At 72.7% G+C, this 87,160-nt stretch carries 77 protein-coding genes and 3 pseudogenes (1 of these 80 only partly in view); 37 read left to right on the forward strand and 43 right to left on the reverse strand.

Features of this window, described 5'->3' with window-relative positions:
• The 3 genes from ACFYML_RS25405 to ACFYML_RS25415 all read left to right on the forward strand — a co-directional run.
• Window positions 1-180, forward strand: partial view of a VOC family protein gene (locus ACFYML_RS25405; RefSeq protein ID WP_387423013.1) — the 3' portion only. It extends 525 nt beyond the left edge of the window; 180 of the gene's 705 nt are visible here — the last part of the coding sequence; its start codon lies off the left edge, out of view; it ends in the stop codon at window positions 178-180.
• Window positions 181-366: 186 nt separating this feature from the next.
• Complete coding sequence (locus ACFYML_RS25410; protein WP_073836708.1) at window positions 367-801, forward strand: hypothetical protein; 435 nt, start codon at window positions 367-369, stop codon at window positions 799-801.
• 46 nt (window positions 802-847) lie between these two features.
• Window positions 848-1,120, forward strand: a complete 273-nt coding sequence (locus ACFYML_RS25415) for a hypothetical protein (RefSeq protein WP_073836709.1) — start codon at window positions 848-850, stop codon at window positions 1,118-1,120.
• 60 nt (window positions 1,121-1,180) lie between these two features.
• On the opposite strand, the gene ACFYML_RS25420 is transcribed toward ACFYML_RS25415, so the two are convergent.
• The 6 genes from ACFYML_RS25420 to ACFYML_RS25445 form a co-directional block, all read right to left on the reverse strand.
• On the reverse strand, window positions 1,181-1,864 hold the full coding sequence (locus ACFYML_RS25420) for a hypothetical protein (protein ID WP_387423014.1): 684 nt from the start codon (window positions 1,862-1,864) through the stop codon (window positions 1,181-1,183).
• 70 nt (window positions 1,865-1,934) lie between these two features.
• Complete coding sequence (locus ACFYML_RS25425) at window positions 1,935-2,867, reverse strand: rhomboid family intramembrane serine protease (RefSeq protein ID WP_387423015.1); 933 nt, start codon at window positions 2,865-2,867, stop codon at window positions 1,935-1,937.
• Window positions 2,868-2,955: 88 nt separating this feature from the next.
• Complete coding sequence (locus tag ACFYML_RS25430; protein WP_387423016.1) at window positions 2,956-3,729, reverse strand: L,D-transpeptidase; 774 nt, start codon at window positions 3,727-3,729, stop codon at window positions 2,956-2,958.
• A gap of 473 nt (window positions 3,730-4,202) precedes the next feature.
• The gene (locus tag ACFYML_RS25435; protein ID WP_387423017.1) at window positions 4,203-4,994 is read right to left on the reverse strand and encodes a DUF4184 family protein; all 792 of its coding nucleotides are present in this window, start codon (window positions 4,992-4,994) and stop codon (window positions 4,203-4,205) included.
• A gap of 21 nt (window positions 4,995-5,015) precedes the next feature.
• Complete coding sequence (locus ACFYML_RS25440; protein ID WP_387423018.1) at window positions 5,016-5,714, reverse strand: HAD family hydrolase; 699 nt, start codon at window positions 5,712-5,714, stop codon at window positions 5,016-5,018.
• Window positions 5,715-5,799: 85 nt separating this feature from the next.
• Window positions 5,800-8,487, reverse strand: a complete 2,688-nt coding sequence (locus ACFYML_RS25445; protein WP_387423019.1) for a glucosidase — start codon at window positions 8,485-8,487, stop codon at window positions 5,800-5,802.
• Between the two features lie 87 nt (window positions 8,488-8,574).
• Between ACFYML_RS25445 and ACFYML_RS25450 the strand changes: the two genes are divergently transcribed.
• The 10 genes from ACFYML_RS25450 (at window position 8,575) to ACFYML_RS25495 (ending at window position 22,257) form a co-directional block, all read left to right on the forward strand.
• Window positions 8,575-10,512 carry an amylo-alpha-1,6-glucosidase gene (locus tag ACFYML_RS25450; RefSeq protein WP_387423020.1) on the forward strand — a complete coding sequence of 646 codons (1,938 nt, stop codon included), beginning with the start codon at window positions 8,575-8,577 and terminating at the stop codon, window positions 10,510-10,512.
• Between the two features lie 146 nt (window positions 10,513-10,658).
• Entirely contained in the window at window positions 10,659-11,984 is a 1,326-nt protein-coding gene (locus ACFYML_RS25455) for a glycosyltransferase family 4 protein (protein WP_387423021.1), read from the forward strand.
• Between the two features lie 187 nt (window positions 11,985-12,171).
• The gene (locus tag ACFYML_RS25460; RefSeq protein WP_073836718.1) at window positions 12,172-12,981 is read left to right on the forward strand and encodes a metal-dependent hydrolase; all 810 of its coding nucleotides are present in this window, start codon (window positions 12,172-12,174) and stop codon (window positions 12,979-12,981) included.
• Window positions 12,982-13,064: 83 nt separating this feature from the next.
• Window positions 13,065-13,934, forward strand: coding sequence for an amidohydrolase family protein (locus ACFYML_RS25465; protein WP_387423087.1), 870 nt, complete (start codon window positions 13,065-13,067; stop codon window positions 13,932-13,934).
• Between the two features lie 334 nt (window positions 13,935-14,268).
• A complete protein-coding gene (locus tag ACFYML_RS25470; protein WP_387423022.1) occupies window positions 14,269-15,417 on the forward strand; it encodes a LacI family DNA-binding transcriptional regulator in 1,149 nt (382 codons plus the stop codon).
• 2 nt (window positions 15,418-15,419) lie between these two features.
• A complete protein-coding gene (locus ACFYML_RS25475) occupies window positions 15,420-16,724 on the forward strand; it encodes an ABC transporter substrate-binding protein (RefSeq protein WP_387423023.1) in 1,305 nt (434 codons plus the stop codon).
• Between the two features lie 55 nt (window positions 16,725-16,779).
• Window positions 16,780-17,754 (forward strand): carbohydrate ABC transporter permease, encoded by a 975-nt coding sequence (locus tag ACFYML_RS25480; RefSeq protein WP_387423025.1) that lies wholly within the window; start codon window positions 16,780-16,782, stop codon window positions 17,752-17,754.
• On the forward strand, window positions 17,754-18,638 hold the full coding sequence (locus ACFYML_RS25485) for a carbohydrate ABC transporter permease (protein WP_387423026.1): 885 nt from the start codon (window positions 17,754-17,756) through the stop codon (window positions 18,636-18,638). Before ACFYML_RS25480 ends, ACFYML_RS25485 begins: the two co-directional genes overlap by 1 nt.
• Window positions 18,635-20,857, forward strand: coding sequence for an alpha-xylosidase (gene yicI / locus ACFYML_RS25490; protein WP_387423027.1), 2,223 nt, complete (start codon window positions 18,635-18,637; stop codon window positions 20,855-20,857). The genes ACFYML_RS25485 and yicI overlap by 4 nt, the downstream gene beginning before the upstream one ends.
• Window positions 20,854-22,257 (forward strand): GH1 family beta-glucosidase, encoded by a 1,404-nt coding sequence (locus ACFYML_RS25495; RefSeq protein WP_387423028.1) that lies wholly within the window; start codon window positions 20,854-20,856, stop codon window positions 22,255-22,257. The genes yicI and ACFYML_RS25495 overlap by 4 nt, the downstream gene beginning before the upstream one ends.
• 3 nt (window positions 22,258-22,260) lie before the next feature.
• On the opposite strand, the gene ACFYML_RS25500 is transcribed toward ACFYML_RS25495, so the two are convergent.
• The 9 genes from ACFYML_RS25500 to ACFYML_RS25540 form a co-directional block, all read right to left on the reverse strand.
• Complete coding sequence (locus ACFYML_RS25500; protein ID WP_387423029.1) at window positions 22,261-22,557, reverse strand: hypothetical protein; 297 nt, start codon at window positions 22,555-22,557, stop codon at window positions 22,261-22,263.
• A gap of 220 nt (window positions 22,558-22,777) precedes the next feature.
• A complete protein-coding gene (locus ACFYML_RS25505) occupies window positions 22,778-25,336 on the reverse strand; it encodes a CHAP domain-containing protein (protein ID WP_387423030.1) in 2,559 nt (852 codons plus the stop codon).
• Between the two features lie 236 nt (window positions 25,337-25,572).
• Window positions 25,573-26,166 (reverse strand): NTP transferase domain-containing protein, encoded by a 594-nt coding sequence (locus ACFYML_RS25510; protein ID WP_387278215.1) that lies wholly within the window; start codon window positions 26,164-26,166, stop codon window positions 25,573-25,575.
• A 143-nt stretch (window positions 26,167-26,309) separates the two neighbouring features.
• Window positions 26,310-28,013 carry a bifunctional 3'-5' exonuclease/DNA polymerase gene (locus ACFYML_RS25515; RefSeq protein ID WP_387423031.1) on the reverse strand — a complete coding sequence of 568 codons (1,704 nt, stop codon included), beginning with the start codon at window positions 28,011-28,013 and terminating at the stop codon, window positions 26,310-26,312.
• A 113-nt stretch (window positions 28,014-28,126) separates the two neighbouring features.
• Entirely contained in the window at window positions 28,127-29,080 is a 954-nt protein-coding gene (locus tag ACFYML_RS25520) for a carbohydrate ABC transporter permease (protein ID WP_387423032.1), read from the reverse strand.
• A 13-nt stretch (window positions 29,081-29,093) separates the two neighbouring features.
• Window positions 29,094-30,035: a carbohydrate ABC transporter permease gene (locus tag ACFYML_RS25525; protein WP_387423033.1), complete on the reverse strand. Its 942-nt coding sequence runs from the start codon at window positions 30,033-30,035 to the stop codon at window positions 29,094-29,096.
• A gap of 22 nt (window positions 30,036-30,057) precedes the next feature.
• Entirely contained in the window at window positions 30,058-31,470 is a 1,413-nt protein-coding gene (gene ngcE / locus ACFYML_RS25530) for an N-acetylglucosamine/diacetylchitobiose ABC transporter substrate-binding protein (protein ID WP_387423034.1), read from the reverse strand.
• A 25-nt stretch (window positions 31,471-31,495) separates the two neighbouring features.
• Entirely contained in the window at window positions 31,496-32,245 is a 750-nt protein-coding gene (locus ACFYML_RS25535) for an SIS domain-containing protein (protein ID WP_387423035.1), read from the reverse strand.
• Window positions 32,242-33,204, reverse strand: a complete 963-nt coding sequence (locus tag ACFYML_RS25540) for a MurR/RpiR family transcriptional regulator (protein WP_387423036.1) — start codon at window positions 33,202-33,204, stop codon at window positions 32,242-32,244. The genes ACFYML_RS25535 and ACFYML_RS25540 overlap by 4 nt, the downstream gene beginning before the upstream one ends.
• Before the next feature lie 198 nt (window positions 33,205-33,402).
• Here ACFYML_RS25540 and ACFYML_RS25545 point away from each other — a divergent pair, with 198 nt between their 5' ends.
• Complete coding sequence (locus ACFYML_RS25545; RefSeq protein WP_387423037.1) at window positions 33,403-34,392, forward strand: N-acetylglucosamine kinase; 990 nt, start codon at window positions 33,403-33,405, stop codon at window positions 34,390-34,392.
• Window positions 34,393-34,860: 468 nt separating this feature from the next.
• Here ACFYML_RS25545 and ACFYML_RS25550 read toward each other — a convergent pair whose 3' ends face one another.
• The 6 genes from ACFYML_RS25550 to ngcE (ACFYML_RS25575) form a co-directional block, all read right to left on the reverse strand.
• Window positions 34,861-35,292 (reverse strand): SRPBCC domain-containing protein, encoded by a 432-nt coding sequence (locus tag ACFYML_RS25550; RefSeq protein WP_387423038.1) that lies wholly within the window; start codon window positions 35,290-35,292, stop codon window positions 34,861-34,863.
• Window positions 35,285-35,605: a metalloregulator ArsR/SmtB family transcription factor gene (locus ACFYML_RS25555; RefSeq protein WP_357441941.1), complete on the reverse strand. Its 321-nt coding sequence runs from the start codon at window positions 35,603-35,605 to the stop codon at window positions 35,285-35,287. Before ACFYML_RS25555 ends, ACFYML_RS25550 begins: the two co-directional genes overlap by 8 nt.
• The gene (locus ACFYML_RS25560; RefSeq protein WP_387423039.1) at window positions 35,598-35,972 is read right to left on the reverse strand and encodes a VOC family protein; all 375 of its coding nucleotides are present in this window, start codon (window positions 35,970-35,972) and stop codon (window positions 35,598-35,600) included. The genes ACFYML_RS25555 and ACFYML_RS25560 overlap by 8 nt, the downstream gene beginning before the upstream one ends.
• Before the next feature lie 61 nt (window positions 35,973-36,033).
• Complete coding sequence (locus tag ACFYML_RS25565; RefSeq protein WP_387423040.1) at window positions 36,034-36,939, reverse strand: carbohydrate ABC transporter permease; 906 nt, start codon at window positions 36,937-36,939, stop codon at window positions 36,034-36,036.
• Complete coding sequence (locus tag ACFYML_RS25570) at window positions 36,936-37,841, reverse strand: carbohydrate ABC transporter permease (RefSeq protein WP_387423041.1); 906 nt, start codon at window positions 37,839-37,841, stop codon at window positions 36,936-36,938. Before ACFYML_RS25570 ends, ACFYML_RS25565 begins: the two co-directional genes overlap by 4 nt.
• A 63-nt stretch (window positions 37,842-37,904) precedes the next feature.
• Window positions 37,905-39,320, reverse strand: a complete 1,416-nt coding sequence (ngcE, locus tag ACFYML_RS25575) for an N-acetylglucosamine/diacetylchitobiose ABC transporter substrate-binding protein (RefSeq protein WP_387423042.1) — start codon at window positions 39,318-39,320, stop codon at window positions 37,905-37,907.
• 208 nt (window positions 39,321-39,528) lie between these two features.
• Between ngcE (ACFYML_RS25575) and ACFYML_RS25580 the strand changes: the two genes are divergently transcribed.
• Window positions 39,529-40,905, forward strand: coding sequence for an acyltransferase (locus ACFYML_RS25580; protein WP_387423043.1), 1,377 nt, complete (start codon window positions 39,529-39,531; stop codon window positions 40,903-40,905).
• On the opposite strand, the gene ACFYML_RS25585 is transcribed toward ACFYML_RS25580, so the two are convergent.
• Together ACFYML_RS25585 and ACFYML_RS25590 are read right to left on the reverse strand one after the other, a co-directional pair.
• Window positions 40,877-42,373 (reverse strand): CoA-acylating methylmalonate-semialdehyde dehydrogenase, encoded by a 1,497-nt coding sequence (locus ACFYML_RS25585; protein WP_387423044.1) that lies wholly within the window; start codon window positions 42,371-42,373, stop codon window positions 40,877-40,879. The genes ACFYML_RS25580 and ACFYML_RS25585 overlap by 29 nt on opposite strands.
• Window positions 42,370-43,677 carry an aspartate aminotransferase family protein gene (locus ACFYML_RS25590; RefSeq protein WP_387423045.1) on the reverse strand — a complete coding sequence of 436 codons (1,308 nt, stop codon included), beginning with the start codon at window positions 43,675-43,677 and terminating at the stop codon, window positions 42,370-42,372. The genes ACFYML_RS25585 and ACFYML_RS25590 overlap by 4 nt, the downstream gene beginning before the upstream one ends.
• 199 nt (window positions 43,678-43,876) lie before the next feature.
• On the opposite strand from ACFYML_RS25590, the gene ACFYML_RS25595 reads away from it, so the two are divergent.
• The 5 genes from ACFYML_RS25595 to ACFYML_RS25615 all read left to right on the forward strand — a co-directional run bounded on the left by ACFYML_RS25595 (window position 43,877) and on the right by ACFYML_RS25615 (window position 47,533).
• Window positions 43,877-44,857 carry a hypothetical protein gene (locus tag ACFYML_RS25595; RefSeq protein ID WP_387423046.1) on the forward strand — a complete coding sequence of 327 codons (981 nt, stop codon included), beginning with the start codon at window positions 43,877-43,879 and terminating at the stop codon, window positions 44,855-44,857.
• A gap of 127 nt (window positions 44,858-44,984) precedes the next feature.
• Window positions 44,985-45,407, forward strand: a complete 423-nt coding sequence (gene tnpA / locus ACFYML_RS25600; protein ID WP_387423088.1) for an IS200/IS605 family transposase — start codon at window positions 44,985-44,987, stop codon at window positions 45,405-45,407.
• A complete protein-coding gene (locus ACFYML_RS25605) occupies window positions 45,404-46,645 on the forward strand; it encodes an RNA-guided endonuclease InsQ/TnpB family protein (protein WP_387423047.1) in 1,242 nt (413 codons plus the stop codon). Before tnpA ends, ACFYML_RS25605 begins: the two co-directional genes overlap by 4 nt.
• A gap of 53 nt (window positions 46,646-46,698) precedes the next feature.
• On the forward strand, window positions 46,699-47,178 hold the full coding sequence (locus tag ACFYML_RS25610) for a hypothetical protein (RefSeq protein ID WP_387423048.1): 480 nt from the start codon (window positions 46,699-46,701) through the stop codon (window positions 47,176-47,178).
• Window positions 47,179-47,266: 88 nt separating this feature from the next.
• The gene (locus ACFYML_RS25615) at window positions 47,267-47,533 is read left to right on the forward strand and encodes a hypothetical protein (protein ID WP_387423049.1); all 267 of its coding nucleotides are present in this window, start codon (window positions 47,267-47,269) and stop codon (window positions 47,531-47,533) included.
• A 7-nt stretch (window positions 47,534-47,540) separates the two neighbouring features.
• Here the strand turns inward: ACFYML_RS25615 and murD are convergent, their stop codons facing one another.
• Window positions 47,541-48,887: a UDP-N-acetylmuramoyl-L-alanine--D-glutamate ligase gene (gene murD / locus ACFYML_RS25620; RefSeq protein ID WP_387423050.1), complete on the reverse strand. Its 1,347-nt coding sequence runs from the start codon at window positions 48,885-48,887 to the stop codon at window positions 47,541-47,543.
• A gap of 89 nt (window positions 48,888-48,976) precedes the next feature.
• On the opposite strand from murD, the gene ACFYML_RS25625 reads away from it, so the two are divergent.
• Window positions 48,977-50,326 (forward strand): hypothetical protein, encoded by a 1,350-nt coding sequence (locus ACFYML_RS25625; protein ID WP_387423051.1) that lies wholly within the window; start codon window positions 48,977-48,979, stop codon window positions 50,324-50,326.
• Between the two features lie 126 nt (window positions 50,327-50,452).
• On the opposite strand, the pseudogene ACFYML_RS25630 reads toward ACFYML_RS25625, so the two are convergent.
• The 4 genes and pseudogenes from ACFYML_RS25630 to ACFYML_RS25645 form a co-directional block, all read right to left on the reverse strand.
• A pseudogene (locus ACFYML_RS25630) lies at window positions 50,453-50,890 on the reverse strand (PucR family transcriptional regulator); the annotation flags it as partial.
• 149 nt (window positions 50,891-51,039) lie between these two features.
• Window positions 51,040-52,438: pseudogene (locus ACFYML_RS25635) on the reverse strand (PucR family transcriptional regulator ligand-binding domain-containing protein); the annotation flags it as partial.
• Between the two features lie 141 nt (window positions 52,439-52,579).
• Window positions 52,580-53,449, reverse strand: a complete 870-nt coding sequence (locus ACFYML_RS25640) for a TrmH family RNA methyltransferase (protein ID WP_387423052.1) — start codon at window positions 53,447-53,449, stop codon at window positions 52,580-52,582.
• A 37-nt stretch (window positions 53,450-53,486) separates the two neighbouring features.
• The gene (locus ACFYML_RS25645) at window positions 53,487-54,044 is read right to left on the reverse strand and encodes a dihydrofolate reductase family protein (protein ID WP_387423053.1); all 558 of its coding nucleotides are present in this window, start codon (window positions 54,042-54,044) and stop codon (window positions 53,487-53,489) included.
• A 127-nt stretch (window positions 54,045-54,171) separates the two neighbouring features.
• On the opposite strand from ACFYML_RS25645, the gene ACFYML_RS25650 reads away from it, so the two are divergent.
• Both ACFYML_RS25650 and ACFYML_RS25655 read left to right on the forward strand, forming a co-directional pair.
• A complete protein-coding gene (locus tag ACFYML_RS25650; protein WP_387423054.1) occupies window positions 54,172-54,774 on the forward strand; it encodes a dTMP kinase in 603 nt (200 codons plus the stop codon).
• 18 nt (window positions 54,775-54,792) lie between these two features.
• Window positions 54,793-55,218, forward strand: coding sequence for a GNAT family N-acetyltransferase (locus ACFYML_RS25655; protein ID WP_387423055.1), 426 nt, complete (start codon window positions 54,793-54,795; stop codon window positions 55,216-55,218).
• A gap of 55 nt (window positions 55,219-55,273) precedes the next feature.
• Here ACFYML_RS25655 and ACFYML_RS25660 read toward each other — a convergent pair whose 3' ends face one another.
• The 4 genes from ACFYML_RS25660 to ACFYML_RS25675 all read right to left on the reverse strand — a co-directional run bounded on the left by ACFYML_RS25660 (window position 55,274) and on the right by ACFYML_RS25675 (window position 60,231).
• Window positions 55,274-57,472 (reverse strand): transglycosylase domain-containing protein, encoded by a 2,199-nt coding sequence (locus tag ACFYML_RS25660; protein WP_387423056.1) that lies wholly within the window; start codon window positions 57,470-57,472, stop codon window positions 55,274-55,276.
• Between the two features lie 173 nt (window positions 57,473-57,645).
• Window positions 57,646-58,494, reverse strand: a complete 849-nt coding sequence (locus ACFYML_RS25665; protein WP_387423057.1) for a hypothetical protein — start codon at window positions 58,492-58,494, stop codon at window positions 57,646-57,648.
• 151 nt (window positions 58,495-58,645) lie between these two features.
• Window positions 58,646-59,752 carry an SPFH domain-containing protein gene (locus tag ACFYML_RS25670; RefSeq protein ID WP_387423058.1) on the reverse strand — a complete coding sequence of 369 codons (1,107 nt, stop codon included), beginning with the start codon at window positions 59,750-59,752 and terminating at the stop codon, window positions 58,646-58,648.
• A gap of 5 nt (window positions 59,753-59,757) precedes the next feature.
• A complete protein-coding gene (locus ACFYML_RS25675; protein ID WP_387423059.1) occupies window positions 59,758-60,231 on the reverse strand; it encodes an NfeD family protein in 474 nt (157 codons plus the stop codon).
• Window positions 60,232-60,320: 89 nt separating this feature from the next.
• Between ACFYML_RS25675 and ACFYML_RS25680 the strand changes: the two genes are divergently transcribed.
• Entirely contained in the window at window positions 60,321-61,634 is a 1,314-nt protein-coding gene (locus ACFYML_RS25680; protein ID WP_387423060.1) for a serine hydrolase domain-containing protein, read from the forward strand.
• Window positions 61,635-61,785: 151 nt separating this feature from the next.
• Here ACFYML_RS25680 and ACFYML_RS25685 read toward each other — a convergent pair whose 3' ends face one another.
• Window positions 61,786-62,598 carry a DUF3097 domain-containing protein gene (locus tag ACFYML_RS25685; RefSeq protein ID WP_387423061.1) on the reverse strand — a complete coding sequence of 271 codons (813 nt, stop codon included), beginning with the start codon at window positions 62,596-62,598 and terminating at the stop codon, window positions 61,786-61,788.
• Between the two features lie 171 nt (window positions 62,599-62,769).
• Between ACFYML_RS25685 and ACFYML_RS25690 the strand changes: the two genes are divergently transcribed.
• Complete coding sequence (locus ACFYML_RS25690) at window positions 62,770-63,564, forward strand: hypothetical protein (RefSeq protein WP_357441970.1); 795 nt, start codon at window positions 62,770-62,772, stop codon at window positions 63,562-63,564.
• 33 nt (window positions 63,565-63,597) lie between these two features.
• Here the strand turns inward: ACFYML_RS25690 and ACFYML_RS25695 are convergent, their stop codons facing one another.
• From ACFYML_RS25695 to fabG, 4 genes are all read right to left on the reverse strand, one after another.
• A complete protein-coding gene (locus ACFYML_RS25695) occupies window positions 63,598-64,377 on the reverse strand; it encodes an HAD-IIA family hydrolase (RefSeq protein ID WP_357441971.1) in 780 nt (259 codons plus the stop codon).
• Between the two features lie 34 nt (window positions 64,378-64,411).
• Entirely contained in the window at window positions 64,412-65,443 is a 1,032-nt protein-coding gene (locus tag ACFYML_RS25700) for a ferrochelatase (protein WP_387423062.1), read from the reverse strand.
• Window positions 65,444-65,556: 113 nt separating this feature from the next.
• The gene (gene fabI / locus ACFYML_RS25705) at window positions 65,557-66,324 is read right to left on the reverse strand and encodes an enoyl-ACP reductase FabI (protein WP_387423063.1); all 768 of its coding nucleotides are present in this window, start codon (window positions 66,322-66,324) and stop codon (window positions 65,557-65,559) included.
• A gap of 20 nt (window positions 66,325-66,344) precedes the next feature.
• Window positions 66,345-67,049 carry a 3-oxoacyl-ACP reductase FabG gene (fabG, locus tag ACFYML_RS25710; RefSeq protein ID WP_387423064.1) on the reverse strand — a complete coding sequence of 235 codons (705 nt, stop codon included), beginning with the start codon at window positions 67,047-67,049 and terminating at the stop codon, window positions 66,345-66,347.
• 156 nt (window positions 67,050-67,205) lie between these two features.
• Here fabG and ACFYML_RS25715 point away from each other — a divergent pair, with 156 nt between their 5' ends.
• The 4 genes from ACFYML_RS25715 to ACFYML_RS25730 all read left to right on the forward strand — a co-directional run bounded on the left by ACFYML_RS25715 (window position 67,206) and on the right by ACFYML_RS25730 (window position 71,370).
• On the forward strand, window positions 67,206-68,435 hold the full coding sequence (locus ACFYML_RS25715) for a sensor histidine kinase (RefSeq protein WP_387423065.1): 1,230 nt from the start codon (window positions 67,206-67,208) through the stop codon (window positions 68,433-68,435).
• A complete protein-coding gene (locus ACFYML_RS25720; RefSeq protein ID WP_387423066.1) occupies window positions 68,432-69,094 on the forward strand; it encodes a response regulator in 663 nt (220 codons plus the stop codon). Before ACFYML_RS25715 ends, ACFYML_RS25720 begins: the two co-directional genes overlap by 4 nt.
• Window positions 69,095-69,193: 99 nt before the next feature.
• Entirely contained in the window at window positions 69,194-70,090 is an 897-nt protein-coding gene (locus ACFYML_RS25725; RefSeq protein WP_387423067.1) for an alpha/beta hydrolase, read from the forward strand.
• Window positions 70,087-71,370 (forward strand): acyltransferase family protein, encoded by a 1,284-nt coding sequence (locus ACFYML_RS25730; RefSeq protein ID WP_387423068.1) that lies wholly within the window; start codon window positions 70,087-70,089, stop codon window positions 71,368-71,370. Before ACFYML_RS25725 ends, ACFYML_RS25730 begins: the two co-directional genes overlap by 4 nt.
• A gap of 396 nt (window positions 71,371-71,766) precedes the next feature.
• Here the strand turns inward: ACFYML_RS25730 and ACFYML_RS25735 are convergent, their stop codons facing one another.
• The 3 genes from ACFYML_RS25735 to ACFYML_RS25745 are packed head-to-tail and all read right to left on the reverse strand — an operon-like array spanning window position 71,767 to window position 74,797.
• Complete coding sequence (locus ACFYML_RS25735; RefSeq protein ID WP_387278284.1) at window positions 71,767-72,717, reverse strand: VWA domain-containing protein; 951 nt, start codon at window positions 72,715-72,717, stop codon at window positions 71,767-71,769.
• On the reverse strand, window positions 72,714-73,712 hold the full coding sequence (locus ACFYML_RS25740; protein WP_387423089.1) for a DUF58 domain-containing protein: 999 nt from the start codon (window positions 73,710-73,712) through the stop codon (window positions 72,714-72,716). Before ACFYML_RS25740 ends, ACFYML_RS25735 begins: the two co-directional genes overlap by 4 nt.
• Window positions 73,691-74,797 (reverse strand): AAA family ATPase, encoded by a 1,107-nt coding sequence (locus tag ACFYML_RS25745; protein ID WP_387423069.1) that lies wholly within the window; start codon window positions 74,795-74,797, stop codon window positions 73,691-73,693. Before ACFYML_RS25745 ends, ACFYML_RS25740 begins: the two co-directional genes overlap by 22 nt.
• A 241-nt stretch (window positions 74,798-75,038) precedes the next feature.
• Here ACFYML_RS25745 and ACFYML_RS25750 point away from each other — a divergent pair, with 241 nt between their 5' ends.
• From ACFYML_RS25750 to ACFYML_RS25760, 3 genes are all read left to right on the forward strand, one after another.
• On the forward strand, window positions 75,039-75,269 hold the full coding sequence (locus tag ACFYML_RS25750; protein ID WP_387423070.1) for a hypothetical protein: 231 nt from the start codon (window positions 75,039-75,041) through the stop codon (window positions 75,267-75,269).
• An 88-nt stretch (window positions 75,270-75,357) separates the two neighbouring features.
• On the forward strand, window positions 75,358-75,885 hold the full coding sequence (locus ACFYML_RS25755) for a PH domain-containing protein (RefSeq protein WP_073838248.1): 528 nt from the start codon (window positions 75,358-75,360) through the stop codon (window positions 75,883-75,885).
• A 236-nt stretch (window positions 75,886-76,121) separates the two neighbouring features.
• Window positions 76,122-77,531 carry a PH domain-containing protein gene (locus ACFYML_RS25760; RefSeq protein WP_387423090.1) on the forward strand — a complete coding sequence of 470 codons (1,410 nt, stop codon included), beginning with the start codon at window positions 76,122-76,124 and terminating at the stop codon, window positions 77,529-77,531.
• Window positions 77,532-77,621: 90 nt separating this feature from the next.
• Here ACFYML_RS25760 and ACFYML_RS25765 read toward each other — a convergent pair whose 3' ends face one another.
• Complete coding sequence (locus tag ACFYML_RS25765; RefSeq protein WP_387423071.1) at window positions 77,622-78,692, reverse strand: phosphatase PAP2 family protein; 1,071 nt, start codon at window positions 78,690-78,692, stop codon at window positions 77,622-77,624.
• Window positions 78,693-78,806: 114 nt separating this feature from the next.
• Between ACFYML_RS25765 and ACFYML_RS25770 the strand changes: the two genes are divergently transcribed.
• Together ACFYML_RS25770 and ACFYML_RS25775 are read left to right on the forward strand one after the other, a co-directional pair.
• Window positions 78,807-79,211, forward strand: a complete 405-nt coding sequence (locus ACFYML_RS25770; protein ID WP_357441983.1) for a hotdog domain-containing protein — start codon at window positions 78,807-78,809, stop codon at window positions 79,209-79,211.
• On the forward strand, window positions 79,208-80,038 hold the full coding sequence (locus tag ACFYML_RS25775; RefSeq protein WP_387423072.1) for an MBL fold metallo-hydrolase: 831 nt from the start codon (window positions 79,208-79,210) through the stop codon (window positions 80,036-80,038). Before ACFYML_RS25770 ends, ACFYML_RS25775 begins: the two co-directional genes overlap by 4 nt.
• A 12-nt stretch (window positions 80,039-80,050) precedes the next feature.
• Here the strand turns inward: ACFYML_RS25775 and ACFYML_RS25780 are convergent, their stop codons facing one another.
• On the reverse strand, window positions 80,051-80,983 hold the full coding sequence (locus ACFYML_RS25780) for a carbohydrate kinase (RefSeq protein WP_387423073.1): 933 nt from the start codon (window positions 80,981-80,983) through the stop codon (window positions 80,051-80,053).
• 360 nt (window positions 80,984-81,343) lie between these two features.
• Between ACFYML_RS25780 and ACFYML_RS25785 the strand changes: the two genes are divergently transcribed.
• Window positions 81,344-82,447, forward strand: coding sequence for a lytic polysaccharide monooxygenase (locus tag ACFYML_RS25785; RefSeq protein WP_387423074.1), 1,104 nt, complete (start codon window positions 81,344-81,346; stop codon window positions 82,445-82,447).
• A 65-nt stretch (window positions 82,448-82,512) separates the two neighbouring features.
• Here the strand turns inward: ACFYML_RS25785 and asnB are convergent, their stop codons facing one another.
• On the reverse strand, window positions 82,513-84,474 hold the full coding sequence (gene asnB, locus ACFYML_RS25790) for an asparagine synthase (glutamine-hydrolyzing) (protein WP_387423075.1): 1,962 nt from the start codon (window positions 84,472-84,474) through the stop codon (window positions 82,513-82,515).
• Window positions 84,475-84,584: 110 nt separating this feature from the next.
• Between asnB and ACFYML_RS25795 the strand changes: the two genes are divergently transcribed.
• Together ACFYML_RS25795 and ACFYML_RS25800 are read left to right on the forward strand one after the other, a co-directional pair.
• Window positions 84,585-86,060 (forward strand): aminopeptidase P family protein, encoded by a 1,476-nt coding sequence (locus ACFYML_RS25795; RefSeq protein ID WP_387423076.1) that lies wholly within the window; start codon window positions 84,585-84,587, stop codon window positions 86,058-86,060.
• Between the two features lie 299 nt (window positions 86,061-86,359).
• A pseudogene (locus ACFYML_RS25800) lies at window positions 86,360-87,160 on the forward strand (hypothetical protein); the annotation flags it as partial.

Consider the following 87,160-nt stretch of genomic DNA (forward strand, 5'->3'; position numbering starts at 1 on the left):
CGCAAGCGGGTGAAGAACCGGGTGCACTGGGACGTCGACCTGACCGGCCCGGACCCCACCGCGCTGATCGCGGCCGGCGCCACCCTGCTGCGCGAGCCCACCGACACCACCCGGTGGTGGGTCCTGGCGGACCCGGAGGGGAACGAGTTCTGTGCCTTCGCCCCGCGTCCCAAACAGTGAGCGGCGAGGCTACCCAGCGTCCGCCCGGTCGACTAGCGTTCTCATAGCTCCGCAGCCAGCGCGTTCGCCGTCGACGTCGATACGCCTCCGGCCGACCCCAGCCCGCCCTTTCGGTTGGTTCTCGCGCGAACTCGCCTCTGCGGCACCACCGGTTGGGCAGGATCGTCCCAACCGAGGAGGTCCGTCGTGCAGGACACCACCCGCGCTCTCGCCCTGACGTTCGAGGTGAGCGGCCTGCCCCCGGTCAAGACCGAGGCCCTGTCCATCTTCGCCGCCGGGCACCGGCAGGCGGCGAGAGTCCGCGCCCTGCTCCAGGCCGCCTGCGAGGCGGCCCAGCACACCGGTTGGACCCCGCTCGCCGGCCCGATCGAGGTGGACCTGACCCTGCGCTGCCCGCCCGGGCACCGCACCTCCGACGCCAGCACACTGTTGGGCGGGGTCTGCGCGGTGCTGCAGGACAAGAAGCGGGTGGCGAACATCGGCCTGGCCCACCTCGGGGTGCTGGTCGACGTCGCCCTCTACGCCGACGACCGGCAGATCCGCCGGCTGTCGTACGCGGAGGAGCCGGCCGAGGACTTCTCGTACCAGGTCCGGGTGGCCGCCGTACCGGCGGTGGTTTGACCGACGACCGCGGCGGGGTACCGCGGACGCCGACGAAGGGAGCAGCATGTCGGAGCCACACGTCACGCTCGACCCGAGCGGGCTCGACCCGGTGCAGCAGAAGCTGCGTGGCCCGCTGGAGGATCAGCTGACCTCGGCCCTGCAGGCGGCCACCGAGCGGGTCCGCGCCGGCTACGCGGGCGAACCCGTCGAGGAGGTGTGCCGCCGACTGCTCGACGAGACCCGCGCCGGCCTGCACCCCGACATCGCCGCCGGCTTCCAGCCCGACATGGACGAGTTCTGCCGGGTGGCCGTGGCCATCGTCCGCGGCGCGGCCTGAGGCACCCGGCATCCGACCGGGTCGCCCTCCGGCCCGCGCGGGCGGTGCCGCCCGCCGCGGTCAACCGCGCCGCACGTCCAGCGAGACGACGTGGGTGCCGTCGGGCCGGGTCGACTCGCCCAGTCGCACCGGCAGCGGCTCGCCCGAGGTCCGCACCCCGAGGCCGAAGCTCAGGTGCCCCTCGAAGTCTCCGGCGACCGCCCAGCCGCGCAGCGTCGGGTAGCCGATGGCCGGCGGCGGCGCGTGCACCGTGCTCCGGCCACTGCGGTCATGTGCCTGGGCCGGGTCGAAGCGCACGGAGAGGAAGGCGTCGCCGGGCAGACTCACCGGTGTGCCGGTGCCGTCGGACTCCACCTGTGCGACGTATCCGACCTGGTAGGACGGCGTGGGCCCGCGGAAGGCGAAGCTGATCCGGCTGAACCCCTCGGCCGGGTGGTCACCGACCTGGATCTGCACCAGCACGGGCAGTGGCTCCCCCGGCGCGGGGTTGACCGGCACCTTGACGGTGTGGGCCACGCGGGCCGGCGCGGAGGGCACCGCCCACCCGTACGTCACCCGCCAACCCCCGGCTGCGGATGGCGCGGCGGTGGCGGAGGCCGTCGTGGCCGGCGTGGTGACGGCGGTCGCGCTGGGCGCGGGGGCCGTCGAGGTCGGCGGGGCCGCGCCGTCGTGGTCGGTCGTCGAGCAGGCCGCCGCGAGCAGCACGACCACGCTGGCAAGCAGTGGTACGCGCTGAAGTCTCATGGCTCAGTGTCACTCCGGCCGGTGGTGTCCCACCAGAGCCGATCCGCCCTGACTTCAGCCCGAGCTGCCGTCAGGTGGTGAGGGCGAGCGACTTCATGACGACCAGCGCGACGAGCAGCACGGTGAGCCCGACGGTCACCGACACCTGCACGATGGTTCGCCGCTTCGCCGGCGCGTACGCCAGCCCGACGGCGGCGACCCCGCCGGCCAGGAGGCCACCAAGGTGCCCCTCCCAGGAGGTCCAGCCGGCGGAGACCACCATCCAGATCAGGAACGGGATGATCACCCGGTTGGGGTCGATCGGGTGGTGGTGCAGCCGCCGGGTCAGGACGAAGTAGCAGCCGGCCAGCCCGTACACCGCGCCGGAGGCGCCGACGGCGGCCTGGTGCGGGGAGACCAGGAAACCCAGGACCGATCCGCCGAGCGCGGCGAGCAGGTAGACGGCGAGGAAACGCACGACGCCCAGCCGCTCCTCGATGACCCGGCCGAGCACCCAGAGCCAGTACATGTTGAACACGATGTGCAGGATGCCGAGGATGCCCTGGGTGGGCAGCTGGTGCAGGAAGGCGGAGGTGATCAGGCGATACCACTCGCCGTGTGCGATGCCGATCAGCTGGTATCCGTCGTACGCGCCGCCGTCGTCGACGTACCGCTGGCCGGCGTCGTCGACCAGCCCGGTGCCCAGGCTGTCGAACTGGTCGAGGATCGCCGGGCGGACCAGCTCGGCCAGGTAGGCCAGCACGTTGAGCCCGATGAGCACGTACGTCACCACCGGCCGGGCGGCCACCCGGCCGCCGAAGACCGTGCGGGCCTGGCGGACAGTGCGGTTCTCGTCGCGTACGCACTCCGGGCAGCGGTGCCCCACCGGCGCCTCGCGCAGGCAGTCGGGGCAGATGGGGCGCTCGCAGCGGGTGCAGCTCAGCAGCGTCTCCCGCTTGGGGTGCCGGTAGCAGGTGGTGGTCGCCTCCCCGCCGGAGGGCTGGCCGGTGCTGATCGTGTCCATGTGGTGAGCGGTTCCCCGGGTCAGAGTGACAGGAAGCGGCCGGCAGGGGTCCGGCGGGGACCCCTGCCGGGACGGCGGGCGCGCCGGTTCAGTAGCGGTTCAGCACCGAGTACGGGCTGATCACGATGCGCGGCGCGGCGGCCGGGTTGAGCCAGGTGAGCACGCCGACCAGGTGGTTGTGCGACAGGCTCACGCAGCCGGCGGTGGCATTGCCCGACGCGGTGCTGAACTCGTGCAGGAAGATGCCGCTGCCAGCGCCGGGTACCGGCGTGGGCACGTTCGGCGCCATGTTGTAGGTGATCACCGCGAAGTGCGTGTACGCGGGCTTCTCCTGCCAGAGTGCCTCGCTGTAGCCGCCGGGGTTGGTGGTGGTGTGCTGGAAGCTGTTGTAGCGGGGCGAGTCCGGGTTCTCGTTCCACCAGTCGTTGGTGACCACTTGGTGGTAGGGGTAGCGGACGCCCGGATTCGCACCGATGCCGTAGATCGTGGGACCGATGGAGTAGACGCCGGTCGGGGTGGTCGGCACGCCTTCGACGTGGTTGTCGCTGAAGCCCTTCGAGCCGATGCGCGCGGGCAGGGGCGCCGAGACCGGGAACCATTGCCCGGCGACCTTGGTGAACGTCTCAAGGGTCGCGTACGTGGTGGTCCAAGTGTCCGCGCCGACGACGATGACCTGCTTGGTCTCCTTGGGCAGGGTCTTCAGCCCGGCGGCGCGGTTCTTCGAGCGCGGGCCGCTGGGCCGCACGGGGGTGCCACCGACGTCCGGGTCGGTGATCGCCGCCGCCGCGGGTGCCGCACCACCGGCGACGATCGGCGCCACGGCTCCGACAGCCGCGCCGAGGATGAGAGATCTCCGTTTCACCCGGACGATCCTGGCACTCGGCGGTTCCTCCCGATGCCCCGTGGAGGGTGACATTTATCCGACTCGTGATGCGGCGTGTCGATGTAACACTGGCGCCGCGCAGGCAGCCGCGACCGACAGGCGAGAAACGGGACGAAGAGCGGTCCGCTCGGAGACGCCGGGGTGGGTCAGGACCGGGTCCGCAACTCCCCGGTCCTGACCCCCAGCCGTCCGGCGTGGTAGCGGCATTCGCCGTTGCGAGCGCGGCGGGCGTGGCACGACGCCCACGCCGGGCTCAACACGGCGAGCCGGCCCGCCTGCACTCAGCTCCACGGTGCCCAACTACCGGACTTCGGTGCGTCCCTGACTCACCCCGAAGAGTCGTGAACGCGGGCTCAGGTTAGGCACCTTCTCGCAGAGCGAACAAGCTTCCCCAGCGCCGGGAGAATGTGATTGATGCCAATGTCGAAATACGGCATGTTCGTGTAACAGGGTCAGCTGGGCTGGCGCTGTTTGCCCGCGAGGTGTCCGTCGCGCGTCGCGGGCGGCGGGACCGGACGCAGGCCGCCGGCCGCGGCGGCTCCAGCGATCAACGCGAGCGCCCCCAGGTGCAGCAGCCGCACCCCGGCCGGCGCCGGTACGGCCGCTGCGGGCAGGCCGGGCAGCAGCAGCGCCCCGAGCGCGGCCACCGGCAGCGCGACCGCCCAGAACCGGCCGGGCCGGGCCGGCGGCGCGGGTGGTCGTACGCCGTCGAAGATCTCCTGCCGGCGGGCGGCCCGCACCGCCAGGGCGACCACGACGACGGCGCCCGCCACCGTGCCGAGCACATCGGAGAACTGCCACCAGTAGAGCCCGGTCAGCGCGTGGAAGTCCGCGATGCCCAGCAGCCGCGGCCAGCGGTCACTGTGGGTCACCCGGTCCCAGCCGACGTGGCTGAACGCGCCAATCAGCGCCGAGCAGACGGTGACCTGCCAGGGATGCCGGACCCCGCCCAGCGCGGCGTGGTCCCGCCAGGCGAAGAGGCGCTCGCCGGGCAGGTGCACCGCGATGCCGGCGATCACCCGGCGGACGCTCCAGGCGTACGCGAGCGCGACCGGCAGGCACCACCACAGCAGCCCGCCGAGGGTGTGCGTACGCTGACCGAGCTCGAACCGGGTGCCGGTGAACAGGTAGCCGACGTCCGGCGCGACGGCGCCGGTGGCCAGGGCGACCCCGTCGAACCAGCGCGGTCGCCACAGCTTCAGCGGCAGCACGGGCGCCAGATGCGAGGGAAAGGTCAACGGCACAGGCGGGACGTTACCCGCCGATCAGAAGTGCTGGCGCAGGTCGGGGAAAGCGGCCAACCGGATCACCCCATGGTCGCCCGGGTCGAGCTCGTCGTGCTCCAGCACCCAGGTGTTCTCGTTCGGGATGAAGACCGCGTTCATGCCGGCGGCCCGGGCGGGCAGGATGTCCGAGCGCGGGGAGTTGCCGATCATCCACGCGCCGGCCGGGTCGAAGCCGTGCTCGCAGGCCAACCAGCGATAGGTGTCCGCGTCCTTCTCCCGCACGATGTGCGCGGCCCGGAAGTGGTGCAGCAGCCCGGAGGCGTCGAGCTTGCGCTGCTGCTCCTCCCGCTCCCCCTTGGTGAGCAGCAGCAGCTCGTGCCGGGTGGCCAGGTCGTCGAGGGTCTCCGCCACGCCGGGCATCAGCTCCACCTGGTGACCCACCAGCGCCGCCGCCAGGCTCTCGATCTCGGCGCGCTCCCGCTCCGTCGCCGGGCGCTCCCGCAGCTTCTCCAGGCACTCGCCCAGGCTGTGCAGGAAGACCTTGCTGCCGTAGCCGTGCGCGACGGCGTTGGCCCGCTCGATGTCGTCGAGGACGGCCCGGATCTCCGCCCGGTCCAGCGTCGGGTGGTCCAGCCAGGCGAGGAAGTCGTCGATCACCCGCTCGAAGAGGACGTTGTTCTCCCAGAGTGTGTCGTCGGCGTCGAAGACGAGCACCTTGGCCTCCCGGCGCTGTCGCATCGCGTACCCCTTCCCGTGACCGGACCGGGACACGCTACTGCGCCGGGACAGCCGCGACATCCGGGTTTCCGACCGCGGCGGCGCGTCAGCGGCGCAGGGTGAGGATCAGGTCGGCGACCAGCGCGGTCCACCCGGTCTGGTGCCACGCCCCGAGCCCGGCGCCGTTGTCGCCGTGGAAGTACTCCGGGAAGGCGATCAGGTCCCGCCAGTCGGGGTGGGTCTGGAAGAGCTGGCAGGCGCCGTAGATCGGCCGCCGACCCCAGCCGTCCCGGGTGAACAGCGCGATCAGCCGGGCGGAGAGATCGTCGGCGATCTCGTCCAGGGTCCGCTTCTGCCCGGAGCGGGTCGGGTACTCCACCTGCAGGTCGTCGCCGAAGAAGGCGGCGTAGTCGCGCAGCGCGCTGATCAGCAGGAAGTTGGTCGGCATCCAGATCGGGCCGCGCCAGTTGGAGTTGCCGCCGAACAGGCCGCTGGTCGACTCGGCCGGCTCGTAACCGACGCTGAACTCCTGCCCGCCGAGGGTGACGGTGAACGGCTTGTCCAGGTGGGCGCGGGACAGCGTCCGCAGGCCGTACTCGGAGAGGAACTCGTCGGTGTCGAGCATCCGGGCGAGCAGCCGGACCATCTGGTCGGGACCGACCATGGACAGCAGCCGCTGCTGCCGCCCGTCGGGGCCGAGCCGGCGGGCGCCGACCACGTCGGCGAACTCGGGACGGTTGGTGAGGAACCAGCGCAGCCGGGCACCCAGCTCGGGCAGCCGGCGCAGGGTACGCGCGGTGAGCCGGGTGACCGCCGCGAGCGGCAGCAACCCCACCACCGAGCGGACCTTCAGCGGCACCTGACTGCCGTCGGCCAGCCGCAGCACGTCGTAGAAGAAGGCGTCCTCGTCGTCCCAGAGCCCCTGCTGGTACGCCGCCGCCGCGATGTACGCGAAGTGCTCGAAGAACTTGGTCGCGGTGTCCACGTACGCCCGGTCGTGCTCGGCCAGCACGACGGCCATGTCGAGCAGGTTGAGCGCGTACATGGCCATCCAGCCGGTGCCGTCGGACTGTTCGAGGACCCCGGCCACCGGCAGCGCGGCCGACCGGTCGAACGGGCCGACGTTGTCCAGCCCGAGAAAACCGCCCTCGAACACGTTGTTGCCGCCGGTGTCCTTGCGGTTGACCCACCACGTGAAGTTGAGCAGCAGCTTGTGCATCACCCGGGCGAGGAACTCGTGGTCCCGGGAGCCGTCGATCTCGAAGACCTTCAGCGCCGCCCAGGCGTGCACCGGCGGGTTCACGTCCCCGAACGCCCACTCATACGCCGGGATCTGCCCGTTGGGGTGCAGGTACCACTCGCGGAGCAGGAGCAGCACCTGCTCCTTGGCGAAGCCGGGGTCGACCCGGGCGATGGTGACGCAGTGGAAGGCCAGGTCCCAGGCCGCGTACCAGGGGTACTCCCACGGATCGGGCATGGAGATCACGTCGAAGCTGTTCATGTGCCACCAGGCGCTGTTGCGCCCGTGCCGACGCCCGGCCGGGGGCGGCGCGGAGCCCGGGTCGCCCTCCAGCCACCGCTTCACGTCGAAGTGGTAGAACTGCTTGCCCCACATCAGCCCGGCGATGGCCTGCCGCGCCACGAGCGCCTCGTCGGCGGTCGCCGCGACGGGGATGACCCCGGCGAAGAAGCGGTTGGCCTCGGCGCGCCGCGCCCACACCACGCTGTCGAAGTCGTCCCCGAGATCCGCCGGGGGCGGCGGCGGGCTCGCCGGCGGCGGGGCGGTCCGGGTCAGCCGCAACCGGATCTGCCGCTGCCCACCGGCCGGCACGTCGAGCACGTAGTGCAGGGCGCCCTTGGTGCCCTCCCGGTCCGGGTTGACGGTGGCCGCGCCGGCCACCACGTGGTCGTTGATCCCGTCCTTCGGATACGGCGACCGCCCGGGCAGCCCCCAGAGCCGCTCGGCGTTGGTGTCGTTGTCGCAGAGCAGCGGGACGGGCGCGCCGTCGCCCTCCAGCAGGATCTGCCCGAGCACCCAGTGCTCACCGACCAGCCGGGCGCCGGCCGCCGGGCCCGCCCCCGCGCCGGCTTCGAAGCCGACCATCCGCGGCACCCGTTCGCCACCGGGCAGGCCCCACCCCCAGGTGTTGCGGAACCACAGGGTGGGCAGCACGTGCAGGGTGTCGTCCCGGTCCCCCCGGTTGGCGATCGTCACCAGGATGCACATGTCGGTCGGGGACGCCTTGGCGTAGTCGACGGTCACCGCCCAGTACCGGTCGTCGTCGAAGATCCCCGTGTCGACCAGCTCGTACTCGGTGTCGTCCCGGCCGCGCAGCGCGTTCACCGCGACCAGCTCGTCGTACGGGAAGGCGGCCTGCGGGTAGTGGTAGCGCCAGCGCATCCAGGAGTGAGTGGGGGTGGAGTCCTCGTACCACCAGTACTCCTTGACATCCTCCCCGTGGTTGCCGCCGTCGCCGCCCAGGCCGAACATCCGCTCCTTGAGGATCGGGTCCCGGCCGTTCCACAGCGCCAGCGCGAAGCAGAAGGTCTGCCGGTCGTCGCAGACGCCCGCCATCCCGTCCTCGTTCCACCGGTAGGCTCGGGAGCGCGCATGATCGTGGGGGAAGTAGTCCCACGCCGTGCCGTGTTCGCTGTAGTCCTCCCGAACCGTCCCCCACGCCCGCTCGGACAGATAGGGACCCCATGCGCGCCAGTCCTGCGCCCCGGCGTCGGCCTGGGCGAGCCGGTGCCGCTCGGGGTCGGGGGTCGCGGAGGTCGGGCGGTCGGTGAGCATTTGCACATCTTCGACGCCGCCTGGGTACTTCACCACAGCGGCCATTGTCGTCGTGGCGTGTAGCACCTCGCCGCCGGTGGAGGAAAGTTGATCGAGATTCGCTTCGGCCCGCAGGTCTGCGGGGACCTCGCCGCCGGGTCGGCCCGGGAGTGGCTGGTCACCGACGGCCGCGGCGGCTACGCCATGGGCACGGTCAGCGGCCTGCGCACCCGCCGCTACCACGGGCTGCTGGTGGTGGCCGGGGAAACCCCCGCCTCCCGGAAGGTGGGCCTGGTCAGCCTGGACCCGGCGGTGACCCTGCCCTCCGGGCAGCGGGTCCGGCTCGGCGCCCACGAGTGGTCCTCCGGGGTGGTCGACCCGCGCGGCTACGAACTGCTCGAACGGTTCGACCTGGTCGACGGGGTGCCGCGCTGGCGGTGGCGGATCGGCGACGTGGTGATCGAGCGGGAGATCGCCATGGCCCACGGCCGGCCCTGCGTGGCGGTGGTGCACCGGCTGGTCTCCGGCGGCCCGGTGCGGCTGGACCTGGCGGCGGCCTGCACCTGGCGGGACGCGCACGGGGAGCGCCGGGCGGACGGGCCGGCCCCGAGCCTGGAGCCGGCAGCCGGCGGGGCGGTGGTCGAGGGCGCCTTCCGGCTGGCCGGGCCGGACTGGGCGCCCGAGGGGCGGTGGTGGCTCGGCGTACGCCACCGGGAGGAGGCGGCCCGCGGCCTCAACCCGGACGAGGACCTCTGGTACGCGGGCCGATTCTCCGGCACCCTGGGCTCCCCCGGCGACACGGTCCCAGTGCTGGCCTGGGCGGAGGACCTGGCCGAGGAGCCGCCGCCGGCGACCGCGCTGGTCGAGGCGGCGCGACAGCGCAACCGGACGGTGGTGGCCGCGGCGAAACCGGCCGACCCGGTGGCGGCGACCCTGGCCCTGGCGGCGGACGCGTTCGTGGTCAGCACCGGCACCGGGCCCGACGTGGTGGCCGGCTACCCGTGGTTCGGCGCCTGGTCACGGGACACCATGACCTCCTACGAGGGCCTGTTCCTGGCCACCAACCGGGCGGACGAGGGGCGGGCGCTGCTGCGCGCGTACGCGGCGACGCTGTCGGAGGGGATGCTGTCCAACACCGCCGACACGGGGCGGGTGGAGTACAACACGGTCGACGCCACGATGTGGTTCCTGCACGCGGTGACCCGGCACGTCACCGTCACCGGCGACACCGACCTCGGCGACGAGCTGCTGCCCGCGCTGCACGCGGTGGTGCAGGCGCACCTGGCCGGCACCCGCTACGGCATCCGGGCCGACCCGACGGACGGGCTGATCAACCAGGGCGGCACCCCCGGCACCGCACTGACCTGGATGGATGCCCGGGTGCACGGAGTGCCGGTGACACCGCGTACCGGCAAGCCGGTGGAGGTCAACGCGCTCTGGGTCAACGGACTGGCCGGGGTCGCCGAGCTGACCGAGCTGGTCGGGCGGGACGCCACCGCGCTGTGGGGGCTGCACACCCGGGCGTCGGCCGGGTTCCGGGCGCGGTTCCCCGCTCCGGTGGGCTGGCTGCACGACGCGGTGGACGCCCCCGCCCCGGCGCACCCCCTCGGTGGGGCGGCGCACCACGACGACGACCTGCTCCGCCCCAACCAGCTGCTCGCCTGGTCCCTCCCGTACGCCCCCCTCGACCCGGACCCGGCGGCGCTGCGCCGCATCGCCGAGGCGCTGCTCACCCCGCTCGGCCCGCGCAGCCTCGCCCCCGACTCCCCCGGCTACGTGGGCCGGCATCGGGGCGGGCCGGCGGAGCGGGACGCCGCCTACCACCAGGGGACCGTCTGGCCGTGGCTGATCGGGCCGTTCGCCGACGCGTACCGCCGGGCGGGGCTGCCCACCGACGACCTGTTCGTGGGTCTTGACGGGCATCTGACGGAGTTCGGCCTGGGCTCGGTGAGCGAGACCGCCGACGGCGACCCGCCGCACACCGCCACCGGCTGCCCGTTCCAGGCCTGGTCGGTCGCCGAGTTGCTCCGCGTCCGCCGGCGCTGACCACGCGTTACATCCCGGCAATCAGCGCGTCTCCGCCGGTTATCGACCGCTCGGCAGGATGGGCTGCGACCCCGGGCGCGGACGGCGGCCCCCGGTGCGGTGGGCGGCCGTGGCGTGGTGCGGGAGACACAACTCAAGGGGGCCGCATGTCCGCTGACGCCGAAGTGATCGACCTCCAGCCCGCCCGGCGCCTGCGGGTGCTGATGCTCTCCTGGGAATATCCGCCTGTACTGGTCGGTGGACTCGGCCGCCACGTGCACGCCCTCTCCGTCGCGCTGGCCGCCGCCGGCCACGAGGTCACCGTCGTCACCCGCCACGCCGAGGGCGCACCCCTGGAGGAGTACGCCGACGGGGTGCGGATCCTGCGGGCGGCCGAGGACCCGGTCCGGTTCCCGCTCGCCACCGACTCGCTGCTGGCCTGGACCATGGCGTTCAACCACACCCTCACCCGGGCCGCGCTGCGCGCCGCCACGACCGGCGGGTACGACGTCATCCACGCCCACGACTGGCTCGTCGCGCACACCGCGGTCACCCTGGCCGAGCACCTCGATCTGCCCCTGGTCACCACGATCCACGCCACCGAGGCCGGCCGGCACCAGGGCTGGCTGCCCGAGGAGATGAACCGCACCATCCACGGCGTCGAGCACTGGCTGAGCAACGCCTCGGCCCGGGTGATCGCCTGCTCCGGCTACATGCGCGAACAGGTGACGCGGCTGTTCGACGTGCCGACCGGGTCGATCGACGTGGTGCCCAACGGGGTCGACGACCGGGCCTGGCGGGCCCGCCCCCGGGCGGTCGCCTCCGCCCGCGCCCGCTTCGCCGGCACCGGTCCCCTGGTCGGGTACGCGGGCCGGCTGGTCTACGAGAAGGGCGTGCAGCACCTGGTGCACGCGGTGCCGTACCTGCGGGACCGACACCCGGGGCTGCGCGTGGTGATCGCCGGCGACGGGCCGTACCGGGAGGAGCTGGTCGACCAGGCGCGACAGCTGCACCTCGGGGAGACCGTCCGGTTCGCCGGCTTCATGGACACCACCCAACTGCCCGCGGTGCTCGCCGCCACCGACGCCACCGTCGTCCCGAGCCTCTACGAGCCGTTCGGCATGGTCGCCCTTGAGGCGGCCGCCGCCGGAGCGCCGCTCGCGGTGGCGCGCACCGGCGGGCTCGCCGAGATCGTCGAGCCCGGCATCACCGGGCTCACCTTCCCGCACAGCGACCCGGACGCCCTGGCCGGCGCGGTCGACCGGCTCCTCGGCGACGAGGTCTTCGCCCGCCGGGTGGCCCGCCGCGCCCGCACCATGGTCGCCGAGCGGTACGGCTGGGCCACCGTCGCCGCCCGGACCGCCGGCAGCTACGCCGCCGCCCGCCGGGAACACGACACGTTCCAGGCCGGCCGGGCGGCCGCGCTGCTGACCGGCGGCCGAGCCGCCATCACCATCCCGGACGGAAATCTGCTGGCCGAGGCCGCGAGCTGACGCGCGTCGCATCGCCGACAGTTCCGCCCGGCCCGCGGCGACATACTGCCTGGTGATCCGGCTGGTCCGCGGGACCGGTCCCGCCCCTCTCCTCAGTGGACCGTCCGGGTGATGCCCCTCCACCCGGCGCCTTAACTACAGTGACGTAGTTTTGTCGATCAAGACCTCCGGGGAAGGGCGAACCGAGATGATGGGACCGTCCCACGCGCTGTCCGGCGCGGCGGTGTGGCTGACCGGCTCCTGGGCGCTGGACCAGTTCGCCGACTACCACCAGACACCGCTGGCGCTGGCGGTGGGCACGGCGGTCTGCGCGGGCGGGGCACTCTTCCCCGACCTCGACCTCTCCGGCAAGGTGACCCGCAATCAGGGTGGCGCCACCGTGGCCCGCACCTTCGGCGTGGTCAGCCTGTTCATCGCCGAGGTGGTGGAGAAGCTCTCGCTGGGCGTCTACTACGCCACGAAGCTCAGCAAGGATCCGAAGCGCAACAACGGGCACCGGACGCTGACCCACACCATTCCGTTCACCGTGCTGGTCGGCTGGGGCACCACCGCGCTCTGCGCCCACTACGGCAAGTGGGCGGTGGTCAGCATCCTCTTCTTCATGATCGGGCTGGCGCTGCGCGGCCTCTTCGACGGGTGGGCCGAGCGGGCCGGCTGGGTGATCGTCACCCTCGTGTCGGCCGGGGCCGCCTGGTTCACCTTCGCCAACCTCCCCGGCGACCGGGGCTATCCGCTCATCGGCACGGCGGTCGGCGTGGGCTGCTTCGTGCACATCCTCGGCGACATGATCACCCGGGCCGGGGTGCCGATCCTCTGGCCGATCCCGATCAAGCGGCGGATGTGGACGATGATCGGCCTGCCCAACAGCATCGCGCTGCGGACCGGGAGCAAGGCCGAGACCATCGTGCTGCGGGCGGCGATGACCATCCTCGCGGTGCTCGCCGCGGTGGGGCTGGTCGCCCCGTCGGTGCTGCAACGGTTCAACATTCAGGTGTGACCTCATTCGACGGGCCGGCCGCCGCGTCGCCGGCGACGGCCGGGCCGGCGGACCACGCCGGCCCGCCGGCCGAGGACGCCGCAGTGCCGGCGTTCTGGCGGCGGCTGGGCCTGCCCGGGCTCGCCGACGTGCACACCCACTTCCTGCCGCCCCGGCTGCTGCGCAAGGTGTGGGCGTACTTCGACGCGGCCGGCCCGCTGGTCGGCACCGAGTGGCCGATCCGGTACCGGTGGAGCGACGCCGATCGGGTGGCCCACCTGCGCCGGCTCGGCGTCCGGGCGTTCACCGCGCTGGCGTACCCGCACCGGCCCGGGATGGCGGAGTCGCTGAACCGGTGGACGCTCGACTTCGCCGCCGGCACCCCCGGCTGCCTCCCCTCGGCCACCGTCTTCCCGGAACCCGACGCGGTCCGCTACGTCGCGGAGGCGCTGCACGCCGGAGCACGGGTGTTCAAGGTGCACATCCAGGTAGGCGCGTTCCGGCCGACCGATCCGGCACTCGATCCCGTATGGGTGCTGCTCGCCGAGGCCGGGGTGCCGGTGGTGGTGCACGCCGGGCACGCGCCGGTCGGCACCGCCCACACCGGACCGGAACCGTTCGCCGCGGTGCTCGCCCGGCATCCCCGGCTGGCCGCGATCGTGGCGCACCTGGGTGCGCCGGACTACGCCGCCTTCCTCGATCTCGCGGAGCAGTATGAGCGGGTGTGCCTGGACACCACCATGGCGTTCACCTCGTTCTTCGACCGGTTCATGCCCTTCCCGGATCGGGAGCTGCCCCGGCTGCGCGAGCTGGGGCTGGCCGGCAAGGTGCTGCTGGGCAGCGACTTCCCGAACATTCCGTACCCGTACGCGGAGCAGCTCGCCGGGCTGGCACGCCTCGACCTCGGGGACGACTGGCTGCGGGCGGTCTGCTGGAACAACGCGGCGGCTCTTTTCTCCCTGAACATCGACTGATACGTCGTCGCCTATGCCCGATGGGGCCGACCCGGCTCCCTCGGTCACCGTCGGGGATTTCTGCCCCACCAGCTTCCGGCCGCTGGACCGCAAACCGACGCCGACCAGCACCGAACCGATCGCCCCGGCCGGGATCAGCGCAGCGACGCTCTGTCCTTACGACTCCCAGTCGCAGGCACTTACCCGGTCGGCCCCGCTGCCCGGCCGGATCGCTCCTCGTAATCGGCTATTGACGTGCCCTTAACACGTGACCTACCGTCTGTCGAAACGCTTAGTCGAAGCGCTTCGACAACGCCTCGGGAGCGATCCCACAGCTGGTGGGAGGAGGTGCGGGATGGCCACGATGCAGGACGTCGCCCGCCTCGCCCGGGTCTCGGTCAGCACGGTGTCGTACGTGCTCACCGGCGCCCGCCCGATCTCTCAGGCCACCCGGGACAAGGTCCTCGCCGCGATGGCGGAGCTCGACTACCAGCCGAATGCGATGGCCCGGGGGCTGGCCAGCCGGCGCAGCCGAATCCTGGGGCTCCTCATGCCGATGGACGAGCGGGGCCTGGGTGCCACCGAGACTGCCTTCGTCACCGGCGCGGCGGCCGCGGCCAGCGCCGCCGGCTACCACCTGGTCCTCTCCCCGGTCGGCGTCGACGACCTGGACGAGCTGCGGCGGCTGGCCAGCCAGCGGATGCTCGACGGGGCGCTGCTGATGGAGGTGCAGCTCGCCGATCCCCGGGTGGCCGTCCTCCAGGAGGTCGGCGTGCCGCTGGTGCTCATCGGCCGCACCGAGGACCCGGCCGGCCTGTCGTACGTCGACATCGACTTCGATCGGACGGTGCGCGACGCCGTCGACCATCTGGTGGAGCTCGGGCACCGGCGGATCGTCTACGTCAATCACTCCCCGGCGGCCATCGCGCACGGCTACGGCCCAGCGCTGCGCACCCGGGACGCGTTCGCGGCGACGATGGCGGGGCACGGGCTGGAGCCGTTGATGATCCCCGCCGAGGACAGCGCGGCCGGTGGGCGGGCGGCGGTCAGCGCCGCCTTCGCGCAGGCCCCGGACCTGACCGCGGTCCTGGCCATGAACGAGAGCGCCGTCTTCGGCATCCTCGGTGAGCTGGCCGGTCGCGGGCTGAGCGTGCCCGGTGACGTCTCGGTGGTCTCCATGGTCACCTCACCCCAGGTCGCCGAGCTGGCGACACCGCCGCTCACCGCGATGACCTCGCCCGGCTCGGCGCTGGGCCAGATCGCGGTCGAGACGCTGCTGCGGCACCTCGACGCCGACAGCGGCGAGATCCACCAGCAACTGCTGCCCTGCCTACTGGAGGTCCGCGGGTCGAGCGGACCGCCCGGCACGGCGGGCGGGAACAGCACCACCGGCGCCGGCCCTGCCAGGCCGGCACCGGCGCATACCGAGGAAGCAGCCCGCCGCCGCGCTGCCACGCGACGACGGGCGAGGGAGCACCAGCTCGATACTCACCAAGGAGACTAGCAATGCAGCGACTCCGGAGAGTCGCCGCGGCGGCCGTGGTGGCCGCGCTCGCGGCGACCGGCGTGACCGCCTGCGGCGGCGACAACGGCGAAGACGGCAGTGGGGCGAAGGTCCTCAAGCTCTGGCACTACGAGGGCGCGAACAGCGCCATGGGGATCGCCTGGGACAAGGCGATCGAGACCTTCAAGGCGGAGCACCCGGGCGTCGAGGTGCGCTTCGAGCGCAAGGCGTTCGAGCAGATCCAGCAGAACGCCGGCATGATCATCAACTCGTCCGAGGGCCCGGACGTGATGGAGTACAACAAGGGCAATGCCACCGCCGGCCTGCTCTCCTCGCAGGGGCTGCTCACCGACCTGACCGACGAGGCCACCAAGCGTGGCTGGGACAAGGAGCTCAGCCCCAGCCTGCAGAGCACCGCCCGGTACGACGACAAGGGCGTGATGGGCTCGGGCAAGTGGTACGGCGTGCCGAACTACGGCGAGTACGTGATGGTGTACTACAACAAGGACCTGTTCACCAAGTACGGCGTCAAGGTGCCGACAACGCTGGCCGAGATGACCGCGGCGATGGACACCTTCGTCAGCAAGGGCGTCCCCCCGCTGGGCATGGCCGGCGCCGAGTACCCGGCCGGGCAGCTCTTCTACCAGCTCGCCCTGAGCAAGGCCGACCGGTCGTTCGTCGACAACTACCAGCTCTACAAGAACCCGGTCGACTTCCACGCCGACCCTCTGAAGTACGGCGCGGACACCTTCGCCGAGTGGGTGCGCAAGGGCTACGTGTCCAAGGACTCTGCCAGCCTGAAGGCCGAGGACATGGGTACCACCTTCATCTCCGGCAAGGCACCGATGATCGTCTCCGGCAGTTGGTGGTACGGCCGGTTCAAGAGCGAGATCAAGTTCAACTGGGACACCTTCCTGTTCCCGGGCAACACCCTGAACGCCGGCTCGTCGGGCAACATCTGGGTGGTCCCGGCCAGCAGCAAGGCCAAGAACCTGGCGTACGACTTCATCGACATCACCATGCGCCCGGAGATCCAGGCGCTGATCGGCAACAACGGCGGCGTACCGGTCGCCGGCGACCCGGCGAAGATCAGCGATTCCAAGGACCGGAAGCTGATTGAGAACTTCAACGCGATCAGCGCTCAGGACGGGCTGGCGTTCTACCCCGACTGGCCGGTGCCCGGCTACTACGACGTGCTCGTCTCCGGCTTCCAGAGCCTGATCAACCAGTCCAAGTCGCCGGACCAGGTGCTCGACGCGATCGCCAAGCCCTACCAGGACGGCGTCGCGGAGATCAAGCGCGGCTGACGACGGCGGGGCGGGTGTGCCGTGACGCGCCCGCCCCACCCCGGAAGGACCTCCCATGGCAGTGCCCGACACCGTCGTCGCCCGCCGACGGGCGACCCCGGCAGCCCCGAAGGCGGCCACCCCGCGCCGCCGCCCCGTGCGCCCCGACGCCGCGTACTGGCTCTACCTGATTCCCGGCGCGGTGCTCTTCCTGCTCGTGATCGGTGGCCCTCTGGTCTACACGGGCTACCTCTCCCTCACCCGCTGGTCAGGGGTCGGCGACCCGACCTGGATCGGCCTGGACAACTACCGGAACCTGCTGCACGACGACGTGTTCTGGACGTCGTTCGGGAACACCCTCGCGATGATCGTGGCGATGGTGGTGCTGCCCACTCTGCTCGGGCTGGTGCTCGCCGCGGCGCTCTTCGACACCATCGGCCGCCGGTTCCGGCCCCGCACCGCCGCCGCGCTGCGGGCCGCCTTCTACCTGCCGCAGGTGCTGCCGGTCGTGGTGGCCGGCATCGTGTGGGGCTGGATCCTGCGGCCCGACGGCGCGTTCAACGGGTTGCTCGACGCGGTGGGCCTCGGCTCGCTGCGGCACGACTGGCTCGGCGATCCGGACACCGCGCTGCCCGCGGTGATGGCGGTGATGATCTGGGTGCAGCTCGGCTATCCGGTGGTCGTCTTCATGGCGGCGCTGGAGCGGGTCGACCCGGAACTCTACGAGGCGGCCGAGATCGACGGCGCCGGCTGGCTACGCCGGTTCCGCGCGATCACCCTGCCGCAGATCCGGCCGGAGACCTTCGTGGTCGGGCTGACCTGCACCATCGCGGCCATGAAGGTGTTCGGGCCGATCTACGCGCTGACCCGGGGCGGCCCGGAGAATGCCACCAACGTCCCGTCCTACTTCGCCTACTACACGTTCTTCAAGAAGCTGCACGTCGGCTACGGCTCAGCGATCTCGATGGTGCTCACGCTGATCATCGTGCTGGTGAGCGTGCTGTTCATCCGGGCGCAGAGCCGGGCCGAGCGACGGGACGGGGGGCTCTGATGGCCGTCACGCTCAGCCCGGCGGCCGCCGCCCGCCGCGCCCGGCGGGCTCCCGACCGGCACCACCGCGGTGCCGCCCGGTGGGTCGTGCTGGTGCTGGTCACCGCCGCGGCGCTGGCCATGCTGGTGCCGTTCGCGTTCATGCTGCTCAACGCCTTCAAGTCGCCCGCCGACTACTCGACCAACGGCCCGCTGAGCTGGCCGTCCGAGTTCTACCCGAAGGGACTGCGGACCTACTGGGAGCAGGTCGACTTCCCGGAGAAGCTGTGGAACTCGCTTCTCATCTCCGGCGCCGTCGCGGTGCTCGGGGTGGTCGTCTCGCTGCTCAACGCGTACGCGCTGGGCGTCGGCCGGGTCCGCGGCCGGCTCTGGATCATCGGCCTCTTCCTGCTGGCCAACATGCTCCCGCAGGAGGCGTTGATCTACCCGCTCTACTACTTCGCCAAGGAGGCGGGCCTCTACAACACCCGGCTCGCCGTGATCATCATCTTCACCGTCATCCAGAGCGCGTTCGGCACGTACCTGCTCGCCTCGGTGCTCGGCACCTTCCCCCGCCCACTGCTGGAGGCGGCGGCACTGGACGGCGCCGGCAAGTGGCGGATCCTGTGGCGGGTGGTGCTGCCCAACCTGCGGCCCACCCTCGCCGTGCTGCTCGTCTTCTTCTTCATCTGGACCTGGAACGAGTTCCTCATCCCCCTGGTCATGCTGATCGACAACCAGACCCAGACCGTCCCGGTCGCACTCGCGTCGTTGCAGGGCGACCGGCTGATGGACGCCCCGACCACCAACGCCGGTGCGCTGATCAGCCTCGTCCCGGCGGTCCTCTTCTTCCTCATCTTCCAGCGCACCCTGGCGCGCGGCATCACGGCGGGAGCCGAGAAGTGAAGTTCACCGACGGATACTGGCAACTGCGTCCCGGGGTCAGCGTCCTGCGCCCCGGCACGGTGGAGTCGGTGGAGCCGGACGAGCGCGGGTTCACCGTCTTCGCGCCCACCGGCCGGATCACCGGACGCGGCGACACCCTCAACCGGCCGGTGGTCACCGTACGGTTCTTCTCTCCCGCGCCCGGCGTGGTCGGGGTGACCATCGGCCACCACAGCGGCGGGTTGCCCCGAGAGCCCCGCTTCGCGCTGGCCGAGCGTGGCGACCATCCCGTGCACGTCGACGTCACTGGCATCACCGCGACGCTGACCACCGGCGACCTGACCGCGCGGGTGGCGCTGGTCGGCCCCTGGCGGGTCGACTTCCTCCGCGGGGACCGGCTGGTGACCTCCTCCACCGAGCGCAGCATCGGCATCGTCACCGACGCGGAGGGCCGCAAGTACGTGCACGAGCGGCTGGCGCTGGCCGTCGGCGAGACGATCCACGGCCTCGGCGAGCGGTTCGGACCGTACGTCAAGAACGGCCAGACCGTGGACATCTGGAACGCCGACGGCGGCACGGCCAGCGAGCAGGCGTACAAGAACGTGCCGTTCTACCTCAGCAGCGCCGGGTACGGGGTGTTCGTGGACCACCCGGAACTGGTCTCCTTCGAGGTCGGCTCCGAGGTGGTGTCGCAGACCCAGTTCAGTGTGGCGGGGCAGTCGCTGACCTACCACGTGATCGACGGCCCCAGCCCGAAGGACGTGCTGCGCCGGTACACGGCGCTGACCGGCCGGCCGGCGCGGGTGCCGGCGTGGTCGTACGGGCTGTGGCTGTCCACCTCGTTCACCACCTCGTACGACGAGAAGACGGTGACCGAGTTCATCGACGGGATGGCCGAGCGGGATCTGCCGCTGTCGGTGTTCCACTTCGACTGCTTCTGGATGCGGCAGTTCCACTGGGTCGACTTCATCTGGGACCCGGAGACCTTCCCCGACCCGGAGGGCATGCTGCGCCGGCTGCACGAGCGTGGCCTGAAGGTGTGCGTCTGGATCAACCCGTACATCGCCCAGCGGTCGTACCTGTTCGAGGAGGGGCGGCGGGCCGGCTACCTGGTCCGCAACCCAGACGGCTCGGTCTGGCAGTGGGACAAGTGGCAGGCCGGCATGGCGCTGGTCGACTTCACCAACCCGGACGCGGCGCGCTGGTTCGCCGACAAGCTCAAGACGCTGCTGGACATGGGAGTCGACTGCTTCAAGACCGACTTCGGCGAGCGGATCCCCACCGACGTGGTCTGGCACGACGGGTCGGACCCGGAGCGGATGCACAACTACTACGCCCACCTCTACAACAAGACGGTCTTCGAGTTGCTGGAGGCCGAGCGCGGTGCGGGCGAGGCGGTCGTGTTCGCCCGATCGGCGACGGCCGGCGGGCAGCAGTTCCCGGTGCACTGGGGCGGCGACTGCGAGTCCACCTTCGTCGCCATGGCCGAGTCGCTGCGGGGCGGGCTGTCGCTGGCGGCGTCCGGGTTCGGGTACTGGAGTCACGACATCGGCGGCTTCGAGGGCACGCCCGACGCGGCGGTGTTCAAGCGGTGGATCGCCTTCGGCCTGCTCTCCTCGCACTCCCGGCTGCACGGGTCCGGCTCCTACCGGGTGCCGTGGGCGTACGACGACGAGGCGGTCGACGTGCTGCGCCACTTCACCCGGCTCAAGCTGCGCCTGATGCCGTACCTGGCGGCGGCGGCCGAGGAGGCGCACCGGGACGGGGTGCCGGTGATGCGGCCGATGATCCTGGAGTTCCCGGACGACCCGACCGCCCCGTACCTGGACCGGCAGTACATGCTCGGCCCGGACGTGCTGGTGGCGCCGGTGCTGAGCGCCGACGGGGAGGTGACCTACTACGTGCCGGCCGGCACCTGGACCCACCTGGTCAGCGGCGCGCAGGTCACCGGCCCGGGCTGGGTCACCGAGAAGCACGACTTCGACAGCGTGCCGGTGCTCGCCCGGCCCGGCGCGGTCATCCCCTTCGGCGCGGTCGACGATCGACCGGACTACGCCTGGGCGGACGACGTACGGCTGCGGCTCTTCGCACCGGTCGAGGGGCAGCGGACCCGGGTTCGGGTGCCGGCGCCGGACGGCGGCGCGGGGACCGAGTTCGACGTGCGGTACGAGAACGGGACGGCTGGCGCCGACCTGGTGGCGGGCACTTCGTCGGGATACGTGGTGGAGGTGGCGCAATGAGCGGGTTCCTCTTTCCGGAGCGCTTCGTCTGGGGCGCCGCCACCGCGGCGTACCAGATCGAGGGCGCGGCCAAGGAGGACGGCCGAGGGCCGTCCATCTGGGACACCTACAGCCACACGCCCGGCCGAGTCCGCAACGGGGACACCGGCGACGTGGCAGCCGACCATTACCACCGCTGGGCCGAGGACCTCGGGCACCTGGCCGAGCTGGGGGTCCGGGCGTACCGGTTCTCGATCTCGTGGCCACGGGTGCAGCCGGGCGGCGCGGGCGCGGTCAACCCCGCCGGGGTCGACTTCTACGCCCGGCTGGTGGACCGGCTGCTCGACCTCGGCATCCAGCCGGTGGCCACGCTGTACCACTGGGACCTGCCGCAGGAGTTGGAGGACGCGGGCGGCTGGCCGGCCCGGGACACCGCGCTCCGGTTCGCCGACTACGCCGCCGGCATCGTCGGGGCGCTCGGCGACCGGGTGCACACCTGGACCACGCTCAACGAGCCGTGGTGCTCGGCATACCTCGGCTACGCCTCCGGAGTGCACGCGCCGGGACGCACCGAACCCGCCGCGGCGCTGGCCGCCGTGCACCACCTGAACCTGGCGCACGGCCTCGCCGGCCGGGTGATCCGGGACCTCGCCCCGGCAGCCCTCCTCTCGGTCACGCTGAACCTGCACGTGCTCCGGCCGGCGTCGGACTCGACGGCCGACCGCGACGTGGTACGCCGGATCGACGCACTCGCCAACCGCGCGTTCCTCGGGCCGATGCTGGACGGGGCGTACCCGGCGGACCTGCTCGCCGACACCGCGGCGGTCACCGACTGGTCGTTCGTGCGCGACGGCGACGAGCGGATCGCCGCGGCGCCGCTGGACGTGCTGGGCGTCAACTACTACGCCACCACTCTGGTGCGGGCCTGGGACGGGAAATCGCCCCGATCGGAGGCGGACGGACACGGCGAGTCGGCCCACACGCCGTGGGTGGGCGCCGGCGATGTCGAATTCCTGCCCCAACCCGGTCCGCACACCGCGATGGGCTGGAACATCGACCCGGGCGGCCTGACCGAGTTGCTGCTGCGGCTGCACCGGGAGTACCCCGGCCAGCCGTTGATGATCACGGAGAACGGCGCCGCGTTCGACGACGTCGTCGCGCCGGACGGCGCGGTCCACGACGACCGGCGGGTGGACTACCTGCGTCGGCACGTCGCCGCGGTCGCCGACGCGATGGTGCGGGGAGCGGATGTCCGCGGGTATTTCGTCTGGTCGCTGCTGGACAACTTCGAGTGGGCGTACGGGTACGACCGGCGGTTCGGCATCATCCGGGTCGACTACGACACCCTCGCCCGCACCTGGAAGGACAGTGCCCACTGGTACCGCCGACTGGTCGCCGCGAACCGGCTGCCGGACGCCTGACGGTCACCGGAGCTGCTCGTCCGCCCAGCGTGCGAGCAGCTCCAGCACCGGCCGGCGGCCGGGTGCGAAGCGGGGCGGGATCCGGAACCGGGAGCAGCCAGGGCCGGCGAGGAGTCCGACGGCGACCTGAGCGGCATCCACGACCACGAGCGTGGGACCGGCACCGGCCACGCCGATGACCACCCCGCCGGCGAGCAGCCCGATCGAGACGGCGCCGTCGTGCACCAGACTCTCCGCGGCCCCGGACGAGCAGGTCTCGACAGCGCCGGTGCCGGGTCGCTTCACCCTCTTCCTGGTCACCCGGCGACCCGCGCCGTCCGTCCTGGCGCCAGTGGTGCACGGGCTGGCCGACCGGCTCGGCCTGGGCGACAGCCCAGTCCAACCAGGCGCTCGAAGCAGCCGTCGGGACTCCAGGATGTCAGTTGTCGGGTAAGTCATCCTTCCTGGACCTGACGTGACATCCGCCAGGTGCCGTCGTGCGCCGCGCCGCGGTTCACGCGGCGCACGACGGCGCGGTGCGTCAGATCTTCGGCGAAATGGTCGTGATGTCGCCGGGCACCTCGGCGGCGTTCGCCGCGGTGATCAGCTCGTCGAGGGTCATGTCGTGGGTGGTCGCGTCCCACGGGTCCCAGACCTTGAAGGTGCTGGTGTACTCGCCCGTCGCACCGGCGGTGCTGTCGACCGATCCGTACCCGTAGATCATCACGTAGTGGCGGAGCAGGCCGCTGCCGCCGGACGTGCCCCAGGGCAGCAGCTGCGGCTTGACCAGCAGGATCGACGGCTGGCCCTGCTTGATGCCGCGGCGGACCCGGTCGATGCCGTACTCCAGCGGCAGGTTGCTGTCGCCGAACGAGTACCACCCGTACAGGTCGTAGCCCATGCCGATCGGGGTGTGGCCCGACAGGGTGGACGCCATGTCCGACGGCAGCGTGCCGGTGGAGCTGGTGTGGGACTGGCTGGCCAGATCGTTCTGGCTGGGCACGGTCGAGATGCCCATGCTCGCCGCGGCGGCCTGCAGGGTCCCCGGGCCGCAGTAGTTGCCCTTCTCCTGCGCCCAGCCGCGCAGCTTCAGCACGCCCGTGTGCAGCTCGGGACGCTCACTGCCGCCGGAGGTGACGGTCGCGTCGGCGTCCGCGCCGCCATACTTGATGGTCTTCCAGGCGGTGGCGCATTTTCGCCAGGTGTTGGCTCTGAGCATGGTCGACTGGCAGACGACGGAGTCCCAGTCACCGGCGCCGCCGAGGTGGACGCTGGCCCGGACCACCTGGTCCTTGCTGGACCAGACCGCCACCACCGACCGCACCAGGGTGCCGCTGACCTCCTGGCACAGCTGATAGTCCACGCCGTTCGAGGACTTCTCCGCCGTGCAGGTGGCGTCGGACGTGACGGCGCCGTTCTGCCACACGTCGGAGGAGTCGTTCACCGGGGCCACCACCCCGTAGATGTTCTCGTGGGTCGGCCCGGGGTTGTACGGGTCGTACGGGCCCACGACCTTCACCTGGTTGCCCCAGTTGCCCTCGATGGTGGTGATCCGCCCGTCCGGTTCGACGCCGGCGACCACGCCGATGTGGTTGCTCGCGCCGGAGCTGCTGCCGAACAGCACCACGTCGCCGGGCCGGATGTTGCTCTTCGACCGCAGCAGGCCGCGCGCCTGGCCCCAGTTGTAGAAGCTGCCGCTGTAGGGCAAGAACACGTTGATGCCGGCCTGGCGCCAGGTCCAGCTGGCGAACATGCTGCACCACGCCCAGCCGCACTGCACGCCGCTCTGGCCGTATGGGTTGCAGTTGTCGCCCCACTCGTGCACGCCGACCTGGCTGAGCGCGGCGTTGACGATCTTGTCGCGGATCTGCCAGTCGGAGACTGAGCCGGGGGTCGGGTCACCGGGCACCGACGGGTTGCCGGGGCCGCCGGTGGGCTTCGGGTCGCTGTCGCAGCGGCTCAGGACGATGTCGTCATCGCCGGTATAGACGTAGTAGTCGGCCACCCACAGCCCGTCGCTGGTCTTGTCCCAGATCGCCGAACCGCCGTAGTTGAACTCGCCGTACGCCTGGCAGACGATCGTGACGTAGCTGCCACCGGGGTACTTGTCCACAACGCTGGTCGAGCTGAGGCTCTTGCTCTGGTAGCCGTTGAGCGTCGTCTTCACCAGGAAGCGGTTGCCGCCACCGGACGGGCCGTCGTTGTCGCACCGATTCATGACGATGTCGGTGGAGCCGGTCCGCACGTAGTAGTCGGCCACCCACAGCCCGTCGCTGGTCTTGTCCCAGATCGTCGAGCCGCCGTAGTTGGCCTCGCCGTACGCCTGACACATCACGGTGATGTAGGTGCCCTCGGCGTACTTGTCCACCACACTGGTCGCGCCGAGGCTCTTGCCGTGGTAGCCGTTGAGCGTGGTCCGGGTCAGGAACTGACGCCCGCCGTTCGGGTTGCCGGCCACGCCACCGTTGATCCCCAGGGACGAGCACGACGGCATGCCGGAGATCCAGCCGCTGGTGCCGGTGCTGACGTACACGTCGGGCACCCAGTAGCCGTCGTACGTGTAGTCCCACAGCGTGCTGCCGTTGACGGCGACGCCATAGTCCTGGCACTTGAGGTACAGCAGGCTGCCGGCCAGGTAGGCGTCGGTGCGGACCCGGTCGTTGGGGTCGGCGCTGCCCCGGCCGTCGATGTCGACCTTGGCCGAGTACGGGCCGTGGATGGTGCCCGTCGACGCGTGCCCGTCGATGCCCAGCGCCAGGCAGCGAGGCACACCGGAGACGAACCCGCTGACGCCGGTGCGGACGTAGGCGTCCGGGACCCAGTGGCCCTCACGGGTGTAGTCCCAGATCCCGCTGCCGCCCACCGACGGGCCGGAATCCTGGCAGCGCAGGTAGATCTGCTCGCCGGTGGTGTAGAGGTCGATGGCGTCCCGGTCGTCGGGGTTCATGCTGCCACGCCCGTCGATCGCCGTCGTGGCCGGATACGGCCCGTACAACGGGAACGTGGGATCGGCGTGGGCTGGCTGCGCCAGCACGACACTCGTGCCGACGGGCACGAGCACCAGCGCGAGGGTGGACAGCAGCATTCGTTTGAGGCGCAAGGGAAGCGCTCCTTCTCGGGTGGTACGCGATCTCCGGCCACATTGACGGATGATCATCGAGCGCACGGGAGGCTACCGTAGACGTGACAACGGGACGCGGTTGCCGAACGGAAATCCCATCGCGGCGCCCAGCCCCCGCCAGACATGGCGAGGACCGCGCCGGCGCGGGTAACGAGCCTCGGGCCGTAACGATCGTGCGTAACGAGCTGGGAGCGCCGGATTTTCGACCGAGGTACTCAGACGCCGACTCGCTGCTCCGGGATGCTGAGGCCGTAGAGGGCCATCAGTTCGGGGCTGTCGATCCGGCTGCCGTCGGCCACCGAGTCGCAGGCGATGTCGACGATCTGGTCCTTGTGCGCCAGCAGGTACGGCCGGGCCCCGACGTCGGCGCTGGCCAGGGTCGCGATCCCGGACCAGTGCCGGCGACCGAACACCATCGGGTAGCCGCGCAGTCCGTCGTAGGTGGCGCAGACCAGCACGTCCGGGTACGGCAGGGCGGCCACCCGGCGGACCGCGCCGGTGGTGAGCCCGGGCATGTCCACCGGCACCACCACGACCGCCTCGATCCCCTCGTCGGTCAGCGCGGCCAGCCCGGCCCGGATCGAGGAGCCCACCCCGGTCCCCCAGGCCCGGTTGACCACCACGGTGGCCGCGGTCAGGTCCGCCGTCTCGCGGACCTGGTCGGCCGCCGCGCCCAGCACGACCACGACCTGCTCGCAGCCCGCCTCGCGCATCGTGTCGACCAGCTGGCTCAGCAGGGGCTTCTCCCCCTGGTGCAGCAACGCCTCGGGTCCGCCGATTCGACGGCCCCCACCAGCTGCGATGATCATTCCTGCGATCCGGTTCAGCGGTGCCCCCTCGACCAGGGGGACGGACCGGGGGCAGCCGCGCCCGGTCCGTCCCGTCGTACGCACACCGGACCAACGAGCGCCACCGGGAGCGGGTAGCGGGGCAAAACGGAAATTTGTGGTGACTATGCCGCGTCGGCGTAGCAGTCGACGATGGACAGGTCGAGCGGAAACCGGACCGGGGTGTCCCCGAAGAGCAGCCCGGCGGCCCGGGCACCCGCGGCGGTGACCGCCGCCGCCACCGTCTCGGCCTGCTCGGCCGGGCAGTGCACCATCACCTCGTCGTGCTGGAAGAACACCAGCTCGGCCCCGGTGCCGGCCAGCGCGGTGCGCAGGGTGGCCAGCAACGTGGCCGCCCACTCGGCGGCGGTGGCCTGGATGACGAAGTTGCGGGTGAACCGGCCCCGGGACCGGGCCGCCCGGGCCCGGGGACCCTGCGGGTCCGCCCCGGCGTCGGGGTCCGCCTCCTCCCCGTCGCCGAAGCCCACCGACCCGGGCGGGCAGGTACGCCCCAACCACGACCGCACCAGCCCGCCCGCCTCACCGGTGCGGGCGGCCGCCTCGACGTATCCGAACGCCGTCGGGTAGTTGCGCTTGAGCACCGCGAGGGCGGGCACCGCCGCGCCACCGGTCTGCCCGTACATGGCGCCGAGCAGGGCCACCTTGGCGCGGGCCCGGTCACCGGCGAAGGCGTCCCGGGCCAGGGCGGCGTAGAGGTCCCCGGCGCCACCGGCGGCGGCCAGCCGGTCGTCCCCGGAGACCGCGGCGAGCACCCGGGGTTCGAGCTGCCCCGCGTCGGCCACCACGAACGTCCAGCCCGGGTCGGCCACCACCGCACGCCGGATCACCTTCGGGATCTGCAGCGCGCCGCCGCCCCGGGTGGCCCAGCGGCCGGAGACCACCCCGCCGGGCACGTACTCGGGATGGAACCGGCCGCCGGAGACCCAGGCGTCCCGCCACGCCCAGCCGTGCGCCGTCCAGATCCGGTAGAGCTCCTTGTATTCGAGCACCAGCGGCACCGCCGGGTGCTCCACCCCACGCAGCACCCAGGCCCGCGTGTTCGGCAGCTCCACGCCGGCCCGGGCGAACGCCTTCAGCAGCTCGGCCGGGGAGTCGGCGTGCAACTGGCGGACGCCGAACGCGTCGGCGATCCGGGCCGCCAGCTCGGCCAGCCGGCGGGGCGGCCCGCCGACCGGCGACGCCTCGCCGAGCAGGTCGGCGAGGATCGCGTCGTGCACGTCGGCGCGCCACGGCAGGCCGGCCGCCCCCATCTCGGCGGCGATCAGCGCACCGGCCGACTCGGCGGCGACCAGCAGCCGGAACCGGCCGGGCTGCGCGGTCGCCGCGATCCGGTCGAGCTGGTCCGCGTACACCCGGGTCAACGCCTCGATGCCCGGGCCGGGCGGGCCGGACGGCGGGTCGAAGAGCGCGCCCTGGCCGTGACCGGGGGGTTCCGCCGGGCGGGGCGCCGGGTCGGGCGGCACCGGCGCGCCGGTGAGCCGGGCCCAGGCGGCGGCGAGCGACCGGGGCTCGCCCCAGCGGCCCGCGTGCCCGAGCAGCAGCGCCTCGGTGAGCTCGACGTCGTGGCAGCGGTCCAGCCGTACGCCGGCGCGCAGCAGCGCCGGGTAGAGCGGGGCGCCGGTGGCCCAGACCCAGCGGGGACGGCCGGCGGCCTCCCGCGCGGCCACCGCGGCGGCGAGGTCGGCGACCGGCTCGGCCGGGCCGGCGGGTCGGCCGGCGGGGTCGAGGGGTTGCAGCACTCCCCCGCCCCGCTCGTCCGACACCACCGCCACCAGCACGGACGCGATTCTGCCTCGCCCCTCCGACACTCGCCGCGCCCCGCTCGGCCCCGGGCGCGGCGCGCCGCATGCCTGGCCGCCGGACGCGCCCCGCCGCCGCGGGTCGCCGCCGGAGGCCGTCGCAAGCCCGAGGCGCGGGAGGCTTACTTGCCGACGCCGGCGGTGAGGCCGGACTGGACCTGACGCTGGAAGACGATGTACACGATCAGGACCGGCAGCATGGCCATGGTGACGCCGGCGAAGAGGCCGGACCAGTCGGACTTGTAGCCCTGGTTGACGGAGAGTTCGATCAGTCCCTGGGAGAGCACCTGATGCTTCGGTTCGCCGGCCACCGACTGCATGAGCAGGGTCGGCAGGTACCACTGGTTCCACTGGCCGAGCACGTTGAAGATGCCGATGCTGATCAGGCCCGGCTTGGCCATCGGCAGCATCACGCTGAAGAAGGCCCGGGTGTGCGAGGCCCCGTCGACCATGGCCGCCTCGGCGATCGAGTCGGGCAGCGTCCGGAAGAACGAGTGCATGAAGAAGATCGTGAACGACAGCGACCAGGCGACGTAGACCACGATCAGCATGAGGTGCTTGTTCGGGCCGAGCAGCGGGAAGGTGATTCCCATGTTGTAGACGCCCTTGAACAGCGGCACCGCGGCCAGGTAGATCGGCAGGGTCAGGCCGGAGAGGAACATGTAGTAGATCAACCGGTTGCCGCGGAACTCGTAGCGCGCCAGGGCGTACGCGGCCATCGAGCCGAGCAGCATGGTCAGCGTGACGCTGCCGGCCAGCACCAGCACCGTGTTGAGGAAGAACGACCCGAGGTGCCCCTCGGTCCAGGCCCGGGCGAAGTTGTCCCAGTGCAGCTTGCTCGGGATCAGGGAGAGCGGCTCGCGGATGACCTCCGAGTCGTTCTTGAGTGCCGACATCACCACCCACACCAGCGGGTAGACCACCATCAGGGCCCAGACCACCAGGAACAGGTGCGAGAAGCCGTTGAAGATCCGGGCACCCACTCCGGCCCGGCGGGCGTCGGCCCGCCGTACGGGCGCCGGGCGGGACGGGCTGGCCTGGTCGGCCCGGCCGAGACCATGCGTCGCCGTGCTCATCGTCGCGCCTCCTTCAGTACTCGATGCGGTCACGACGGGTGATCCTCAGCTGCAGCGCGGCGAGCAGGATCGTGAAGATGGCCAGCGCGACACCCATCGCGCAGGCGTAGCCGTACTGGCCCTTCTGGAACGCGGTGAAGTTGAGCACCGACGCGAAGATCTCGCTGGCGTGGTTCGGGCCGCCCTGGCTCGGGGTCATGACGAAGACCAGGGCGTACATGTCCAGCGCGATGAAGCCCAGGTAGACCCAGGCGACCGAGATGGTGTCCCGCAGCAGCGGCAGGGTGACCCGGAAGAAGGTGTGGAACCGGTTCGCGCCGTCCAGGATCGCCGCCTCAAAGATGTCCTTCGGGATCGACTGCATCGCCGCGGAGAAGAGCACCATGTAGAAACCGGCCCCGCTCCACACCGCGATGAGCAGCAGCCACCACAGCACCGCCGGTACGCCGAGGAAGGGCTCCGGATCGGCGGTGAACGCGATCGGGTTGTCCGCGTCGACCAGCCCGATCTTGATGAGCATCCCGTTGATCAGGCCCTGACCGTCGGTCCGGTAGATCTGCTGCCACATGACGGCGATGACCACCAGCGACAGCACCTGCGGGAAGAAGAAGATGATTTTGTAGAGGCCGGAGCCGAACACCCCGCGGATGCCGGCCCTGTCCTCGCGTCCGCCCACATTGAGCAGGAACGCGAGGAACAGGGCCAGCGCGATGGTGAACAGCGGCACGGTGACCAGGAAGAAGACGTTGTGCCAGAAAGCCTTCCGGATCAGCTCGTCGGAGAGCAGCCGGACGTAGTTGTCCAGCCCGACGAAGTTCTGGGAGCCTGAGAACCCACCCCAGTCGGTCAGCGAGTATCCCGCCGCCTGCACGAACGGCCACACCACGTAGAACAGGTACAGCGCGACAGGCAGGGCCAGGAAGCCCGTGACGAAACGCGCGACTCCGTGCCGCATTGGACTGCCTCTCTCGAACGGATCAGGCGGTGCGGGTCTGCTTCTTGATCGACGAGTCCTTGGCGACCTTGTCGGCGGCCGTCTGCATCTTGTCGATGAACTGCTGCGCGGTGAGCCGGCCGGCCATCAGCTCTTCGGAGAGGTTCTGGCTCTCCTTGTCCAGGTCGGCGTAGAAGTCCTGGAACTTGACCGAGATGAGCTCGCTGCCGCCGTTCTTCATCAGGGCGTTCGCGCTGGACAGTGCCGAGTCCTGCACGTTGTCGCCGGAGCCCTTGGTGGAGGCCAGCGACTTGGTCAGCTCGGCGAACTTGGCCGAGCCCTCCTTCGACAGGATCGCCCGCAGGAACTCCTTGGCGGCGGCCTTGTTGGGGGCCTTGCTCGGCACGACGAAGCCCTCGCCGGAGGCGGCGAACACGTCCTTCGGCGCCTTGTCGCCCGGGTTGGACCAGTAGTCGGAGATCGTGAGCTCGAAGCCCGGCGGGATGGTCGCCGACATCTCGTTCTTCAGCCAGGTGCCGACCTGGATGAACGCCGCCTTGCCGTCGAGCCAGGCCTGCTGCGACTGGGTGTGGTCGAGCTTGCCCGGCAGCAGCAGCTTGTCCTTGACGAGCTTCTCCCACGGCTCCAGCGCCTTGAGGACGCCGTCGGCCTTCCACGCGTTGTCCTTGAGGTTGTCGATGTCGACGACCACCTGCTTGCCCGCGGACTTCCAGATGCTCGCCATCAGCGCCCACCGGGGGTAGTAACCGTGGACCGCGTCGTGGACGTACGGCGCCATGCCCTTGGCCTTGATCTTCGGAGCGAGCGCGAAGAACTCGTCCCAGGTCGTGGGCGGCTGCCAACCCTCCTTCTTGAACAGGGCGGCGTTGTACCAGTTGCCCCAGACCGTGAACGCGACGTTCACGACATAGAACTTGCCGTTCTGGGTGCCGTCACCGACCGTGCCGGGCAGCAGGGTGTCGGCGACGGTGCCCTCGCCGTCCCACGCGGGGGCGGCGAGCAGGTCGTCGAGCGGCTCGATGGCACCCTCGTTGATCAGCGTGCTGCGGTCCATCATGTCCGCACCCGAGTTCATCACCAGGTCACTCGGCTGCGTCGCCATCTTCGGCTGCTCTTCGGTCTTGATCTTCTGAGTCGAGCTCATGTTGACCGTGACGTTGGCGTGCTTGGCGTTGAAGATGACCTTGTCTTCCTTCGCCCACTGGTCACCGAGGCCACCGTTGAAGATGACCACCTTGACCGCGCTGCCGTCCTTGACGCCGAACGGGTTGTCCTTGCTCTTCGCGCCGCCGGTGTCGTCGGACTTTTTCGGCTCGCTTCCGGCGCAGGCGCTGAGCAGGCCCATCGCCGGGGTCGCGAGCAGGCCGGCCGCGGCGGCCCGCCGCAGCAGCGTCCGCCGGCTGAGGTCGCCGAGGTTCTCGGGAGTAACCGACATCTTCGTCTCTCCTTGTGGTGTCGGGTCAGGCGGTGCGCCGGAGGCGCCCGGCGTACCGCGACTCGAGGGCGAGGTTGTGCTCGTCCCCACCGGGGACGTTGGCGGAGAGGTAGATAGGGGGTACCTCCCCGGCCTGGTGGAACCGTCGTACGACCTCGGCGGTCAGCAGCTGCGCCAGCAGCGCCGCGGTGACCGACGAGACCGCACAGACCGCGCCGCCGCCCTCGAGCGGCAGCAGTGCGTCGCCGTACGGCGCGCCGTTGTCCAGCACGACGTCGGCGAGGTCGGCGAGCCGGTGCCCGGACGGGTGCCGCGGAGCGACCCGTGCCGTGTGCTCGACCGAGGTGACCGCGATCAACGGGTGGCCTTGCGCCCGGACCAGCGCCGCCAGCTCGACCACCGAGCCGTTGATGCCGGACTGGGAGGCGACCACGAACACGTCCTCGGTCTGCGGCGCGGCGAGGGCGTAGAGCTGGTGCGCCACGGCCGGATCGCGCTCCAGCTTGGGGTCGGCGAGCACGTCGCGGGGCGCGTCACCGTGCAACACGAGGTCGTGCAGGGAGAGCCGGTTGGTGGGCACCAGCCCACCGGCCCGGGCCACCAGCTCGGCGGCGAACGCCTCGGAGTGGCCGGCGCCGAAGGCCTGGAGCACCCCGCCGGCGCGCAGCCCGGCGGCGATCAGGTCGGCGGCCCGGTCCACCGCCGCCGCCTGCGTGTCGACCAGCCGGTCGAGCACCGGCCGGACGGCGTCCGCGTACCGCTGGGCGCTGATCATGAAGTGCCCCCCTTCGCGGCCTTGTGTCCGTCGACGGCCTGGGCGGTACGCCGGAAGGCCGCGTGGGCGCGGTCGTGGGTGCGCTGCGCCACGGCGATGTAGAGCAAATCGAGCACGACGAGCTGAGGGTGCCGGGCGGAGAGCGCGTCGGGCCGGAAGGTGGTGGCCTGGCTGGCGGTGACCAGCACGATGTCGGCAAGCTCGGCCAGCGGCGAGCGGGGGAAGCCGGTCAGCGCGACCGTGGTGGCCCCCCGGCTGCCCGCCTCCGCGAGCAACTCGATGGTCTCCCGGGTCTGCCCGGTGTGCGAGATGCCCAGCGCCACGTCGCCGACACCGAGCAGGGCGGCGCTGGCCAGCCCCTCGTGCACGTCGCTCCAGGCCCAGGCGGCCACCCCGATGCGGTGCAGGCTGAACTGCATCTCCTCGCCCACCAGCGCGCTGCCGCTGGCGCCGAAGATGTTCACCCGGCTCGCGCCGGCGATGGCCACCGCCGCCTTCTCCACCTCGGCGAGGTCGAGCAGCGCGGCGGTGTCGTGCATGGCGCGGGTGTCGGCGGCCATGATCTGGTCGAGGACCCGGGACAGCGGGTCACTGGGCTGGATCTCCCGGCCGATGTCGACGGTCCAGCCCGCCGAGCGCGCCCGGCCCGTCTCCGCGGCGATGCCGAGCCGCAGGTCGGCGTAGCCCTCGAAGCCCATCGCCCGGCAGAACCGGGTGATGGTCGCCGGTGAGGTGCCGCTGCGCTCGGCCAGTTCCACGATGGTGGCCCGGGCCGCCGCCTCCGGGTCGCTGAGCACGTGCTCGGCGACCCGGCGCAACGCACCCGTCAGCTCCCCGACCCCGGCCCGGACCCTGGCCAGCACTCCGTCGGAGGAGACCGCCACCGCACCCCGCCGGTCGACCGCGTCGGCGTCGACCACCGCGGTCCCCGCGGGAGTGTCCACCTCGTGATCAACCATGGGACGCCTTTCGGAAAAGAGTGTTTACTGTTAGTGGTAAAAGTTCTTACTGACACCCCCTCTGTGTCAAGGCCGTGGGCGAAGTTTTCAAACCGTTACCTGACGCACAGCCGCCGACCGGGCCGTGGATCTTGCCTCGGCGTTCCGGGCGGACCAGCATGAAGAGCCACTACGCCCGAACGCAGGGAGGCCCAGCGGATGTCCGACACCGTCGTGGTCGGCCTCGACGTCGGGGGTACGTCCACCCGCGTCGCCGCCGTCAGCATCGACGGCGTACGGCTCGGCACGGGCCGGGCCGGCGGCGGCAACCCGACCAGCCACGGCGCCGAGCGGGCCGCCGCCGAACTGCTCGCCGCGCTGCGCGCCGCGCTCGCCGACGTCGACCCGACCCGGGTACGCGCCGGCGTGATCGGGCTGGCCGGGGCCGGCCGGCTCCTCGCCGACCCGCAGGGGCGGGCCGCCTTCGACCAGGCCTGGTCCGACGCGGGTCTGCGCTGCCCGTACGCGGTGCACGGCGACGCCCTGGTGGCGTACGCCTCGGGCACCGCGGCCCCGGACGGCACCGTGCTCATCGCGGGCACCGGCGCGATCGCCGCCCAGGTGCGCGACCTGCGCCTGGACCGCACCGCGGACGGGCACGGCTGGCTGCTCGGCGACGCCGGCTCGGGGTTCTGGCTCGGCCGGGAGGCGGTCCGCCGGCTGCTGTCCGACCTGGACCGCGCCGACCCGCCCGGCGAGCTGGCCGGCCGGGTGCTCGCCGAGCTGACCGGCTCCGCCGAGGTGGCGGTCCGGCCGCGGGCGACCGCCGAGGCGGTCGTGCAGGCGGTGACCCGGCGACCGCCGGTCGAGCTGGCCCGGCTCGCGCCGCTGGTGGTGGCCGCGGCCCGGGCGGGCGAGCCGACCGCCCGGGCGCTGATCGGTGAGGCCGCCGTGCTGCTCGCGGAGAACGCCGCCCGGATCCGGCCGCCCGGCGCGGCCGACCCGGTGGTGCTCGGCGGCGGGCTGCTCACCGGGGACACCCCGCTCGGCGCCGCGGTCCGTGCCGAGCTCGCCCGCCGGTGGCCGGACGCGCCGCTGCACACGGCCGGCGACGGAGCCGCGGCGGCCGCCTGGCTCGCCGCCCGCGACCTGCCCGAGGTCACCGACCCGGCAGCCCTGCACGCCCTCCTGGTTTCGGCGACCACCTGACCCTCGCGCCCCCCGCGCTGCCCCCTGCGCCCGACGGGCGACGGGCGACGGGCGACGGGCGACGGGCGACGGGCGACGGGCGACGGGCGACGGGCGACGGGCGACGGGCGACGGGCGACCATAACCCCCAACTCCGCCTTTGGACCTGACATCACCACCGACTCACGAACGGATGCCATTCCCGCATCCCGCTGTCGGTCCCTTGAGTCGTTGGAGCCGTCAGCTCCAAAGCACCTCCAGGAACCATCACCGTCAGGAACGGCGAGATGATGTGGCCCCACCTGCGAACTTGATGACGCAGCCGACTCAGCGTGGAGTCCGCCCCGCGCGGCACCGCCGACCCGGGCCCTGAATCGTTCACGGCATCAAGTTCGTAGCGTGCGAAGCGATACCGCCTCGGCGCCGCGGAGGCCTGGAATGCGGGAAGTCCTGGAGGCGGGAAGGCGCGGAGGGCGGGAGGGCCAGGGGTCAGGGCAGGGCGGTGAGGGTCTGCTCGAGGCGGCGCCAGACGTGACTGCGCCAGCCGCCGTCAAGGAGCGTGAACGTGCGCCGCTGCACCGGGTCGTCCGGGTCGAAGCCGGAGTGCTCCAGGAACAGCCGGGTGCCACGTCCCTCGGGCACCAGCGTCCAGCTGACCACGGTGTCCAGGCGGCCGCCCCGCCAGGCCCAGCGCAACCGGCGCGGCTCGTCCAGCTCCAGCACCTCGCAGTGGACCACACCGTCGAAGCCCTGACCGGGTCGCGGGGTGGCGCGGAAGCTGAACCGGTGCCCCGGGACGGGCCGGAAGTCGTTCGGCATGAGCCAGCGCGCCAGCAGATCAGAATCGGTCAGCGCCCGCCAGACCTTGGCCGGCGGGTGGGGCAGGAACTGGTCGAGGGCGATCGCCGTCGACTCAGTCATCGGGCAGCCCGTCCAGCACCTCGCGCAGGTCGGCCAGGCGGGCCCGCCAGAACTGCTCGTACGGGCCGAGCCAGTCGGCCACCTGGCGCAACGGCTCGGGCCGCAGTGCGTAGAACCGCTGCCGGCCGACCGGCTGTTCGGTCACCAGCCCGGCGTCCTTGAGCACCCGCAGGTGCTCAGAGAGGCTGGGCCGGCGCATCTCGAAGTGGTCGGCGAGCCGTTGCACCGGCTGTTCACCCCGTTCGAGCAGCAGCCGGAGCACCTCCCGCCGGGTGGGGTTGGCCAGCGCCGCGAAGACGTCCCCCTCAGACACGGGTGGCCTGGAGCACGATGCCGTTGCCGTCCGGGTCGTCGAAGGTGACGTACCGGCCCCAGGGGGCAGTCTGGATGCCGTCGTCGGCGAAGACCACGCCCCGTTCGCGCAGCCGGGCCACGTCGGCGTCGAGGTCGTCGGTCTCCAGCACCAGGCCCTTGAGCGAGCCGGGTGGCATGGTGGGGAACCAGGTGACCAGGGTCAGCGCCGTCGCGGCGCCCTTCGGGGCGACCTGGACCCAGCGACCGCCGGGCCCCATCGGGTTGTCCCGGACGAGGTCGAAGCCGAGGACGTCGACGTAGAAGTCGCGGGCCCGGTCCTGGTCGCTGACGGGCACGGAGAGGAGCTGCACGTGGGTCACGGTCATGGCACCACAATAGGTAGGAGATTTCCTACCAGTCAAGCCGGGCCCCAAACCGCCCGGCACCTCACTTGAGCTGGCCGGCGGTGAGGCCGGACTGGATCTGCCGCTGGAACACCGCGTAGACCACCAGCACCGGCAGCGTGGCGATGGTCAGACCGGCGAACAGGCCGCTGAAGTCGCCCTGGTAGCCCTGACTCACCGCCAGCGCCGTGAGGCCCTGGGCCAGGACGTACTTCGAGTCGTCGCCCTGCATGAGCACCTGCGGCAGGATGAACTGGTTCCAGTGGCTCAGGAAGTTGAAGATCGCCACACTGATCAGTCCCGGACGCGCCATCGGCAGCATCACCCGGAAGAAAAGCCGGAAGTGGCCGCACCCGTCGATCAGGGCCGCCTCCGCTACCGCAGTCGGCAGGGTGCGGAAGAACGCCGTCAGGAAGAACACCGTGAACGGCAGCGAGTACGCCGCGTACACCAGGATGAGACCGGTCCAGGTGCCGAGCAGGCCGGAGTTGCGGACCACGAAGAACAGCGGCACGAGGGCGAGGAAGACCGGGAACATCATGCCGCCGACGAACAGGTAGTAGGCCAGCTGACGGCCGCGGAACTCGTAGCGCGCGAAGACGTACGCCGCGGTCGCGCCGAGCAGCATCGTCAGCGTGAGTGAACCGGCCACCACGATGGCGCTGTTGAGAAAATATCGACCGATGTGCGCCTCGGTCCAGGCCCGGGCCCAGTTCTCCAGTCGCAGCGCGCCGGGCAGCCCCCACGGGTCGGCGAGGATCTCGCCGTCGCTCTTGAACGAGCTGAGGAACATCCACAGCAGCGGCAGCACGGTCAGCGCGCCCCAGACCAGCAGGAAGCCGTGCGACGCGACATTCACCACGCCCAGCTCGCGGCGGGGCGGCCGCGGGTCACGGCGGGTCGGGCCCGGCTCCTCGCCGGTCGCGGCGGGCCTGTCCAGCGTGGTCATGAGTACTCGATCTTCTCGCGCCGGGCGGCCCGCAGCGCCAGTACTGCCACCGTGAGGGTCAGGAAGAGCATCACCACGCCGATCGCCGAGGCGTACCCGAACTTGGCGTCGCCGAACGCCGTCTGGTACATCCGCAGCCCGATGACATCGGAGGAGAAGTTGGGCCCCCCGTTAGTCAACAGCTGGACCAGGATGAAGCCGTCCAGCGCGGCGATGGCCAGGTAGATCCAGGCGACCTGGACGGTGTCCCAGAGCAGCGGCACGGTGATCCGGCGCAGCGTGACCCAGCGGGACGCGCCGTCGAGCAGGACCGCCTCGTAGATGTCCCGCGGGATAGCGGACATCGCGGCGCCGAAGAGCACCACGTAGAAGCCGACGTTGCTCCACACCATCACGGCGAGCACGCACCAGAAGGCGGTACGCGGGTCGCCGAGCCAGGCCGGGGTGGGCAGGCCGACGGCGCGCAGCGCGCCGTTGAGCAGGCCGTTGTTCGGGTGGTAGATCTCCCGCCAGAGCAGCGCGATGATCACCACCGAGAGCACCTGGGGGAAGAAGTACACCAGCCGATAGAAGGCGGTGCCGCGGACCCCGCTCACGCCGGCCCGGTCGCCACGGCCGCCCATTGACAGCATGGTGGCGAAGAACAGGCCGAGACCGATGGTCAGCACCGGCAACACGGCGAGCAGGATGGCGTTGTTGCCGATCGCGTTCCACACCCGGTCGTCGTGCAGCATGGCGCGGAAGTTGGCCAGGCCGACCGGGTCGGCCTGGGCCGAGTAGCCCAGCCAGCTCGTCGTCGAGATCTGGAACGCCTGCAGGTACGGCGAGATCACGAACATGACGTAGAGCGCCAGCGGCGGCACCAGGAACGCGATGATCAGCGGGTACTTGCCATGTCGCACGACGGGAATCCTTCTTCAACCGGCCGGGGTGGGGGCGGGCGGGGGCCCACCCCCACCAGAGGGCTAGGCGGCCCGCTTGTACTTCTTGATCGAGCTGTCCTGGGCGATCTGGTCGGCGCCCTTCTGGCACTGGTCGAGGAACTCGGCCGGGCTGATCCGCCCGCCGAAGAACTCGCCGCACGCCGCGTCGACGAGCTCGCGCTCCAGCTTCCGGTAGAAGTTGTTGTAGACCCAGTTGAAGCCGTTGGAGCCGGACGCGTCCAGCGCCTTCGACACGGTGGTCAGGCCGAACGGCAGCTCCACGCCCTCGGTGGCGCCGGCGACCACGGGCAGGCTGGAGACCTTCTTGGTGAAGTCCTGGGCGCCCTTCTTGGAGAGCATCACCCGCATGTACTCCAGGCCGCCGGCGACGTTCTTGGCCTTGGCCGGGACGATGAACGGCTCGCCCGCGGTGCCCCGGATCGCTTCGAACGGCAGCTTGTCGCCGGCGCCCAGGCTGGGCGTGGGCACCACGGTCATGTTGAAGCCGGCCGGGGTGACCTTCGCCTGCTCGTTCTCCAGCCAGGAGCCGCAGGAGACGAAGGCGGCCTTGCCCTGGCTCCAGGCCGTCTGCGACTGGATGTGGTCCAGGCCCGCCGAGCCGTCCAGGATGTACTTGTCCTTGACGATCTGGTACCAGGCGTCGGCGGCCGCCTTCATCGCGTCGGACTTCCAGGCGTTCGGCTCCAGGTTGTCGATCGCCACGGCGACCGACGGGCCGCCGAACTTGATCGCGGTGGAGATCACCGGCCAGCTCATGTAGCGGGGGTGCACGCCGGGGTAGGTCCAGGGGGCGATGCCGGCGGCCTTGATCTGCTTGCAGAGCGCGATGTGGTCGTCCCAGGTCTTGCCGTACTGCCAACCGCGATCGGCGAAGAGCTTGGTGGAGTACCAGATGCCGTACGCGGTGTACGTGTAGTTGAGGACGAGGAACTTGCCGTCGTACGAGCCGACCTCGACGGTGCCGGGCAGCAGCGTGTCCCGCACCTTCTTGCCGGGGATGTCGAGGCTTGGGGCGTCGAGCAGCTCGCTCAGGTCGGCGATGGCGTTCTGGCTGACCAGGCCGTTGAAGTCGATCTGGTCCTTGCCGGAGTTGTTCACCACGTCCGGCGGGCTGCCGTCGACGAAGCGCGGCTGGAGGGCCTTGCCGATCTCCTGCGTCGCGGCGTGCTTGATCTCCGCCTTCGGGTACTTCTCCTTGTACATGGCCTCGTGGGCCTTGGCGTACTCCTCGCCGAAGCCGCCGTTGAAGATCACCACATCGAGCGGGGCGTCCTCCTTGACGCCGAGCGGGTTCTGCTCGCTCTTGGTGCCCTTGTAGGTGTCGGTGTCCTTCTTGTCGCCGCCGCCGGAGGTGGCGCAGCCGGCGAGCAGGCCGGCGGCGGGGGTGGCCAGCAGGCTGGCGGCGACGGTGCGCCGCAGGATCTCACGCCTGTTCATCGCTTCTCCTCGGTTCGGGTACGGGGCGGCCCGCCGAGGGTGGGGTACGGCGGCCGCGACGTCGAGGCACGGTGGGGTTACGCGTTGCTTGTCTTCAGTTCTTTCCGTATTGCTGAAGAATTTCTACGACAGGAGGGCGCGGACCACAAGACCCGACGACCGAACCGTTATCACCACGGACAAACATCGGCTGGCATACCCTGGCGCCATGCGCCGCCTGCGGCAGCTCGCCGAGCGCACACCGCCCAGCCGGGAGCGCTACGCAGACCTGCTCCGGGCGCTCGCCATCACCCTGGTCGTCCTCGGCCACTGGATCATCAGCGTGATCGGGCGTGACCAGGCCGGCCACCCCACCGGACACTCCGCGCTGGGCGACCTCCCCTGGGCCTGGCCGCTGACCTGGGGAGTCCAGGTGATGCCAGTCTTCTTCCTGGTCGGGGGTTACGCCAACGCCGCCGCGCTGACATCCTGGCGATCCCGAGGTGGGGACGCCACCGGCTGGCTGATCGACCGCAGCAGCCGGTTGATCCGGCCCACCACCGCACTGCTGGTGGTGCTGGCGGCCGGCGCGGCGGTGGCCCGGCTGCGCGGCGCCGACGCCGCCGAGATCCGCACGGTGGTCTGGTTCGCCACCATCCCGCTCTGGTTCCTCGTCGCCTACCTGGTGGTGGCCCCGCTGACCCCCGTCATGTACGCACTGCACCGCCGCGCCGGCCTGGTCGTACCGCTGGTGCTGGTCGGGCTGGTCGCGCTCGGCGACCTGGGCCGGATCCTCGGCCCGGACAGGCTGGCCACCGGGAACTACCTCTTCGGCTGGCTGGCCGTCCACCAGCTCGGCTTCGCCTGGTACGACGCCCGGCGCGCGAGCCAGGCATCGGGCCAGGGTGACAGCGACCGGCCCGGACTGCGCCGGCGACGGCTGCCCACCTCGCGGCCCGCCGGGGCGGTGCTGCTGCTCGTGGGGCTGGTCGCGCTCGTGCTGTTGACCCGCGTCGGGCCGTACCCGGTGGCGATGCTGAACGTGCCGGGCGAGCGCCTGGACAACACCGCCCCGCCGAGCCTGGCGCTGCTCGCGGCAGCCACCGCGCAGCTCGGGCTCATCCTGCTGCTGCAGAATCCGGCGCGACGGTGGCTGCACCGCCGCGGCCCCTGGCAGGCGGTGATCGCGGTGAACGCGGTGGTGCTGACCGTCTTCCTCTGGCACCTGACCGCCGCCGTCCTGCTGGTCGGCCTGCTGGACGCCCTGGGGGTGCTGCCCACCCCGCAGGGCGCCACGGCGGCCTGGTGGGCCTGGCGGGTGCCCTGGCTGCTCGCCCTGGCCGTGGTGCTGGCCGCGCTGGTCGCCGTGTTCGGCCCGATCGAGGCCCGCACCCGGCGGCACGCTCCGGCGAGCACCGCCGGCCCGGTCCGGACCGCACTGGTCGCGATCGGCTACGCGGGCCCGGTCGCCGGGCTGCTGATGAACAGCCTCACCGGCAAGACCGCGCCGGAGCCGCTGGGGCTGCCCGCCCCGGCGCTGGTGGCGTACCTGGCCGGGGCGGGAGTGCTGCGACTGCTCAGGTCTGGGTGGGGAAACCGAGGTTGACCCCGCCATGCCGGGGGTCGAGCCAGCGACTGGTGACCACCTTGCCGCGGGTGAAGAAGGCCACCCCCTCGGCGCCGTGCGCGTGCAGGTCGCCGAAGAGCGACGCCTTCCAGCCACCGAACGAGTAGTACGCCATCGGCACCGGGATCGGCACGTTGATGCCGACCATGCCGACCTCCACCTCGTGCTGGTACCGCCGGGCGGCCCCGCCGTCGTTGGTGAAGATCGCCGTGCCGTTGCCGTACGGGTTGGCGTTCACCAGGTCGACCGCCTCGTCGTACGAGCCGACCCGCACGACGCTGAGCACCGGACCGAAGATCTCGTCGGTGTAGATCGACATCTCCGGGGTGACGTGGTCGAAGAGGGTCGGGCCGAGCCAGAACCCCCCGCCGTCCCCGTCCGGGGTGACGTCCCGCCCGTCCACCACCGGCACCGCGCCGGCCGCGATCCCGGAGTCCACGTAGCTGCGGACCCGCTCGGCGTGCGCGGCGGTGACCAACGGACCCATGTCGCAGCCCCGCCGGCCGTCCCCGGTGCGCAGCCGGGCCATCCGCTCGGCGATCTTCGCGACCAGGGCGTCGGCGACGGGCTCCACCGCGACCAGCGCGGAGATCGCCATGCACCGCTCCCCCGCCGAGCCGAAGCCGGCGTTGACCGCCGCGTCGGCGGCCAGGTCGAGGTCGGCGTCGGGGAGCACCACCATGTGGTTCTTCGCCCCGCCCAGCGCCTGCACCCGCTTGCCGGTCAACGCGGCGCGCTGGTGCACGTACCGGGCGACCGGGGTGGACCCGACGAACGACACCGCCTTCACCCCGGGGTGATCGAGCAGGGCGTCGACCGCCTCCTTGTCGCCGTTGACCACGTTGAGCACACCGTCCGGCAGGCCTGCCTCGCTGAACCACTCGGCCAGCAGCAGCGCCGCGCTCGGGTCCTTCTCGCTGGGCTTGAGCACCACCGCGTTGCCGCAGGCGACGGCGACCGGGACGAACCAGAGCGGCACCATCGCCGGGAAGTTGAACGGCGAGATCACCGCCACCACCCCCAGCGGCTGGCGCAGGCTGTACGAGTCGACCTCGGTCGAGACGTTCTCGCTGAAGCCGCCGCGCAGGGCGGCCGGGATGCCGCAGGCGTACTCGATGACCTCCAGGCCCCGCTGCACCTCGCCGGCGGCGTCCGCGAGCACCTTGCCGTGCTCGGCAGTGATCGCCTCGGCGAGCCGGGCACGCCGGGCGTGGACCAGCTCGCGGAAGGCGAACAGCACCGCCGTCCGCTTGGCCAGCGACGCGTCCCGCCACGCCCGCGCGGCCCGCTCGGCGGCCTCCACCGCACCCGCCACGTCGGCGGCGGAAGCCAGCGCCACCAGCCCGGTACGCCGGCCGGTGGCCGGGTCGAAGACGTCCCCGCGCCGCTCCGAGTCGCCGACCACCCGCTTGCCGTCGACGAAGTGCCCGATGACCGTCGTGCTCATGCCGCCACCTCCGCCGCCGCGCAGCTACGGATCGCGTCGACCAGGATGGCCAGGCCCTCCCGCGCCTCGTCCTCGGTCAGCGTCAGCGGCGGGCCTATCCGCACCACGTTGCCGTAGAGGCCGCCCTTGCCGACCAGCAGACCGCCGGCCCGGCACGCCTCGAAGACCCGGGCGGTGAGCGCCGGGTCCGGCTCGCTGGTGCCCGGCCGGACGAACTCGACGCCGAGCATCAGGCCCTTGCCGCGGACCTCGGCGACGCAGTCGAGGTCCGCCAGCGCGGCCCGCAGGCCGTCACCGAGGATCGCGCCCACCCGCTCGGCGTTCGCCTGCAGGTCGTGCTCGAGCAGGTAGTCGAGGACCGCGTTGCCGGCCGCCGTGGAGATCGGGTTGCCGCCGAAGGTGGAGAAGCTGATCGCCGGCACCGCCTCCAGCACGTCGGCCCGGCCGACCACGCCGGCCAGGGCGAAGCCGTTGCCGATGCCCTTGGCGAAGGTGAGCAGGTCCGGGGTGACGCCGTGCGCCTGGTAGCCCCAGAAGTGCTCGCCGGTCCGCCCCCAGCCGGTCTGCACCTCGTCGCTGATCAGCAGGATGCCGTGCTCGTCGAGCACCTTCTTCCAGCCCGCGAAGAGCCCGTCCGGGCCGTGCACGAACCCGCCCACGCCCTGGATCGGCTCGGCGATCAGGCAGGCCACGTCGCCGGCGGTCTGGGTGGCGAGCACCTCGCGCAGGTCCTCCACCGCCGCGTCGATCCGGTCCGCCTCGTCCAGCCGGGCCAGCAGGCCGCGCAGCCGCTCGCCGGAGTGCAGCCAGGCCACCTGCAGCGGGTTGAGCGCGCTCGCCGACCAGCTGCGGTTGCCGGTCACGCCCATCGCCGCGTACGACCGGCCGTGGTAGCTGTTGCGCACCGCGAGGATCTGGTGCGAGCGGCGGTAGTTGGTGGCCACCAGCAGCGCCGCCTCGTTCGCCTCCGTACCGGAGTTGGTGAAGAAGACCCGCGCGTCGGGGATGCCGGAGACCCGGGCGATCTTCTCGGCCAGCTCCACCTGCTGCCGGATCAGATAGAGGGTGGAGCTGTGCACGATGCCGGTGCGCAACTGCCGCTCCACCGCGTCCCGGATCTCCGGGATGTCATAACCGATCATGTTGGTCAGCACGCCGCCGAAGAAGTCCAGGTAGCTGCGGCCCTGGGCGTCGGTCACCCGGCGGCCCGAGCCGGCGACCAGCTCGATCGGTTCGGCGTAGTAGAGCGGCATCCAGGACGGGAGCACGGCCCGGTGCCGGGCCAGCAGATCGTCGGAGGTCATCGTCGCACCCTTCAGCGGCGGTTGGTCCTCGCACGCTCTCACCACCCGGTGAGGGGGACAACTGTCACTGTGTAGCGCAGCGAGCCCGCCCGCCTGACACCGCGTCAACCGTCCCGCTGCGGTTCCCGGGCAATTCTCCGGGTAGTCACGATCCACAACGGCCGGTGTCCGCGTACCGACGGGCGGTAGCATCCGCCGGGTGCGGACGACGGAGGTGGCGCTGCCGGCCGGCGCGGCGGGAACGACCGACGGGGAACTCGGGGCAGGGGTACAGGCCTGGGTGGACTCGCCGCCGCTGCGCGCCCTGGTGGGGCACTTCGGCGGTGACTGGCCGGCCGGGGACCTGCCGGCCGTGCTGGCCGGCCTGGACGACTTCTCCGGCCGGCACTGGGACTTCCGGCAGGGCCGGGAACGGCCCGAGGCCCGGGAGCCCGCCTTCGACCCGGCCACCGCCCGGCTGGTGCTCGACGCCGCGGCGGCGCTGGGCCTGGTCCGGCCCGTCCCGCCGGCCCTGCCCCGCTACGCCCACCTGCTGGTGCTCGGCGGGCTGGCGCACGCCTGCCTGCGGCGCACCGCGTACGCCGCGCACCTGGCACGGACGGTCGCCGGGATCTCCGGCGAGGTGGCGGCGCTGGGCAGTTGCCGGGCGCTCTCCCCGGCCGAGTCGCGGACGCTCTCCAATGCCGGGATCACCGGCTGCGTGACCGAGGTGGACGCCCTCGACGCGGGCGTACGCGCCGCGTTCGGGGTGACCACGCCGAGCGAGGAGGCCGGCGAGGAGGCGGACCAGCCGCACCGGGCCTGGTCCTCGCGCACCTACCGCCCGGCCGGGCTGCCCCCGGTGCGGGTGCTCGCCGCCCCGTCGAGCGAGCCGGACCGGCGCCGGGCGCACACCGCCGACACCCAGCGGTTCTGGGCGGAACACGTCCGGCTGCGGGCCGGTGACCCGGTGCTCATGGTGACCGCGCCGATCTACGTGCCGTTCCAGCACTGCGACGCGCTGCGCACCCTCGCCGTGCCGTACCGGTGCGGGATCGACACGGTCGGGGTGGACCCGGCGCTGGCCGCGGTGGCCGGGCTGCCGGAGCCCACGCTCACCCCGGGCCGGTACCTGCAGGAGATCCGGTCGGCGATCCGGTCGATGCGCGCCCTGCACGCCGCCCTGCCGGCCCGCCCCTGACCGCGAGGCGGCACCCGACCGATGTTTCCGGCTACCGATTTGGGGCGAGAGGGCTGCCGCCTTTAGGTGGCAGGTGAATCGCTGCCCTGACGTCGCTCTGTTAGTTGTGCGCCGCGTGTATACTCGGATTGTGGCCGAATTTCAGACGAACCGCGGGGCGGCATACAGCCTCGGATACCACGTGGTGTGGTGCCCGAAGTACCGCCGCCCCGTGCTCGTCGGCCCGGTCAGCGAACGACTGCGGGACTTGATCGGACAGAAGTGCGACGAGCACGGCTGGCTGATCGTGGCGCTGGAGGTCATGCCCGACCACGTCCACCTGTTTGTCCGCGCGGACCCGACAGCCTCCCCGTCGTATGTCGCGAACCAGATCAAGGGCTTCACCTCGCGGGTGTTGCGCGATGAGTTCCCGCACCTGCGCCGCCGACTACCGACCCTGTGGTCCCGGTCGTACTTCGTGTCGTCGGTCGGCAACGTGTCCGCCGCAACCATTCAGAAGTACATCGAAACCCAGTGGGAACGGCCGTGGAGGAAGGGGGGCACGTCGTGAAGGTCAGCCGCGGATACGTGCGTCGCCTCACCCTCACCCGGGAGCAGGCCGCCGCCCTGGACGTGCAAGGCCACGCCGCCCGCGCCATGTGGAACCTGCTCCACGAGTGGTGGACGTGGGGCGGCCGGCGTCGGCGCCCGACGCTGAAGCAGGCCGACGAGGCGATCCGGCAAGCCCGTAAGGACATCCCGTGGCTTGCCGACCTCCCCGCGCAGGCCGCGCAGCAGGTGTTGAAGACCTACATGGGCGCGTGGAAGAACTTCTTCGAGGGGCGCGCTCGGCCGCCGGAGTTCAAGAGTCGGGTCCGGTCACGGATGGCTGTTGATGTGCCGCAGGGCCGCGACCTTGACGTCAGGCGGCTGTCCCGCCATGTCGGGCGGGTTCGCATCCCCAAGGTCGGCGTGGTGCGGTTCCGTTGGTCCGGACCGATCCCTGGCGTCGGCCGTGAGTCGGGCCGGGTGTCCGGAGCCCGCCTGGTCACCGACGCGCTCGGCTGGCACGTCGTGTTCCGCACCGAACAGGAGCGCCCCGACCCGACGCCCCACCCCGGCCCTGCGGTCGGCATTGACCGGGGTGTCCACGTTCCGCTTGCCCTGTCCGACGGCAACGACCAGCGCCACGGCCCGTGGCTGCGGCCGAAGGAAGCCGAGCGGCTACTGCGGCTGGAGCGTAAGGCCGCCCGGCAGAATCGGGCACGCAAGCCGTTTGAGCGCACGTCGAACCGGCTGCACCGCACGTACGACCAGATCGCAGGGTTGCGCGCGAGAGCCAAGCGCCGCCGCTACGACTGGCAACACAAAACCACCACGAAGATCGCCGACGAGTACGGCCTGGTGGTGACGGAAAAGCTCCGCCTGGCCAACATGATCTACTCGGCGAAGGGGACCGTCGAAGCCCCCGGCAAGAACGTTCGGCAGAAGTCCGGCCTGAACCGGGTCATGCTCGACGAGGCGCACGGCCGGACTGTCGATCTGCTGGAGTACAAGCTCGCCGAGCGGGGTGGGCGCCTGCTGCCAGTTCCGGCAGCAGGCACGTCGCAGACCTGCTCGCGGTGCGGGCACCGCGACCCGGCGTCCCGCTCCGGCATCAAGTTCTCGTGCACGTCGTGCGGTTGGGTCGGTCACGCCGACACCAACGCGGCACTGAACATCCTCAACGCGGCCGGGCTTGGCCGTGTACGGACGTGGAGCCCCGCACCTGTGGGCTGCGAAGCGTCAACCACCCGGCGTGCCGCATGAACGCCGCCAGGAACCTGCCCTCTTCAGGGGGCAGAGGAAGTCAAAGTCCACCCGTGTCCGCCGCGGAGATCACCCGCTTCCTGACCGCGCTGCACCGCATCCACGACCGGCTCGGCGCGGCGATGGAAGACGTCCACCAGGTGCGAACCGCTGGGGAAGGCGGCGAAATGAGCCCCTGCTTCGACATCGAGGACACGGACGCCGGCGTGCGCGTCGGCAGCCGGTACGTCCTCCGCAGCGTCGCCTCGCTCGGCGACCAGTGGGACTTCGACGCGCGGGACGACGTGTCCGAGATGACGGTGTCGGCGGCGGTGCTGATTGGGTCGGCCCACTGCGAGGCGTCGGTAGCGGTCACCGCGACGATGCGGGACCCGGCGCTGTCCCCGTACCCCCTCGGGCACCATGTGCTGCACGAGGCCCGGCGGGTCTGCGCGGACGGCGGGGCGGCGATCGACGCCCTCACCGCCCTGGTGGACGACCTGGCCTCCCCCGTGACGTTCCTCCAGCGGCTGGGGCTGGTGGTGCAGCGGTGACCGGACCGACTACCGGACCACGGACGGGTACCACCGCCGTGCCGCCGTCGAACGCCACACGCTGCTCCGCAGCGACGTCGGGATCACCGTGTCCGATCCGGACGGGGACACCTCGGAGGTCCGCGTCGAGGCCGTCGTACGGCCGTACCCGACCGGCTTCGAGGTCTCGGTGGAGCTGCTGCTCGGGGCCGGCGAGCAGTCGACCACCGGCTGGTCGGCAGGCCTGCACCTGCTGCATGGGGAACGACGCCACTGCGCGGACGTGCCCGAGGCGCTGACCAGCCTGGCGGCCTTCGTCGACCGGCTCTGCGCCATCGAGGACCCGCTGGCGTCGGTGCGCTGGACCCGTCGCTGATCCGGCGTCAGCGGGCGGTGTCGGCGACCGCCTGCGCGAAGACCTCGGAGCGGTGCTCGAAGTTGCGGAACTGCCCGTAGCTCGGCGCGGCCGGGGAGAGCAGCACCACCCCGCCGGCCGGGGTGAGCTTGCGGGACAGTCCCACCGCGGCGACCAGGTCCTCGGCGAGCTCGGTCCGCACCGCCGGCAGCCCGGCGAGCGCCTCGACGATCCGGGGGCCACTGTCGGGGATGCCGATGACGGTGATCTCCCGCTCGGCCAGGTGGTCGCGCAGCGGGGTGTAGTCGAGGCCCCGGTCCGTCCCGCCGACGATCACGGTGAGCGGCCGCCCCTCGTACGCGTCGATCGCGTGCATGGCCGCGTACGGGCTGGTGGCCAGGGTGTCGTCGACGAAGGTGAGGCCGGACGGGTCGGGGATCTCGGTGAGCCGGTGGGCCAGTCCCTGGAACTCGGCGACCGCCACCGCGAGGGTGTCCTTGGCGGCCACCACGTCCACGCCGAGCGCGTCCAGCACGGCGAGGGCGACGCAGAGGTTGCCCTCGTTGTGCCGGCCGACCAGCGGCAGCACCGCGCGCGGGAAGAGCGGCTGGTCCCGCAGGTGGAACCAGGGGGCGCCGTCCGGACCGGCGGCGACGTGGGCGGCGTCGGGCAGCCCGGCCCGCACCGCGGCCCGGTCCCCCAGCTCCAGCGCGAGCCGCGGGTCCGCGCCGTTGACCACCACGGCGTGCGGGCCGTGCGCGAGCAGGTTCAGCTTGTCCCGGTAGTACTCCCGCTCGCCGCCGTGCGCGTCGAGGTGCTCGGGGAACAGCGCGGTGACCACGGCCACCCGGGGGGAGTCGGTCAGGTCGGCGCACTGGTAGCTGGACAGCTCCAGCACGTACAGCTCGGCCTCGGGCAGGTCGAGCAGCGGCACGCCGATGTTGCCGCCGAAGACGTTGGGCCGGCCCGCCGCGGTGAGCAGGTGGCTGATCAGGCTGGACGTGGTGCTCTTGCCCTTGCTGCCGGTGACCCCCACCGTCCGGTCGGCGTGGTCGGCCATCCAGAGCGCGCTGCCCTGGGTGATCGGGACGTCCCGGTGCCGTAGCTCGACCAGCCACGGGTGGGTGTTCGGCACGCCGGGCGAGCGGACCACCACGTCGGCCGCGACCAGCCGCTCGAAGCCCGCCTCCCCGGTGACCAGCGGCGCGGCCTCCGCCAGCGCCCCCTCCCAGGGCAGAGTGAGGAAGTTCGCACTGTCGTCGACCACGACCAGCTCGGCCGGGCCGTGCGCGGCGATAGCGGTCACCGCGGCCCGGCCCTCCCGGCCGGCTCCCCAGACGGCGACATGACGTCCGCGCAGATCAGACAGGCGCACAGGCTCTCCTCGTGGGTCGCGACGGCGGTCGGCGGGCGCGGTCCGCCGCAGCCGGACACGGCCGGACGAACCAGGGCCTAGTATGGCGTGTGCCCAACGAGCAGCTCCGGCGGATGGACGCCTTCACCTTCCCGTCCTACTCGATCGACTTCGCCACCGGCGAGGCGTTGTTCGACTACGCTCTCACCGGCCCGGAGGGCGAGCAGCGGTTCACCGAGGTGATCACCTTCCCGCTGCCGGCCGAGCCGGTGTCGGACGAGACCGCGGCCACCGTCAACCGGGTCCTGGACCTGCTGCACATCGTCGCCGGGGTCAGCTACTACAAGGCCGCCGCACCGCACCGGCTGGTGCTGCCGGCGCCGCTGGGTACGGCGGCCGTCGAGCTGGTCACCGCCGTCTACACCAGGGGCCTCGCCGAGTACGCGTACCGCAACCAGCTCCCGCACGTGCTGGAGCTGCGCCCGGAGGTGCCGGCCGGCGAGGTCACCCCACCTCGGGTGTACGACGACTCGGACCGGCGCCCGCTCTGCGCGGTCGGCGGCGGCAAGGACTCCATCGTCAGCGTGGAGGCGCTGCGCCGGGCCGGCTTCGACCCGGTGCCCTTCTCGGTCAACCCCAACCACGTCATCGTCTCGGTCAACGAGGCGTCCGATCTGGTGCCGCTGGCCGCCCGGCGGCGGATCGACCCGGTGCTGTTCGACCTCAACGCGGCCGGCGCGCGCAACGGGCACATCCCGGTCACCGCGATCAACTCGCTGATCGCGGTCGCCACCGCCGTGCTGCACGGCCTCGGCCCGGTGGTGATGTCCAACGAGCGCTCGGCGTCCGACCCGAACCTGGTCTGGCAGGGGCACGAGATCAACCACCAGTGGTCCAAGGGCGTCGAGGCGGAGGGGTTGCTGCGGGCGGCCCTCGCCGAGTACGCCGGGCTCACCGAGCCGTACTTCTCGCTGCTGCGGTCGTTGTCGGAGCTGCACATCGCCCGGCTCTTCGCCGAGATCGACCGGTACGACGCCGTGGTGACCAGCTGCAACGCGGCGTTCAAGCTGCGCGACGCGAGCGAACGCTGGTGCCGGAACTGCCCGAAGTGCCGGTTCGTCTTCCTGGCCATGGCGCCGTTCATGCCCCGGGAGCGGCTCACGAAGATCTTCGGCGGCGACCTGCTCGCCGACGAGGCGCAGATCCCCGGCTACCGCGAGCTGCTCGGCGTGGACGGGCACAAGCCGTTCGAGTGCGTCGGCGAGGTCGAGGAGTCGGTGGTGGCGCTCAGCCTGCTCGCCGAGCAGGACCAGTGGCGCGACGCCCCGGTGGTGCGGGCCCTGGTGGCGGCGGTGCCCGACACCGCCTGGTCGACCGCGGCCACCTCGGACGTCTTCACCCCGGCCGGCCCCACCTTCGTCCCCCCCGCCTACGCCAAGGCCCTGACCACCCTCACCTGACCACCCACCCACCTGACCCCAACCTCACCCGCGCGCCGCCCGTCGGCGTTGATCATGAGGTTGGCTGACGATTCGTCCGATCCGCCGCCGCCAACCTCATGATCAACGCCCTCCGGTGGGCAGGGGTTAGGGGGTGCGGACGGCGTCCAGGGCCAGCAGGGCGACGTGGAGGGAGAGGCACGCCTCGACCGAGTCGAGGTCGACGTCGAGGATCCGGCCGATCCGGGCCAGCCGCTCGTAGAACGCCGGCCGGGACAGGTGCGCCGCGGCGGCCGCCGCCGACTTGTTCCGGCCCTGTTCCAGGTACGCCCGCAGGGTGCCGAGCAACTGCTCCCGGGGATGCCGGGCGTCGTACGCCAGCAGCGCGCCGAGTTCCCGTTCCACGAAGGTCTGCAGGCGCGGCTCGTCCCGCAGCAGGTGCAGCAGGCCGGCCAGGCCGACGTGCGGCAGCCGGAAGATCGGCAGGTCCCGCCGGTCGCGCCGGGCCGCGTCGGCGATCTGCCGCCCCTCGACCAGCGAGCGTCCCGCCTCCCGCAGGCTGGCCACGCCCGACCCGGCGGCGATGATCACGGGTGCCGGACCGGCCATCCGCGGTGGGACCGGGGTCGAACGGGGCGAGCCGTCGCTACCGCGGGGCGCGCCGACGGCGACGGCACGGGCAGCCGCGTCCACCGGGCGCGGGGCGGGCCGGGGGCCCGGCGGGCGGGCCGGGGTGGCGTCGAGGCGTACCCGGCGGAGCGCGGCGGCGAACGCGGCGAGCGCCTTCTCCTCGGCGGCCGGGTCGGCGAGGGCGAGCAGCACGCCCACCGCCTGGTCGTCGACGGCGCTGGTCAGGGCGGTGAGCTTGGCCTCCCGGAGGGCCTGGCCGACCGACTCGGCGAGGTCGCGCAGCCGGGCCAGGCCGGCGTCCGGGCCCGGCTCTCCGACCTCGGCCGCGTCGTCGGCCCGGTACCGCACCACGACGCCGACCAGGTGGCGGCGGTCCAGCGTCACGCCGAGCGCCTTGGCCCGCAGCGCGACCTCGTCGACCGGACGGGAGTGGTCGATCAACGCGGTGAGCAGGGTCCGGTGGATCTGCCGTTCCAGCCCCTCGGCGTCACGCCGGATCAGCCGGCCGAGGGCGAGCGTGGAGGCGGCCCGCTCGACGAGGATGGTGAGCCGGGTGGGCGGGGTCCCCGGCCCGACCGGGGCGACGTCCCGGCCCGGCGGTGCGGGCCACCCCGCCACCGGTGCGGCAGCGGACCCGGGGATCACGTCGGCGAGCGCCGGGTCCGTCCCGGGCGCGTCCTCGCGCTGCGGGCCGTCCGGCTGCCCGGCGTCGGTCCCGTCGACCGGCGGCCCGTCGTCGGTCGCCACCAGCCGGTCGGGGCCGCCGGTGGTCAGCTCGCCGCCGGCCGGCCAGCGCAGCAGCAGCCGCCCCCAGTCCTCGCCCCGGGCCCCCACGGTGGTGACCAGCCACCCGCTGTCCGGGTCGTACGCGGTCCGCCCGGCGGGACGGATCCGCCGCGAGTGCTGCTCCCAGCCGTCGAGCAGCAGCTCGGCACTCTCCCCCGCCGGGTCGTACGCGAGCACCCGCCGGGAGAGGTTCTCCAGCACCACCGGGCACCCGGACAGCTCGGCGGCCTGCCGCACCACCTCTTCCGGGCCGGCGCCCTCCACCGAGAGTTCGGTGAACCGCTGATGTATCTCCTCGGTGGCCCGCAGCTCGGTGAGCTGGGCGTCCACGATCAACGCGTGCACCGCCTCGGTGATCCGGACGAACGGGGTGGCCCGGCGCAGCTCGACCAGGGGCAGCCCACGCCGCTCGGCGGCGGCCGCCATCACCCGGGGCACCCCGCTGATGTAGCGGCGACCGAGCTCGACCACGAGCCCGGAGACCCCGACGTCGGCCAGATCACCGATGAACGCGCGCAGCCCCGCGTCGTCCGCGGGCAGCCCGATGCCGGTGGTGAGCACGAGTTCCCCACCACCGAGCAGGGTGGCGATGTCCGGCACCTCGGCCACGTGCACCCAGCGGACCGGCCGGTCCAGGCCCGCGTCGCCCGCGACCAGGCGCGGGGCGCCGTGGCGTACCGGCACCAGCGCGAGGACTTCACGGACGGTAGGGAACACGGGCGACACGCTACCCTGCGTCACCGCCGATCTCGACTACCAGTTGTCTGCTCGGCCGCCGGCCGTGTCGCGGGCGCCCAGGGCGACCATGACCAGCCGAAAAGGGCAGGTTGCCCGGGGGCGGCACCCGCCGGCCCCGGGTCACAGCGGGTCATCACGGCCCAGTTCCCAGCAGGCCACCGCGGTGGCTGCGGCGACGTTGAGCGAGTCCACCCCGCGCCGCATCGGGATCACCACCCGCACGTCGCTGGCGGCCATGGCGGCTCGGGTCAGCCCGGCGCCCTCGGCGCCCATCAGCAACGCCGCCCGGGCCCGCTGGCCGGCGTCCAGCCGCTGGATCGGCACCGCGTCCGGCGCGGGCGTCATCGCCAGCACCGTGAAACCCGCCGACCGGACCTGGGCGAGGCCGTCCGGCCAGGGCTCCAGCTTCGCGTACGGGATGGCGAAGACCTCACCCATGCTGACCCGGACGCTGCGCCGGTAGAGCGGGTCGGCGCAGGTCGGGGAGAGCAGCACGGCGTCCACGCCGAGCGCGGCCACGGCCCGGAAGATCGCCCCGAGGTTGGTGTGGTTGTTGACGTCCTCCAGGATCACCACCCGGCGGGCGTCGGCCAGCACCTCGGCGGCGGCGGGCAGCGGCTTGCGGTGGAACGAGGCGAGCACCCCCCGGTGCACGTGGAAGCCGGTGGCGCGCTGCAGCACCTCCGGGGTGGCCGCGTAGACGGGGGTGTCGCCGGTGTCGAGGTCGGCGAGCTGGTCGACCCGCTTGGCGTCGACCAGGTACGACCGGGCCGGGTAGCCGGCCCGTAACGCCCGCCGCAGCACCAGCTCCCCCTCGGCGATGAACAGGCCGTGCGGGGGCTCCCAGCGCGTCCGCAGCTCCACGTCGGTCAGCGCGCGGTAGTCGGCGATCCGGTCGTCGTCGGGGTCGGTGATCTCGTGGACGGGCACCGGACGATTGTGCCTGGCCGGCGCGCGGGCCCCGGGTACCGGGCAGCTGCCGCCGGCCATCCTCGGGTGGTGGGCGGCCCGGACCGCCCCACCCACCTCACGCCCGCACGTAGCGCAGCAGCACCGACCGGCCGTCGAAGCCCCGGGTCTCCACCAGCCGCAGGTCGAGCCGGTCCTTGTCGGGGAAGACCGGGGTGCCGCCGCCGAGCACCACCGGGTGCACGACCACCTGGTACTCGTCGATGAGGCCCAGGCCGGTCAGCGCTGCCGCGGCACCGGATCCGCCGGTGAGCAGCAGGTCCTTGCCGGGTTGGGCCTTCAGCTCGGCGACCTCGGTGGCGAGGTCACGACCGATCACCCGCGCGTCGTACTCGGCGCTCTCCAGGCTCCGCGAGATGACGATCTTCGGGGTACGCCGCCAGATCGGGGCGAACCGCAGGTTGTGCGGATCCTGGGAAATCTGCTCCGCGCGCGGCCAGTACCAGGACATCAACCCCCACACCTTGCGGCCGTAGAGGAAGGCGTCGGCCCCGTCGCACAGCTCGATGGAGTACGCCGAGAGCTCCGGCCCCATGGTCGGCCAGTCGAATTCGCCGTTCGGGCCCTCGATGAAGCCGTCGACGGACTGGTGCACCCAGTAGACGAGCTTGCGCATGGTGTCCTCCTGCTCGGTGGCGCCCGGCGGGCGCGCTCACCGATGGGTCGGAGCCGCCGGACGGGATCCGACACCCCGCGCGGACTTTTCCGACCGAAGTTGCGCCCGGCGGCTACCGTGCCGACCCGTGGCCCGTTCCGTGATGATCGCCCTGGTCGGGGTCGACGGCTCCGGCAAGAGCACCCAGGCCCGAGCGCTCGCCCGCCGGCTGACCGCCGAAGGCGTGCCGGCGGCCTACTTCGAGAACGCGGGCGGGCGGCCGCTGTGGAACCGGCTCGCCCGGGCGCTGGGCCGCCCGGACGGGGTGGCGCTGTTCGGCCGTACCCTCTATCCGGCGCTGGAGGCGGCGGTCCGCGCCGTCGCGATGGCCCGCACGGTGCTGGTCAGCCGGCTGACCGGCCGGACGGCGGTGCTGGACCGGTGGACCTGGTGCCAGTACGTGATCATGGCGGCCCGCGGCGACCGGGGGCGGCGGGCGGTCCGGGCGGTCTACCGGATCTTTCCGCGACCGACGGTGGTCTGCTTCCTGGCGACCGCGCCGGAGGTCGCCCAGCGGCGGGTCCTGGCCCGTGGCATCGACACCGAGGAGCTGGGCCACCTGCGCGCGCTGGACGCCGCCTACCGGGCACTGCCCGAGTTCCGGTCGTTCGTGGTGGTCGACGGCGACGGCGACCCGGACCAGGTCGCGGCGGCGTTGGACCGGATGGTGTCGCCCCTGCTCCGGTGCTGACCGGGCTAAATTCCGAAGGTGGAATACCACCTGGTCGACCGGCTGCCCACGGTCGAGGAGTTCGTCGCCGTCACCACCGCCGTCGGCTGGACCGAGGCGTACGACCCGGCGGCCATCCCGGCCTCGCTGGCCGCCTCGCTGCACGGGGTGGTGGCGGTCGAGGGCGACCGGGTGATCGGGATCGGTCGGCTGATCGGCGACGGCGCGATCTACTACTACCTGCAGGACCTCGCCGTGGTGCCGGAACGCCAGCGGCGCGGGGTGGGCGCGGCGATCCTCGACCGGTTGGAGGAGTGGATCGCCGGTCGGGCCTCGTCGCGCACCTTCGTCGGCCTGTTCGCCACCGGGGAGTCGGTCAGCCTCTATCGCCGCTTCGGCTACGCCGTCCACGACGAGATGACCGGCATGTTCCGCGTCGGCCCCGCCTTGCGGGCTGAGCGGTAAGGAGGGGCTCCCGGCCAGCGCCTCCGGCAGAGAGCCGGGGCCCCGTCGTGACCACTCAGCCGCGGCCGCGGCCCTGGAGCCAGCGCAGGAGGTCCTGCGGGATGCCCTGGTCCTGCTGCTGTCGCTGCTGCGGGCTCGGCTGTGGAAGGGGGCGCTGCGGGTCGCCGGCCAGTTCCTGGCTCGGCGCGGTGAAGTCCAACACCTGCTTGCCGTTCACCGCGGTCCGGATCACCCGGGCGACCGCGTCGATCACCTTCGCCTGGACCGCCGAACCGACCAGGTCGGTCGAGTCGTCTGGGTTGGCCGCGATGCCCGCGACGGCCACCTGCGGGGTGAACCCGACGAAGGTCTCGGTGGCGTTCTGCTCGGAGCTACCGGTCTTGCCGGCGACCGGCCGGCCGACGATCCCGTCCACCGAGGTGGCGGTGCCGCCGTTGCACTGCCCGTACGCGGATTGCTGGCCGACCGGGCAGCGGGCCGCGTCGGTGGCCGCCCGGGCGATGTCGGTGTCCAGGACCTTCCGGCAGGACGGCTGGCCGACGTCGACCTTCTCGCCGTTGGCCGCGGTCACCGAGACGACCGGCAGCGGGGAGCAGTACGTCCCCTCGGCGGCCACGGTGGCGTAGGCGTTGGCCAGGTCGAGCGGGGTGGTGGCGGCGACGCCCAGGGTGAACGCGCCCCAGTTGGCCGCGTTGTCCCTGGCGAAGGCGGCGTCGGACGCGGCCCGGAAGGTGATGCCCAGCCGCTGCGCCATCTCCACCACCTTGTCCTCGCCGACCTGCTCGGCCAGCCAGACGAAGTACGTGTTCACGGAGCGGCCGAAGCCGTCCCACATCATCCGGTAGCCGTCCATCCACTGCGGGTTGGCGTTGGCCGGGCACCACTTGCCGGCGCAGTTGCCCTCCGCGTCCGAGGCGTAGCGGGTGGGCAGCTTGGCCGGCGCGTCGAAGCCGGTGGCGAGCGGCTTGCCGGCCTCCAGCGCGGCGAGCATGGTGAACAGCTTGAACGTCGACCCGGCCTGGTAGCCGTCGACGCTGGCGCCGCCGGAGATCAGCGGGTTGACGGTGTTCGGGTGGTTGGCCTGCCCGGCCGGGTTGTCGGCCAGGCTGTAGTGCCGGTTGACCGCCATGGCGAGCACCCGACCGGTGCCGGGCTCGACCGCCGCGATCGGCAGGGCGCGCTTGTTGTCGTACCCGTAGACCTTGGTGGCCTGCTGCTGCGCGGTCGCCTGGATCTTCGGGTCGAGCGTGGTGATGACGGTGTAGCCGCCGCGACGCAGCGCCTGCTCGCGCTCCTTGACGGTGTTGCCGAAGGCCGGCTGGGTCAACCACCACTGGCGCAGGTAGTCGCAGAAGAAGCCCCAGTCGTCGTGGCCCTGGGCGACCGCGGTGCAGCCGTTGGGCTGGGCGGTCGGGTGCAGGGCGAGCGGCTCCGCCTTGGCCGCGGCAGCCTGCTGCGCGGTGATCGCGTGGGTCGCCACCATCGAGTCGAGCACGTACGCCCGGCGCTGGAGCGCCTTGTCCTTGTTCCCGTCGATCGGGCTGTACTCGTCGGGCGACTGGACCAAGCCGGCGAGCAGGGCCGCCTCGCCCAAGGTCAGGTCGACGGGCGCCTTGCCGAAGTAGCGCTGGCTGGCCGCGGCGACGCCGTACGCGCCGGAGCCGAAGTAGGCGATGTTGAGGTAGCGGTTGAGGATCTCGTCCTTGCTGAGGGTCTTCTCCAGCGCCGACGCGTACCGGATCTCCTGGATCTTGCGCCCGACGGTCTGCTCGGTGGCCGCCTGCCGCTCCTCGGCGGTGCGGGTGGGGTCGGTCTTGAGCACGTTGCGGACGTACTGCATGGTCAGCGTGGAGCCGCCCTGCTCGGTGCCGCCGCCCTTCACGTTGGCGACCAGGGCGCGGACCATGCCGCGCAGATCGGCGCCGCCGTGCTGATAGAAGCGGCGGTCCTCGGCGGCCACGATCGCCTGGCGCATCACCGGAGCGATCTCCGCCAGCGGCACGTCCGTCCGGTTGACGTCGTAGAACGTGGTGATCAGCGTCTTGCCGTCGTTGGCGTAGAGGTAGGAGCGCTGCGGCTGCGCGGGGGTACGCAGCGCGTCGGGCAGCTGCGCGTATGCGCCCAGCACCGACTTGGTGACCATCCCGCCGAGCAGGTTGCCGGGCAGGGCGGCGACCGCGAGGACGAGCCCGGCGAGGACGCCGGCGAGGAGCACGGTGAACAGGCGCGACAGCGGCGACCGGGGAGACGGCATGGCCACCAGGATTGCCGCAAACACCGCTATCCGACCACCCCGCCAGGCAACTGTCAGTTACCTCACGGCGACCTCCCAGCCACCCCCGGTCGCGTTGATCATGAGGTTGCCGGCGATGTCGATCTCCCTGGCCGCCGCCAACCTCATGATCGGCGGCGGGTGGGCCGGGGCGGTCAGGTGGGGAGGGGACCTTCGGGGGTGGTGGGGGTGGTGGGGTGGGTTGGGTTTGTGGGGGCGGCCACGACGCTGGCGGCGACGGCGTCGCGGGCGATGGCGGCGGGCACCAGGCGCCCGGAGCGGTAGCCGATACCGATCCCGGAGACCAGCACGAAGATCGCGCCGAACGTCTGCAACGAGCCGATCAACGCGCCGGCCAGGCCGAGCAGCGGGGCGGCGATCATCAGCATGATCCCGTCGCCGTAGGAGAACATTCCGGACCGGGCGACCGACCAGCCGGTCAGGAACCAGCCCAGGCTGTAGCAGGTGGCGCCGAACAGGACGAGGGTGCGTGCCGTGGTGCCGAAGACGGGCGCCTCCTGGGCCATCCCGGCGAAGGGCAGCATCAGCACTGTGCCGGCGATGCTCACCAGCAGCCCGGCCGCGGCGATCCGCCGGCACCGGGTGGCGGCGAGCAGGCCGGTGAGCGCCAGCAGCGCGAGCAGCCCCAGCCAGACCGCGGCCACCCAGCCGACCAGGTAGAGCGGATTGCCGTCGGCCGGGTACGGGTCGTTGCCCACCCCGCCGTCGCTGGCCATCGCCACCAGGCCGTAGAGGATCGCGTACGCGGGCAGCAGCCAGACCGCCGCGCGGGCGAACCGGCGTACCGACCAGGCCCAGCTCGCGTTGGTGGCGGGGGCGGCCGGGCCCGGCTCGGAGACGAACGGCAGCACCCCGAACCCGCCCCCGGTACGCCGGCTGCCGAGCGGTCCGGCGGGATCGTGCGCGCCGGGGAACTGGTCCTTGGAGAACAGTTCCTTGGAGAAGAGGTCCTTGGAGAACAGCCTGTTCGCCGGATCCTTCATGCCTCACCTCGTTCCGCCCGCGGGCGGCGCGGAACGCGTACGGCGCCCCGGTTCCTGGTCACCACCCGTCCTCAGACCGATCGTGGCAGGCACCGGGGCGCCGTATGAGGCTTTCTCGCTTTTGCCGTCCGGGCTCGGACAGCGGTCCGGCTCAGCCCCGTTCGCGCTGGTCCGAGGGGTCGTTGAGCAGGCTCTCCGGGGAGACCGGCTCGGGGGCCGGCAGCCCCTGCGGGCCCTTGCCACCGGTGGCCTGCGCCTCGGCGACGCGTACCTCGTCGTGGATCTCCTGCGCGGCGGTGGCAGCGGCCTGCGCGGCCTCGGCGGCCTCCCGCTCCACGTCGCCGGCGCCCCGGCTGGCCTCCGGCGACGGCACGTCGCCGACCATGTTGGCCAGGCCGCCCAGCGCGCCGCCCATCCCCTCCAGCGCCTTGGTCAGCTCGGCCGGGACGATCCAGACCTTGTTGGCCGAACCGTTGGCGATCTGCGGCAGCGCCTGCAGGTACTGGTAGGCGAGCACCTTCTGGCTCGGGTTGGCCTGGTGGATCGCGTCGAAGACGGTACGGATCGCCTTGGCCTGGCCCTCCGCCTGGAGGATCCGGGCCTGCCGGTCACCGTCGGCGCGCAGCACCGCGGCCTGCTTCTCACCCTCGGCGGTGAGGATCTGCGACTGCTTGAGACCCTCGGCGTTGAGGATCGCGGCGCGGCGGTCCCGCTCGGCACGCATCTGCTTCTCCATCGAGTCACGGATGCTCGGCGGCGGCTCGATCGCCTTGATCTCGACCCGGGTGACCTTGATGCCCCACCGGCCGGTGGTCTCGTCGAGCACGCCGGACAGGTGCCGGTTGATCTCCTCCCGGCTGGTCAGCGCCCGCTCCAGGTCCAGCGAACCGATCACGTTGCGCAGCGTGGTGACGGTGAGCTGCTCGATGGCCTGGAGGAAGTTCGAGATCTCGTAGGTGGCGCGGACCGAGTCGACCACCTTGAAGTAGAGCACGGTGTCGATCGAGACGACGAGGTTGTCCGAGGTGATCACCGGCTGCGGCGGGAAGCTGACCACCTGCTCCCGCATGTCGACCTTGGTACGCACGGCGTCGATGTACGGCACCAGCAGGTTCAGGCCCGGGTTCAAGGTCCGCTTGTACCTGCCCAGGCGTTCCACCACGTCCTGGCGCTGCTGCGGCACGATGCGCACCGCCTTGACCAACGTGACCACGACGATCACGGCAACCGCGATCAACACGATCGCTGCAAACTCCATACCGCTCACCTTTTCGCTTCGGGCAGCCCGCCCGGGGTGGAAATGTCGTCCTGCCAGACCAGGGCGATGGCGCCCCGGACCTTTATCACCTGCACCCGCTCACCAGCGGCGTAGCTACGCGTCGCGTCGTACGCCCGGGCGCTCCACAGCTCACCGTCGATCTTGACGAGACCCCGCTCGGCGTCCACCGGCTCCAGCACCAGCGCCGTGGCACCCTCGAGCGCCTCGACGCCGAACGACTGCCCGCCGCTCTCCACCGAGGGGCGGGCGTGCCGCCGGATCACCGGCCGGACCACCGCCACGCAGAGCGCGGAGACCACGGCGAAGACCAGCGCCTGGACCGCGACCGGGGCACCGAGCGCGGCAGCCCCGGCGGCGGCGAACGCCCCGGCCGCGAACATGATCAGGAACAGCGTCGTCGTGAAAATCTCGGCGACCGCCAGCAACACACCCAACACGATCCACAACACGGCGTCCACCCCACGATCGTGACACGTCCACGCACGCGGCAGCGACCCGAGATGATCTCCTAAGCTCGCTACGGCACGAGCACGACGAGGAGGACGACATGGCCCTGCTGCCGGAGACCGCCCGACAGGTGGACGCGCTGGTCGCGCGGGCCCAGGCGGAGGGGCGCGGACCGTCGCTCGCCCTCGGGGTGATCCGGGACGGCGCGCTCGCCCACCTCGCGGTCGCCGGCGAGCACCCCCGACCGGACGAGGACCTGCAGTACCGAATCGGCTCGATCAGCAAGACCATGACGGCCGTGCTGGTCATGCAGCAGCGCGACGCCGGCCGGCTGGCCCTGGACGACCCGCTGGAGCGGCACCTGCCCGGCACCCCGGTGGGCGCGCTCACCCTGCGCCAGCTGCTCGGGCACGCCAGTGGCCTGCAGCGCGAGCCGGACGGGCAGTGGTGGGAGCGGACCGCGGGCGTCGACCTGGCCACCCTGCTCGCCGGGCTGACCCCGGAGAAGATCGCCCACCCGCCGCACCGCGTCTACCACTACTCCAACCTGGCGTACGGGCTGCTCGGTGGGGTGCTGGAACGGATCACCGGGACCCCCTGGGCCGAGTTGCTCCGCGAGCGGATCCTCGAACCGCTGGGGATGCGGCGCACCACGTACCACCCGACCGAGCCGTACGCCCGGGGCTACGTGGTCCACCCCTGGCACGACACGCTGCGCGAGGAGCCCCGCACCGACACCGGCGCGATGGCCCCGGCCGGCCAGCTCTGGTCGACGGTGGCGGACCTGGGCCGGTGGGCGGCGTTCCTGGCCGACCCGGCCCCGGACGTGCTCGCGCCGGACACGCTCACCGAGATGTGCGCGCCCGTGGTGATCAGCGACCTGGACTCGTGGACCGGCGGCCACGGTCTCGGCCTGGAGCTCTACCGGGTCGGCGACCGGGTGTACGTGGGGCACGGCGGCTCGATGCCCGGGTACGTCGCCGGCCTCGCGGTGCACCGGCCCGGCCGGACCGCCGTCGTCGACTTCGCCAACGCGTACGGCCTCAGCCGGGGCCACCACGTCGTCGGCCTGGCCCGCGAGGTGCTCACCCTGGTGCTGGACGCCGAGCCGGCCCCGCCCGCCCCGTGGCGGCCGGCCGCGGCGCCCGCGGCGGGCCTGGCCGAGCTGACCGGCCGCTGGTGGTGGATGGGCCTCGAGTACGAACTGCGCCCCGACCCGGCCGGCGACCTGCTGGCCGGCCCGGTCGGGCGGCCGATCCTCCGGTTCACCCCGGAGGGCCCGGACCGCTGGCGGGGCCGCTCCGGTCCGCAGGACGGCGAGATCCTCACCGTGATCCGCGACGAGGCCGGCCGCCCGGTCGCCCTCGACCTCGCCACCTTCGTCTTCACCCGCACTCCCGACCAGCAACCCTGACCCACGACCCACCCCGCAGGCCACCCGCCGACTATCGGCACCGAACCGCGCAGCCGGCCCACGACGGGGCCGGGGCCACCGTGACCGGCGGAGGGATCAAGCCTGACCGCCCAAAGCCGGTCACGGTGGCCCCGGCCCTCAAGCGCAACCACTACGAAGGCTCGGTGACGAAATCGATCAACCGCTCCATCGCGTTGATCAACGGCGTCTCCACGTCCGCGAAGCTGTCCACCCGGGACAGGATGTGCCGCCACATGTCCGCCGGCTCGGCCACCCCGAGGGCCGCACAGACCCCCTCCTTCCAGGGCCGTCCCGGCGGCACTACCGGCCAGGCCGGGATGCCCAGCGCCGCGGGCTTCACCGCCTGCCACACGTCCACGTACGGGTGGCCGGTGACCAGCACGTGCGGCGAGGTCACCGCCGCCACGATCCGGCTCTCCTTGGAGCCCGGCACGAGGTGGTCGACGAGCACGCCGAGCCGGCGGCCCGGGCCGGGGTCGAAGGCGCGTACCTCGGCGGCCAGGGCGTCGATGCCGTCCAGGGGCTCCACCACCACGCCCTCGATCCGCAGGTCGTCGCCCCAGATCCGCTCGACCAGCGCCGCGTCGTGCACGCCCTCGACCCAGATCCGGCTGGCCTTGGCGACCTGCGCCCGCACGTTGTCGAGCGCGATCGAGCCGGAGGCGGTCCGCCGCCGGGCGGCGGGCACCGGGGCGCGTACCGGGCGGCGCAGGGTGACGGGCTGGCCGTCGAGCAGGAACGCGGCCGGGAGCAGCGGGAAGTTGCGTCGCCGGCCGTGCCGGTCCTCCAGCACCACCGCGCCGGACTCGAAGCCGACGACCGCGCCGCAGAACCCCGAGTCGGCGTCCTCGACGACCAGGTCCGGTTCGGCGTCCACCTCCGGGGTGACCTTCCGCCGCCGCCAGTCCCCCGCCAGCACGTCCTCGCCGTATCGCCCCGCCATGTCGATCACGCTAATCGGCGGCCCGGCGTGTCGCCCGCCGACGCGCCGCCACGGCCGCTGGTCGACGGCCGGCGCCGGCCAAGAACCGGGCGAAGCGGGCAGTTGGGGGCAGGTCACGCCGCCGGAGCGGCAGCCGAGACAGGGGCGGCGGGGAACACGTACCCTTTCGGCATGTCCTCCCCCGCAACGGGCGCGGCCACCCTGGCTCCGCGCCGGTCGAGCCGGTTCGTTGCCTGGGTACGCGCCTGGCGGGCCGGCCTGGTGCCGTTCGACGAGGTCGCCGAGGCGATCGCCGGAGACGAGGAGCACCTGGTCGCCGACGCCCCCGGCACCTGGACCGACGTGTCCCTGCGGGAGGCACTGCCCAGCCTGGCGAAGCTCTCCCCGGACGAGATCCGCCTGGTGCTGCCCGCCCCGGGCGACCCGCGCGGGCTGCCCGGCCCGGGCGACTTCGCCGGCGCGGCGCTGCTCGCCGGCGAGGCGGTGGTGGCCAGCGGGCTCGGGCTGGTCCCGGAGGTACGCAGCCACACCTCCGGTTCCGGGATGACCTGGGAGACGGTGCTGTGGCGGGTGTACCCGCTGCCGGCGGACGCGCCGAAGGCGTCCCTCGCGGTGCCCGGCGCGGCCGAGGCCGAGGCCGAGCTGGCGGTCGCGCTCGCCGAGACGACCGCCGCGCTCACCCGGCTGGACGTGGCCCAGTGGCGGCCCGAGCTCGCCGGCGCCCTCGCGGCGCTGCGCCGCCCCGACGGTACGACCGACCTGCCCCCCGGGTTCGACCCGCGGGCCCGCCGGCTGTTCGCCCGCGCCGCGGTGCTGGACCGGGTGCTGGCCCTGGCCGGGGAGAGCGCCCCGGGCGGAGCGGTCAACACCTACGAGGCGCAGCAGCGGGACGCCGCGCTGCGCCCGCTGACCACCGCCTGCCGCCAGGCCCTGGTGGCCGCCTGCAACGCCCCGTTGCGTCCCTGACCGCAGGCCGGATGCCCGGCGGCCCTCCGCCGTCTAGACCTCGTCGATCAGGTCGGCGATCGAGTCGACGATCCGGGACGGCCGGTACGGGTAGCGTTCCGCCTCGGCCCGGGAGCTGATCCCGGTGAGCACCAGGATCGTCTCCAGCCCCGCCTCCAGGCCGCAGAGGACGTCGGTGTCCATCCGGTCGCCGATCATCGCGGTGCTCTCCGAGTGCGCGTCGATGGTGTTCAACGCCGAGCGCATCATCATCGGGTTGGGCTTGCCCACGAAGTACGGCTCCACCCCGGTCGCCTTGGAGATCATCGCGGCCACCGAGCCGGCGGCCGGCAGCGCGCCCTCGACCGACGGGCCGGTCGCGTCCGGGTTGGTGCAGATGAACCGGGCCCCGTCGTTGATCAGCCGGATCGCCTTGGTGATCGCCTCGAAGCTGTAGGTGCGGGTCTCCCCGAGCACCACGTAGTCCGGGGCGAAGTCGCTGAGCACGTAGCCCACCGCGTGCAGGGCCGTGGTCAGCCCGGCCTCGCCGATCACGTACGCGGTGCCGCCCGGGCGCTGGTCGGCCAGGAACTGGGCGGTGGCCAGGGCGGACGACCAGATCGCCTCCTCCGGCACGTCGAGCCCCATCCGGGCCAGCCGGGCCTGCAGGTCCCGTGGGGTGTAGATCGAGTTGTTGGTCAGCACCAGGAACGGCTTGCCGGAGGCACGCAGCTTCTTGATGAACTCGGGCGCACCGGGCACCGGCTGGCCCTCGTGCACCAGCACGCCGTCCATGTCGGTGAGCCAGCTCTGCACCGGCTTGCGGTCATGCATGTGTCGTCCCAGGGGTGTCGGAGGTTGGTCGGGCTCAGGGGCGGCGGGCCGGGGGCACGCAGCACAACGCCGGGCAGGTGTCCCACATCGGCAGCTCGCCGAGGCGGCGGACGAGCCGTTCACCCTCCGGGGCGGTCCGTTCCAGCACCAGCTCGCGGACCATCGCCACGAAGCGCGGGTCGGTGCCCGGGGTGCCGGCCCGGACGAAGTCCAGGCCGAGCTGCTTGGCCGTCTCCAGCGCCTCGGTGTCCAGGTCCCAGACCACCTCCAGGTGGTCGGAGACGAACCCGATCGGGCTGACCACCACGCCGGTCACGCCCTGCTCGGCGAGGGCGGCCAGGTGGTCGTTGATGTCCGGCTCCAGCCACGGCACCTGGGGCGGCCCGGAGCGGCTCTGCCAGACCAGGTCGTACGGCAGGTCCGGCGCCGCGGCGGCGTGCACCAGCCGGGCGGTCTCCGCGAGTTGGGCGGTGTACCGGCCGCCGTGCGGGCCGGCGGTGGCGGCCGCCGAGACCGGGATGGAGTGCGCGGTGAACACCACCCGGGTGCTGTCCCGCTTGGCCGGGTCGAGCTGCGCCAGCGCCGCCCGCACCGCGTCGGCGTGCGGCTCGACGAAGCCGGGGTGGTCCCAGAACTGGCGCAGCTTCTCGATCAGCGGGGCGTCCGGGCCGACTGCGGCCCGGGCCGCGGCGATGTCCTCCTGGTACTGCCGGCACGAGGAGTAGCCGCCGTACGCGCTGGTGACGAAGGCGAGGGCCCGCTGCACGCCGTCGTCGCGCATCCGCGCCACGGTGTCGGCGAGCATCGGGTCCCAGTTGCGGTTGCCCCAGTAGACCGGCAGGTCGACGCCGCTGGCGGCGAAGTCCGCGCGGATCGCCGCGAGCAGGTCCCGGCACTGCTGGTTGATCGGGGAGACCCCGCCGAAGTGCAGGTAGTGCTCGGCGACCTCGGCGAGCCGCTCCGGCGGCACGCCCCGCCCCCGGGTGACGTTCTGCAGGAAGGGCAGCACGTCCTCGGGCCGCTCGGGGCCGCCGAAGGAGACCAGCACCAACGCGTCGTACGCCATGGGCTCATTCTCTCCCGCCCAGGATGACGGGGATGCGACGCCCCCGGGGTGCGGATGTGGAGAGGGGCCCCTTGCTGCGCCGGAGGCGTCAGCAAGGGGCCCCTCTCGGCGGCTCAGGAGCCGATCGCGTGGTAGCCGCCGTCGACGTGGACGATCTCGCCGGTGGTGGCCGGGAACCAGTCCGACAGCAGCGCCAGGCAGGCCCGGGCGGCCGGCTCCTGGTCGGTGAGGTTCCAGCCCAGCGGCGCGCGCTCGGCCCAGGCGTCCTCGAACTGCTCGAAGCCGGGGATGGACTTGGCGGCGATGGTGCGCAGCGGGCCGGCTGCGACCAGGTTGCTGCGGATGCCCCGGTTGCCCAGGTGCAGCGCCAGGTAGCGGGAGGCGGACTCGAGCCCGGCCTTGGCCACGCCCATCCAGTCGTACACCGGCCAGGCCTTGGTGGCGTCGAAGGTGAGGCCGACCACCGCGCCGCCCGCCGACATCAGCGGCAGCGCCGCCATGGCGAGGGACTTGTACGAGTAGGTCGAGACGTGCACCGCGGTGGCCACGTCCTCCCACGGCGCGTCGAGGAAACCACCGCCGAGGCAGCTCTGCGGGGCGAAGCCGATCGAGTGCACCACCCCGTCCAGGCCGTCGACGTGCTCGCGCACCTGGTCCGCGAGGCCGGCCAGGTGCTCGGCGTTGGTCACGTCCAGCTCGATCACCGGGGCCGGTTCGGGCAGCCGCTTGGCGATCCGCTCGACCAGGGAGAGCCGGCCGTAGCCGGTGAGCACGACCTGGGCGCCGTTCTCCTGGGCGAGCTTCGCCACCGAGAAGGCGATCGAGGCGTCGGTGATGACGCCGGTGACCAGCAGCCGCTTACCGGCCAGAAGTCCGGACATTGATTTCCTCCGTGCTCTGCTCAGTGACCCATGCCCAGGCCGCCGTCGATTGGGATGACGGCGCCGGAGATGTACCCGGCCGCGTCCGAGGCGAGCCAGGTGACCACGCCGGCGACCTCGTCCGGCTCGGCGAAGCGGCCGGCCGGGATGGCCTTGCGGTACTCGGTGCGCCGCTCCTCGGGCAGCGCCGCGGTCATGTCGGTGTCGATGAAGCCGGGCGCCACCACGTTCGCGGTGATGTTGCGGCTGCCCAGCTCGCGGGTGATCGAGCGGGCCACGCCGACCAGGCCGGCCTTGCTGGCCGCGTAGTTGACCTGCCCGACACCGCCGTACAGGCCGACCACGGAGGAGATGAAGATCATCCGGCCCCACTTGGCCCGGAGCATCTTCGTCGAGGCCCGCTTGGCGCAGCGGAACGCACCGGTCAGGTTGGTGTCGAGCACCCGGGTGAACTGCTCCTCGGACATCCGCATGATCAGCGTGTCGTCGGTGATCCCGGCGTTGGCGACCAGCACCTCGACCGGACCGAGCTCGGCCTCGACGGCGGCGAATGCGGCGTCCACCGACTCGGCGTCGGTGACGTCGCACTTCACGCCGAACAGGCCCGCCGGGGCGTCCCCGCTGCGGTGGGTCACCGCCACCCGGTCGCCCTGCTTGGCGAAGGCCTGCGCGATAGCCAGGCCGATCCCCCGGTTTCCGCCGGTCACCAGCACGGTACGGGCCACCGTTCCCCCTCTGCTCAACTGATCTCTCAACCGCTGGCGAGCCTAGGGGTTACCGGCAGGTAAGCGCTAACGCGGCCAGGTCACACCGGGGTACGACGCGGCGGCTCACCCCCTGGTGGGACGACGGTGACCGGGGCTGCCCGTACGCTGCCGCTGATGGAGAAGCACCCTGTCCGGGCCGCCTGGCAGGCGCTGCGGCGGACCGTCGCGGGACCGGACTTCCCGCCCGCCCGGCCGCCGCTGGAGCGCTGGCCCCGGCTGTCCCGGTACGCGCGCCCCGTCGGCCTGCTCGCGGTGGTGGTCCTGTTCGCCGCCACGCTGGCCGAGGAGACCGGCCGGCACCTGCCCGGGGTGGTGGCGATCCTGTTCGCGGGGCTGACCGTCGCCCCGCTGCTCGCGTTGCCCCGGCGTCCGCTGTTCGCCTGGCGGCTCACCATCGTGGCGCTGCTCACCTGCACGTTCAACGCGCCGCCGGGCCAGGCCTGGCCGTGGAACCCGGTCCTGGTGCTCGGGTCGCTGCTCGTGCTGGCGGTGGTGGCGGCCCGGGTCGACCGGCCGGTGCTGCTCTGGGTCGGCGTAATCACGATGGTGCCGGTGGTTACGCTGGTCGGCTCCAACAACTGGGCTGGCGTACTGCTGCTGGTCCTGACCCTGCTGGTGCTCGGCCACCTCGTCCGCGGCAACCGGCTGTCCCGCCGAGCCCTCGCCGCGCAGACCGAGCTCAGCGAACGGGAGCAGGAGCGCCGGGCGGTGCTGGAGGAGCGCACCAGGATCGCCCGCGAGCTGCACGACGTGGTGGCCCACCACATGTCGATGATCGCCGTGCAGGCGGAGACCGCGCCCTACCGCCTCGGCGACCTGCCGGAGCCGGCCCGGGCCGAGTTCGCCGCCGTCGCCGGGTCGGCCCGGGAGGCGCTCACCGACATGCGCCGGCTGCTGGGGGTGCTGCGCAGCGAGGCGGCGGGCCCGGAGACCACGCCCCAGCCTGACCTGGCGGACCTGCCGGCCATGGTGGAGGCCGCCCGGCGGGCCGGCCTCGCGGTCACCCTGGACGCCCCCGCGCCGGCCGCCGGGACGCCCACGCCGGTCGGGCTGGCCGCGTACCGCATCGTGCAGGAGGGGCTGGCGAACGCCGCCCGGCACGCGGCCGGCGCCGCGGTGCGGGTCACCGTCCGCCCCGGTCCCCGCGCCCTGGCGGTACGCGTCGAGAACACCGCCGGCACGGGCGCGCCGACCCGGGTCGAGCGGGGCGCCGGGCACGGGCTGACCGGGATGCGGGAACGGGCCCTCGCGCTGGGCGGTACGTTCGCCGCCGGACCGGTCGACGGCGGCGGCTACGCCGTGGCCGCGGAGCTGCCCTACGACGGGGAGGACGGTGCCGGATGATCCGGGTGCTGATCGCGGACGACCAGGCGATGGTCCGGCAGGGCTTCGGCGCGCTGCTGGCCGCCCAGCCGGACCTGCTCGTCGTCGGCGACGCCGCGGACGGCGCGGCGGCCGTCGAGGCGTCCCGCCGGCTCGACCCGGACGTGGTGCTGATGGACGTGCGGATGCCGGTGCTGGACGGGCTCGCCGCCACCCGCCAACTCCTCGGCGACCGCCGGACCGATCGCCCCCGGGTGCTCATCCTGACCACCTTCGACCTGGACGACTACGTCTACGAGGCGCTGCGCGCCGGGGCGAGCGGCTTCCTGCTCAAGGACGCCCCCGCCGCCGACCTGGTGCACGCCGTCCGGGTGGTGGCGGCCGGCGACGCGCTGCTCGCCCCGTCGGTGACCCGCCGGCTGATCGCCGACTTCGCCGCCCGCCCCGGCCGGCGCCGGCCCCGCCCCACCGACCTGGCCGCGCTGACCCCCCGGGAGACCGACGTGCTCCGGCTGATCGCCCGGGGCCGCTCCAACACGGAGATCGCCGCGGACCTGGTGGTCGCCGAGCAGACCGTGAAGACCCACGTCGGGCGGATCCTGGCGAAGCTCCAGCTCCGCGACCGCGCCCAGGCCGTGGTCCTCGCCTACGAGACGGGTCTGGTGGCCGCCGGCGAATAGCTCCCGGGTAGCACGCCGGGAACCAGCCCACGGGGTGACGATCTCCGCCCCGTCCGCACCGCACGCTTCCGCCGGACCACTTCCGGAGGGAGCACCACGATGCACTGGACCCGACCCGCCCGGGTGGCGGCGACCGCGCTGCTCGGCCTCGGCCTGCTGGCACCGGGCCGCCCCGGCCCGACCGCACCCGCGGCGTACGTCGAGGCGTACCCGACGGTGGCCGCGCAGTTGCGCGCGGGCGGCCCGCCGTACGACCGGTGGGCCGCGGACGGCCGGCGGTTCCTGGTCTTCGATTCCCGCGGCGACGGCCTCGCCGTGGAGGTGCTGGGCGACCTGGCCACCGCCGACCGGATCGCGGTGCTGGTGCCCGGGGTGGGCAGCACGCTGCGGGACTTCGACCGCGGGCTCGGCGGGGTGGCCCGGCGCGCCCCGGCCCGGCAGGCCCGCGACCTGTACCGGGAGCTGCGGGCGGACGACCCGCCGGCCCGGGTCGCGGTGCTGGCCTGGCTGGGCTACGACGCGCCGGACGGCATTCTCACCGCGGCCGGGACCGCCAGCGCCGACCGCGGCGCGGCGGCGCTGCTCGGTACGCTGCGGACCCTGGCCGCCCGCCGGCCGGACGCGGCGATCACCCTGATCGGGCACAGTTACGGGTCGCTGGTGATCGGGCGGGCCGCGCGGCGCGCCCCGGCGCAGGTCACCGACCTGGTGACGCTCGGCGGGATCGGCACCGGCGTGGACCGGGCGGGCCGGCTCGGTGGCGTTCGGGTGTGGGCGGCCGAGGCGCCGACCGACTGGATCGGCCGGGTGCCGCAGGTACGGCTGCCCGGCCTGGGGCACGGCCTCCGGCCCGGTGACCCTGCCTTCGGCGCCCGGCCGCTGCCGGTCGACGGCGTCGCCGGGCACGACGGCTACCTGGTGCCCGGCACGGCGACGCTGCCGGCGGTCGCCGCGGTGGTGCTGGGTGGCGAGGTCCGGGCGGGGGTCGCGCGATGAGGGACCGTGTCGTGGACGCGCTGCGGGCGTACGCCATCGGCGCGGTGGTGCTGGGGCACTGGCTGGTCACCGCCCTGGTGCTGGCGCCCGACGGGACGGTGCACCAGGCCAGCCCGCTGGCCACCATGCCGGCGCTGGCCCCGGCCAGCTGGCTGTTCCAGACGCTGGGCCTGTTCTTCTTCGCCGCCGGTCACGCCGCCGGCCGCTCGCTGGCCGGCTCGCCCGCCAGCCCCGCGCGATGGCTGCTCCGCCGGCTTGGCCGCCTGGTCCGGCCCGCCCTGGCCCTGCTCGGCGTGGGCGCGGCCGGGCTGCTGGTCGCGATCGTGTTGGGCACCCCGGACGACGTCCTCAGCGTCGCGGTGACGCTGACCGCCAGTCCACTGTGGTTCCTGCTCCCCCTGGCCGCCCTCTCGGCGCTCACCGCGCCGCTGGCCGCCGCCGTACGGCGGTGGGGACCGGTGCGCTGCGCGGTGCCCGCCGTGGCCGTGGTCGCCGGCGCGGATCTCGCCGTACGCCTGCCGGCGGCGCGCCCCTGGCTGCTGCCGGTCGCCGTGCTCGCCGCGTGGTCGGTGCCCTACCTGCTCGGGCTGGCACACGCCGAGGGGCGGCTCGCGGGGCGCCGCGCGGCCGGGACGCTGGTCGTCGTCGGGGCCGTCGCGCTGGCCGCGCTGCTCGCCCTCGGCTATCCGGTCAGTGCGGTCGGGGTGCCCGGCGCCGGCCGGTCGAACCTGAGCCCGCCCTCGCTGCTCGCAGTCGCCCTGGCCGCGGCGCAGGTCGGCGCCGGGCTGCTGGCCCGACCGGCGCTGCGCCGGCTGCTCGACCGGCCCGCGCCGGCGCGCCTGGTCCGCGGGGTGAACCGGTACGCCATGCGCGTCTACCTCTGCCACCAGCCGGTCCTGGTCGGGGTCAGCGTGCTGGCCGCCCGGTTCGCCGGTCCGCTGCCCGGGCTGCACACCCCGCCCGACGGTGCCGGCTGGCTGGCCGCACGGCTGTGCTGGCTGCCGCTGCTCGCGCTGGTCCTGGCGGTGCTGGTGCGCTCCGGCCGAGGACACATTCGTCGGCCCGCGTCGGCGCTCGTCGACCGGGCGGCGTGGGCGGACCGGTCGGCGCGGGCGGACCGGTCGGCCGAGTGCGGGGCGCTGGGCCGTCGGGTGTACGATGATCCTCGTTTGCGGGCGGGATCGCCCGTGACCTTCGTGCCCCGCCGACCGGAGGAGGTGATCGCTGTGCGAGATGGCGATCCTTCCAGTCGTGGCCGGGCCGACCGTCAGCCCCGCTGAGCCGCGACTCAGTCGGCGTAGCTGACCCGCTTCCCGCCCCGGTGCACCGCCCGTCTCCTCGGCCGTCAGCCGGGGTGATCCTGCCGCGTGGCCCGTCGGGCCCGCCGGTGGCGGAGCAACCCGGTCACGACTTCGTGTGCGTACGTCCTGAGCCACTCCTGCGGTCCGGACCCTCCCGCCCGGACCGTCCCGTCGCCACGGAGCAGTCCAATGAGCCGTTACGTCGCCCCGCTGGGCTTCACCCTCGCCGCCGTCTGGGTGGCCGTCCTCTTCGTCCTGGCCGGCGGTCGCTGACCGCGCCGGCCGGGGCGCATCCCGGCCGGCCACCGCTGCCGCCCCGCCGGCCGTCGCTGTCGTCCCGCCGGCCACCGCTGCCGTCCCGCCGGCCGTCGCGCCTCAGATCAGGCGGGACGACCAGAGCAGGCTCAGCGCACCCGCGCAGAGGGCGAGGAGCAATGCGATCCCCGCGTACCACTGGGTGATCTCCCGCGGCTCGGTGCGGAACCCGATCGAGCTGCCCATGTCCTGGTAGACCTGCTTCAACTCGCTCACCGAGGCGGCCTCGTAGAAGTAGCCCTGGGTGGTCTCCGCGAGCTGCGACAGCGCCGCCCGGTCCACCGGCACCCGCTGCAGCTGGCCACCGATGTCCACCTGGCCCGAGTCGGTGCCGAACGCGATGGTGGAGACCGGCACGTTGGCCGCCTGCGCCGCCGCAGCCGCCTCCTCCACCGACCGGCCCGAGGTGCGGTAACCGTCGGAGAGCAGCACGATCCGGGCCGGCGGGATGCCGGCCGCGCCGTCGGCGGGCACCGAGCGGATCGCCTCCAGGCAGGTGAAGACGGCCTCGCCGGTGGCGGTCGCCTCGGCCAGCACCAGCCCGTCGATGGCGGTGGTCACCGCGGCCCGGTCCTTGGTCGGCGGGACCAGCACGTTCGCCGACTTGGCGAAGGAGACCAGTCCGAGGTTGTAGCTCTCCGGCAGCTCCCCGACGAACTGCTTGGCCGCCTCCTGGGCGGCCTCCAGCCGGTTCGGGGCGACGTCGTCGGCCTGCATGGACAGCGACACGTCGATGGCCAGCATCACGGTGGCCCGCTCCAGCGGCTCCTTCGTGTCGATGGCCGGCCGGGCCAGCGCGGTGGACAGCACCAGCAAGCAGAGCAGGAAGGCGGTGGCCGCCACGTGCCGCCGCCAGCCCAGCCCCTTGGGCGCGAGGGTACGCAGCAGGTCGACGTTGGTGAACCGCATCGCGTACGCCCGGCGGTGCAGCTGCCGCCAGACGTACGCCGCGGCCAGGGCGAGCACCGGCAGCACGGCCAGCAGCCACCACGGTTGCAGAAAACGGATCATCGGGTCGTCCCTCGGGTCCGGGCGTGCCGCTGGGCGGCCACGAACCGCACCATGTCCAGCAGCCAGTCTCGGTCGGTACGCAGTCGCAGGTGGGCCGCGCCGGCGGCGCGCAGCTCGGTGGCGACGGCCCCGCGCTGGGCGGCCGCCGCGTCGGCGTACCGGCGGCGCAGGCCCGGGTCGGCGGTCTGCACCTCGTGCAACTCCCCCGTCTCCGGGTCGACCACCGGCAGCACCCCCACGTCGGGCAGCTCCAGCTCGCGCGGGTCGACCACCTCGATCGCCAGCACGTCGTGCCGGACCCGCAGCTTACGGAGCGGCCGGCCCCACTGCTGCGGCGGTGCGAGGAAGTCGGAGATGACCACCGCCACACCCCGCCGCCGGGGCGGCCGGTTGAGCATGTCGACCAGCGCGCCGAGGTCGCTGCGCCCCGGCCGGATCTCCGTCCCGGCGATGGCCCGGAGCAGCCCCTGCGCCTCCTTGCGGCCGGCCCGGGCGGGCAGCCGCCGCAGGGTGCCGGGTCCGGTGGCCGGCGGACCGCTCCGCCACCGGCCGGTCTGCGCGGGCAGTGCGGCCCCGGTGCCGACCACCGCACCGATCCGGTTGCCGCCACGGACGGTCAGGTGGACCAGGGCGGCCGCGGCGGCCACCACCACGTCCCGCTTGAGCCACTGCCCCGTGCCGAAGTCCAGGCTGGCCGAGAGGTCCACTGCCAGCCAGGTCTCCAGCTCCCGGTCGGCCACCGTACGCCGGACGTGCGGCGTCGTGGTCCGCGCGGTGACCGGCCAGTCCATCCGGCGTACATCGTCGCCGGGACGGTACTCGCGGGACTCCCCCGCCTCGCTGCCCGGTCCGGGCAGCAGGCCGGCGTAGTCGCCCTGGAGCAGCCCGTCGAGCTTGCGGGTGACCATCAGCTGCAGCCGGGCGAGGACGGCGCCGGAGCGGTCGCCGGTGGCCGGCAGCCGGGTGGGTGGCGTCACGGCCGCTGCCCGGGCCAGCCGGCGCCGGGCGGCGCGGCTGGTGGCGGCGTGGCCTGCTGCCGGGGCGCGACCGACGGCAGCGGGATGGTCGACATCACCCGGTGCACGATGTGGTCGGCGGGCACGTCGTCGGCGAGCGCGTCGTAGCTGAGCACCAGCCGGTGACGCAGGATGTCCGGGGCGATGTCCTGCACGTCCTGCGGCAGCGCGTAGTCCCGGCCGCGCAGCAGGGCCAGCGCCCGGGTGGCCCGGACCAGGCCGAGCGAGGCGCGCGGGCTGGCGCCGTACTGGATGAGCTGCGCCACGTCCGGCATGCCGTGCTCGGCGGGGGCGCGGGTGGCGAGCACCAGCCGGACCGCGTAGTCGACCAGCGCGTTGTGCACGAAGACCTGGTCGGCCTTGTGCTGGAGGGCGATCAGGTCCGGGGTGTCGAAGACCCGGGCCGGCTCGGGCGGGGCCACCCCCATCCGGTAGACGATCTCCCGCTCCTCGGCGTCGGTCGGATAGCCGACCACGATCTTCATGAGGAAGCGGTCCCGTTGCGCCTCCGGCAGCGGGTAGACACCCTCCTGCTCGATCGGGTTCTGGGTCGCCATCACCAGGAACGGGTCGGGTACCCGGTGGGTCTCGCCGCCGATGGACACCTGGCGCTCGCTCATCACCTCCAGCAGCGCCGACTGGACCTTCGCCGGGGCTCGGTTGATCTCGTCGGCGAGCAGGAAGTTCACGAAGACCGGACCCAGTTCGACGTCGAACTTCTCGCTCGACTGCCGGTAGATCCGGGTGCCCATGATGTCGGCCGGCACCAGGTCCGGGGTGAACTGCACCCGGGCGAACGACCCGCCGACCACCTTGGCCAGGGTCTCCACGGCGAGGGTCTTGGCCACGCCGGGCACCCCCTCCAGCAGGCAATGCCCCCGGGCGAGCAGCGCCACGAACATCCGCTCGACCATCCGGTCCTGGCCGACGATCACCCGCTTGATCTCGAACAGCGCCCGCTCCAGCAGGGTGGCGTCCTGGGCCGGGGTGGTGCTCGCCGGCGGCGGCGCGCCCGGCACGGCCTCGGTCGGAATCGGGGCGTCGGGCGTGGTCGGCTGGGCCACCGGTCCTCCACAGCTTGATCGTCGTCGCGGTGTAGTGCGTATCAAGACTGTCATGCCCGGCTGAGAGCCGAGGGTGGGAGAGGGACGATTTTCGCCGCGCCGTCCCTCCGCACGGAAAACGCTGAACACGGGTGGACAACAAGGGGTCCAGCGTGTGTACGATTCACCCCGTCGCCGGGCGGCTCCCCCCGTGGCCGCCCGGCGCTAAGCTTCCCGGGCGTGCGGGCCTAGACTCGCCCCGGTGACCACTCCCACTCCCGCCGACGAGGCGCCGATCTGCTCGGCGCGGGGGTGTCGCGCCCTCGCCGTCTGGGCCCTGCGCTGGAACAATCCGCGCCTGCACGACGCCGACCGGCGCAAGACCTGGCTGGCCTGTCCCGACCACCGGGAGTCCCTCGGGGCGTTCCTCGACGCGCGCGGCTTCCTGCGCGAGGTGGTGCCGGTCCCGCAATCGCCTACGCTCGAACCGTGAGCGAGCGAACCATTCAGCTCAGCAGCGTGGCGCCCCGCCGCCGTCGAGCGAAGCGAGGCGGCGTGAGCGAGCGCAGCGGATCACCGCGGTGAACGGTGACGACCTCGCCGGCCGCCAGCCGGCCCCGCCCGGCCCGCTGGAGCCCTGGCCGGACACGGTCCGGTGGCAGCCGATCTCCCGCGACCTGATCTGGGTGGAGCTGATCCGGCTCGGCATCGGGTTCGCCGTGGCGCTGGTGGTGCTCGGCGTGGCCTGGGCGGTCACCGGCCACTGGCTGCCCGTCGCCGCCCTGGGCGTCGCGGTCCTGCTGACCGCCTGGCGGACGGTCACCATCGTCCGGGCGGTGCACGCCTGGGGGTACGCCGAGCGCGAGAACGACCTGCTGGTCCGGCACGGGCTGCTGGTCCGGCGGCTGTCCATCGTGCCGTACTCCCGGATGCAGTTCGTCGACGTGACCGCGGGCCCGCTGGAGCGGGCGTTCGACCTGGCCACGGTGCAACTGCACACGGCCGCGGCGGCGAGCGACGCCCGGGTGCCCGGCCTGCGGCCGGCGGAGGCGTCCCGGCTGCGGGACCGGCTGACCGCGCTGGGCGAGGACCGAGCGGAGGGGCTGTGAGCCACGGCCCGGCCGCACCCGAGCCTGACCCGCCCCCGGCCGACCCCGAGCCCGGCACTGCGCCCCCCGGCCCGGAGACCGGCACCCCGCCATCGCACCGGGCCGCCGGAGACGACCGACCCGCTGCCCCAGCACCGTCACCCTTCCCCCCGGCATACGGACAGCCCGCGCCGCCGCCACCCGGCTACGGGCAGCCCGGCTACGGCCCACCCGGCTACGGGCAGCCCGGGCCGTCGGTGGCCGGTTGGCCGGGCCCGGCCGGACCCGGCCCGTGGCCGCCGCCCGGACCCGGTCCCGGCTGGCCGGGCGGCCCCACGTCGCCGGCACCGGGGGGCGCGGAGCCGCGGCAGCGGCTGCACCCGCTGAGCCCGGTGCTGCACGGCGCGAAGTCCCTGGTCGTGGTCATCGCCGGGCTCTCCTGGTCGACGCTGTCCCGGGTCGGCTTCGGCTGGTTCGCCGTGCTGGTGACGATCTTCGCCGCCGGCGCCACCGTGCTGGCCGTGGTCAGTTGGTGGAACACCGGCTACCACGTGGTGGGCCGCGAGCTGCGGGTGCACGAGGGCCTGATCTGGCGGCGTACCCGGGCGATCCCGTTGGAACGGTTGCAGGCCGTCGAGGTGGTCCGGCCGCTGCTGGCGCAGCTCACCGGGCTGGCCGAGCTGCGGCTGGAGGTGGTCGGCGGGGGCAAGACCGAGGCGCCGCTGGCGTACCTGGGGGTCGCCGAGGCGGTCGCGCTGCGGCAGCGGCTGCTCGCCGTCGCCGGCCGCGCGCCCGAGGTCGTCCCGCCGGCGGCCGGCGCGCCGCCACCACCGGCCCCGGCCGGCCGGCGGCTGCACGCCGTACGCAACCAGGACCTGCTGGTCAGCCAGCTGCTCACCCCACAGGCGTTTCTGCTCCCGTTCGGCGTGGCGTTCGTGGTGGCGCAGTTCCTGTCCGAGGGGTCGTGGTCGTTCATCGCGGTGGCCAGCACGATCACCGCGATGGCGGGTGTGGTGTTGCAACCGGTGCGCCGGGTGCTCGACGACTGGTCGTTCCGGCTCGACCGGGACGACGACACGCTGCGCGTCCACAACGGCCTGCTGGAGACGCGGGTGCAGACCGTCCCGCTGCACCGGGTGCAGACCGTCCGGGTGACCTGGCCGCTGCTCTGGCGGATGAAGGGCTGGCTGCGGCTGCGGCTGGAGGTGGCCGGCTACTCGGCCGCCGAGCCGGACGACCGGAACCGGCCGGACCGGCTGCTGCCGGTCGGCGACGCGCGAACCGGGGAACTGATCGTCGCCGAGGTGCTGTCCGGCGTACGGCTGGGCGCCTTGCCGTCGGCGCCGCCGCCACGGCGGGCGCGCTGGCTGCGCCCGCTGACCCGCACGGCGGTCGGCGCCGGCCTCGACGAGCGGGTGTTCGTGGCCCGCTCCGGGCTGCTCACCCGCCAGTTGACGCTGGTGCCGTACGCCCGGATCCAGAGCGTGCGGGTGACCCAGGGGCCGGCGCAGCGGCGGCTGCGGCTGGCCACCGTGCACGCCGACACCGCCGGCGGGTCGGGCGCGGCCGCGCCCGACCGCGACCTGGCCGAGGCGTGGGACCTGGCGGCCGAGCTGACCGCGCGGGCGCACGCGGCCCGGCACGCCGACCGCAGCCGGCGCCACTGATCAAGATCAGCCCCTGGCCGGCACGCGTCAGCCCCTGGCCGGCACGCGTCAGCCCTCGGCCGGCACGCGTCAGCCCTCGGCCGGCACGCGTCAGCCCTCGGCCGGCACCGGGTCGGCGACCGCCGGCTCGACGTCGCCCGGGGCGGCGTCGACCGGGGCGGCCGGGGCCGGCACGGTCGGCTGCGGACCCGCGGCGGGTGCCGCCGCCCGCCGCGCCCGGCGGGCCGCCCACCAGCGCTCGGCCAGGCCGACCACCAGGAAGGTCAGCCCGACGTACGCCCAGCCGACCAGCACGTCGATCACGTAGTGCTCGCCGCTGTAGACCAGGGTGAAGGTCATCGCCAGCGGGTACGCGAGCAGCAGCGGCCACCAGCGCTTCCGCACCGAGCCCAGGAAGAACAGCACCACGAAGAGGGCGAACGCGGTGTGCAGCGAGGGCATGGCGGCCACCGGGTTGGAGGCGATCTGCCCGGCGTTGAGCAGATTGCCCGCGCCGTGCATGCCGATCTCCTTCCAGCCCCGGGTGGAGATCCGGGCGACCTCGGTGAGCAGGCCGTTCTGCGCGGCCCACCACGGCGGGGCGGCCGGGTAGAGGAAGTAGGTGGCCAGCCCGGCCGCGCAGAGGAAACCCCAGCGCCGCATGTACGCCGCCCAGCGCGAGCGGTCGCGCATCCAGAGCACCGCGGCGGCGGCGAACGTCGCCACGAAGTGCGAGAAGTAGACCCAGCTGACCGCCACGTCCCACCAGTGCACCTCGGGCCGGTAGAGGTGTTGCTGGAGCCAGACGGTGGGCACCTCGCCGCCGGTGGCCCAGCCGAGCATGAACCGGTCGGCGACGATCAACTCCATGGCGTGCGGGGTCGCGCCGTTGTCGGCGAAGCCCCGGGAGAGGTTGTACACGGCCAGCAGCAGCACCACCGGGATCCAGTCCCGCGCGAAGCGCAGGTGGCTGCGCCACGGCCGGGCGGAGTGCCAGGCGATGGTGCCCGCCCAGATCCAGAGGAAGGCGTACGCGGGATCGGTGGGCAGGCCGATGGCGAGCCAGGCGGCCACGAAGGCGACCCCCCAGATCGTCATCGCCACCACCCGACGGCGTCCGCCGTCGGGCGAGGAGGTGGTGCCGGTCCGGGCGGGGGGCTGGGGGTCTGTCACGACGGCCATCGCGGTCAAGGTTAACGGCGGGCTACGGATCGACTGACGCCGACCACCCACCGGTCGACGCACCGACGACGGGGACACCGGGCGTCCCGGCCCCGGCTCGTCTAGGCTCGGGGCATGCAGGAGCAGCCGGAGACGCCCTTCGCGCCGGGCCTGGCCGCCCGGGTCGAGCTGACCGTCACGGACGCCGACACCGCGCAGGCGGTGGGCTCGGGTGACGTCCCGGTGCTCGGCACGCCGAGGGTGCTCGCCCTCGTCGAGGCGGCGAGCGTGGCGGCCACCGCGACCCGGATGCCGACCGGGCGGACCACGGTCGGGCTCCGCGTCGAACTGGACCACCGGGCACCGACCCCGGTCGGGCGGACGGTGATCGCCTGGGCCCGGCTGGCCAAGGTCGACGGCCGGCGCCTGCTGTTCGAGGTGACCGTCGCCGACGGCGACGAGATCGTGGCCGACGGGCGGGTCGAGCGGATGCTGGTCGATCGGCAGCGCTTCCTGGAGCGCGCCTCGCAGGCGTCATGACCGTCCGGTTCGTCGAGGTCGCCGACGGCGTCCACCTGCTGCGTGAGCCGCTGCTGCAGGTCAACGTGACGCTGGTGGTGGGCGACGGCGCGGCGCTGCTGGTGGACACCCTCTCCACCGTCGGGCAGGCCCGAGAGCTGGCCGAGGCGGCCCGGGCGGTCACCCCGCACCCGTGGACCGTCGTCAACACCCACCACCATTTCGACCACTGCTTCGGCAACGCCACCCTGGCCGCCGACCCGCCCCGCCCGGTGTACGCGCACGAGCTGGCCGCCGCCGCGCTGCGCGACCGCCCCGACGAGCTGCGCCGGGCGGCGTACGAGGAGATGCGCGACGAGCAGCCGGCGCTCGCCGCCGAGCTGGCCGGGACCGAGCTGCTGGCCCCGACGCACCCGGTCCTCACCGAGACCGTGCTCGACGTCGGCGGCCGGCGGGTGGTGCTGCGCCACCCGGGCCACGGGCACACCGACGCCGATCTGGTGGTGCACGTGCCGGACGCGGACGTGCTGGTCGCCGGCGACCTGGTGGAGCAGAGCGGCCCGCCGGCCTTCGAGGAGTCGTACCCGCTGCAGTGGCCGGACGCGGTGGCCGAGCTGCTGCGGATGACCACCCCCGACACGATCGTGGTGCCCGGGCACGGCACGCCGGTCGACCCGGAGTTCGTCCGGGCCCAGCACGCCCAGTTGGTCCAGCAGGCCTGGCTGATCCGGGCCGGCCACACCGGCAACGCGCCGCCCGAACGGGTGGCCGCGGAGTCGCCCTTCGGCGCGCGTCCCGGTCTGATCGCCGCCCGCCGCGGCTACGCCGAACTCGACGGCACCGCCTGACCCGGCGACGGGTCAGGCGGGGAAGCGGGCGAGCACGGCGTCGCGGGCGGGCATGGCGACGGCGCCACCGGGAGACTCGCAGACCAGCCCGGCGACGCGCAGGGCGAAGGCGACCCGCTCCCGCCAGCCGACCGGGTCCACCGGCTCGCCGGCGGCGAGCAACTCGGCGATGAGCGCGCCCATCACCGAGTCCCCGGCACCGGTCGCGTCCACCGCCCGGACCTTCGGGGCGGGGATGCGTACCACGTCGTCGCCGGCGGCGACCAGGGCACCGTCCGCGCCCAGGGTGACCACCACGGTGGCCGCCCCCAACTCCCGCAGGTACGCGGCGACTCCCTCCACCGGCTCGTGGGGGTAGAGCAGGGCGCCGTCGGCGCTGCTCAGCTTCACCAGGTGCGCGCTCGCGGCGAACTCGGCGACCACCTCGCGCAGCCCGTCCAGCGCGCCGTGGCCGTCCAGCAGCCGGGGACGGACGTTCGGGTCGAACACCCGCAGCGCCCCGGCGATCGCCCAGGCGCGCCGGGCGGCGGCCAGCACCGGCGGGTGCAGCAGCACGATCGAGCCGCAGTAGAGCACGTCGGCGCCCTCGACCAGGGCCACGTCCAGGTCGTCGGGGGTGAGCAGGGCGTACGAGCGGGGCTCCCCGTAGAAACGGAAGTCCGGTTCCGAACCGGCGAAGGTGGCCACCGCCAGCGCCGTCGGCGCCGGTACGGTGACCGCCCCGGCCAGCCCGACGCCGGCCGCGCCCAGGAAGGCGCGGATCCGCTCCGCGAGCGCGTCGTCGCCGAACGACCCGACGAACTCGACGTCACCGCCGAGCCGGGCCACCGCCACGGCCACGTTGAGCGGCCCGCCGCCGATCGCCTGCCGGTAGCCGGGTTCGCCGTCGTACCTGGTCTCGAGCAGGTCGACCAGCGCCTCGCCGAGCACCACCGCGTAGCCCATCCTGGCTCCTTCCAAACCGTCGTACCCCGATCCTGGCGCATCGCCCGGGCGCGGCGCGCGGGGACGACACCGAGACCGTACCGGCGGCGACCGATCGCATCGAGATTCGACTATTGCCTGCGGCACCCGGACGTGATGGGATTGCGCCTGCCGGAGTGGCGCGGGGGCTGCCGCGCCGCCGGCCGCCGGGTCGAGCCGACGCGAGGGCACACCGGTCCGTGGCACGGACCGCAGGCGGTGTACGCCTCCCGACGGCCCCGGCCGCACTCCGACCGCCGGGCGTGGCACCGCGATCGTCACATCCGCTCGTCGCAGCGGGGCGGACCGGTGCGGGTCCCGCCCCGCGAGTCAGGAGAACCCGTGCACCGATCCCGTACGGCCGCGCTGCTCACCGCGGCCGCCACCCTGGCCCTGGGCGCCTTCGCCCTGGCCACCGGTTCCGACCCGGCCGCCGCGCACGGCGCGGCGATGACCCCGGGCGCCCGGACCTACCTGTGCTGGAAGGACGGCCTCACCCAGACCGGTGAGATCAGGCCCAACAACCCCGCCTGCGGGGCCGCGGTCGCCGAGAACGGGGCGAACTCGCTCTACAACTGGTTCAGCGTGCTGCGCTCCGACGCCGGCGGCCGGACCGTCGGCTTCATCCCCGACGGCAGGCTGTGCAGCGGCGGCAACCCCAACTTCAGCGGCTACGACCAGGCGCGCAACGACTGGCCGATCACCCACCTGACCGCCGGGCGGACGATGGAGTTCCGCTACAGCAACTGGGCCCACCACCCGGGCACCTTCTACTTCTATGTGACCAGGGACAGTTGGAGCCCGACCCGGCCGCTGGCCTGGAGCGACCTGGAGGAGCCGTTCCTGACGGTCACCAACCCGCCGCAGCGGGGCTCGGTGGGCACCAACGACGGGCACTACTACTTCACCGGCACCCTGCCGGCGAACAAGAGTGGCCGGCACATCATCTACTCCCGCTGGGTCCGCTCGGACAGCCAGGAGAACTTCTTCGGCTGCTCCGACGTGACCTTCGACGGCGGCAACGGCGAGGTGACCGGGATCGGTTCGGGCGGCACGCCGTCACCCACCCCCACCACGCCGACGCCGACACCGACCGGCCCGTCGCCGACGCCCACCACCAGCCCGACCATGCCGCCGCCGGGCGGCGACTGCATGGCGGTCTACCGGGTGGTCAACGCCTGGCCGGGCGGCTTCCAGGGCGAGGTCATGATCATGAACCACAGCTCCCGGACGTACGGCGGCTGGACGGCGAACTGGACCTGGGCCAACGGTCAGGCCATCACCCAGTTGTGGAACGGCACACTGAACACGAGCGGGACGGCGGTGACGGTCACCAACGCCCCCTACAACGGCACCGTCGCGCCGGAGGGCACCACCACGTTCGGCTTCACCGCCAACACCTCCGGCGCCAACACCCTGCCCACCGTCACCTGCACCGGCCGGTGACCCGACCCGCGCAATGAGGAAGGGCCCCCGGTTCGACCCCGAGGGCCCTTCCTTCCCACCCTGGGTCAGCGGACCATGCTGCCGACGACGGGCTTGGTGAGCAGGGCCGACTGGTTGCGCTGGATGCCCGGGTCGAGGGTCTTGGCCACGAAGATGGCGTGCCAGATGCAGAAGATCAGCACGGTCCACACCTTGCGGGAGTGGTCCGCCTCCTCCCGCTTGTGCTCCTCCAGCAGCCGCATCGCGTACGACAGGTCGATCAGGTCGCCGGCGCCGGAGGTGGCCAGCACGTGCCGGGCCCACTCGTACATCTCGCCGCGCAGCCAGACCCGGGTCGGGGTCGGGAAGCCGAGCTTCTTGCGGTTGACGATGGCCGGCGGGACGACGCCCTGCAGCGCCTGGCGCATGGCGTACTTGGTGGCCTCGGAGCGGGGCGGGAGCTTCAGGTCGACCGGGATGCCGGCCGCCACGTTGAACACCTCCCGGTCCAGGAAGGGCACCCGCACCTCCAGCGAGTGCGCCATCGAGATCCGGTCGGCCTTGACCAGGATGTCCCCGCGCAGCCAGGTGTAGAGGTCGACGTACTGCATCTTGGTGACGTCGTCCAGCTCGGTGCACTCGGCATAGATCGGCGCGGTGACGTCGGTGTAGCGGACCGAGGGGTCGTAGCGACGCAGCAGGTGCTGCTTCTCCTCCTCGGTGAACATCCGCGCGTTGCCGTAGTAGCGATGCTCGATCGGGGTGGTGCCGCGCTCCAGGAAGCTCTTGCCCTTGACACCCTGCGGGATTGCCTTCGACACCGCCCGCAGGCCCTTCTGCACCCCGCCCGGCAGGCCGTTCACCGTGCTGAGCGACAGCGGCTCGCGGTAGATGGTGTAGCCGCCGAAGAACTCGTCCGCGCCCTCGCCGGAGAGCACCACGGTGACGTGCTCGGCGGCCTTCTTCGCCACGAAGTAGAGCGGCACCAGCGCCGGGTCGGCCACCGGGTCGTCCAGGTGCCAGACGATCCTGGGCAGCGCCTCGATCATGTCCTGCGGCCCGATCTTGGTCGGGATGGTGGTCACGTCGAGGTGCCGGGCCGAGTCCTGGGCGACGTCGATCTCGGAGTAGCCGGGCACGTCGTAGCCGACGGTGAAGGTGAGGATGTTCGGGTTGAACTCCCGGGCCAGGGCGACCACCGCGGTGGAGTCGATGCCGCTGGAGAGGAAGGAGCCGACCGGCACGTCCGAGCGCATGTGCATCCGGACGCTCTCCCGCAGCGTCTCCCGGATCTCGTGGTAGAGCTTCTGCTCGTCGGCCACCGGCGCCGGCCGGAACACCGGCCGGTACCACCGGCGCACCTCGATCCGGCCGCCCGGCGTCCAGGTCAGGTACTCCCCCGACCCGATCCGGCTGATCCCCTTGTGCAGGGTGCCCGGCTCCGGCACGTACTGCAGGGTCAGGTAGTGGCTCAGGTTGGCCGTGTCGATCCCGGCGTCGCCCTGGTACGCCGACTGCGCGAACGGCAGCAGCGCCTTCTTCTCGGAGGCGAGGTAGAGCCCGTCCTGGGTCTGGAGGTAGTGCAGCGGCTTGATGCCGAAGTAGTCCCGGGCGCCGAACGCGCGCCGCTCCTGCCGGTCCCAGATCACGAAGGCGAACATGCCGCGCAACTTCGTGAGCACCTGCTCGCCCCAGTAGTGGTAGCCGGCGACGATCACCTCACCGTCGCCGTTGGTGGCGAACTGGGCGCCGAAGTCCCGGATCAGCTCGTCCCGCAGCTCGATGTAGTTGTAGATCTCACCGTTGAAGGTGAGCAGGTAACGGCCGTTCGCGTACGGCAGCGGCTCGTGGCTGAGGGCCACGTCGATGATCGCCAGGCGCTTGTGCGCGAACACCCCGTCCGCGTAACGGCCGGAGGCGTCGCCCACCACCTCGACTCCGGTCTCGTCCGGGCCGCGGTGGTGCAGGCACTCCAGTGCGCTTGCGATGTGGTCGCGGTGGGCGGCGGCGTCACCGCGCGCGCTGAAGAAGGCCAGGAGTCCGCACATGATGGCCATCTTTCCACGCGCCCGGAGCGGCCGTCCCGGCACCGCAGGCTCTCCCCGCTCCCGTGCGCGCGGTACCGTCTGCACCAGCGACGAGGCGGAGGAGGCGGATCATGGCCGAGGAGCGGACCCAGCAGGGTAAGCCGGCGGACGGCACCGAATCACACGACCCGGACTTCCCGGAGGCGTTCCTGGCGTTCATGCGGCAGGGCTGGCGGGACAGCGAACTACCGGTCGGCCCCCGCCCCGAGGTGCCCAACTACGCCAAGCGGCGGGCCGCGCTCGCCGCGGCCTTCCCCGGCGAGACGCTGGTCATCCCCACCGGCAACGAGAAGGTACGCGCCAACGACACCGACCACCCGTTCCGGGCGGGCAGCGACTTCGCGTACCTGACCGGCGACCTCGAACCGGACAGCGTGCTGGTGCTGCGCCCGAGCGGCGACGCCACCCTGTACATGCGGCCCCGGTCGTCGCGGGCGACCGACGAGTTCTTCCGCAGCCGCAACGGCGAGCTCTGGGTGGGCCGGCGGCCCACGCTGCACGAGAGGTCGACCGAGCTGGGCCTGCCCACCGCCGACCTGACCGAGCTGGACGCGGCCCTGGCCGACCTGGCGCCGGGGCGTACCCGGGTGCTGCGCGGCTTCGACACCCGGGTGGACGCGGCGGTGCGGCCGTACGACGGGGCCCGGGTCGAGGGGCAGCCGGGCCGCGACCGGGAGCTGGCGATCGCCATCTCGGAGCTGAAGCTGGTCAAGGACGAGTGGGAGCTCGCGCAGCTGCAGGAGGCGTGCGACGCCACCGTGCGCGGGTTCGAGGACGTGGCCCGGGCGCTGCCGGCCGACCGGGGTGTCTCGGAGCGGCTGCTGGAGGGCATCTTCGCGCTGCGCGCCCGGCACGACGGCAACGACGTCGGGTACGGCTCGATCGTCGGCGCCGGCGAGCACGCCACGATCCTGCACTGGGTGCACAACCACGGCGCCACCCGGCCGGGCGAGCTGCTGCTGATGGACATGGGCGTGGAGAACCGCAACCTCTACACCGCGGACGTGACCCGGGTGCTGCCGGTCAACGGCCGGTTCACCTCGCTTCAGCGCCAGGTCTACGACGCGGTCTACGCCGCCCAGCAGGCCGGCATCGAGGTGATCAAGCCGGGTGTGGCGTTCCGGGACGTGCACCTGACCGCCATGCGGGTCCTGGCCGAGGCGCTGAAGGACCTCGGCCTGCTGCCGGTGAGCGTGGACGAGGCGATGGATCCGTCCTCGACGGTCTACCGCCGCTGGACCCTGCACGGCACCAGCCACATGCTCGGCATCGACGTCCACGACTGCGCGAACGCCCGGAAGGAGATGTACCGGGACGGTCCGCTCGGCGAGGGCTACGTGCTCACCGTCGAGCCGGGGCTGTACTTCCAGCCGGAGGACGAGCTGGTCCCCGAGGAGCTGCGCGGCATCGGCGTGCGGATCGAGGACGACATCCTGGTCACCGCCGACGGCGCGGTGAACCTCTCGGCCGGGCTGCCGCGCCGCTCGGACGAGGTGGAGACGTGGCTGGCCGAGCAGCGCGAGGCTGGTCCGCGCCTGCCGGGCTGATCCCGGCCGGACGACCCTGACGGCGGGCCCCACCGCCGACGGCTGCGACGTTTTTCGTCGTTGTGCCGCCGGTGGTGGGGCCCGCCGCTGTTTGCGCTGCTCGGCACCCTCGTCACCGGCACATGCCGAACGGTGTCAGCCGCCTGCCGTGAGGCGAATGTGGGGTTTTTTCAGATACGTCCGCCTCGTGAGGATCCTTCTCATACGGTGTGGATCAGAGGCTACAACCGGTTTGTAGCTGGTCGCCCTGCCAGGGGCGGTGCGACCCCTTTGTGTAACCGAAAGGGCGGAAGGCTCTGATGTCCAACGACGTAACGACTTCCGACGGCGGGGCCCCATCGACCCCGCCCACGAGCAGGCGGCGGGCGATCTGGGTCGCTACCGGCGTGGCCGGGCTGACCGGCGTCGTCGGGCTGGCGGCGCTGGGTGGCCTCGCCGCTCGTGACGACAAGTCCGACGACGCGCAGCGCGTCGCGGAGAACCACGCGGCCGCGCCGCAGAACGCGAGCGACGCCGGCAAGGGTGGCGAGAAGGAGGCCCACGAGGAGCAGAACCGGGCGGACGAGAACGGCCGGGACGGCAAGGAGCGGGGCGAGCGCGGTGAGGAGCGTGACGAGCACGGCCGCCGGGTGCGGGAGGTGCCCTGCCGCGACGAGAAGCTGGTCGAGGCCATCGACCTGGCCAACCGGGATCACGGTGGCACGTTGAAGCTGGCCAAGGACTGCGTCTACGAACTCGACTTCGCCGACAAGAAGTCCGGCACGGCCCTGCCCACGATCCGGCAGGACATCACCATCAAGGGCAACGACGCCACCATCAAGCGCGACTCCGAGGACGCCTTCCGGCTCTTCCGGGTCGCCGACGGCGGCGAACTGACCCTGAAGGACCTCACCCTCAAGGACGGCAACGCCGCCGAGTTCAAGTACGGTGCCGCGCCGACGACGCCGGGATCAGGCTCGCCGAGCGGATCGGATTCGCAGGCGGCGCCGTCGATCCCGGGGCAGGAGAAGAAGGAGGGCGAGGCCGATGGTGGTGCCATCCTGGTCGAGCGGGGCGGTAGCGCGCACCTGGAGAAGGTGGAGCTGACCCGTAACAACGCC

This window comes from Micromonospora sp. NPDC007230 (assembly GCF_042869115.1).
Lineage (GTDB): Bacteria > Actinomycetota > Actinomycetes > Mycobacteriales > Micromonosporaceae > Micromonospora.

Bases quoted from the DNA above. Each gene is read 5' to 3' on its own strand.
- ACFYML_RS25415 (WP_073836709.1), top strand. From the start codon at position 848: ATGTCGGAGCCACACGTCACGCTCGACCCGAGCGGGCTCGACCCGGTG.
- ACFYML_RS25420 (WP_387423014.1), bottom strand. From the start codon at position 1,864: ATGAGACTTCAGCGCGTACCACTGCTTGCCAGCGTGGTCGTGCTGCTC.
- ACFYML_RS25425 (WP_387423015.1), bottom strand. From the start codon at position 2,867: ATGGACACGATCAGCACCGGCCAGCCCTCCGGCGGGGAGGCGACCACC.
- ACFYML_RS25440 (WP_387423018.1), bottom strand. From the start codon at position 5,714: ATGCGACAGCGCCGGGAGGCCAAGGTGCTCGTCTTCGACGCCGACGAC.
- ACFYML_RS25445 (WP_387423019.1), bottom strand. From the start codon at position 8,487: ATGCTCACCGACCGCCCGACCTCCGCGACCCCCGACCCCGAGCGGCAC.
- ACFYML_RS25455 (WP_387423021.1), top strand. From the start codon at position 10,659: ATGTCCGCTGACGCCGAAGTGATCGACCTCCAGCCCGCCCGGCGCCTG.
- ACFYML_RS25460 (WP_073836718.1), top strand. From the start codon at position 12,172: ATGATGGGACCGTCCCACGCGCTGTCCGGCGCGGCGGTGTGGCTGACC.
- ACFYML_RS25470 (WP_387423022.1), top strand. From the start codon at position 14,269: ATGGCCACGATGCAGGACGTCGCCCGCCTCGCCCGGGTCTCGGTCAGC.
- ACFYML_RS25475 (WP_387423023.1), top strand. From the start codon at position 15,420: ATGCAGCGACTCCGGAGAGTCGCCGCGGCGGCCGTGGTGGCCGCGCTC.
- ACFYML_RS25480 (WP_387423025.1), top strand. From the start codon at position 16,780: ATGGCAGTGCCCGACACCGTCGTCGCCCGCCGACGGGCGACCCCGGCA.
- ACFYML_RS25485 (WP_387423026.1), top strand. From the start codon at position 17,754: ATGGCCGTCACGCTCAGCCCGGCGGCCGCCGCCCGCCGCGCCCGGCGG.
- ACFYML_RS25495 (WP_387423028.1), top strand. From the start codon at position 20,854: ATGAGCGGGTTCCTCTTTCCGGAGCGCTTCGTCTGGGGCGCCGCCACC.
- ACFYML_RS25510 (WP_387278215.1), bottom strand. From the start codon at position 26,166: ATGATCATCGCAGCTGGTGGGGGCCGTCGAATCGGCGGACCCGAGGCG.
- ACFYML_RS25520 (WP_387423032.1), bottom strand. From the start codon at position 29,080: ATGAGCACGGCGACGCATGGTCTCGGCCGGGCCGACCAGGCCAGCCCG.
- ACFYML_RS25525 (WP_387423033.1), bottom strand. From the start codon at position 30,035: ATGCGGCACGGAGTCGCGCGTTTCGTCACGGGCTTCCTGGCCCTGCCT.
- ngcE (WP_387423034.1), bottom strand. From the start codon at position 31,470: ATGTCGGTTACTCCCGAGAACCTCGGCGACCTCAGCCGGCGGACGCTG.
- ACFYML_RS25535 (WP_387423035.1), bottom strand. From the start codon at position 32,245: ATGATCAGCGCCCAGCGGTACGCGGACGCCGTCCGGCCGGTGCTCGAC.
- ACFYML_RS25540 (WP_387423036.1), bottom strand. From the start codon at position 33,204: ATGGTTGATCACGAGGTGGACACTCCCGCGGGGACCGCGGTGGTCGAC.
- ACFYML_RS25545 (WP_387423037.1), top strand. From the start codon at position 33,403: ATGTCCGACACCGTCGTGGTCGGCCTCGACGTCGGGGGTACGTCCACC.
- ACFYML_RS25550 (WP_387423038.1), bottom strand. From the start codon at position 35,292: ATGACTGAGTCGACGGCGATCGCCCTCGACCAGTTCCTGCCCCACCCG.
- ACFYML_RS25560 (WP_387423039.1), bottom strand. From the start codon at position 35,972: ATGACCGTGACCCACGTGCAGCTCCTCTCCGTGCCCGTCAGCGACCAG.
- ACFYML_RS25565 (WP_387423040.1), bottom strand. From the start codon at position 36,939: ATGACCACGCTGGACAGGCCCGCCGCGACCGGCGAGGAGCCGGGCCCG.
- ngcE (WP_387423042.1), bottom strand. From the start codon at position 39,320: ATGAACAGGCGTGAGATCCTGCGGCGCACCGTCGCCGCCAGCCTGCTG.
- ACFYML_RS25580 (WP_387423043.1), top strand. From the start codon at position 39,529: ATGCGCCGCCTGCGGCAGCTCGCCGAGCGCACACCGCCCAGCCGGGAG.
- ACFYML_RS25585 (WP_387423044.1), bottom strand. From the start codon at position 42,373: ATGAGCACGACGGTCATCGGGCACTTCGTCGACGGCAAGCGGGTGGTC.
- ACFYML_RS25590 (WP_387423045.1), bottom strand. From the start codon at position 43,677: ATGACCTCCGACGATCTGCTGGCCCGGCACCGGGCCGTGCTCCCGTCC.
- ACFYML_RS25640 (WP_387423052.1), bottom strand. From the start codon at position 53,449: ATGGCCGGCGGCAGCTGCCCGGTACCCGGGGCCCGCGCGCCGGCCAGG.
- ACFYML_RS25645 (WP_387423053.1), bottom strand. From the start codon at position 54,044: ATGCGCAAGCTCGTCTACTGGGTGCACCAGTCCGTCGACGGCTTCATC.
- ACFYML_RS25660 (WP_387423056.1), bottom strand. From the start codon at position 57,472: ATGCCGTCTCCCCGGTCGCCGCTGTCGCGCCTGTTCACCGTGCTCCTC.
- ACFYML_RS25665 (WP_387423057.1), bottom strand. From the start codon at position 58,494: ATGAAGGATCCGGCGAACAGGCTGTTCTCCAAGGACCTCTTCTCCAAG.
- ACFYML_RS25670 (WP_387423058.1), bottom strand. From the start codon at position 59,752: ATGGAGTTTGCAGCGATCGTGTTGATCGCGGTTGCCGTGATCGTCGTG.
- ACFYML_RS25680 (WP_387423060.1), top strand. From the start codon at position 60,321: ATGGCCCTGCTGCCGGAGACCGCCCGACAGGTGGACGCGCTGGTCGCG.
- ACFYML_RS25685 (WP_387423061.1), bottom strand. From the start codon at position 62,598: ATGGCGGGGCGATACGGCGAGGACGTGCTGGCGGGGGACTGGCGGCGG.
- ACFYML_RS25690 (WP_357441970.1), top strand. From the start codon at position 62,770: ATGTCCTCCCCCGCAACGGGCGCGGCCACCCTGGCTCCGCGCCGGTCG.
- ACFYML_RS25695 (WP_357441971.1), bottom strand. From the start codon at position 64,377: ATGCATGACCGCAAGCCGGTGCAGAGCTGGCTCACCGACATGGACGGC.
- ACFYML_RS25700 (WP_387423062.1), bottom strand. From the start codon at position 65,443: ATGGCGTACGACGCGTTGGTGCTGGTCTCCTTCGGCGGCCCCGAGCGG.
- fabI (WP_387423063.1), bottom strand. From the start codon at position 66,324: ATGTCCGGACTTCTGGCCGGTAAGCGGCTGCTGGTCACCGGCGTCATC.
- ACFYML_RS25715 (WP_387423065.1), top strand. From the start codon at position 67,206: ATGGAGAAGCACCCTGTCCGGGCCGCCTGGCAGGCGCTGCGGCGGACC.
- ACFYML_RS25720 (WP_387423066.1), top strand. From the start codon at position 68,432: ATGATCCGGGTGCTGATCGCGGACGACCAGGCGATGGTCCGGCAGGGC.
- ACFYML_RS25725 (WP_387423067.1), top strand. From the start codon at position 69,194: ATGCACTGGACCCGACCCGCCCGGGTGGCGGCGACCGCGCTGCTCGGC.
- ACFYML_RS25730 (WP_387423068.1), top strand. From the start codon at position 70,087: ATGAGGGACCGTGTCGTGGACGCGCTGCGGGCGTACGCCATCGGCGCG.
- ACFYML_RS25735 (WP_387278284.1), bottom strand. From the start codon at position 72,717: ATGATCCGTTTTCTGCAACCGTGGTGGCTGCTGGCCGTGCTGCCGGTG.
- ACFYML_RS25765 (WP_387423071.1), bottom strand. From the start codon at position 78,692: ATGGCCGTCGTGACAGACCCCCAGCCCCCCGCCCGGACCGGCACCACC.
- ACFYML_RS25770 (WP_357441983.1), top strand. From the start codon at position 78,807: ATGCAGGAGCAGCCGGAGACGCCCTTCGCGCCGGGCCTGGCCGCCCGG.
- ACFYML_RS25775 (WP_387423072.1), top strand. From the start codon at position 79,208: ATGACCGTCCGGTTCGTCGAGGTCGCCGACGGCGTCCACCTGCTGCGT.
- ACFYML_RS25780 (WP_387423073.1), bottom strand. From the start codon at position 80,983: ATGGGCTACGCGGTGGTGCTCGGCGAGGCGCTGGTCGACCTGCTCGAG.
- asnB (WP_387423075.1), bottom strand. From the start codon at position 84,474: ATGTGCGGACTCCTGGCCTTCTTCAGCGCGCGCGGTGACGCCGCCGCC.
- ACFYML_RS25795 (WP_387423076.1), top strand. From the start codon at position 84,585: ATGGCCGAGGAGCGGACCCAGCAGGGTAAGCCGGCGGACGGCACCGAA.